Origin of the sequence: Mesorhizobium sp. M6A.T.Cr.TU.014.01.1.1 (assembly GCF_004022765.1) — a bacterium.
Lineage (GTDB): Bacteria > Pseudomonadota > Alphaproteobacteria > Rhizobiales > Rhizobiaceae > Mesorhizobium > Mesorhizobium mediterraneum.
On sequence record NZ_RZPG01000007.1, the window covers coordinates 1 to 113,297 of the forward strand.

113 protein-coding genes, 1 tRNA gene and 1 pseudogene (1 of these 115 running past the window's edge) are annotated in these 113,297 nt (G+C 62.4%); 72 read left to right on the forward strand and 43 right to left on the reverse strand.

Annotation, left to right across the window (positions count from 1 at the left end; translation table 11 throughout):
- Positions 1-307 precede the first annotated feature (307 nt).
- The 3 genes from corA (at position 308) to EN885_RS09665 (ending at position 2,390) form a co-directional block, all read left to right on the forward strand.
- On the forward strand, positions 308-1,282 hold the full coding sequence (gene corA, locus EN885_RS09655) for a magnesium/cobalt transporter CorA (RefSeq protein ID WP_095488832.1): 975 nt from the start codon (positions 308-310) through the stop codon (positions 1,280-1,282).
- 170 nt (positions 1,283-1,452) lie between these two features.
- Positions 1,453-1,923 carry a MaoC family dehydratase gene (locus tag EN885_RS09660; RefSeq protein ID WP_095488831.1) on the forward strand — a complete coding sequence of 157 codons (471 nt, stop codon included), beginning with the start codon at positions 1,453-1,455 and terminating at the stop codon, positions 1,921-1,923.
- Positions 1,920-2,390: a MaoC family dehydratase gene (locus tag EN885_RS09665; protein ID WP_095488830.1), complete on the forward strand. Its 471-nt coding sequence runs from the start codon at positions 1,920-1,922 to the stop codon at positions 2,388-2,390. Before EN885_RS09660 ends, EN885_RS09665 begins: the two co-directional genes overlap by 4 nt.
- 183 nt (positions 2,391-2,573) lie before the next feature.
- On the opposite strand, the gene EN885_RS09670 is transcribed toward EN885_RS09665, so the two are convergent.
- The 4 genes from EN885_RS09670 to petA form a co-directional block, all read right to left on the reverse strand.
- A complete protein-coding gene (locus tag EN885_RS09670; protein ID WP_095484226.1) occupies positions 2,574-3,119 on the reverse strand; it encodes an adenine phosphoribosyltransferase in 546 nt (181 codons plus the stop codon).
- Positions 3,120-3,427: 308 nt separating this feature from the next.
- A complete protein-coding gene (locus tag EN885_RS09675) occupies positions 3,428-4,300 on the reverse strand; it encodes a cytochrome c1 (protein WP_128241929.1) in 873 nt (290 codons plus the stop codon).
- 89 nt (positions 4,301-4,389) lie between these two features.
- Positions 4,390-5,685: a cytochrome b/b6 gene (locus EN885_RS09680; RefSeq protein ID WP_127205493.1), complete on the reverse strand. Its 1,296-nt coding sequence runs from the start codon at positions 5,683-5,685 to the stop codon at positions 4,390-4,392.
- A 17-nt stretch (positions 5,686-5,702) separates the two neighbouring features.
- Complete coding sequence (petA, locus tag EN885_RS09685) at positions 5,703-6,263, reverse strand: ubiquinol-cytochrome c reductase iron-sulfur subunit (protein WP_095484223.1); 561 nt, start codon at positions 6,261-6,263, stop codon at positions 5,703-5,705.
- Positions 6,264-6,565: 302 nt separating this feature from the next.
- On the opposite strand from petA, the gene EN885_RS09690 reads away from it, so the two are divergent.
- Positions 6,566-6,922 (forward strand): cupin domain-containing protein, encoded by a 357-nt coding sequence (locus tag EN885_RS09690; RefSeq protein WP_128241928.1) that lies wholly within the window; start codon positions 6,566-6,568, stop codon positions 6,920-6,922.
- Between the two features lie 288 nt (positions 6,923-7,210).
- Here the strand turns inward: EN885_RS09690 and EN885_RS09695 are convergent, their stop codons facing one another.
- From EN885_RS09695 to EN885_RS09730, 8 genes are all read right to left on the reverse strand, one after another.
- Positions 7,211-8,023, reverse strand: coding sequence for a methyltransferase domain-containing protein (locus tag EN885_RS09695; RefSeq protein WP_128241927.1), 813 nt, complete (start codon positions 8,021-8,023; stop codon positions 7,211-7,213).
- A 335-nt stretch (positions 8,024-8,358) separates the two neighbouring features.
- Positions 8,359-8,607 carry a hypothetical protein gene (locus EN885_RS34150; protein WP_245493042.1) on the reverse strand — a complete coding sequence of 83 codons (249 nt, stop codon included), beginning with the start codon at positions 8,605-8,607 and terminating at the stop codon, positions 8,359-8,361.
- A gap of 188 nt (positions 8,608-8,795) precedes the next feature.
- A complete protein-coding gene (locus EN885_RS09705; protein WP_126107373.1) occupies positions 8,796-9,278 on the reverse strand; it encodes an N-acetyltransferase in 483 nt (160 codons plus the stop codon).
- Between the two features lie 51 nt (positions 9,279-9,329).
- Entirely contained in the window at positions 9,330-11,057 is a 1,728-nt protein-coding gene (locus EN885_RS09710) for an adenylate/guanylate cyclase domain-containing protein (RefSeq protein ID WP_128241926.1), read from the reverse strand.
- Positions 11,058-11,466: 409 nt separating this feature from the next.
- Complete coding sequence (locus tag EN885_RS09715) at positions 11,467-11,781, reverse strand: DUF6665 family protein (protein WP_126105259.1); 315 nt, start codon at positions 11,779-11,781, stop codon at positions 11,467-11,469.
- A 31-nt stretch (positions 11,782-11,812) separates the two neighbouring features.
- Positions 11,813-13,696, reverse strand: a complete 1,884-nt coding sequence (locus EN885_RS09720) for an ABC transporter ATP-binding protein (RefSeq protein WP_128241925.1) — start codon at positions 13,694-13,696, stop codon at positions 11,813-11,815.
- Positions 13,697-13,706: 10 nt separating this feature from the next.
- Complete coding sequence (locus EN885_RS09725) at positions 13,707-15,581, reverse strand: ABC transporter ATP-binding protein (RefSeq protein ID WP_128241939.1); 1,875 nt, start codon at positions 15,579-15,581, stop codon at positions 13,707-13,709.
- Positions 15,582-15,610: 29 nt separating this feature from the next.
- On the reverse strand, positions 15,611-16,036 hold the full coding sequence (locus tag EN885_RS09730; RefSeq protein WP_127293174.1) for a hypothetical protein: 426 nt from the start codon (positions 16,034-16,036) through the stop codon (positions 15,611-15,613).
- Positions 16,037-16,458: 422 nt separating this feature from the next.
- Between EN885_RS09730 and EN885_RS09735 the strand changes: the two genes are divergently transcribed.
- Both EN885_RS09735 and soxR read left to right on the forward strand, forming a co-directional pair.
- A complete protein-coding gene (locus EN885_RS09735) occupies positions 16,459-16,917 on the forward strand; it encodes a tRNA (cytidine(34)-2'-O)-methyltransferase (RefSeq protein ID WP_128241924.1) in 459 nt (152 codons plus the stop codon).
- A gap of 168 nt (positions 16,918-17,085) precedes the next feature.
- Positions 17,086-17,532, forward strand: coding sequence for a redox-sensitive transcriptional activator SoxR (gene soxR, locus EN885_RS09740; RefSeq protein WP_128241923.1), 447 nt, complete (start codon positions 17,086-17,088; stop codon positions 17,530-17,532).
- A 140-nt stretch (positions 17,533-17,672) separates the two neighbouring features.
- Here the strand turns inward: soxR and EN885_RS09745 are convergent, their stop codons facing one another.
- The gene (locus EN885_RS09745; protein ID WP_006202578.1) at positions 17,673-17,930 is read right to left on the reverse strand and encodes a hypothetical protein; all 258 of its coding nucleotides are present in this window, start codon (positions 17,928-17,930) and stop codon (positions 17,673-17,675) included.
- A 106-nt stretch (positions 17,931-18,036) separates the two neighbouring features.
- Between EN885_RS09745 and hemF the strand changes: the two genes are divergently transcribed.
- The 3 genes from hemF (at position 18,037) to EN885_RS09760 (ending at position 20,024) form a co-directional block, all read left to right on the forward strand.
- Positions 18,037-18,951 (forward strand): oxygen-dependent coproporphyrinogen oxidase, encoded by a 915-nt coding sequence (gene hemF / locus EN885_RS09750; RefSeq protein WP_095484215.1) that lies wholly within the window; start codon positions 18,037-18,039, stop codon positions 18,949-18,951.
- Between the two features lie 249 nt (positions 18,952-19,200).
- The gene (locus EN885_RS09755) at positions 19,201-19,461 is read left to right on the forward strand and encodes a DUF1344 domain-containing protein (protein WP_126105253.1); all 261 of its coding nucleotides are present in this window, start codon (positions 19,201-19,203) and stop codon (positions 19,459-19,461) included.
- Positions 19,462-19,838: 377 nt separating this feature from the next.
- Entirely contained in the window at positions 19,839-20,024 is a 186-nt protein-coding gene (locus tag EN885_RS09760; protein WP_023799945.1) for a DUF1059 domain-containing protein, read from the forward strand.
- Between the two features lie 5 nt (positions 20,025-20,029).
- On the opposite strand, the gene EN885_RS09765 is transcribed toward EN885_RS09760, so the two are convergent.
- Genes EN885_RS09765 through EN885_RS09775 form a run of 3 tightly spaced genes read right to left on the reverse strand, consistent with a single transcriptional unit; the run spans position 20,030 to position 22,571 of the window.
- The gene (locus tag EN885_RS09765) at positions 20,030-21,286 is read right to left on the reverse strand and encodes a CCA tRNA nucleotidyltransferase (RefSeq protein ID WP_128241922.1); all 1,257 of its coding nucleotides are present in this window, start codon (positions 21,284-21,286) and stop codon (positions 20,030-20,032) included.
- Positions 21,287-21,294: 8 nt separating this feature from the next.
- A complete protein-coding gene (locus EN885_RS09770) occupies positions 21,295-21,927 on the reverse strand; it encodes a CoA pyrophosphatase (RefSeq protein ID WP_128241938.1) in 633 nt (210 codons plus the stop codon).
- Between the two features lie 14 nt (positions 21,928-21,941).
- Positions 21,942-22,571: a DUF1285 domain-containing protein gene (locus EN885_RS09775; protein ID WP_128241937.1), complete on the reverse strand. Its 630-nt coding sequence runs from the start codon at positions 22,569-22,571 to the stop codon at positions 21,942-21,944.
- 146 nt (positions 22,572-22,717) lie between these two features.
- Here EN885_RS09775 and EN885_RS09780 point away from each other — a divergent pair, with 146 nt between their 5' ends.
- Genes EN885_RS09780 through EN885_RS09795 form a run of 4 tightly spaced genes read left to right on the forward strand, consistent with a single transcriptional unit; the run spans position 22,718 to position 29,561 of the window.
- Complete coding sequence (locus EN885_RS09780) at positions 22,718-23,722, forward strand: MoxR family ATPase (RefSeq protein WP_128241921.1); 1,005 nt, start codon at positions 22,718-22,720, stop codon at positions 23,720-23,722.
- Entirely contained in the window at positions 23,722-24,636 is a 915-nt protein-coding gene (locus EN885_RS09785) for a DUF58 domain-containing protein (RefSeq protein WP_095484211.1), read from the forward strand. The genes EN885_RS09780 and EN885_RS09785 overlap by 1 nt, the downstream gene beginning before the upstream one ends.
- Positions 24,633-27,458, forward strand: coding sequence for a DUF4159 domain-containing protein (locus EN885_RS09790; RefSeq protein WP_128241920.1), 2,826 nt, complete (start codon positions 24,633-24,635; stop codon positions 27,456-27,458). The genes EN885_RS09785 and EN885_RS09790 overlap by 4 nt, the downstream gene beginning before the upstream one ends.
- Before the next feature lie 3 nt (positions 27,459-27,461).
- Positions 27,462-29,561, forward strand: a complete 2,100-nt coding sequence (locus tag EN885_RS09795; RefSeq protein ID WP_128241919.1) for a hypothetical protein — start codon at positions 27,462-27,464, stop codon at positions 29,559-29,561.
- 177 nt (positions 29,562-29,738) lie between these two features.
- Here EN885_RS09795 and clpS read toward each other — a convergent pair whose 3' ends face one another.
- From clpS to EN885_RS09810, 3 genes are all read right to left on the reverse strand, one after another.
- Positions 29,739-30,044 carry an ATP-dependent Clp protease adapter ClpS gene (clpS, locus tag EN885_RS09800; protein ID WP_126105247.1) on the reverse strand — a complete coding sequence of 102 codons (306 nt, stop codon included), beginning with the start codon at positions 30,042-30,044 and terminating at the stop codon, positions 29,739-29,741.
- Positions 30,045-30,333: 289 nt separating this feature from the next.
- The gene (locus EN885_RS09805; RefSeq protein WP_095484207.1) at positions 30,334-30,549 is read right to left on the reverse strand and encodes a hypothetical protein; all 216 of its coding nucleotides are present in this window, start codon (positions 30,547-30,549) and stop codon (positions 30,334-30,336) included.
- 36 nt (positions 30,550-30,585) lie between these two features.
- Entirely contained in the window at positions 30,586-30,915 is a 330-nt protein-coding gene (locus EN885_RS09810) for a hypothetical protein (protein ID WP_095484206.1), read from the reverse strand.
- Positions 30,916-31,151: 236 nt separating this feature from the next.
- On the opposite strand from EN885_RS09810, the gene EN885_RS09815 reads away from it, so the two are divergent.
- Both EN885_RS09815 and EN885_RS09820 read left to right on the forward strand, forming a co-directional pair.
- Positions 31,152-31,868, forward strand: a complete 717-nt coding sequence (locus EN885_RS09815; RefSeq protein ID WP_127206640.1) for a response regulator transcription factor — start codon at positions 31,152-31,154, stop codon at positions 31,866-31,868.
- Positions 31,865-33,268 (forward strand): ATP-binding protein, encoded by a 1,404-nt coding sequence (locus EN885_RS09820; RefSeq protein ID WP_128241918.1) that lies wholly within the window; start codon positions 31,865-31,867, stop codon positions 33,266-33,268. Before EN885_RS09815 ends, EN885_RS09820 begins: the two co-directional genes overlap by 4 nt.
- 237 nt (positions 33,269-33,505) lie before the next feature.
- Here the strand turns inward: EN885_RS09820 and choV are convergent, their stop codons facing one another.
- From choV to EN885_RS09840, 3 genes are all read right to left on the reverse strand, one after another.
- Entirely contained in the window at positions 33,506-34,687 is a 1,182-nt protein-coding gene (choV, locus tag EN885_RS09830; protein ID WP_095484203.1) for a choline ABC transporter ATP-binding protein, read from the reverse strand.
- Positions 34,684-35,538: a choline ABC transporter permease subunit gene (gene choW, locus EN885_RS09835; protein WP_095484202.1), complete on the reverse strand. Its 855-nt coding sequence runs from the start codon at positions 35,536-35,538 to the stop codon at positions 34,684-34,686. Before choW ends, choV begins: the two co-directional genes overlap by 4 nt.
- A gap of 123 nt (positions 35,539-35,661) precedes the next feature.
- On the reverse strand, positions 35,662-36,597 hold the full coding sequence (locus EN885_RS09840) for a choline ABC transporter substrate-binding protein (protein ID WP_095484201.1): 936 nt from the start codon (positions 36,595-36,597) through the stop codon (positions 35,662-35,664).
- A 267-nt stretch (positions 36,598-36,864) separates the two neighbouring features.
- On the opposite strand from EN885_RS09840, the gene EN885_RS09845 reads away from it, so the two are divergent.
- The 3 genes from EN885_RS09845 (at position 36,865) to EN885_RS09855 (ending at position 40,252) form a co-directional block, all read left to right on the forward strand.
- Positions 36,865-37,470, forward strand: coding sequence for a thymidine kinase (locus tag EN885_RS09845; RefSeq protein ID WP_095484199.1), 606 nt, complete (start codon positions 36,865-36,867; stop codon positions 37,468-37,470).
- 90 nt (positions 37,471-37,560) lie between these two features.
- The gene (locus EN885_RS09850; protein ID WP_128335172.1) at positions 37,561-38,760 is read left to right on the forward strand and encodes a glycosyltransferase family 4 protein; all 1,200 of its coding nucleotides are present in this window, start codon (positions 37,561-37,563) and stop codon (positions 38,758-38,760) included.
- Positions 38,761-38,884: 124 nt separating this feature from the next.
- A complete protein-coding gene (locus tag EN885_RS09855) occupies positions 38,885-40,252 on the forward strand; it encodes a Mur ligase family protein (RefSeq protein WP_128241917.1) in 1,368 nt (455 codons plus the stop codon).
- Here the strand turns inward: EN885_RS09855 and EN885_RS09860 are convergent.
- Positions 40,221-41,531, reverse strand: a complete 1,311-nt coding sequence (locus tag EN885_RS09860; protein ID WP_128241916.1) for a Mur ligase family protein — start codon at positions 41,529-41,531, stop codon at positions 40,221-40,223. The two genes, EN885_RS09855 and EN885_RS09860, sit on opposite strands and share 32 nt — an antisense overlap.
- Before the next feature lie 263 nt (positions 41,532-41,794).
- Between EN885_RS09860 and EN885_RS09865 the strand changes: the two genes are divergently transcribed.
- From EN885_RS09865 to EN885_RS09900, 8 genes are all read left to right on the forward strand, one after another.
- Complete coding sequence (locus EN885_RS09865; protein ID WP_126105239.1) at positions 41,795-42,883, forward strand: hypothetical protein; 1,089 nt, start codon at positions 41,795-41,797, stop codon at positions 42,881-42,883.
- Positions 42,884-42,918: 35 nt separating this feature from the next.
- Complete coding sequence (locus EN885_RS09870; RefSeq protein WP_128241915.1) at positions 42,919-44,064, forward strand: hypothetical protein; 1,146 nt, start codon at positions 42,919-42,921, stop codon at positions 44,062-44,064.
- A 24-nt stretch (positions 44,065-44,088) separates the two neighbouring features.
- Positions 44,089-45,999 carry an ATP-binding protein gene (locus EN885_RS09875; RefSeq protein ID WP_128241914.1) on the forward strand — a complete coding sequence of 637 codons (1,911 nt, stop codon included), beginning with the start codon at positions 44,089-44,091 and terminating at the stop codon, positions 45,997-45,999.
- 69 nt (positions 46,000-46,068) lie between these two features.
- On the forward strand, positions 46,069-46,479 hold the full coding sequence (locus tag EN885_RS09880) for a DUF559 domain-containing protein (protein WP_127206762.1): 411 nt from the start codon (positions 46,069-46,071) through the stop codon (positions 46,477-46,479).
- Between the two features lie 67 nt (positions 46,480-46,546).
- Complete coding sequence (locus EN885_RS09885) at positions 46,547-47,845, forward strand: DUF6638 family protein (protein ID WP_128241913.1); 1,299 nt, start codon at positions 46,547-46,549, stop codon at positions 47,843-47,845.
- 51 nt (positions 47,846-47,896) lie between these two features.
- Positions 47,897-49,039, forward strand: a complete 1,143-nt coding sequence (locus EN885_RS09890) for a DUF2333 family protein (protein ID WP_127293206.1) — start codon at positions 47,897-47,899, stop codon at positions 49,037-49,039.
- Positions 49,040-49,135: 96 nt separating this feature from the next.
- Positions 49,136-49,597 (forward strand): ester cyclase, encoded by a 462-nt coding sequence (locus tag EN885_RS09895; protein ID WP_128241912.1) that lies wholly within the window; start codon positions 49,136-49,138, stop codon positions 49,595-49,597.
- A gap of 316 nt (positions 49,598-49,913) precedes the next feature.
- Positions 49,914-51,593 carry a formate--tetrahydrofolate ligase gene (locus tag EN885_RS09900; protein WP_095484189.1) on the forward strand — a complete coding sequence of 560 codons (1,680 nt, stop codon included), beginning with the start codon at positions 49,914-49,916 and terminating at the stop codon, positions 51,591-51,593.
- 174 nt (positions 51,594-51,767) lie between these two features.
- On the opposite strand, the gene EN885_RS09905 is transcribed toward EN885_RS09900, so the two are convergent.
- The gene (locus EN885_RS09905; protein ID WP_128241911.1) at positions 51,768-52,415 is read right to left on the reverse strand and encodes a cysteine hydrolase family protein; all 648 of its coding nucleotides are present in this window, start codon (positions 52,413-52,415) and stop codon (positions 51,768-51,770) included.
- A gap of 130 nt (positions 52,416-52,545) precedes the next feature.
- On the opposite strand from EN885_RS09905, the gene EN885_RS09910 reads away from it, so the two are divergent.
- The 3 genes from EN885_RS09910 to EN885_RS09920 all read left to right on the forward strand — a co-directional run bounded on the left by EN885_RS09910 (position 52,546) and on the right by EN885_RS09920 (position 54,637).
- Positions 52,546-53,526, forward strand: coding sequence for a helix-turn-helix domain-containing protein (locus EN885_RS09910; RefSeq protein WP_128241910.1), 981 nt, complete (start codon positions 52,546-52,548; stop codon positions 53,524-53,526).
- Between the two features lie 119 nt (positions 53,527-53,645).
- Positions 53,646-54,131, forward strand: coding sequence for an antitoxin Xre/MbcA/ParS toxin-binding domain-containing protein (locus EN885_RS09915; RefSeq protein ID WP_128241909.1), 486 nt, complete (start codon positions 53,646-53,648; stop codon positions 54,129-54,131).
- Complete coding sequence (locus EN885_RS09920; protein ID WP_128241908.1) at positions 54,128-54,637, forward strand: RES domain-containing protein; 510 nt, start codon at positions 54,128-54,130, stop codon at positions 54,635-54,637. Before EN885_RS09915 ends, EN885_RS09920 begins: the two co-directional genes overlap by 4 nt.
- Before the next feature lie 33 nt (positions 54,638-54,670).
- Here EN885_RS09920 and EN885_RS09925 read toward each other — a convergent pair whose 3' ends face one another.
- The gene (locus EN885_RS09925) at positions 54,671-55,228 is read right to left on the reverse strand and encodes a sugar O-acetyltransferase (protein WP_128241907.1); all 558 of its coding nucleotides are present in this window, start codon (positions 55,226-55,228) and stop codon (positions 54,671-54,673) included.
- 164 nt (positions 55,229-55,392) lie between these two features.
- Here EN885_RS09925 and EN885_RS09930 point away from each other — a divergent pair, with 164 nt between their 5' ends.
- The 6 genes from EN885_RS09930 to EN885_RS09955 all read left to right on the forward strand — a co-directional run bounded on the left by EN885_RS09930 (position 55,393) and on the right by EN885_RS09955 (position 63,115).
- Positions 55,393-55,854: a DUF4126 domain-containing protein gene (locus EN885_RS09930; RefSeq protein WP_128241906.1), complete on the forward strand. Its 462-nt coding sequence runs from the start codon at positions 55,393-55,395 to the stop codon at positions 55,852-55,854.
- On the forward strand, positions 55,851-57,227 hold the full coding sequence (locus tag EN885_RS09935) for an FAD-containing oxidoreductase (RefSeq protein ID WP_128241905.1): 1,377 nt from the start codon (positions 55,851-55,853) through the stop codon (positions 57,225-57,227). The genes EN885_RS09930 and EN885_RS09935 overlap by 4 nt, the downstream gene beginning before the upstream one ends.
- Before the next feature lie 150 nt (positions 57,228-57,377).
- Positions 57,378-58,547, forward strand: a complete 1,170-nt coding sequence (locus EN885_RS09940) for an MFS transporter (protein ID WP_126105225.1) — start codon at positions 57,378-57,380, stop codon at positions 58,545-58,547.
- A gap of 85 nt (positions 58,548-58,632) precedes the next feature.
- Positions 58,633-59,706 carry a succinylglutamate desuccinylase/aspartoacylase family protein gene (locus EN885_RS09945; protein WP_128241904.1) on the forward strand — a complete coding sequence of 358 codons (1,074 nt, stop codon included), beginning with the start codon at positions 58,633-58,635 and terminating at the stop codon, positions 59,704-59,706.
- Positions 59,707-59,963: 257 nt separating this feature from the next.
- A complete protein-coding gene (locus tag EN885_RS09950; RefSeq protein ID WP_126105223.1) occupies positions 59,964-62,153 on the forward strand; it encodes an anthranilate synthase in 2,190 nt (729 codons plus the stop codon).
- A 47-nt stretch (positions 62,154-62,200) separates the two neighbouring features.
- Positions 62,201-63,115 (forward strand): cation diffusion facilitator family transporter, encoded by a 915-nt coding sequence (locus tag EN885_RS09955; protein ID WP_206616820.1) that lies wholly within the window; start codon positions 62,201-62,203, stop codon positions 63,113-63,115.
- A gap of 127 nt (positions 63,116-63,242) precedes the next feature.
- On the opposite strand, the gene EN885_RS09960 is transcribed toward EN885_RS09955, so the two are convergent.
- Both EN885_RS09960 and EN885_RS09965 read right to left on the reverse strand, forming a co-directional pair.
- Positions 63,243-64,391 (reverse strand): glycosyltransferase family 10, encoded by a 1,149-nt coding sequence (locus EN885_RS09960; protein WP_245457948.1) that lies wholly within the window; start codon positions 64,389-64,391, stop codon positions 63,243-63,245.
- Positions 64,392-64,418: 27 nt separating this feature from the next.
- Positions 64,419-65,492 carry a hypothetical protein gene (locus tag EN885_RS09965; protein ID WP_128241902.1) on the reverse strand — a complete coding sequence of 358 codons (1,074 nt, stop codon included), beginning with the start codon at positions 65,490-65,492 and terminating at the stop codon, positions 64,419-64,421.
- A 96-nt stretch (positions 65,493-65,588) separates the two neighbouring features.
- Here EN885_RS09965 and EN885_RS09970 point away from each other — a divergent pair, with 96 nt between their 5' ends.
- The 9 genes from EN885_RS09970 (at position 65,589) to EN885_RS10020 (ending at position 76,726) form a co-directional block, all read left to right on the forward strand.
- Positions 65,589-66,026 (forward strand): DsrE family protein, encoded by a 438-nt coding sequence (locus EN885_RS09970; protein ID WP_126105220.1) that lies wholly within the window; start codon positions 65,589-65,591, stop codon positions 66,024-66,026.
- 70 nt (positions 66,027-66,096) lie between these two features.
- Complete coding sequence (locus EN885_RS09975; protein ID WP_095484178.1) at positions 66,097-66,897, forward strand: SDR family oxidoreductase; 801 nt, start codon at positions 66,097-66,099, stop codon at positions 66,895-66,897.
- A 45-nt stretch (positions 66,898-66,942) separates the two neighbouring features.
- Entirely contained in the window at positions 66,943-67,251 is a 309-nt protein-coding gene (locus EN885_RS09980) for a putative quinol monooxygenase (protein WP_095484177.1), read from the forward strand.
- A 71-nt stretch (positions 67,252-67,322) separates the two neighbouring features.
- Positions 67,323-68,411 carry an AbrB family transcriptional regulator gene (locus EN885_RS09985; RefSeq protein WP_126105219.1) on the forward strand — a complete coding sequence of 363 codons (1,089 nt, stop codon included), beginning with the start codon at positions 67,323-67,325 and terminating at the stop codon, positions 68,409-68,411.
- Positions 68,412-68,588: 177 nt separating this feature from the next.
- The gene (locus EN885_RS09990; protein WP_128241901.1) at positions 68,589-70,700 is read left to right on the forward strand and encodes a TonB-dependent siderophore receptor; all 2,112 of its coding nucleotides are present in this window, start codon (positions 68,589-68,591) and stop codon (positions 70,698-70,700) included.
- Positions 70,701-71,316: 616 nt separating this feature from the next.
- On the forward strand, positions 71,317-72,993 hold the full coding sequence (gene leuA, locus EN885_RS10005; RefSeq protein WP_164547289.1) for a 2-isopropylmalate synthase: 1,677 nt from the start codon (positions 71,317-71,319) through the stop codon (positions 72,991-72,993).
- A gap of 193 nt (positions 72,994-73,186) precedes the next feature.
- Positions 73,187-74,965: a hypothetical protein gene (locus EN885_RS10010; RefSeq protein ID WP_128241899.1), complete on the forward strand. Its 1,779-nt coding sequence runs from the start codon at positions 73,187-73,189 to the stop codon at positions 74,963-74,965.
- 99 nt (positions 74,966-75,064) lie between these two features.
- Positions 75,065-75,868 carry an alpha/beta fold hydrolase gene (locus EN885_RS10015; protein ID WP_126105215.1) on the forward strand — a complete coding sequence of 268 codons (804 nt, stop codon included), beginning with the start codon at positions 75,065-75,067 and terminating at the stop codon, positions 75,866-75,868.
- Positions 75,869-76,102: 234 nt separating this feature from the next.
- Entirely contained in the window at positions 76,103-76,726 is a 624-nt protein-coding gene (locus tag EN885_RS10020; protein WP_095484170.1) for a hypothetical protein, read from the forward strand.
- Here EN885_RS10020 and EN885_RS10025 read toward each other — a convergent pair.
- Entirely contained in the window at positions 76,716-77,630 is a 915-nt protein-coding gene (locus EN885_RS10025) for a metallophosphoesterase (RefSeq protein ID WP_127204895.1), read from the reverse strand. The genes EN885_RS10020 and EN885_RS10025 overlap by 11 nt on opposite strands.
- 53 nt (positions 77,631-77,683) lie before the next feature.
- Between EN885_RS10025 and EN885_RS10030 the strand changes: the two genes are divergently transcribed.
- The gene (locus tag EN885_RS10030) at positions 77,684-78,184 is read left to right on the forward strand and encodes an NUDIX domain-containing protein (RefSeq protein WP_128241898.1); all 501 of its coding nucleotides are present in this window, start codon (positions 77,684-77,686) and stop codon (positions 78,182-78,184) included.
- 1 nt (position 78,185) lies between these two features.
- On the opposite strand, the gene EN885_RS10035 is transcribed toward EN885_RS10030, so the two are convergent.
- Entirely contained in the window at positions 78,186-79,175 is a 990-nt protein-coding gene (locus tag EN885_RS10035) for a glutathione S-transferase family protein (protein WP_128241897.1), read from the reverse strand.
- Positions 79,176-79,449: 274 nt separating this feature from the next.
- Between EN885_RS10035 and EN885_RS10040 the strand changes: the two genes are divergently transcribed.
- The 6 genes from EN885_RS10040 (at position 79,450) to EN885_RS10065 (ending at position 84,185) form a co-directional block, all read left to right on the forward strand.
- On the forward strand, positions 79,450-79,986 hold the full coding sequence (locus EN885_RS10040) for an N-acetyltransferase (protein ID WP_095484166.1): 537 nt from the start codon (positions 79,450-79,452) through the stop codon (positions 79,984-79,986).
- A gap of 70 nt (positions 79,987-80,056) precedes the next feature.
- Complete coding sequence (locus EN885_RS10045; RefSeq protein WP_128241896.1) at positions 80,057-80,818, forward strand: 3-hydroxyacyl-CoA dehydrogenase; 762 nt, start codon at positions 80,057-80,059, stop codon at positions 80,816-80,818.
- Between the two features lie 20 nt (positions 80,819-80,838).
- Complete coding sequence (locus tag EN885_RS10050; RefSeq protein WP_095484165.1) at positions 80,839-82,011, forward strand: CaiB/BaiF CoA-transferase family protein; 1,173 nt, start codon at positions 80,839-80,841, stop codon at positions 82,009-82,011.
- Positions 82,012-82,050: 39 nt separating this feature from the next.
- Positions 82,051-82,830, forward strand: a complete 780-nt coding sequence (locus tag EN885_RS10055) for a HugZ family protein (protein ID WP_095484164.1) — start codon at positions 82,051-82,053, stop codon at positions 82,828-82,830.
- Positions 82,831-82,985: 155 nt separating this feature from the next.
- Positions 82,986-83,324 carry a metalloregulator ArsR/SmtB family transcription factor gene (locus EN885_RS10060; RefSeq protein ID WP_065011891.1) on the forward strand — a complete coding sequence of 113 codons (339 nt, stop codon included), beginning with the start codon at positions 82,986-82,988 and terminating at the stop codon, positions 83,322-83,324.
- 57 nt (positions 83,325-83,381) lie between these two features.
- A complete protein-coding gene (locus tag EN885_RS10065) occupies positions 83,382-84,185 on the forward strand; it encodes an RNA methyltransferase (protein WP_128241895.1) in 804 nt (267 codons plus the stop codon).
- 29 nt (positions 84,186-84,214) lie between these two features.
- Here the strand turns inward: EN885_RS10065 and EN885_RS10070 are convergent, their stop codons facing one another.
- On the reverse strand, positions 84,215-85,384 hold the full coding sequence (locus tag EN885_RS10070) for a hypothetical protein (protein WP_128241894.1): 1,170 nt from the start codon (positions 85,382-85,384) through the stop codon (positions 84,215-84,217).
- 148 nt (positions 85,385-85,532) lie between these two features.
- Complete coding sequence (locus EN885_RS10075) at positions 85,533-86,069, reverse strand: EipA family protein (protein WP_245493050.1); 537 nt, start codon at positions 86,067-86,069, stop codon at positions 85,533-85,535.
- 401 nt (positions 86,070-86,470) lie between these two features.
- Between EN885_RS10075 and EN885_RS10080 the strand changes: the two genes are divergently transcribed.
- Both EN885_RS10080 and EN885_RS10085 read left to right on the forward strand, forming a co-directional pair.
- A complete protein-coding gene (locus tag EN885_RS10080; protein ID WP_095484160.1) occupies positions 86,471-87,100 on the forward strand; it encodes a histidine phosphotransferase family protein in 630 nt (209 codons plus the stop codon).
- A 246-nt stretch (positions 87,101-87,346) separates the two neighbouring features.
- Positions 87,347-87,715, forward strand: coding sequence for a response regulator (locus tag EN885_RS10085; RefSeq protein ID WP_128241892.1), 369 nt, complete (start codon positions 87,347-87,349; stop codon positions 87,713-87,715).
- 120 nt (positions 87,716-87,835) lie between these two features.
- Here the strand turns inward: EN885_RS10085 and ctrA are convergent, their stop codons facing one another.
- The gene (gene ctrA, locus EN885_RS10090; protein ID WP_006203583.1) at positions 87,836-88,531 is read right to left on the reverse strand and encodes a cell cycle two-component system response regulator CtrA; all 696 of its coding nucleotides are present in this window, start codon (positions 88,529-88,531) and stop codon (positions 87,836-87,838) included.
- A gap of 451 nt (positions 88,532-88,982) precedes the next feature.
- On the opposite strand from ctrA, the gene EN885_RS10095 reads away from it, so the two are divergent.
- Positions 88,983-89,360: a flagellar export protein FliJ gene (locus EN885_RS10095; RefSeq protein WP_029349790.1), complete on the forward strand. Its 378-nt coding sequence runs from the start codon at positions 88,983-88,985 to the stop codon at positions 89,358-89,360.
- Between the two features lie 88 nt (positions 89,361-89,448).
- On the opposite strand, the gene EN885_RS10100 is transcribed toward EN885_RS10095, so the two are convergent.
- A complete protein-coding gene (locus EN885_RS10100) occupies positions 89,449-89,847 on the reverse strand; it encodes a helix-turn-helix domain-containing protein (protein WP_095484159.1) in 399 nt (132 codons plus the stop codon).
- 92 nt (positions 89,848-89,939) lie between these two features.
- Here EN885_RS10100 and EN885_RS10105 point away from each other — a divergent pair, with 92 nt between their 5' ends.
- A complete protein-coding gene (locus tag EN885_RS10105) occupies positions 89,940-90,866 on the forward strand; it encodes an NADP-dependent oxidoreductase (RefSeq protein WP_127203789.1) in 927 nt (308 codons plus the stop codon).
- 71 nt (positions 90,867-90,937) lie between these two features.
- Here EN885_RS10105 and EN885_RS10110 read toward each other — a convergent pair whose 3' ends face one another.
- Positions 90,938-91,213 (reverse strand): DUF1153 domain-containing protein, encoded by a 276-nt coding sequence (locus EN885_RS10110; protein ID WP_006203587.1) that lies wholly within the window; start codon positions 91,211-91,213, stop codon positions 90,938-90,940.
- A gap of 85 nt (positions 91,214-91,298) precedes the next feature.
- Positions 91,299-91,448, reverse strand: a complete 150-nt coding sequence (locus EN885_RS33850; RefSeq protein WP_158302530.1) for a hypothetical protein — start codon at positions 91,446-91,448, stop codon at positions 91,299-91,301.
- 36 nt (positions 91,449-91,484) lie between these two features.
- On the opposite strand from EN885_RS33850, the gene mnmA reads away from it, so the two are divergent.
- Positions 91,485-92,675 (forward strand): tRNA 2-thiouridine(34) synthase MnmA, encoded by a 1,191-nt coding sequence (gene mnmA, locus EN885_RS10115; protein ID WP_127203790.1) that lies wholly within the window; start codon positions 91,485-91,487, stop codon positions 92,673-92,675.
- Between the two features lie 15 nt (positions 92,676-92,690).
- On the opposite strand, the gene EN885_RS10120 is transcribed toward mnmA, so the two are convergent.
- The gene (locus tag EN885_RS10120; protein ID WP_128241891.1) at positions 92,691-93,698 is read right to left on the reverse strand and encodes a Gfo/Idh/MocA family oxidoreductase; all 1,008 of its coding nucleotides are present in this window, start codon (positions 93,696-93,698) and stop codon (positions 92,691-92,693) included.
- Positions 93,699-94,040: 342 nt separating this feature from the next.
- On the opposite strand from EN885_RS10120, the gene EN885_RS10125 reads away from it, so the two are divergent.
- Positions 94,041-94,117, forward strand: a tRNA-Met gene (locus EN885_RS10125).
- 330 nt (positions 94,118-94,447) lie between these two features.
- On the opposite strand, the gene EN885_RS10130 is transcribed toward EN885_RS10125, so the two are convergent.
- The 4 genes from EN885_RS10130 to EN885_RS10145 all read right to left on the reverse strand — a co-directional run bounded on the left by EN885_RS10130 (position 94,448) and on the right by EN885_RS10145 (position 97,711).
- The gene (locus EN885_RS10130; RefSeq protein WP_128241890.1) at positions 94,448-95,233 is read right to left on the reverse strand and encodes an SDR family oxidoreductase; all 786 of its coding nucleotides are present in this window, start codon (positions 95,231-95,233) and stop codon (positions 94,448-94,450) included.
- A 63-nt stretch (positions 95,234-95,296) separates the two neighbouring features.
- Positions 95,297-95,632 (reverse strand): hypothetical protein, encoded by a 336-nt coding sequence (locus EN885_RS10135; RefSeq protein ID WP_095484154.1) that lies wholly within the window; start codon positions 95,630-95,632, stop codon positions 95,297-95,299.
- The gene (locus EN885_RS10140) at positions 95,632-96,498 is read right to left on the reverse strand and encodes a DUF6772 family protein (RefSeq protein ID WP_095484252.1); all 867 of its coding nucleotides are present in this window, start codon (positions 96,496-96,498) and stop codon (positions 95,632-95,634) included. The genes EN885_RS10135 and EN885_RS10140 overlap by 1 nt, the downstream gene beginning before the upstream one ends.
- 58 nt (positions 96,499-96,556) lie before the next feature.
- Positions 96,557-97,711 carry a mandelate racemase/muconate lactonizing enzyme family protein gene (locus EN885_RS10145; RefSeq protein WP_095484251.1) on the reverse strand — a complete coding sequence of 385 codons (1,155 nt, stop codon included), beginning with the start codon at positions 97,709-97,711 and terminating at the stop codon, positions 96,557-96,559.
- A gap of 112 nt (positions 97,712-97,823) precedes the next feature.
- Between EN885_RS10145 and EN885_RS10150 the strand changes: the two genes are divergently transcribed.
- The 6 genes from EN885_RS10150 (at position 97,824) to EN885_RS10175 (ending at position 103,514) form a co-directional block, all read left to right on the forward strand.
- The gene (locus EN885_RS10150) at positions 97,824-98,582 is read left to right on the forward strand and encodes an FCD domain-containing protein (RefSeq protein ID WP_095484153.1); all 759 of its coding nucleotides are present in this window, start codon (positions 97,824-97,826) and stop codon (positions 98,580-98,582) included.
- Entirely contained in the window at positions 98,579-99,370 is a 792-nt protein-coding gene (locus EN885_RS10155; protein ID WP_128241889.1) for an SDR family oxidoreductase, read from the forward strand. The genes EN885_RS10150 and EN885_RS10155 overlap by 4 nt, the downstream gene beginning before the upstream one ends.
- A gap of 78 nt (positions 99,371-99,448) precedes the next feature.
- Positions 99,449-100,693 carry a sugar ABC transporter substrate-binding protein gene (locus EN885_RS10160; protein WP_095484250.1) on the forward strand — a complete coding sequence of 415 codons (1,245 nt, stop codon included), beginning with the start codon at positions 99,449-99,451 and terminating at the stop codon, positions 100,691-100,693.
- A gap of 41 nt (positions 100,694-100,734) precedes the next feature.
- Positions 100,735-101,637 carry a sugar ABC transporter permease gene (locus EN885_RS10165; protein WP_095484249.1) on the forward strand — a complete coding sequence of 301 codons (903 nt, stop codon included), beginning with the start codon at positions 100,735-100,737 and terminating at the stop codon, positions 101,635-101,637.
- On the forward strand, positions 101,634-102,476 hold the full coding sequence (locus tag EN885_RS10170) for a carbohydrate ABC transporter permease (RefSeq protein WP_095484151.1): 843 nt from the start codon (positions 101,634-101,636) through the stop codon (positions 102,474-102,476). The genes EN885_RS10165 and EN885_RS10170 overlap by 4 nt, the downstream gene beginning before the upstream one ends.
- Positions 102,477-102,488: 12 nt before the next feature.
- Entirely contained in the window at positions 102,489-103,514 is a 1,026-nt protein-coding gene (locus EN885_RS10175) for an ABC transporter ATP-binding protein (protein ID WP_128241888.1), read from the forward strand.
- 205 nt (positions 103,515-103,719) lie between these two features.
- Here EN885_RS10175 and EN885_RS10180 read toward each other — a convergent pair whose 3' ends face one another.
- Entirely contained in the window at positions 103,720-103,950 is a 231-nt protein-coding gene (locus tag EN885_RS10180) for a hypothetical protein (protein ID WP_206072930.1), read from the reverse strand.
- Between the two features lie 11 nt (positions 103,951-103,961).
- Complete coding sequence (locus EN885_RS10185; protein ID WP_128241887.1) at positions 103,962-104,612, reverse strand: hydrolase; 651 nt, start codon at positions 104,610-104,612, stop codon at positions 103,962-103,964.
- Between the two features lie 154 nt (positions 104,613-104,766).
- Between EN885_RS10185 and EN885_RS10195 the strand changes: the two genes are divergently transcribed.
- The 4 genes and pseudogenes from EN885_RS10195 to EN885_RS10210 all read left to right on the forward strand — a co-directional run bounded on the left by EN885_RS10195 (position 104,767) and on the right by EN885_RS10210 (position 107,605).
- Positions 104,767-105,660, forward strand: a complete 894-nt coding sequence (locus tag EN885_RS10195) for a LysR family transcriptional regulator (protein WP_128241886.1) — start codon at positions 104,767-104,769, stop codon at positions 105,658-105,660.
- Between the two features lie 272 nt (positions 105,661-105,932).
- A complete protein-coding gene (locus tag EN885_RS10200) occupies positions 105,933-106,868 on the forward strand; it encodes a pirin family protein (RefSeq protein WP_095484147.1) in 936 nt (311 codons plus the stop codon).
- A gap of 101 nt (positions 106,869-106,969) precedes the next feature.
- Positions 106,970-107,132: pseudogene (locus EN885_RS34155) on the forward strand (DUF5996 family protein); the annotation flags it as partial.
- 122 nt (positions 107,133-107,254) lie between these two features.
- Positions 107,255-107,605 (forward strand): ethanolamine utilization protein, encoded by a 351-nt coding sequence (locus EN885_RS10210; RefSeq protein ID WP_095484146.1) that lies wholly within the window; start codon positions 107,255-107,257, stop codon positions 107,603-107,605.
- A 308-nt stretch (positions 107,606-107,913) separates the two neighbouring features.
- Here EN885_RS10210 and EN885_RS34660 read toward each other — a convergent pair whose 3' ends face one another.
- Positions 107,914-108,042 carry a hypothetical protein gene (locus tag EN885_RS34660; RefSeq protein ID WP_281035129.1) on the reverse strand — a complete coding sequence of 43 codons (129 nt, stop codon included), beginning with the start codon at positions 108,040-108,042 and terminating at the stop codon, positions 107,914-107,916.
- 319 nt (positions 108,043-108,361) lie between these two features.
- Here EN885_RS34660 and EN885_RS10220 point away from each other — a divergent pair, with 319 nt between their 5' ends.
- The 5 genes from EN885_RS10220 to EN885_RS10240 all read left to right on the forward strand — a co-directional run.
- On the forward strand, positions 108,362-109,582 hold the full coding sequence (locus tag EN885_RS10220; RefSeq protein WP_095484145.1) for a sedoheptulose 7-phosphate cyclase: 1,221 nt from the start codon (positions 108,362-108,364) through the stop codon (positions 109,580-109,582).
- Between the two features lie 157 nt (positions 109,583-109,739).
- Positions 109,740-110,969: a 6-phospho-beta-glucosidase gene (locus EN885_RS10225; protein ID WP_128241885.1), complete on the forward strand. Its 1,230-nt coding sequence runs from the start codon at positions 109,740-109,742 to the stop codon at positions 110,967-110,969.
- On the forward strand, positions 110,966-112,042 hold the full coding sequence (locus EN885_RS10230) for an ROK family protein (RefSeq protein WP_128241884.1): 1,077 nt from the start codon (positions 110,966-110,968) through the stop codon (positions 112,040-112,042). The genes EN885_RS10225 and EN885_RS10230 overlap by 4 nt, the downstream gene beginning before the upstream one ends.
- Entirely contained in the window at positions 111,984-113,093 is a 1,110-nt protein-coding gene (locus EN885_RS10235; protein WP_245493043.1) for an alcohol dehydrogenase catalytic domain-containing protein, read from the forward strand. The genes EN885_RS10230 and EN885_RS10235 overlap by 59 nt, the downstream gene beginning before the upstream one ends.
- Positions 113,090-113,297, forward strand: the beginning of a protein-coding gene (locus EN885_RS10240) for a TIM barrel protein (protein ID WP_128241882.1). The gene runs 704 nt beyond the window's last position; the window shows 208 of its 912 coding nt (coding positions 1-208); it begins with the start codon at positions 113,090-113,092; its stop codon lies off the right edge, out of view. Before EN885_RS10235 ends, EN885_RS10240 begins: the two co-directional genes overlap by 4 nt.

Genomic DNA, 113,297 nt, shown 5'->3' on the forward strand with positions numbered 1-113,297 from the left:
AATCGTCTCATCCGACGCCGCCAGACCGTCCGCCAGACTCAACTGACCCAAAACACGATCCGCCATCCCGAATCTCCCTGCTCCAACCTTCACCACAGAATCACCGTTCGGCTTCTGTGCAAAGGTCTCACAAGGGGAGAAGGGAGAGACCGCACGGGCCGTTTCCGCGTGGCTTGACTGCCCGCAATGCCCGGTCTAAGGGGCGTCTGCACCGGCCCGCGCTTTCGTCGAAAGCCTGTCCCGTGCAATCCGAAACGACACGCCCGCTCGAACCCATCCTTTTGGCCTCAGCAAGGGAGACCCGGCGATGATCAAGGCATTCGTCGTGGACAATGATCGCCTGCGCGTTGCCGACGATCTCTTGGCAAACAGCGACAAGGTCGTCTGGGCCGACCTTATGAACCCTACCAAGGAAGAGGAAACGGCCATCGAGACTTGGCTCGGCGTTGCCATTCCGACGCGCGAGGAGATGGAGGAGATCGAGATTTCGAGCCGCCTCTATATCGAGGACGGCGCCTATTTCATGACCGCCACGCTGCCGGCGCAGACCGAGGCCGACGATCCGCTAATGTCGCCGGTCACCTTCGTGCTGGCCGGCAATAGGCTGATCACCGTGCGCTACCACGAGCCGAAGGCCTTCAAGACCTTTCCGCTGCGCGCCGAGAAGGTGGCGACCGGCTGCACCAGCGGCGACACCATCCTGATCGGCCTGCTGGAGGCGATCGTCGACCGCCTCGCCGACATTCTGGAGCGCGCCGGCCGCGACATAGAGACGATCTCGCGCGACATCTTCGAGGCACGCTCGACCAAGGCTTCCAAGCGCAACCGCGACTTCCAGGAATTGCTGAAGGCCATCGGTCGCAAGGAGGACATCGCCTCCTCGATCCGCGACAGCCTGATCTCGCTGCAGCGGCTCGCTGGCTTCCTCACCCACGCCTCGACCCAGACCAAGATGAGTAAGGACATCCGCGCGCGCATCAAGACCTTGTCGCGCGACGTGCTGTCGCTCGCCGACCACGCCACCTTCCTGTCGCAGAAGATCAACTTCCTGCTCGACGCGACGCTCGGCATGATCTCGATCGAGCAGAACGCCATCATCAAGATCTTCTCCGTCGCCGCGGTCATCTTCTTGCCGCCGACGCTGGTCGCGTCGATCTACGGCATGAATTTCAATGTCATGCCCGAGCTGAGCTGGCATTTCGGTTATCCCTTCGCCATCGGCTTGATGATCCTGTCGGCGATCCTGCCCTTCTGGTATTTCCGCCGCCGCGGCTGGTTGTAAAGCCTTCGGACCTTCTGTTTCGTTGACTGTTCCGTGGGGCGCGCGATGGCCTGGCGCACCAGAAATTACTTGACCAAATCCCGTCCCACCTGCATCCGGGAACCCCGATCCGTGGCGATCGTGCAATCTTGAACCGGATTCCAGACCATGACCGGAAAGAATTCCAGACCATGACCGGCCAGACCGGAAAGACTTGGGCCTATGAGGATTTCGTCGAGGGCGCCTCGCTCGACCTCGGCACGAAGCTGGTGAGCGCGGCCGAGATCATCGAATTCGCGCAAGAGTTCGATGCGCAGCCGATGCATCTCGACGAGGCGGCGGGCAAGGCCAGCATCCTTGGCGGGTTGGCGGCCTCCGGCTGGCACACCTGCGCGATGTTCATGCGCATGCTGTGCGATGCCTTCCTGCTGGACTCGACCTCGCAGGGCGCCCCCGGTGTCGACCTCGTCAAATGGAAAAAGCCGGTGCTGGCCGGCGATATGTTGACCGGCAACACCACCGTCCTTGCCAAGCGCCTGTCCAGATCGAAGCCCCAGCTCGGCCTCGTCACCATGCGCAGCGAGCTTTTCAACCAGCGTGGCGAAGGCGTCTTCGAACTCGAGAACACCGTCATGTTCCTGACCCGAGGGGCCAACGCGTGAGCCTCGACGAATTCTTCTGCATCGGCGTCACCGTCACGCTCGGTTCGCATAAATTCGAATCCGAGGCGATCAAGGCGTTCGCCAGGAAATACGATCCGCAGATATTCCATCTCGACGAAGAGGCGGCGAAGAGGAGCGTGTTCGGCGGCCTGTGCGCCTCGGGCTGGCACACAGCGGCAACCTGGATGAAATTGAACCTCGAGACCGGCGTGGAGGCCAACGGCGCCCGGTGGGCCGGCACTAGGCCCGCGCCCGAATTTGGCCCCTCGCCCGGCTTCAAGAACCTCAAATGGCTGAAGCCCGTCTATGCCGGAGAAACCGTGACCTTCACCCGCACCGCGCTTGCCCATCGCCCCATCGCATCACGGCCGGGCTGGCGGTTGCTCACGCTGCGCTCGGAGGCCTTCGATTCGACCGGTGACAAGGTCATCGAGTTCGAAAGTGCCGTGCTGGTGAAGATGGGGTGAGAGCGCGCTGCTTACCTTCTCCCCTTGTGGGAGAAGGTGGATTGTCGCGAAGCGACAAGACGGATGAGGGGTGTTGGAAGAAATGAAGCGCTGGCGATCTGTCCAGCACCCCTCATCCGACCGAGCTTCGCTCGGCCACCTTCTCCCACAAGGGGAGAAGGCAGTGCGCGCCTCACAGTCCGCTCAATGCCCTTCGAACCCGATCAGCGTCCTGACTGGCACGCCGAGCGCTTCGAGCTTCTCGCGGCCGCCGAGGTCCGGCAGGTCGATGACGAAGCAGGCGGCGAGGATGTCGGCGCCGATCTGCCGCAACAGCTTGACCGCTGCCTCCGCCGTGCCGCCGGTGGCGATCAGGTCGTCGACGAGGATGACCTTCTCGCCCGGCGACACGCCATCCTTGTGCATCTCCATCTCGTCCAGCCCATATTCGAGGCTGTAAGCGACGCGCACCGTCTCGTAAGGCAGCTTGCCCTTCTTGCGGATCGGCACGAAGCCGGCCGAGAGCTGGTGCGCGATGGCGCCGCCAAGGATGAAGCCGCGCGCCTCGATGCCGGCGATCTTGTCGATCTTCTGGCCGGCGTAGGGATGCACCAGCTCATCAATGGCGCGGCGAAAGGCGCGCGCATTGCCGAGCAGCGTGGTGATGTCGCGAAACAGGATGCCCGGCCTGGGATAGTCCGGAATGGTGCGGATCGCGGCAAGCAGCGTGTCTTCGAGCGAAGGTTTCATGGGGCGGCTCTCCGAAATATTCGTCCGATTCGACTTGAAGACGTGAAAGGAACTCGGGCCGATCGTAACCCGGGGCGGCCGGCGACGGCTACCGCGATGTGGCGCCCTGGAAGAAAATTGTCCGGCAAAGGACTTAGCCGACGGTCTAGAGCGACGTGCGTCCACTTGACGCACAAAGTACGCTCTAACACTTTGAATCTACGCATCATATTTTCCGAAAATCGATTCCCGATTTTCGGGCCGATGCGGTAGGGAAATGCAAAAGGGCGCCTTTCGACGCCCTTTCGATCTCGTGGCTCTTCTGTAGCTCAGTGCGCCACGCCGGCCCACACCTTGCGCTTGGTCAGATAGACCAGCGCGCCGAACAGCAGCAGGAAGACCAGCACGCGAAAGCCGGTCTTCTTGCGGGCTTCCAGATGCGGCTCGGCTGCCCACATCAGGAAGGCCGACACGTCGCGGGAATACTGGTCGACCGTCTGCGGCGCGCCGTCGTCATAGGTCACTTGATCGTCGGAAAGCGGGTTGGGCATCTTCAGCGACACGCCGGCTATGAAATACGGATTGTAGTGCGTGCCTTCCGGTATCTCCATGCCTGCCGGCGGCTGCTCGTCATAGCCGGTCAGCAGCGAGTGGATATAGTCGGGACCGCCCTGGGCGTATTGCGTGAAGATGTCGAAGACGAAACGCGGAAAGCCGCGCTCGACGCCGCGCGCCTTGGCCAGCAGCGACATGTCGGGCGGGGCAGCCCCGCCATTGGCGGCCGCTGCTGCCTGATCGTTGGGGAACGGCGCCGGAAAATGGTCGGACGGTATGCCGGGACGATCGAACATGTCGCCGGCATCGTTGGGACCATCATTGATCGTGTACTCGGCCGCCAGCGCCTTGACCTGCGCTTCCGAATAGCCAAGATCTTCCAGCGTACGGAACGCCACCAACTTCATCGAATGGCAGGCCGCGCAGACTTCCTTGTAGACCTTCAGCCCGCGCTGCAACTGCGCCTTGTCGTAGGTGCCGAACGGCCCGGCGAAGCTCCAGTCCATCTCCTTCGGCTCGTGTATCGGGAAATGCGTCGGCTGGGCTTCGCTGTGCGCCTCCTCCTGGGCGATCGCCCCAGTGGTCGCGGCCGCAGTGCCCGCCAATACAAGGCCGAGCAGCGCCAGCGAGGTGAGAATCGTCTTCATGCCAAATCCCCTTGAGATTCTCTGCCGCGCTGTCGTCGTCTCGAGCATGATCTTTTCCGAAAACCGGTCTCCACTTTTCGGGATCATGCTCAGCCCTTGGTTTCCGCGGCTGTCGCACGAGCCGGATGTCCGCCACTTTTGTTCTTCTCGAGCACCGCCTCGGTGATCGAATTCGGCAATCGCCGCGGCGTCTCGACCAGGCCTAGCACCGGCAGCACGACCAGGAAGAAGGCGAAGTAGAACAATGTCGCCATCTGCGCCATGAAGACATAGCTGCCTTCGGCCGGTTGCGAGCCCAGCCAGCCAAGCAGGACGGCGTCGATCACGAACAGCCAGAAGAACAGCTTGTACCAGGGCCGGTAGACCGCCGAGCGCACCTTCGAGGTGTCGAGCCACGGCACCAGGAACAGCATGGCGATGGAGCCGAACATCGCGAGCACGCCGCCGAGCTTGGAGTTGATCGGCCCGATATTGAAGGTGATGGCGCGCAGGATCGCGTAGAACGGCAGGAAGTACCATTCAGGCACGATATGGGCGGGCGTCTTCAGCGGGTCGGCGACTACATAGTTGTCGGGGTGGCCGAGAAAGTTCGGCAGGTAGAAGACGAAATAGGCGAAGATGAACAGGAACACGAGCATGCCGAACGCGTCCTTGATGGTCGCGTAAGGCGTGAAGGCGACGGTGTCGGTCTTCGACTTGACCTCGATGCCGGTCGGGTTCGACTGGCCGACCACATGCAGCGCCCATATATGCAGCACGACGACGCCGGCGATCATGAACGGCAGCAGATAATGCAGTGAAAAGAAGCGGTTAAGCGTCGGGTTGTCGACAGCGAAGCCGCCGAGCAAAAGCTGCTGAATCCAGTCGCCGACCAGCGGGATGGCGCTGAAGAAGCCGGTGATGACGGTCGCGCCCCAGAAGCTCATCTGCCCCCAGGGCAGCACATAGCCCATGAAGCCCGTCGCCATCATCAGCAGGTAGATGATGCAGCCGAGGATCCATAGAAGCTCGCGCGGCGCCTTGTACGAACCGTAGTAGAGCCCGCGGAAGATGTGGATGTAGACGGCGACGAAGAAGAACGACGCGCCGTTCGAATGCATGTAGCGCAACAGCCAGCCCGAATTCACGTCGCGCATGATCTTCTCGACCGAATCGAAGGCGAGAGTGCTGTCCGCCGCATAATGCATGGCCAGCACGATGCCGGTCAGCATCTGCGCCGTCAGCATGATCGCCAGGATGCCGCCGAAGGTCCACGCATAGTTGAGGTTGCGCGGCACCGGATAGGCGACGAAGCTGTCATAGACCAGCCGCGGCAGCGGCATGCGGGCGTCGAACCAGCGTCCGATACCGGTCTTGGGCGTATAGGTCGAGTGTCCCTCGCTCATCGAAATGTCCCCTAGCCTCAGCCGATACGGATCTTGGTGTCGGAAATGAACTGGAACACCGGCACCGACATGTTCTCCGGCGCCGGCCCCCCGCGGACGCGGCCGGCGGTGTCGTATACCGAACCGTGGCACGGGCAGAACCAGCCGCCGAACTCGCCTTCCTGGCCGAGCGGAATGCAGCCGAGATGGGTGCAGACCTGGACCATCACCATCCAGGCCTCCTTGCCCGGCATGGTGCGGTTGGCGTCCGTCGCTGGCGCATCGGCCGGCAAATTGGCGTTGCGGGCGAGCGGATCCTTGAGCTGGGCCAGATTGACCGCCTCGCCGTCCTTCATCTCTTGTTCAGTGCGGTTGCGCACGACCACCGGCTTGCCGCGCCATTTCACGACAAGCGACGTTCCCGGCGTCAGCGAAGAGACGTCGACCTCGACCGAGGCCAGCGCCAGCGTCGAGGCATCCGGGCGCATCTGGTCGATGAATGGCCAGGCGACGGCACCCGCGCCGACCACTGCGGCCATGCCGGTGGCGACGTAGAGAAAATCACGACGGTTGGGATCCTGGATGTCGGTTGCGCTCACGGGTGCCTGATCCTTTCGCCTCTTCCGTGCCGGTGGCCGAGCCTTATTCCCCGCTCATTCACGCCAACCCGACAGCGCATGGCGAACAGGCTAGCGAATTCCTCCGGCATTTGGACTTCGGTTTATGCGTGAAGCCTGTTTTTGTCCAGACGGGTGAAGGCACAAGGGCAGATTGTCGCGGGGACGCAATTCGGCGTCGGACCGCATGGCAACGAAGACGGCGAAACCACAGGAAAACAACGGCAAAATCGGAGCCTGCGTTTGCCTCGACAGGAGACCCGGCCTCGGTCTATCCTCGGCCCATGGCGCATGTCATCGACCGCGACAAATGGGCCGGGGCGCCCGACCGCTGGCCCGACCATTGGCAAGGCGAGCTGCAGTGCGGCGCCTACGGCTCCAAAAGCTGCCTGATCTTCAATTATCTGCCGGAGATTGGCGGCGGCCCGCGGCTGCACACGCATCCCTATTGCGAGATTTTCATCATCCGCACCGGCACCGGGCTGTTCACCGTCGGCAACCGGCAGATCGAGGCGTCGGCTGGCCAGATCCTGATCGTGCCGCCGAACACGCCGCACAAATTCACCAATCTCGGCCCAGGCCCGCTGGAGACCACCGACATCCACGAAAACGGCAGCTTCATCACCGAATGGCTGGAGTAAGGCCATGATCACGAACCGAAGGTCCGCGTCAGCGAAAACCGGAAACCGGTTTTCGGAAAAGATCATGGTCGAACTAGTGGTGAAAATCTGACGCTTGGTACCCGAGGTGAGACAACCGCTTTGGATGGTTTTCTGCCTTCCGTGTCGCCGATCGGAACGCACAGGCAGCGCCATTTCGCGACATTCATGGCCCGTCTCAAAACTGGTCGTTCGCTGTACCGCCCGAATCGACCCTTTGCGGACGGCTCTCCGGTGTGAGAAAGGGCGCGTTCTCACCCATTTCAGACGTCAGGCACTCGAGGGCTTGGTACCGGAAGCCACCACCACGGGCCTTCGGATTACAACAGTACCGTCGAAGACATGCGCTTTCGCGGCACCGAGAATCGCGTCATGAATCCGGGCGCGCCGAGCTGGCTCTTGTGCTTCCAGCATCATGGCAACTCGCACAGCGCCGCCATAAATGAGATCGAGCAGCGCTTTCGGTCGCTCGTTCGTCCATGTCGTTTCAATGAGATCGTCACGCACTTCGGTAAAGCCGCTGGCTTCAAGCACCCGACGGCATTCGCGCGGATCACTGAATCGTAATGGCGGAGGTGCATCCGGCAGATCTGAGATCGGCGTTCCGTGGTCGGCGATCGCCGATAGTACGATATTCAGCACCTCATCGTCCTTGCCCCACTGCGTAAACACAAATCGGCCCTTGGGGCGGAGCACGCGAAAAGCTTCTGCAATGGCCGACTCGGGGCGCCTGAGGTGCATCACCCCGAATGCGCATACGACATGATCGAATGTGTCGCTCGCGTGGGGCAACGCTTCGGCGTCACCCACCTGGAAGGTGAGTCTTGGATAGTTCTCTCCCGCTTTCGCTATCATGGAGGCTGCAAAATCAACGCCCTCAACGGCAGCCCCCTCGGCTGCAAGCGATCCAGCGAGATGGCCCGGTCCGCAACACACGTCCAACACCCTCCTTCCGTCCAGCGGTCCCAAGGCTGCAATGATGGGCGCGATGACCTGGTTGGTAATCGGAGATAGGTGCTGATCGTAGCTTGCTGAGCGGGTGGACCAGCCGGCGAGTTCTGCCTCCCGAAACGACGTTGTCATCCAGATACCCTCCACGCTCCGGTGCCTGCTTTGAGCTTATCACGCTGCGTGGACTGTCTGCTAATGACACATTCCGGGTCGTTGGTGCCGCTATGCTCGATGACCGCGCCTTCCACCCAACCGCGACGTGGAGAGCTCGGTGGCCGTGTGGCAGAGCCGAATCCTTCGGCCGGCTCCGTCGCGCCAGATCCGGTCATTCGGCGGGATTCCCCATTGCCGACCTTCGCTCAACCGCAGGATTCGAACCGTTGCAGTCGATGACGGCAGAACTGGCATGAGGCAGGGTCAGCCCGATGCGGACCTTCGCGATTTTCCGCCGGAAGTTCTGACCATTGTTAATCTTGCCAAGTCTCCTGCTTGCGTTCATGAAAGCCGAGCACGCGTTTGCTATCGGTCCACCGTGCGACCTCACCTTCCATTCCATCCGGGTCCTTGAAGCTGACAAGACGGATAGCGCCGAAATCCGCAATGGTCCCATCCGAAGCGCCGGCCTTCACTAGACGTCGCCTGACTTCCTGCAAGCGCTCTTCATCGTCTACCTTCAGTGCGAGATGATCTATGTGACCTCTCTTCCCCATCTGCATCGAGCCACCCTCATACCCCGTCGGTTCTGGCATTTGGAACGGATGAAGGGCAAAGCCGCCTCCAAGGTCGACAAGCGAGTGACGAAGAGTGCCGCCACCCGGACCGGGCTCAGAAAGATCGAACGTCGTATCCGCGTCGAAGATCTCTTCGTAACATATTAGGGCAGCTATGCGCCTGCGCAAGGCAGTCAGAGCGATCGGTGCATTACCAGCGTGTCCACGAACCCCAGAACCGGATGCTCGAAACCTTGCGGAATCGTTCCGACAACGTCGAATCCAAGATGACGCCAAAGCTTGACCGCGCGTTCGTTGGTACTGACCACACAGTTGAACTGCATGGCCCGGAAGCCTCGCGCAGCCGCGTGACCCAGAGAGTGCTGGCACATCGCCGTTGCAACACCCCGGCCGACCGAGTCCGGCGCGGTTATATAACCGCAGTTGGCGACGTGGGCACCGCCGCCCCGTTGGTTCGCGTGCAGATAATAAGTTCCCATCACCAGTTCGTCCGTTCCTGCGACGAACACCTCGTGATCCGGGGAAAACCAGTATGACAGCGCGTCGGATCGGCTCCAGTCAGGCGGCAGCGCGTAGGTTTCGCCTGCCCGCAAGATGGGCTCGAGTATGCTCCAAATGGCGTCTGCGTCGGCAAGTGTGGCTGTGCGAATGGTCAGCAAGGCTAGATATCCAAATTTGCACGGTTGGGATTGTGGCCACGTCCGGCCCTACTGTGGCAGGCCGGCGTCTTCATAGCCATCGATGAAATGCTGTCGATCGGCCTCGTGCCGGAACGGTTGTGTGCTTGCCCAGTGCTGTATCGAGAAATCTCGATTCGAGGCGAGGAATTGCCTTGCTTCCTCCTTGGCCTCTTCCATATGCCCGAGCCGCGCCAGACTTGCAGCCAAGATACGTTGCGAGCCGAGCCGGTGCGTGGCCTCATGCCGGAGTGTTTCGACGGCATCGGCGTATTGACCCGCTGCGTATTGGGCGAGCCCGAGAAGCCAATAGTACCACCCCGGCGGGTGCGGATTGAGGCGAATGGCGTGGCGCAAATGTCCGATGCCCTCGATAGCCTTTCCCTCGAATGCCTTCAGTTGCCCCAGGAATGCCCAGGCATCGGCATGATTGGGGTTGACCCGAAGGGCAGTGGCCAGCTCCGCCGCGCCTTCATCCGGCTTGCCATCGTAGATCAGCACGTCGCCGAGGATTGCATGGGCCACGGCATTTTCCGGATCAAGCGATACGGCGCGCCAGGCTGCCGCCAGAGCCAGCGAATGATGGCGCTCTGGAGCATCCAGCCAATACGCCCAGGCAAAATGGTGGCTCATCGCAAGCCAAGCATGAGCATCGGCGAAGCCGGGATCGAGTTCGATGGTCCTTTCCAAGAGCGCGGGAGCCGCCCTGTTGCTTTCGGGCGACTGAACCACCAGCACGCGGCCGCGGACGAAGAGGTCATACGCTTCGAGACTTGCTGTCCTACGTGTGCTGGAGGTCACAGCGGTCGGCAACACGCCGGACAGGGCACTTACAATCGTATGGACGACCTCGTCCTGCAACAGAAAGACGTCCGCCAAATCGCGGTCGAAGCGATCAGCCCAGAGATGACTGCTGTCCGTGGCGTCGATTAGCTGGGCATTGATCCGCACCCTAGCCTTCTCCCTGCGCACACTTCCTTCAAGCACATAACGCACCGTCAGCTCCCTGGCGACTGAGCGGACATCGACTGACCTCCCCTTGTAAGCGAATGTGGAGTTGCGTGCGATCACCAACAGACCAGGCACTTTCGACAAGTCAGTGATCAGGTCTTCCGCCAGACCGTCAGCGAAGTACTCCTGCTCGGGATCGCTGCTCATGTTCGTGAACGGCAGAACGGCAATCGAAGGCTTGTCGGTGATGGCCTTGGATGTGGAAATCACAACAGGCGGCGTGCCGGAAACGCGGTAGATGCGAACTGGCAGGGCAATGTTTTTCACGGTCTGGGCCCCGAGATCCTCGAAACCAACCTCGATCTTGTTTCGGACGTGGTCGTAGATCGTTCCGGAGATGAGGATGCCGCCTGGCTCGGCGGTGGTTTCCAGTCGCGCAGCGATGTTGACGCCATCGCCATAAAGGTCACTGCCCTCGACCATCACATCACCTAAATTGACGCCAATGCGCAGCACGATACGGAGCTTCTCCGGCAGAGCGGCATTGGCGGCAGCCATCGCATGCTGCACGTCTATGGCGCATTGCAAAGCATTGACGGCGCTGGCGAACTCCACCATCACGCCGTCGCCAGTCACCTTAAAGACCCGGCCATGGTGCCTGGCGACCAACGGCTGCAGCACTTGCTTGCGTCGGGACTTGAGCGCGGCCAGCGTGCCGGCCTCATCCGTTTCCATGAGGCGGCTGTAGCCAACGACATCGGCCGCCATTACGGCGGCGAGTCGACGCTGGATGCGTTCGTCGGTCATGTGCGGCGATTGCTCTCATCTGAAAGCAGTCCGGGAGTGTACCGACGCTTCGTGAACGAGTCTATCAGTCCAACCCCGGAGCCTACCTCGTAGGAAAGTTCAGGAACGGATCATGAGCACTGGTCGCGGCCAATGTCTGCTTTCTGCCAAGAGCACCGGCTCAAGAAGGTCAGCAAGGGGTCAGAGCGGCTGGTTCAGCCGAACGTCCGCTATCCGGCACCAAGTGAGTTCGGGAAGGTCCGAGAAGGGTCATCAGACTGGTTGCGCTTAACGTCCGGTTCCGGGAAGGAAAATCGGCCTCGGAGAGTCTCGAAAGGGTCACGACGTTCCCTTGAACTCCCATCAGGGATGGTCCGCAAAAGGGTCGAAATCGGTATTTCGTCTTCGGTCAGATTTTCAACACTATTGTCTATTTCGCGCCGAGCCTGGCCAGCACGGCTTTGGGAATGTTGTATTCCCGGATCACCGCGTCGTGCCTGCGCAAGCCGCACAATTCGCGCTGGATGAAATAGCCGTGGACGGCCTCCGCCGCGTCCTTGAGCAGCCGGGCACGTTGTTTGCCGTCATCGCCATGCTCACGCAGCTTCGTCAGAGTTTCATCCACGCGCCGGCCGGCGCGGCCGAGCGCCGCCGCCTTTTCGCCGAGGATTTCATTGCCGAGCAGGTCGAGCGCGCTCTCCTGCGCTCCCGACCGTCCGAAATTCGATGGCATTCGCACCGACATGGTCCACTCCGGTTCTTGCTGAAATCTGGCCCTACTCCGCCGGCCGCGTCTCCTCCAGCACGCTCTCCTCGTTGAACAGGAAGCCGCCGGACTGCCGCTTCCACAGCCGCGCATAGAGCCCGTCGAGCGCGACCAGCTCGTCATGCGTGCCTTGTTCGACGATGCGGCCACCGTCGAGCACCACCAGGCGATCGAGGGCCGCGATGGTCGACAGCCGGTGCGCGATGGCGATGACCGTCTTGTTCTCCATCAGCCTCGCCAGATTCTCCTGGATGGCCGCCTCGATGTCGGAATCGAGCGCCGACGTCGCCTCGTCGAGTATCAGGATCGGCGCGTCCTTGAGGAAGACGCGCGCGATCGCCACGCGCTGGCGCTGGCCGCCCGACAATTTCACGCCGCGCTCGCCGACGAAGGCCTCGTAGCCCTGGCGATCGCGATTGTCGCGCAAGTCGAGGATGAACTCGTGCGCCTCGGCCTTCTTGGCGGCCGCGATCACCTCGGCGTCGGTTGCGTCCGGCATGCCGAGCTTGATGTTGTCGCGAAGCGAGCGATGGAACAGTGCGGTATCCTGGCTGACGACGCCGATGTTGGCGCGCAGCGAGTTCTGCGTCACCTTTGAAACGTCCTGGCCGTCGATCGTGATCTTGCCGGCCTCGAGGTCGTAGAGGCGCAGGATCAGATTGGCCAGCGTCGTCTTGCCGGCGCCGGACGGCCCGACCAACCCGACCTTCTCGCCCGGCCGCACCACGAGGTCGATGCCGTTGAGCACGCCGAACCCCTTGCCGTAGTGGAACTCGACCTTCTTCACGTCGATCCGGCCGCCGCCTACCACAAGCTCCCTGGCGTCGGGTGCGTCGGTCAGGCCGAGCGGCTGCGAGATCAGCGCCTTGGAGTTTTCCAGAACGCCGAGATTGCGCAGGATGCTGTTGAGCTGCATCATCAGCCGGCCGAGCAGCATGTTGAGCCGCAGCACCAGCGACAGCGTGAAGGCGACGGCGCCGACGGTGATCGAGCCTTCGACCCAGAGATAGGCGGCAAAACAGGCGATCGCCGTGATCATGATCCCCGAAAGTGTCGTCAGCGCCATGCGCACGCCGGTCAGCCGGCGGGTGAACGGGCGCAGCGCGTCGAGATAGATATCGAAACCGCTCCTGATGTAGCGGTCGTCGCCGTCGGCAGAGAACAGCTTCAGCGTCTGCACGTTCGAATAAGAATCGACGATGCGGCCGTTGATCATCGAACCGGCCTCGGCGGTTGCCTCGGCATGCTTGCGGATCGCCGGCAGATAGCGCTTGGCCAGCCAGCCGAAGGCGGTGATCCAGATCACCACCAGCACTGCCAGCCTGAGATCGAGGCCGGCGACCAGCACCAGCGTCGTCACCGTATAGACGACCATGAACCAGACGACCTCGATGAAGCTTTGCATCAGATCGCCGGTCGCCTGCCCCGCCTGCCAGACTTTTGTCGCGATACGCCCGGCGAAATCGTTCTGGAAGAAGGCGTAGGACTGGCGCGAGACATGGCGGTGAGCCTGCCAGCGCACCAGATTGTAGAAGCCGGGCGTGATCGTCTGCTCGTCGACCAACGCCGCCAGGCCGACGACGATGGTACGGATGACCAGCACCACGGCGGCCATGAAGACAAGTTCGGGACCGGCGGCAGTCCACAGCGCGTCCCAACTACGCTCGCCGGGGAGCTGGTCGAGAATGTCGACCAGCCGCCCGACGAAGTAGAACAGTCCGGCCTCGACCAGCGGCGCGATGCCGCCGATGACAAGCATGGCGAAGAAGGCGAATTTCGCCTGGCCGACATAGTGCCAGAGGAACCCCCTGACGCTGACCGGTGGCCGAAGGACCGCGGGCTCCCTGAATGGATAGACCCAGTTCTCGAACCAGCGATAGACGGCAGTCATCATTCGGCGGCTATCATTCTGCTGCTTGACCCTTGATCATGGCATCGTTGGCGGCGGCACCGTCGTCGAGCAGGAAGCCGCCCGATTGGCGCTGCCAAAGCTGCGCATAGAGCCCGCCGCTGGCGACGAGTTCCTCATGCGAACCTTCTTCGATGACGCGGCCCTTGTCCATGACGACGAGCCGGTCCATCGCCGCGATGGTCGAGAGCCGGTGCGCGATGGCGATGACGGTCTTGCCCTGCATGAGCCTGTAGAGGTTCTCCTGGATGGCCGCCTCGGCCTCGGAATCAAGCGCAGACGTTGCCTCGTCGAGAATGAGGATCGGCGCGTCCTTCAGCATAACGCGGGCAATGGCGATGCGTTGCCGCTGGCCGCCGGACAATTTGACCCCGCGATCGCCGACATGCGCATCGAAACCCGTGCGGCCACTGGCGTCCGAAAGCCTTGATATGAAATCAAGCGCTTCGGCGCGGCGTGCCGCTTCGATCAGCATCTCGTTGCTGGCGTCCGGCCGGCCATACAGGATGTTCTCGCGCACCGAACGATGCAGCAGCGAGGTGTCCTGGGTGACCATGCCGATCTGGGCGCGCAGCGAATCCTGCGTCACCGCCGCGATTTCCTGGCCGTCGATCAGGATCCGGCCAGTTTCGAGGTCGTAGAAGCGCAAGAGAAGGTTGACCAGCGTCGACTTGCCGGCGCCCGAGCGGCCGACGATGCCGACCTTTTCACCCGGCTTCACCGTCAGCGACAGGCTCTCGATGATGCCCTTCTGCTTGCCGTAGTGGAAGCGGATGTCCTCGAAACGGATCTCGCCCTTGGTGACGGCAATATCCTTGGCCCCGGGCCTGTCTTCGACGAGGCGCGGCAGCGAGATCGAGCTGATGCCGTCCTGCACCGTGCCGATATTTTCGAACAGGGTGGACATCTCCCACATGATCCATTGCGACATGCCCCACAGCCGAAGCACGAGGCCGATGACCAGGGCTACGGCGCCGATCGTCACCGCCTGGCCGAGCCACAGCCACAGCGAGATCGCGGTGACCGAAAACAACAGCAGCGAGTTGAGGACGTAGAGCAGGCCATAGAGCTGCGTCACCAGCCGCATCGACCGATAGACCGTATCGAGAAAGCCGGCCATCCCTTCCCGCGCGAAGGACGCCTCGCGCCGGGCATGCGAGAACAGCTTGACCGTCTGGATGTTGGAGTAGCTGTCGACGACGCGGCCGGTCATGGTCGAGCGCGCATTGGCCTGCTCCTCGCCGACCTTGCCCAATCGCGGGATGAAGTAGCGCAACAGCAAGATATAGCCGGCAAGCCAGACGGCGAGCGGTGCCGCCAGCCGCAAGTCGGCGGAGCCGACGATGAACAGCATACCGAGGAAATAGACGACGATATAATTGAGCACGTCGATGAGCTTGATGACGCACTCACGCACCGCGAGCGCGGTCTGCATCAGCTTGGTCGCGATGCGGCCGGCGAACTCGTCCTGATAGAAGCTCATCGACTGCTTGAGCAGGTAGCGATGCACCTGCCAGCGGATACGCATCGGATAATTGCCCATCAGCGTCTGCTGGTTGAGGAGCGAATGGAACCAGACCGTCGCCGGCAGCACGAACACCACGATGAAGGCCATTCCGGCGAGTTTCCAGCCCTCGGTCTGCAGGAACGTCTCGCGATTCTGCACCGACAGCCAGTCGACGATCCGGCCCATGAAGCCGAACATCCAAACCTCGGCGACGGCGATAGCCGTCACCAGCACCGCATCGAGAGCGATGTAGGGCCAGGCACCGCGCGTATAGTGCACGCAGAAGGCGATCAGCGTCTTCGGCGGCTCGACCGGCTCCTCGGCGGGGAACGGATCGAGCCTTCTTTCAAACCAGCGGAACATTGTCTTGGTACTCACATGCTTGGTTTCGCTCACGCGGCGCGGGAACGCGTAGCGTCCCGGGAGCGGGTAGCGTCATGGGATCGCGTGGCGACAAAGACCGGCGTCCCGGAATCACCCGGGCCGCCGGTCTTGCTTCGCGCAGTATAGGACGTCGCGGGCTTTTCGCCGACAGGCTCGTTCGACGATCCTGACAGCGCTCTGTCGACAACCCGGAGTTTCGCGCCTGTTTTTGCGCCAGGGCGGATCAGCCTCATGATCCGGCGCACCAGCGACGGCCGGCTGCGGTCGGGAACCGCGCGCGAGAAATCGACGTCCGGCAGCATACCGCGATGCGGACGCCGACGGGTCTCGGCGTGAACCGCCGAGGAATAGGTTTCGCCGATCAAAAGCGCCCAAGTCGCCATCCTGCGCTCGTGCAGGCTTCTTGAACCGGGAATTTTGCAGGGATCGAACATCGGTCCGTCCTCCATATGAAAATACGGGTAAAAGGGTGAATCCGGCCTGCTCGCGAGCGAATGGCCAGCGAAAGGCAGGGATTGCCCAGAGGCGTGTTCAGGTGGGGCGTTCAGCCCCTTCGACAGCTTGAAAAACATCGCAGGATTCCTTCGAAGACCGAAAAAGGTTTCGGCTAAGAATCGGTGCGATCGAAGTCTAAAAGGTCAGGAGAATCGTCGTACCGAAACCGCCGGCAGGCTGGTAAGCCCACAAGAGGGGCGCTGGATGTGCATGGTCATCATGAATTACCCCTCCATCGGTTCGGGTTGACAATGCTCGGCGTATAACCGACTTCGCAGAAAATGACCACCCGCCAGTCCAGCATTTTCCAAAACCGCGCGGCCCCTGTGGCCGATCTGCCACGGATCAAAAGGGCGTGGAAATGAACGATCGTCTCCGCATCGCGCTCTACCAGCCGGATATCGCCGGCAACACCGGGACAATCCTGCGCTTCGCGGCTTGCCTCGGTCTCGGCGTCGACATCATCGAACCGGCCGGCTTCCCGCTCTCCGACCGGGCGCTGAAACGGGCCGGCATGGATTATCTCGAAATGGCGGCGCTGACCCGGCATGTCGACTGGAACGCCTTCGAGTACTGGCGCCAAGGCGAAGCGCGGCGGCTGGTGCTGCTGTCGACCAGAGCCGCGACCGCCTACACGGATTTCGTCTTCGCCGACGATGACGTCCTTCTGTTCGGCCGCGAATCCGCAGGCGTGCCGGATTCTGTTCACGAGGCGGCGGACGCGCGACTGATCATACCGATGCAAGGCGCCGCGCGCAGCATCAACGTCGCGCTCTCCGTCGCCATGGTGACCGGCGAGGCGATCCGGCAACTCGGATAGGATTCGAATATCCTCAGTGGGCGCAACGTTTATCGCCGCTTTCTGGCCGACGACCACACCCTCTCTTGTCATTCTCACCCAGGCGCACATCGCCTTCTCCTGCGTTTGCATATCAAGGGTTTCTTCGTTACAAGCTCAACTTAACTTGAGGTCAAGCGGAAAATTCGAATGGCTGCGGTGACGGAATTGACGGTCGGCCAGGTGGCGACGCGAAGCGGGGTGGCGGTATCGGCGCTGCATTTCTATGAGGCGCGCGGACTGATCCGCAGCCACCGCACATCAGGCAACCAGCGGCGCTACTGCCGCGACGTGCTGAGACGTGTGGCGATCATCAGGATCGCGCAGGAGGTCGGCATATCGCTGGCCGAGATTGGTGCTGCACTTGAATCGCTGCCTGAAGGCCGCACACCGACGCGCGAGGACTGGAACTTGCTTTCAACGGCCTGGCGCGACCAGCTCGATCAGAAGATTGCCCAGCTGAAAAAGCTGCGTGACGGGCTGACCGACTGTATCGGCTGCGGCTGCATGTCGATCGACAAGTGCCCGCTGAGGAACAAGGAAGACCGATTGAGCGCCCAAGGGCCGGGCGCAAGGCGGTTGTTGGTCGCGCGCTAGGGTGTATTGAGATTCAGGTCAGGCCGAGTCGAAAACGGTGGTTTCCGAGAACCGGAGCGGAGCGTACTTTTGGTGCGTGAGCACCGGAAGCGCAGGAACCCGCCGTTTGCAGGCCGGCATCACCTGAATATCAACACACCCTAGTCCGCCGCCGGCAATCGCCTGATGGTGAATTCGATGACGTCGCCCGGCCGCTCGAACCAGCTTTCGATCTCGGTCCAGTAGGCCTGCTTGGGAAAGCGCTCGAACCACTCCTTCGCCTTGAGCCGCGCATCGGAGCGTGGCAGCACGAAGGTCTCGCGCAGGAACCCGTCGCGCGGCATGCGCTCGCGCTCGGCGCGCGAACGGTCGAGCCTCTTCTTCAGGCCATCCAGCGGCGGTCTTGCCGGAGTGCGCACGAAAGAACTCCATTCACACTTGACCCTTGCACCCAACAGATTAGGGATCGCGGCCGGAAAAGACGAGTCATTTGTCGGGGTGCGCCCCCGCAACCGGAGACGGCATTTGCAACGACCCGAAATACCGGCGGGGCTGCCGGCCGACATCGAGCAGAAGAAGATGAAGGCGCGGCTGTGGTTCGAGACGTTGCGCGAGCGCATCTGCGCCGCATTCGAGCAGATCGAGCAGGACCTGCAGGGACCGCAGACCTCATGGTCGCCCGGTCGCTTCGAAAAGACGCAGTGGGAGCGTGATGCCGGCAAGGGCGGCGGCGGCATCATGTCGATGATGCGTGGCCGCGTCTTCGAGAAGGTCGGGGTCCACACCTCCACCGTCTATGGCGAGTTCTCGCCGGAGTTCAGGAAGCAGATGCCGGGCGCCGAGGAGGACCCGCGCTTCTGGGCGAGCGGCATTTCGCTGATCGCGCACCCGTGGAACCCCAACGTGCCGGCCGTGCATATGAACACGCGCATGGTCGTCACCTCGCGCCAGTGGTTCGGCGGCGGCGCCGACCTGACGCCGGTGCTCGACCGTCGCCGCACACAGGAAGACCCGGACACGGTTGCCTTCCATCGTGCCATGCAGTTCGCCTGCGAGAAGCATCCGGCGGTGGCCGACCACGCGAAATTCAGGGCTTGGTGCGACGAGTATTTCTATCTCCCGCACCGCAACGAACCGCGCGGCACCGGCGGCATCTTCTTCGACTGGCTGCATTCGGACGAGGACAGAGGCGGCTGGAACGCCGATTTCAACTTCGTCCAGGATGTCGGGCGCGCTTTTCTCGTCGTTTACGGACATCTGGTGCGGGCCAATTTCAACGACAACTGGACCGACGGCGACCGCGACGAACAGCTGATCCGCCGTGGCCGCTACGTCGAATTCAACTTGCTTCACGATCGCGGCACCATCTTCGGGCTGAAGACAGGCGGCAACGTCGCCTCGATCCTGTCCAGTCTGCCGCCAGAGGTGAAATGGCCGTAAAATCTCGGTGAGTTGGACGTGAGCCGCAATCAGGTCCAAATCGCCTGATTTTGGCGGCGAATGTGGCGCACAGGATATCTTTTTCGTCTAATATCCCTTTGAAAAAACAGGACTATTTTTCGTTTCCGGGCCGGGAAACGCCGGCGGTTCTCGCCTCCTCTAGAACCGCGACCCGACGCTACCGGACGGCCCATAATTGAGTGGGGCACCTCCCCAATCAGGTGCCCTCATTTTCCAGGAGAGCATGCCATGCGCAAGCTTATTATGTCGGCTGCGGCTGCTGCCGTTCTTGCCTCTGGTGGCGCTGCCTTCGCGGCGGTCAAGCACACCACGGGCACGGTCAAGACCTATGATGGAACGGCCATGAGCCTTGTTCTGGATGACGGATCTACCTTTACGCTGCCCAAGGCCTTCAAGGATCCTGGCCTGAAGGCCGGCGAAAAGGTCCGCGTTTCGTGGGACATGAGCGGCAACAACAAAATTGCCGAGGCAGTCAGGATCGTGAAGTGACGGCCTGCCCGCTGGAGCAAGATGACGTCTTGCTCCGAGAGCAAGACACAGTCTTGTCTCTGGGGTAGCGTAAGAGGGCGGAGCAGCGCTGCTCCGCCTTTTCGGTCTTTCGCGCATGACCCCGAAAACCGAATTGGTTTTCGGAAAGGATCATGCGCAGATAACAAATAATGTTAGAGCGTCTTTTGCGCGTCCTCCGGACGCGCGGCCCTCTAACGCAACCAAAACCAGTCGATCGTGTTATGCTTGCTCGGCCAGCGCATGACCCGAATACCGATACCGGTTTTCGACAGGGATCATGCGTCGATCAAAGGTGCTGGAGCTTCCGTGCCCAAGCAAATGCGCGGAGTTCCGAGGAGGAAAAGGGAGAAAATCCGATGAAGGAATTCCACTGCGGCTCGCTCGTTCCGGGTTGTGACTGGCATACGCGCGCCGACGAGGAAGCCGAGATCATGCGTCGCGCGGTCGAGCACATGCGTGAGACGCATGGCGAGACGATCATCCGCGAGACGATGATCGAAGCGATCCGTTCACGCATCGAAAAGGCCCGCGACGCGGCCTGATTTACCTAATTTTCGAGTGCTTCTGCGGCGCGCTCGAGGAGCGCGCCGCGATCCAGCGCAAAGCCGGACTCGATCCACTCGTTTTCGAGGTTTTTCAAGATTGCGCCGAGTTTCGGCCCGGGCGACGCGCCAAGCGTCGTCAGATCGGCGCCCTTGAGCGGAAAGTCGGGCTTTTTCCATTTTCCGGCGAAGGCCAGCAGGCGCGAGAAGCCGCCGGCTTCGAGCAACGCGTCATTGTCCTCGACCGCGCGGGCTCGAGCCGAAGCGAGCGACAGCCGCAAACGATCGACAAAGCCCTGACGATCACCACGATAGAGCCGTTTTGCGAGTTCCACTTCGGTCGTCTTAGGCGCGACAGGCGCTGTCAGCGTCCACTGCCTGAGACGGACGGCTTCGCTGACGGAGAATCTCAGCCGCTCAGCCAGCGTCTTCATCCGCGCGACATCCGGCGGCACGATCGCTTCCAGCCTGAGCAGCGGGTCCGGCGTCCAGCCCAGATCTTTCTCGGTCCTGGTCAGCGCATGGATCGCATCGATGCCCCATTTCTCGCTCTCCGGCAGAACGCTGGTGAGCACGCTGGCCTGGCGCATCCACAGCAAGGCGCGCGATGGATCGGGCGCTGCCAGCAGCTTTTTCAGCTCGGACCAGACGCGCTCGACCGAGAGTTGGCTGAGCCCCTCCTTGAGCCGGGCGCAAGCCTTCAGTCCTTCGGCATCGGGCCGGCCGTCGCCATACCAGGCGAAGAAGCGGAAAAAGCGCAGGATGCGCAGATAGTCCTCGCGGATGCGTGCCTCCGGATCGCCGATGAAGCGCAGCCGGCGCGCCTCGATGTCGGCGATGCCGCCGACCAGGTCGACGACGGTGCCGTCGGCCTCGGCATAGAGTGCGTTGATGGTGAAATCGCGCCGTTGCGCGTCGGCCTTCCAGTCGCGCCCGAACGACACTTTTGCCCGCCGCCCGTCGGTCTCGATGTCGGCGCGCAGCGTGGTCACCTCGAACGGCTTCCCGCCGGCGACAATCGTGATGGTGCCGTGCTCGATGCCGGTCGGCACGGCCTTGAAGCCCGCCGCCTCGGCACGGCGGATGGTTTCATCAGGCAGGCAAGTGGTGGCGATATCGACGTCGGCGACCGGCTGGCCGATGAGCGCATTGCGCACCGCGCCGCCGGCGACACGCGCCTCCTCGCCGCCATCCGCCAGCGCCGCCAGCAGGCGCTGCAGGTGCTTTTCGCCGAGCCAGTCGGCTTTGCCCGCGAGCGACATCCGGCCGCTCACGTATAGAGCCTTTCATAGAGCGTGCGAATGATGCCGGCGGTGACGCCCCAGATGCGCTGGCCGCCATAGGGCATCACGTAGAAGACCCATTCCAGGTCGTTCCACATGCGACTGTCGCGGCCATGGTTGGCCGGGTCCATCAGGAAGCGCAGCGGCACCTCGAAGACGGCGTCGACCTCCTCGGAATTCAGCGTCAGTGAAAAACCCGGCTGCACGATCCCCAACACCGGGGCGATGCGATAGCCGCTGCCGGAGACATAATCGGGCATGCGGCCGATGATCTCGATCCGGTCCTGGCCAAGACCGATCTCCTCGAACGTCTCGCGCAATGCCGCCGTCTCCGGGCTCGCGTCGGTCGGGTCGATCGTGCCGCCTGGAAAAGCCACCTGCCCCGAATGGTTGCGCAGGTTTTCCGCCCGTTTGGTCAGGAGAACTGTGGCGTCGCGTCCGTGATCGACCACCGGGATGAGCACCGCGGCATCGCGCAGGGCCTTCGCGAGCTTTAAACGCGGATGGCCGGGATTGAAGCGATGGTCGCCGTAATCGTCTGCGGCATGCGCTAGCGGCTGTGCCGCGACGCGGGCGCGAAAATCCTCGGCGGAAAACGGCACCGGCGTCACCTGATCCATCATACGCTGCCCCATCACGCGCTCAGCCGCTGCAGTTTTTCCGCCGGCATGATCGGATAGACCGCGCCCTTCGAGCGAACGGCAAACATCCTCCTGCCGCCGACCTCGATCTCTTCGCCATGCTCGACCAGTTCGTACATGACCGGCCGCGCCACCAGCGCCTCCAGCCGTCCGCGCACCAGCACATAGGGTTTCAGGCCACCGGTCGCATCCTCGTCGACGAAGCGCAGCGGATGGTCCGGCCCGGCCTCGACCACATCGCCGACATTGGTGCGGAAGGTGATGACTTGGCCATCGCCGGTGCCGCAAACGTCCATCTCGACGGCGACGAAAGGCGCATCAGCGACGCGGATGCCGACCCTTTCCACCGGCGTCACCAGATAAGTCTTGCCGTCTTCGTCCTTGCGCAGCACGGAGGAAAACAGCTGCACCAGCGGCATGCGGCCGATCGGTGTGCCCAGGTAGAACCAAGTGCCGTCCTGTCTGATCTCCATGTCGAGATCGCCGCAAAAGGCCGGATTCCAGCGCTCCACCGGCGCCGGCCCCTTACCCGCGCGGGCGGCACGTGAGATCAGCGCCTCCAGTCCGCGCGCCTCAGCGACGGCCGTCAAACTCTCTTCACGATCCTCGGCGCGTTCTGTCATGGTCACGAAATAGTCACTGTTGTTCCGCTTGTCAGCCTAAGTCTGTGATTTAAGTTCAAAGACAGGCGCCATGCGAGGCCGAATCGCGGCATTCTGCGGCGTCGAAGGTGCAAGCCGGTATTTCCAACGAGAAGGATCGATGCTGCATGAGCGTGATGATCAAGGAAAGCCCGATCAGCGAAAAGGATATGATCGACCAGGCCGAGACGGCGCTGGCCGACATTTCCAGGGTTCGCGATGGCGTCGGCCGCGTCATCTTCGGCCAGGAAAGCGTTGTCGAACGGACGCTGGTGGCGCTGCTGGCCGGCGGCCATGCGCTGCTAGTCGGCGTGCCCGGCCTCGCCAAGACCAAGCTGGTCGAAACGCTGGGCATCGTCCTCGGCCTCGATTCCCGCCGCATCCAGTTCACGCCCGACCTGATGCCGTCCGACATTCTCGGCTCCGAGGTGATGGAGCAGGACGAATTCGGCAAGCGTTCCTTCCGCTTCATCTCCGGGCCGATCTTCGCGCAACTGCTGATGGCCGACGAGATCAACCGCGCCTCGCCGCGCACCCAGTCGGCGCTGCTGCAGTCGATGCAGGAGTACCACGTCACCATCGCCGGTGCTCGCCACGACCTGCCGGCGCCCTTCCACGTGCTGGCGACGCAGAACCCGCTGGAGCAGGAGGGCACCTATCCGCTGCCCGAGGCACAGCTCGACCGCTTCCTGATGCAGGTCGATATCCTCTATCCGGAAATCGAGGCGGAGCGCCGCATCCTTCTGGAAACCACCGGCATCGAGGACGCCAAGGCGCAGAACGTGCTGCAGCCGGCGCGGCTGAAGGAGATCCAGACCCTGATCCGCCGCATGCCGGTGCCGGAAAGCGTCGTCGAGGCGATCCTCCAGCTGGTGCGCTCGGCGCGCCCCGGCCAGGGCAATGCCGAGACCGACAAGCACGTCGCCTGGGGCCCGGGCCCGCGCGCCAGCCAGGCGCTGACACTGTGCGCCCGCGCACGCGCCCTCTACGACGGACGGCTGGCGCCGTCGGTCGACGATATCAGAGCGCTGGCCGAGCCGGTGCTGCAGCACCGCATGGCGCTGACCTTTGCCGCCCGTGCCGAAGGCACGACGGTGCGCGACGTGGTGGCGAAACTGGCAAAAGGCATCTGATGGCGCGTATAGGCGAGGCCCAGGCACCGGCAGCGACGCGTGACGCGCTCGCCCGCGGCCGGTTGCGGGCGTCGCTGGTCCCTGACCTGCTGGTCGAGGCGCGCCGCATCGTCAACACGGTGATCGCCGGCTGGCACGGCCGCCGCAAGCGCGGCATCGGCGAGAATTTCTGGCAGTTCCGGCCCTATGTCGAAGGCGATTCCTCACGTATCGACTGGCGCCGCTCGGCCCGTGACGATCACATCTATGTGCGCGACCGCGAATGGGAAGCGGCCCATACGGTGTGGCTGTGGGCAGATCCCTCGCCCTCAATGCTCTACAAATCGACCGGAGCCACCGTCTCGAAGGAATCCCGCGCGCTGGTGCTGGCGCTGGCCATGGCCGAGCTTCTGTCGCGCAGCGGCGAGCGTATCGCCTGGCCCGGGCTGACCGATCCGTTCACCGCCCGCAACGGCGCCGAGCGTATCGCGGCGCAACTCACCCATGCCGGCGAATTGCCGGCAAAGCCCGACCTGTCCGGCATTCGCCGCTTCTGCGACATCGTCATCGTCAGCGATTTCCTCGATCCGGTCGAGGACACCATCGCTTGGCTCGACGTGCTCGCCCGCCACGGCGTGCGTGCCCATCTGATCGAGGTCGCCGACCCGGCCGAGGAGAGATTTCCTTATGCCGGTCGCACCGAATTCACCGATCCCGAGACCGGCGACAAGCTGACCGCCGGCCGCGCCGAAACGCTGGGCGATGAATACCGCCTGCTTTACATCGCCCGCCGCCAGGAGCTGACCGACTGGTGCAAGCGGCTCGGCTGGAGCTTCACGGTCAACCACACCGATCGCCTCGCCTCCGACGCGCTGGTGCGTGTCCATATGGCGATGACTGTCGATGGCAGCTCAGCCGGGAGGATCCGCGCATGAGCTGGCTGCCGCTCTCCTTCGGGGCGCCGATGGTGCTGTGGGGCCTTCTGGCGCTGCCGGTGATCTGGTGGCTTTTGCGGTTCACCCCGCCCAAGCCGCAGACCGAGATATTCCCACCGCTGAAGATCCTGGCCCGGGTGCTGAAGCGCGAGGAGACGCCGCAACAGAGCCCATGGTGGCTGACGCTGCTCAGGCTGCTGATGGCGGCCCTTATCGTTGCGGCGCTGGCCGAACCTGTCTTCAACCCGCGTGAAAAACTGCCGGCCGAAGGCGCCGCCCTTGCGCTGGTGATCGACAATGACTGGGCAAGTGCCGCCGACTGGGGCCAGCGCGTCGCCACTGCCGAACGGCTGATCGCCGATGCCAGCTCCAACGAGGTGCCTGTCATCATCGCCTTCACCGCCGAAAAGCCGAATGCCGAGATCGGCCCCTTCGACGCCGCCGCCGCGCTCGACCGGCTGCGCGCGGCAAAGCCGAGGCCGATCCCGACCGACCGCCCTGCCGTCTACGCCCGCGTCGCGGCAACCCTGGAGAGCTTGCCGGGCGCCAGCGTCGCCGTGCTCGCCGACGGTCTGGCAGCGGAAGGTGACGAGGCCGCCTTCAACACGCTTTTGTCGAAGAACGCCGCCCGTGTCGTCTGGGCCGTTTCCGACCGGCCTGCCTTGATCGGCCTGACCGGCGCCGACAACCAGGTGGACGGCTTCGAGCTGACCGCCATCCGCGCGCCGGGCGATCCGGCGCCGGCTCAGGTGACCGCCGGCGCCTTTGACGATAAGGGCCGCCGCATCGCCGACGCCACGCTGACCTTCTCGCCGGGCCAATCCACCGCCACCGGCACGATGGCGGTGCCGTTCGAGCTGCGCAACGACTTCGCCTCGATCGCGCTCGACGGCCAGCGGCAGGCCGGCGCCGTACGCGTGCTCGACGAGAATTCCAAGCGCCGCCGCGTCGGGCTGCTGTCGCAGGCCGAGGCCGACCAGGCGCAGCCGCTTCTGTCGCCGCTCTACTATATCAGACGCGCGCTGCAGCCCTTCGCCGATCTGGCTGAGCCGTCGAGCGCCGATCTCGCCGACGCCATCCCGCAGCTTCTCGACCAGAAGCCGGCGATGATCGTCATGGCCGATGTCGGCACCATTCCGGAGCAGGTGCGGCAAAGGCTGGTCGACTGGGTCGACAATGGCGGCACGCTGGTGCGGTTCGCCGGCTCGCGGCTGGTCGCCGCCGGCAATGACGACGATCTGCTGCCGGTCAGGCTGCGCACCGGCGAGCGCTCGCTCGGCGGCGCGCTGTCGTGGACGACGCCGCAGGCGGTCACCGATTTTCCGAAGACCGGTCCCTTCGCCGACCTCGCTCCGCCCGCCGAGGTCACCGTCACCAGGCAGGTGCTGGCTGAGCCGACGCCCGATATCGTCGAGCGCACCTGGGCCACGCTTGCCGACGGCACGCCACTGGTGACCGGAATGAAGAAGGGCAAGGGCACGCTCGTCCTGTTCCATGTCACGCCGGAGGCGACCTGGTCGAACCTGCCGATCTCCGGCAGCTTCGTCGAGATGCTGCGCCGCATCGTGCAACTGTCGCGCAACCAGGGTGCGGCGGTCGCCAATGCCGAGGCCGCCGCCACTTCGCTGGCGCCCTACCGCATGATATCGGCCGACGGCACGCTGGTGCCGCCGACGCCGGATGCAAGGCCGCTGGTGCCGGGTGCCGGCCCGCTGCCGGTGACGTTCGAGAACCCGCCCGGCCTGTACGGCTCCGAAACCGGCGTCTTCGCCCACAATCTGCTCAATGCCGAAAGCAGCTTCGCGCCGCTGGTCCGTCCTCAGATCACCGTGCCGGTCACCACCATCCAGTACGCTTTCGACGAATCGCACAATTTGAAAGGCCCACTGGTGGCGGCGGCGCTGTTGCTGATGGTGCTCGACACGCTGGCCGTGTTCTGGATGGGCGGCCTGTTCTCGCGCCGGCCGCGCCGCGCCAGCACTGCTGCCGCAACCACCGCCGCCCTGCTGATTGCGCTCGGCGCCCTGGGCGGCCACACCGACATCGCCCGCGCCGACGATGCCAAACCGGGCGATGACCGGGCGATCGAGGACATTTCGAAGACCCGGATCGCCTATGTGCAGACCGGCGAACAGAGCGTCGATTCGATCAGCCGGGCCGGGCTGGAGGGCCTGACCCGCTTCCTGATCGAGAAGACCGCGCTCGAGCCGGGCGCGCCGGCCAGCGTCGATATCTCGAAGGACCAGCTGTCCTTCTATCCGCTGATCTACTGGCCGATCGACCCTGCCGCGCCGATGCCGAGCCAGGCCGCGATCGCCCGCGTCGACGCCTATATGCAGCAGGGCGGCACGGTGCTGTTCGACACGCGCGACCAGTTCGCCACCGGCATCGGCGCGGATTCGGCCAGCCCGGCGACGGAGCGGCTGCGCGACATCCTCGGCAACCTCAACGTGCCGCCGCTGGAACCGGTGCCGTCGGACCATGTGCTGACCAAATCCTTCTACATCCTGCCTGAGTTTCCCGGACGCTTCGCCGGCAGCCCGCTCTGGGTCGCGGCGTCGCTCGAAGCCAGCAACACCGAGAACCGCCCGGTGCGCACCGGCGACGGCGTCTCGCCGATCATGATCACCGCCAATGATTTCGCCGGCGCCTGGGCGGTCGACGAGAATGGCGACCCGCTTTTGCCGACCGTGCCGTCGGACCCGATGCAGCGCATTTACGCGCTGCGCGCCGGGGTCAACATCATGATGTACATGCTGACCGGCAATTACAAATCCGATCAGGTGCATGTGCCGGTGCTGCTCGAACGGCTGGGGCAGTAAGCCATGAATTGGTCGCTCGCCTTCGAACCGCTCATTTCCTGGCCGCTGCTTGGCTTGGTGCTGGCGCCGCTGTTGCTGCTGGCACTGGTCGGCCTGTGGTTTCGCCAGCGCGGCGCGGTCTTCCGTTTCGCCGCCCTGCTCGCGCTGGGTGCGGCCCTGCTCAACCCTGTGGCCCTCGACGAGGAGCGCGAGGCGCTGAAAAGCGTCGTCGCCGTCGTCGTCGACCGCAGCCAGAGCCAGGACATTGGCGAACGCACCAAGCAGACCGACGAGGCGCTGGCCGGGCTTCAGCAGCGCCTCGGCCGCTTCAAGCAGTTCGACGTCCGCGTTGTTGAGGCCGGCAAGTCGGAAGCCGCCGAGGAGCGCACTGAAACGCGGCTTTTCGGTGCGCTTGAAAGCGCTTTCCGCGACGTGCCGCCTTCGCGCATCGGCGGCGCCATCATGATCACCGATGGCGAGGTGCATGACGCCCCCGCCGGCACACCCGACTTCCACGCCCCGCTGCACGCGCTGATCACCGGCAACGACCAGGAAAAGGATCGCCGCATCCGCTTCGAGAATGCGCCGCGCTTCGGTCTGGTCGGCAAGCCGCTCGAAATGACCTATCGCGTCATCGGCACCAACAATGAGGCCGGCTCGGTCGATGTGCGCGTGTCGGTCAATGGCGAGCAGGTTTCGGTCGAGCGCGCCACCATCGGCCAGGCCATGCCGCTGCAGGTGACCATTCCCGGCGCCGGCCGCAACATCGTCGAACTCGCCATCGATCCCGAGCCCGGCGAACTCACCGACACCAACAACCGCGCCATCGCGCTGATCGACGGCATCCGCGAGAATTTGCGCGTGCTGCTGGTCTCCGGCGAGCCGCATGCCGGCGAGCGCACCTGGCGCAATTTGCTGAAGTCCGACGCTTCGGTCGATCTGGTCCACTTCACCATTCTGCGGCCGCCGGAGAAGCAGGACGGCACGCCGATCAACGAATTGTCGCTGATCGCGTTTCCGACGCGCGAGCTGTTCGTCGAGAAGATCAAGGATTTCGACCTGATCATCTTCGACCGCTACCAGCACCGCGACGTGCTGCCGATCCTCTATTACGACTACATCGCCGAATATGTCGAGAAAGGCGGCGCGCTGCTGATCGCGGCAGGGCCCGAATATGCCGGTGAAAGCTCGATCGCCCGCACGCCTTTGATGTCGGCGCTGCCGGCGATGCCGACCGGCGAAGTTGTCGACAAGGCGTTCTATCCACGCCTCACCGAGCTCGGCCAGCGCCATCCGGTGACGCGCGGACTCGACGGCTCCGCCACCGAGCCGCCGCACTGGAGCCGCTGGTTCCGCACCATCGGCGTCGAGAACCCCGAGGGCGAGGCGGTGATGAAGGGCGCGGACAACCGTCCGCTGCTCCTGCTCGACCGCAAGGGCGAAGGCCGCGTCGGCATGTTTCTGTCCGACCAGGGCTGGCTGTGGGCGCGCGGCTTCGAGGGCGGCGGCCCGCATGTCCAGCTCTATCGCCGCATCGCCCATTGGCTGATGAAGGAGCCCGAGCTCGAGGAAGAGCGGCTGACCGCCGACGGCCGCGGCATGATGCTGGAAATCCGCCGCCAGACAATGAGCGACGACCCCGGCCCGGCGCAAATCATCACCCCGTCCGGCAAGGCGCTGACCGTCAAGCTCGAGAGGGCCGAGCCCGGCGTCTTCCTGGGCAGCATCGAGACCAATGAGATCGGCCTCTACCAGGTCGGCAATGGCGACCTGAAGGCGCTTGCCCATGTCGGCCCGGTCAATGCGCCTGAATTCACCGACGTCGTCTCCACCGAGGGCCGGCTGAAAGCGCCGGCCGAGGCCACCGGCGGCAGCGTGCGCCGGCTGGCGCCATCATCGGCGCTTGGGTCGACCGTCGGCAACCTCACAGGCGGAGTGACGCTGCCCTCGGTCGTCCCGGTCCGCGCTTCGGGCGCCGCGAGCGGCAACGACTGGATCGGCCTGCGCACCACCGACGACAGCGTGCTGAAGGCGGTCTCGCGCGTGCCGCTGTTCGGCGGATTCCTCGGCCTCGGCCTGCTGCTTCTGGCATTGGGCTCGATGTGGTACCGCGAAGGGCGGTAGCGCAGCGTTTTATCCTTCTCCCCTTGTGGGAGAAGGTGGATTGGCGCGTAGCGCCAAGACGGTTGAGGGGTGTTGGACGGAGTGTCGGCAGTGCCAAGCTGGAGCACCCCTCATCCGACCGAGCTTCGCTCGGCCACCTTCTCCCACACAAGGGGAGAAGGAAGAACGCGAACCGCACTACTCCTCCGGCTCCGTCGTGAACATCAGCGGATAGCCCTTGGCTTTGCCGGCATCGGTCGCCCGCGTCGCCTTGGTCTCGGCGACGTCCCTGGTGAAGACGGCGACGACGCAGACGCCGCGCTGATGAGCGGTGATCATCACCCGCCGCGCCTGGTCTTCGCTCAGCTTGAATTCGCCCTTGAGCACCGTCACCACGAACTCGCGCGGCGTGAAGTCGTCATTGAGGAGGATGACCTTGTAGAGCTTCGGCCGTTCGATCTTCGGCTGCGTCTTGGTGCGGGGTTTTGTCGTGATTTCAGGCATCGGAACCCGGCAGTTGCGCGCAAGAATTTCGCTTTTATTCTGACATGAACGAAAGCGATCGTCCATTTTGAGCCGCACACAAACCGCCTTCCAAGCGGGTGCGGCCGTTCACAAGTCCATGCCTATGTGGGAACTGCCGGTTGCCGTTCAACGGCTTGGTGCAGCGAAGCCCGGCGGGAATTTCGATTGGCTCCGCGACAGAGGCCGCCCATCTGGGACGAAAAAGAAGACCGCTCCAGGCGCATCGCAACTGGAGCGGTCTTCTTAGTGGACAAGAGATGTCGCTGGATCAGGCCTTCGGAGCTGCCTTGACTGCGTGCTTCTTGTGCTTCTTGACGGTCTTCTTGGCGGCGACCTTCTTCACCATCTTGGCCGGCGCAGCGGTCGTCGCGGTCGTCGCAGCCGCGGTCGTGGTGGCGGCGTTGGCGCTGCTGGCGCCGAGAACCGGCATCGAGAAGGCAAGCGCGATGGCGAGACCGAGAGCGGAGAGGAGGGACTTTTTCATGGCTTCGTTTCCTTGTTGTGCAGATCGGATTGAGCGTCACTGAACGGGGTCGATCGGTGTCACTCCAAGCAGCTTCAAAGCGTTGGCGAGCATCCGGATTCCCTGTGCCTGTTTCTTGTTGGCGCAGAACCGGTTTCCCTTCCTTTGAAGTGCCTTCGCAGCGGTGACCTGCGTTGCCGCGGCATGGGTTTCGAGGGCTTCGTCGAATTGACGGCTCAGATCGCTGCAACGCTCGCTCCGGGTGATCGCCGCCTTTGTATCGGCCACCTTTGCATCGGCCACCTTTGCATAGGATTGTTCGACCGCGGCGGTGATAAGCGAGATGCCGAGCAACACACCCATCAGGCTGATCGAGAACCTTTGCATTGGTTTGTCCGTAATCCCGTAACGCGTGCCGCAGCCGATGACCTGACCGCCACGGCACCACTTATGCCTTTGATTTTTTTCGGGAGTTTTTCCGAACTGTAGAATTTTGTTTCTGGATTGTTTCTGAGCAACCTGTTCGGGATCGCTTATCGTCACCGGCCAACATATGGCCTGAATTCTATCGTGTGGGTGATTATCGAACGGCGGTTTCGCCATCAATGACGGCAGGGCTCTCAGTGAAATCCGACGCGCACATACTGATCGTCGACGACGACAAGGGCATTCGCGACCTGCTTCAGGAGTTCTTCCAGAAACGAGGGCTGCACACGTCGGTCGCCGCCGACGGTACCGAGATGGAAGCCGTGCTGCGCCGCGCGCAGGTTGACCTTATCGTTCTGGACGTCATGCTGCCCGGAAAGAGCGGGCTGGAGCTTTGTCGCGATCTTCGCGCCAACCATGCGACACCGATCATCATGCTGACCGCCGTCACCGAGACGACCGACCGCGTCGTCGGGCTGGAAATGGGCGCCGACGATTACGTGCCGAAACCTTTCGATCCGCGCGAGCTGCTGGCGCGGATCCGAGCCGTGCTTAGGCGCAACGGCGCCGCCGAGCCGCGGCGGCCCACCTCGCGGCAGATGTACCATTTCGCCGGCTGGACGATGGACTGTTCGCGCCGTCGGCTGATGGCGCCGGGCGACGTCAGGGTCGAGCTGACCATGGCGGAGTTCAACCTGCTGCAGACGTTCGTCAAGAGCGCGCAGCGCGTGTTGAGCCGCGACCAGCTCATCGAACTGTCAGGCGGCGACAGCGGCTACAGCTTCGATCGCAGCGTCGACATTCTGGTCAGCCGGCTGCGGCGCAAGATGGAGGACGACCCGAAAACGCCGAAACTGATCCTGACCGTGCGCAGCGGCGGCTATCAGTTCCTGCCCGAAACGACCTCCGAATGAGACGCGTCCTGCCGCAGACCCTGCCCGTCTGGGTGCTGCTCATCGTCATCGCCGGCCTGCTGATCAGCCAGATCACGACGCTTTACATCGTCTCGCGCGACCGTGCCGCCGCCAACGGCGTGGTCGATCTCTACAGGCTCAATGATCGCGCCTTCTCGCTGGTGCAACTGATGCATGCCGCCTCGCCCGAAGCACGCAAGGCCACCGCATCCGGCCTGTCCAACGCGACCTACGCGCTTACCGTTTCGGACACGCCCGCCGTCGCCTCGTCGATAGCGGGCGACGACGAACTGGCCGAACTGGAGGACATACTGGTCGGGCGGCTGTCGAAATTCGGCATTACCGATGCGCGGGTTCGGCGCGATCCGGCGACACGGGAAGCCGACGACGGGGGCGCGATCGAGGGTCGCGATGTCGGCGAGGTCGAGCGAGACCTCCTAGTGCTGGCCGCCGATTTCGCCCAGAGCGACAAGCTGACAGCGTCGCTCCGCTTCGCCGACGGCCAATGGCTGAACTTCACCGAGCCGAACACTCCGATGGGGCCGATATTGAGCTTCGACAGCCTGCCGCTCTATGCCTTGATCGCCGGGCTGGTGGTGGCCATGTCGATATGGTCGCTGCGCCGGCTGACCGCGCCCTACCGGATGATGGAAACCGCAGTGAAACGGATCGGCAACGACCTGAAGAGCCCGCCGATCATCGAGACCGGCAGTCGCGAGATCCGCACCGCGGCAAAAGCGGTCAATGCCATGCAGGCAAGGCTGCGCGACTATGTCGAGGATCGCGAACATCTTGCAGCAGCGCTCGCGCACGACCTGCGAACGCCGCTGACAAGAATGCGGCTGCGTCTCGAACTGCTGCGGAAATCGGCGGTTCGCGCCGCGCTGACGCATGACCTCGCCGACATCGAGGAGATTGCCAGCTCGGTGATCGACTTCGCCACCTTCGAGGTAACCGAGGAGAAGAGCGAACGGATCGATTTCTGGTCGCTCGTGGAATCGGTCGCCGACGGCTACGAGGAGGTCTCGTTCGACAATGACGACACGCGCTCGCGCGGCGTCATCTGCCTTGCGCGGCCGGTCGCGCTCAGGCGCTGCGTCACCAATCTCGTCCAGAACGCCGTGACCTACGGCAAGAGGGCGCATCTCAGCCTGCATCGATCGGGAAAGACGATCACGCTAGCCATCCGCGACGAGGGGCCAGGCATACCGCAGGCCGAGCTCGACGCCGTGTTCGGCTCGTTCGTGCGCTTGGAACAGTCCCGCAACCGCCAGACCGGCGGCCTCGGCCTTGGCCTGACGATCGCCCGCAACATCGCCCGCAGCGCCGGCGGCGAGGTAAGCCTGTCCAATCACCCCGGCGGCGGCTTGCTGACGGAGCTAAGATTGCCGCTGGCGTAGCTGGCGGTATCGGGCCAAGGCAGCGTTCCTTCGCGCCCCCCTCTGGCCTGCCGGCCATCTCCCCCACTTGGGGGGAGATCGGCAGTTTCGCAGACGGCTCTCACATTCCAACGTTTGTAGTTGGCGAAATCGGCAATGACAGCCAATCTCCCCACCTGTGGGGGAGATGTCCGGCAGGACAGAGGGGGGCGCGAAGGAGCGCGGCAGTTGTTTTTTTCTCTCCTCCCGAGGAGAAAACTACCGCCTCAACACCGCGCTCAACACATCCCTGATGCCGATGGCGCCGACGAAGCGCGACTGATCGTCGAACAGCGCCACGGGCGCGGTCTGCGAGCGGTGCATGGCCAGCATCACGGTTTTCAGCGAGGTGCCGGGATTGGCCCAGAACACCTGCGCCGTCTCCTCCGGCTGCGCCTCGACATCGGCGCAGGACACCCAGAACGCCGGCTTGCCGTCACGCTCGGCCGCCGCCACCAACCCGTGCTCGTCGATCTTGAAACGCGTCGTCTTGCGGCGGTCGAGCCACACCCAGCCGTCCTCGCCGTGGTCGAGGTCGCGGCGGTCGCGCATCACGTTCCAGGCGGTCAGCACCGAGAGCGGATTCACATTGGCGATGAAGTCGCGGACATAGTCGTTGGCGGGGCGCAGCACGATGTCTTCCGGCGCGCCGGTCTGCACGATGCGCCCGCCTTCCATGATGGTGATGTGGCTGCCGATCTTCAGCGCTTCCTCGAGGTCGTGGCTGACGAAGATGATGGTCTTCTTCAGCTCGGCCTGAAGCTGCAGCAGCTCGTCCTGCAGCTTGGTCCGGATCAGCGGGTCGAGGGCCGAGAACGGCTCGTCCATCAACAGGATCGGCGCTTCGGTGGCGAACGCGCGCGCCAGCCCGACGCGCTGCTGCATGCCGCCGGAAAGCTCGTGCGCATATTTCTTCGACCATTGGTCGAGATTGACCAGTTTGAGCTGGCGATGCACGCGCTCCTTGCGCTCGGCTTCGGGCACGCCGGCGAGCTCGAGGCCGAGGCCGACATTCTCCTCCACCGTGCGCCACGGCAGCAGACCGAACTGCTGGAACACCATCGCCACCTGCTTCTGCCGCAGCCGCCGCAGGGTGGCCTCGTCGCAGGTGACGACATCGACGGTCTTGTCGCCGTCCTTGACCAGAACCTGGCCGCGCGAAACGACGTTCAGCCGATTGACGGCGCGCAACAGCGTCGACTTGCCGGAGCCGGACAAGCCCATGAGCACGGAAATCTCGCCTTCGTGCACGGTGAGGCTTGCCCCGGCGCAGCCCAGCACGTTGCCGGTCTTTTCGAGGATCTCGGCGCGGGTGGCGCCGCTGTCGATGAGCGCAAGCGAGCCGGCCTGGTCGCTGCCGAAGACGATATCGACATTCCTGAAATCGACGGCGACGGTCATTTCTTGCCTCCAACGCCAATGCGGGTCATCCGGTCGAGCACGATGGCCAGCACGACGATGGCGAGGCCGGCCTCAAGCCCGAGGTCGATCCTGCGCGAGCCGAGCGCCCGGTTGATCTCGGTGCCGAGGCCGCCGGCGCCGATAAGGGCCGCGAACACCACCATCGACAGCGACAGCATGATCGACTGGGTCAAGCCGGCCATGATGGTGGGCAGGGCCGAAGGCAGCTCGACCTTCCAGAGCAGTTGGCGCCTGGTGGCGCCGAAGGCCTCGCCGGCCTCGATGATCGATTTCGGCACCGAGACGACACCGAGATGGGTGAGACGGACCGAGGTCGGGATGACGAAGATGATGGTGACGATCAGGCCGGGCGCGTTGCCGAGCCCGAACAAGGTCAGCACCGGGATCAGGTAGACGAAGGTCGGCAGCGTCTGCATCAGGTCGAGCACCGGCAGCATGATGCGGTAGACCTTCGGCTTGTGCGCGGCCCAGATGCCGAGCGGCACGCCGATTGCCATCGAGGCGGCGGCGGCGGCAACCACCAGCACCAGCGTCTCCACTGTCTGCTTCCAGAGGTTCTGGTTGAGGATGAACAGCAATCCGATGAAGACGGCGAGCGCCAGGCCCTTCGAGCGCTGCAGGACATAGGCGAGCAAAGCGATCAAAGCGATGAGCAGGACGGGCGGCAACAGAAGAAGTCCGTCGACCATCCCATCGAGCAGGAAATTGAGACCGTTGGAAAAGGCCCTGAGGACGGTGTTGAAATTGTCGGTGAGGAAGGTGAAAAAGGCCTTTCCCCAAGCGCCTATCGGAATCTTGTAGCTGACCAGGAATTTGGAGATCGGATCCATCTAGCCCCTCTTCTGTCGGCGCCGTCCTTGCCGGGCGGTCATCTTGTCACAGGATATGAAAAAGGGCAGCCTTTTCTACGTGGCTGCCCTCGTTCCAATTATCCCGAATTCAAGGTTATCGGCTCAGCTTCCGAGCGCGGTCTTGACCGCCGCCGCCGCATCGCCGCCGTCGAAAGTGGTCACGCCGGCAAGCCAGGGGGTGACCGCATCCGGGTGCTTCTTCAGCCAGTCGGTCGCGACCGTATTGGCGTCGCCGCCCTTCAGGATCGCGTCCATCATCTCGCCTTCCATGTCCAGATTGAACTTCAGATTGGCGATGAACTTGCCGACATTCGGGCATTCGGTCATGTAGCCCTTGCGCACGTTGGTATGGACGGTGGCGGCGCCGAAGCCGCTGTCGCCCATGCCGTCGAGATAGGCGAGTTTCATGGCGCCCATCACCGGATGCGGCGTCCAGCCGAGGAAGGCGATCCATTCGTTGTTCTTCATCGACTGCTCGGCCTGGGTGAGCATGCCGGCCTCGGAGGATTCGACCAGTTCGAAACCTTCGAGATTGGTCGCCGGGTCCTTGATCATGTCGAGGATGATGCGGTTGCCGTCATTGCCGGCCTCGATGCCATAGATCTTGCCGTCGAACTTGTCCTTGAACTTGCCGAGGTCGGTCAGCGTCTTGACGCCGGCGTCCGCCACATAGGTCGGCACGACGATGCCGTAACCGGCGCCGCTGAGGTTTTCGCTGACGGTCTCGACCGAGCCGTCGGCGGTGTACTCCTTGATGTCGGCGGTCATCGACGGCATCCAGTTGCCGAGGAAGACGTCGAGGTCCTTGTTCTTCAGCGACGCGTAGGTCACCGGCACCGAAAGCTGGATCACTTCCGGCTCGTAGCCGAGCGCGGTGAGCAGCACCGAGGCGACGCCGGTCGTCGCCTGGATATCGGTCCAGCCGACATCGGAGAGACGCACCGTCTTACAGCTTTCCGGATCGGCGGCGAAAGCTGCACTGGTGGACAGGAAAGCCGCCAGGCCGAGGCCGGCGACGAAGGAATTGAGACGCGACATAAAAATTCTCCCATTTCGATTCTTTGGCGAAGCGAAGTTACGGTTTTTATCTCCGCTTTGTTTCGTCAGCCAAACACCATTCTGGTGCGGTTTCAAGCAATAAGGCAATCGCGATCAACGGCGCGGACTGGCCGATCAGCGACACGCTGCCTGCTGCTCCAGCCGCTTTTCTGCTGGCCAGCCGCTTTTCCGATGAAATGCGCCTTTCCGGTGGAATGTGAGGACGCCCCCTCCCCGCGCCATGCGAACTCGGCTTAAAAGGGCGGCATGGCCAAGCTGTACTTCCACTATGCGACGATGAATGCCGGCAAGACGACGATGCTGCTGCAGGCTTCCTACAATTACCGCGAGCGCGGCATGACGACGATGCTGTTCGTCGCCGGCCACTACCGCAAGGGCGATACCGGGCTGATCTCGTCGCGCATCGGCCTTGAGACGGAAGCCGAGATGTTCCGCGACGGCGACGATCTGTTCGCCCGGGTCGCCGAGCATCACGACCATACGACGGTGCATTGCGTCTTCGTCGACGAGGCACAGTTCCTCGAGGAGGAGCAAGCATGGCAGCTCGCCCGCATCGCCGACCGGCTGGACATCCCGGTGATGTGCTACGGCCTGCGCACGGATTTCCAGGGCAAGCTGTTTTCCGGCTCGCGTGCGCTTCTGGCGATATCAGACGAATTGCGCGAGGTGCGCACCATCTGCCGCTGCGGCCGCAAGGCGACGATGGTCGTGCGCCTTGGCGCGGACGGCAAGGTGGCGAGACAGGGCGAACAGGTGGCGATCGGCAAGGATGTCTATGTCTCGCTCTGCCGCCGCCATTGGGAAGAGGAAATGGGCCGCGCCTCGCCCGACGATTTCATCGGCTTCACCTAAAGCGCACATGCTTTTGTGCGACATGCATTGAGCCTGACCAGCCCTATTTCGCTTTCATCGGTGCCCAGCTACGATCCAGGCGGGGCCAAAATGAAAATTCTGCAATTCACGGTCGACTGTCCGTATCCGCCGGTTTCGGGCGCCGAAATCAGGAACGCCGCCAATGCGCGGGCGCTCACCGCGCTCGGCGAAGTTCTGACCGTGAGCTTCACTGGCGGGCCGGCGCCTTCCCCGCCGCTCAACATCCGGCACCGGATCATCGAGGCGGCCCGCGGTCGCGGCCCCTGGCAGAAGCGCAGCGCGCATCCGACCGTGCATTTGATCCCGGCCGACGAACTGGCCGAAGCGGCCGCGATCTGGAAAAATTTCGCGCCCGACCTCGTCGTGGTCGAAGACATCGCGCTTTCGCAATTGCTGGCGTTGGCCCCGGAGCATGGCGGTCGGACCGTCGTCGACCTGCACAACATCGATTCGCGCACGCTGGCGGACCGCATCGGCGCGCTGTCCTTGTGGCAGCGTCTGCGGAGTTTTCGCGAGCATCGGGCCAAGATTGCCCAGGCACGCGAAGCCGATATCCTCGCCGCGAAGACGGCCGACCAGGTCTGGGTCTGCTCCGAAGCGGACCGGGCGACGCTGGCACTGGGACCGGCCCCTGCCCCTGACTTCGTCAAGGTGATCGCCAATCCCATCCCCGACGAGACCGTGCTTTCCCTGCCGATTGCCGACCGGCGATACCAGGAAATCCGCCTCTGCTTTATCGGCCACCTCGGTTACTTCCCCAACATCGACGCGGTCAAGCAGATCGGTCGCAAGATGGTGCCGCGCTTTGCGGCGTCCGGCCGCGACTGGTCGATCACCGTCGCCGGCAAGAACCCGCGGGGAATCGTGCGCCACTACTGCGCTAAGCACGGGCTCAATCTCGTCGAAAACCCACCGCGCCTGCCGGACCTGCTGGCCGCCGCCGGCTATGCGCCGATCCCGCTGAGGTTCGGCGGCGGAACCCGCATCAAAGTGCTGGAGGCGATGGCCGCCGGACTGGTCATCTGCGCCACGAAAAAGGCTGTCGAGGGGCTCTGCCTGGAAGCAGGCACGCACTTTCTGTCCGGCCGCGATGCCGGCGAGCTTGCCGCGAAAATCGTGACCTTCGCCGCAGAGCCGCAGAAGGCCGCCAAGATGGCCGATGCGGGGCGGGCGTTCGCGCGCGACAGGCATTCCTTCGCGGCGATCGAACGGTCGATCCTGCAGGCCGTCGACGGCCTGTCGGCGCGGCGGCCGGCCGCCAAGCCATAACCTCACATTGGCAACGCCGGTGCAGACTCCCTCTGGCGCAACGTTGCAACGGGCTGTGGACAAGGTAGAAGATGAACGCCTGTCCGGTCGTCCCGCCGGGCCGCAGGGGGGAAGTGTCGACAAGATGGAGCAACTTTCCGCACGAGCAAAGCGCCTGCTCGGTCTCGACCGCGCCGGGCCTTTGCGATCCAATTTGCGGCGATTGAAGGGCAAATATCGCATAGCGATGGCGCGCCTGCGCCGTCGACGAACGAAAGCCACCGTGATCGGCATCACCGGCAGTTCGGCCAAGACCACGACGGCGGAGCTTCTGGCTCATATCCTTGAAGGCAGCGGTTCCGTCCACAAATTGACGGTGAGCAACACATTCAACCGGCTGATCGAAAAGCTTTGGCGCTTGCCGCGAAATTCAGCCTATGCGGTGATGGAACTAGGGGTCATGGCCAAGGGGGACATGGCGCGGATGGCTTCGGTTCTGAAACCCGACATCGCCATCATGACGCTGATTGCCGACGAGCACCACTCGGCATTCGGCGGCACAGCTGCTGTCGCCGCAGAGAAACAGGCGCTGGTCGAGTCGCTGGCACCGGACGGCCTCGCCATCCTGAACGTCGACGATGATCTTATCGCGGCGATGGCACTGAACACCGTTGCGCCGTCCGTGACCTTCGGCCGCTCGGAGCGCGCCCGATACCGCGCATGCGACATTCATGCCGCCTATCCCCAGCGACTGAGCATGACGATACACTGGCCAGGCGGCGCACTTGCGCTCAGGACACGCCTCATCGCCGAACATTTCTGGCTTGCCGTGGCGGCAGCGGCTGCGGCGGCGCTTGAGCTCGGGGTCGATGCCAGGATTATCGCCGAAAGGGTCTCTACCTTCGAGCCGATGCCGACCCGGTGCGGCGTATGGCAGGTGCGTGAGGGGCCGACGTTCTTTGTCGACACGGCGAAGACGCCATTTCATTCGCTCGGGCTGGCCTTCGACATGCTTGGGCATGCCGATGCCGGTTACAAGCGCGTGGTGCTTGGTCATATCGCCGACTATGCCGGCAAGCCGGCAAAGGCCTATGGCAGCGCCTATCGCGCCGCGCGCGCGATTTGCGACCAGATTGTCTTCGTCGGCGAGCACGCCCATCGTTCGGGCGCGACACAAGAGGATCGCGACAGTGGCCGCTTCCTCGAAATGCGCTCGGTCCGCCAAGTCGCCGAGCACGTCAGGGCCACGCAACGGCCGGACGAAGTCATTCTGGTCAAAGGCTCACGCAATCTGCATCTCGAGCGCATAGCCCTTGCCGCAGACCACGATGTTCGCTGCTGGGAGCCGGTTTGCGGATATCCCAGAAGCTGTCTGGAGTGCGGGAAATACCTGATTCCATTCGAGCAACATCGGGAGATACGCGCAGCCGAGAAAGATGAACTGCGCGCGGTACGAAAACGCGCGAGCCTCTGGCGGCGCTTCACGCCCTTCCCGCGTCGTCCTTCAACCTGACTGGGCCGAAGACGTCGTCCATGACCGGCTTGATGTCGCCGACATGCGCGCCGAGCACCAGCAGGAGATCGTCCTCCGTGGCGAGGCTGGCCGCCAGCCGCAGCCCTTCCTCGTAACTGCCGGCGTTGTGGATCCGGGTTTCCGCCACGCCGCAGTTCATCAGACCTGCCTTGAGCAACTCGACAATCTTGGCTGGCGGCCGTCCGCGCCGGAAGATCGGCTCTTCGTAGCATATGAAAATGTCGAATCCCGGCGTGATCGCAGCGGCGACCCGCTCGTAGTTGAACCCTGGGCGATTGCCCCAGCAGCTGACCATGCAAAGACGCCGGCCCGAAACCGGGATTCGGGCCACTGCCGCAACCAAAGCCCGCGTGGCGGGCGGACTGTTGGCCCGGTCAACCACGATCCGGAACGGATACTGGTCAAAAATGTTGAACCGGCTGGGCAAATCTTCTGCCGAATTCGATAGCGAAAGCAGCGCCTCGGCAATGACGGCCAAAGGGACGCCGAGGGCGTCGGCAAGTGCGGCCGCAGCCATTGCGTTGGCTATGTTGTGGCGCAGGGCTCCGTTCATCGAGGAAGGCAGTTGCCAGGCGTCGACGACCAAATGGCGTGCGTCGCCCTGGCGGCGAACGATCCATTCGCGGCCCGCTTCATGTTCGACCACGAAAGCGACGTGACCTCCAGCAATGTGACGCCTGACCAGATCGTCTTGTGTCTCGAAGCCGAACAGCGTGACCCGGCCCGGGCGATATTGCTCCGCCAGCAAACGGCACGACGGGTCATCAGCACCAAGCACGACGCGCCGAGCGGCGTCTGTCACCTTGCGTTTCAGCCTGGCCATATCGGCAACGGTTTCGATGCCGTCCATGCCGATCTGCTCGTCCTGCACGTTGAGCAGTGCCGCCACGTCGCAACGTCCGAGGTAAAGCCCTCGCCGGTTAAGGCCGCCGCGCGCCGTCTCCAGAACCGCGGCGGTCACGTCGGGCCTGGCGAGCACAGTGCGCGCGCCGCTGTAGCCAGCGCGGTCGCCACTCTGGATCATCTGTCTGCCGACATAAATGCCGTCGGTCGTCGTCAGGCCGACGACATGCCCCTGACATTCGAGAATACGTGCCAGCATCCGGCTCGTCGTGCTCTTGCCGACGGAACCGGTGATCATGGCGACCGGCATCCTTGACCGCATCAGCCCACGCACTTGCGCGCGCAGCCGCCGCCGGAATTGTTTCAGTCCATTGCCGAAGTTCAAGGCGCCGCCCAGCCAGATTCCATGCGCCATTGTCGCGTCGGCTGACCAAATGTCCAGTGGCAGCCTGTCGACCGGGAAGAAACGCAATTGGTTGCTTTGTGACGGCAGTTATGCTATTGATTTGGGTATGGTGCTGATTGCGCCAACCACCCGCCGCGAGGCGGGTTTTTTGTTTCAGGCTTCGGCGCCATCCTTTATCGGCCTGCTAATCTTCCACCTTCCCTTCCCCCCATGCCACACATATATTCGCGGCGGTTCGCGACACGAAACAGATGCCGAAGCGGGAGGCCCCTATGGCGACATTGCAGAATTTCGATGCCGAAATTGCCAAGACCAAGCAGGTCGTGCAGGACATGCGCACGAAAATCGAGCAGTCCGGCACGGTGCTCGACACGCTCGCCAAGACCGACAAGAAGATCGGCGACGCCAATTTCGACCTCGAGAACGCCCGCATCGAGGATGTGCTGAAGCAGCAGAAGGTGATGGAAGGCAACATCGCCGACCTGATCATCGGGCTGGAGGACGCCACCAACGTCTTCGGCGCCGAATTCGAGAGCATGAAGAACTACACCGGCTGGGAAAGCTTCATCGGCATATTTTCCAGTCAGAGCAAGCAGCGCATGCGCACCGACCGTGTCCGCAACATGTCGCTGGCCGGCAATCTGCAGGAGCTGCTGGCGAAATCCGATACCATCGTCGGCATCCTCAAGGCGCAGAAGCAGGTTCTCGACCAGCGCTACAAGACCTCCGAGGCCAGCCTGTCGCAGGTGATCGAACGCCGCAAGACAACCATGTCCAATCTCGAGACCGTGCAGAAGCGCATCGAAGAGCTCAACCCGATGCTGCTCGACATCGAGAACAAGATCGCCGCCTCGACCAGCCAGAAGGAGCGCACGCAGCTTGAAGGCGAGCGTTCGAAACTGGCGACGGAATACAACGAAAAGCAGGCCAAGGAGCAGGAGCTGCTGGCCGAAAGCCAGACGCTGGAACGCTACACCTCGATGTTCCAGACCTTCGTCGATTCGCTCAACAACCAGATCGCGGCACAGTCGACGCTGATCAACAAGCTGACCATCGATACCGAGCAGCGCATCGTGCTCTACAAGGCGCTGGAAGACTCGCTGAAGACCGCCGCCCAGCAGGACGTCGCCCACAAGATCAACACGCTGGGCAGCCAGGTCGACAACACCGCCGAGGAGACCATGGCCGGCATTGGTGCTGCCTCGCAGAAGCACATTGGCGATCTCCTCGAAATGCACGAGAAGAACATGGTGGCGACCGCCGACATCCAGCGCCGCAAGAAGCTGGCCGACGATGCCTTTGCCCGCCGCTTCGACGACGTGCTGAAGAAGCACAATGCGGCAAACTACGTGCAGTCGTAATTGCTGCGCTCGCATACCTCCCAAGGGCTGGCTGCATGACCCCCGAAAACGAAGCGGCAACGCGTTATTTCTCGGCGATCACGGCAGCGCTCGGCGGCCTCGAAGTGTTCATGCGCGACGATCGCTCGCCGCTCTACCGGCACGGCATCGTCGCCAAGATCGTCGCCGAATATATTGCGCGGCTCGACAACTCCTTTGCCTGCTGGCGCAACCGGCTGGGTTTCATGGAGACGTTCCGCATTTCGCGCGCCGAAAGCGGCTTTCCGGTTTTCCAGAACCTGCTCGAACTGGAGAACGACCGCCGCCAGGCCGATACGCGTCTCGCCAACATACCGCTGGCCGACGAGTTGCGCGAGGAAATGGCCGACTTCATCCTGCGTCACAAGCAATTCCCCGAAGCGCTGCAGAAGTCGATGGCCGAGCGGCTCTATCTGGAGGGCGTCAAGGGCGAGACGACCTTCGGGCCCTTCACATTGGCGCAGACGGCAAAAGTCTCGGTCAATCCGAAGACGGGGCGGCCTTACTACCTCGTCCATTGGGCCACCTTCGACGGCAGCGCCAACCTGCCGCTGGTCTACATGGTGACGGTCGAGGATTCCTCCGAAGAGATGATCGAGCAGCTTGTCGACCGCAACGGCAAGCTCAACGAGAAGGTCGACATTCCGCTTCCCGTTGAAGGGCTGCTCAATCCCGAGCTTGCCCATCGCTTCGATGACTTCACCGAGAAGAATTCCGCCTACACGCTGTCGCCGGCGACGATCGCCGTCAACCTCGACAAGGATTTCGAGCCGCTCCACCCGAAGCAGCTGCGCCGCGTCGTGCTCGGTCCCTTCTATTCGGCAGGGATCACCGAGAACAATTCGACGGTGACCGACGTTCTGGCCAAGGTGCGCAAGCCGGAAAACGCCTGGCTCCTGACCTGGACCATCCAGGAGGTCTATTCCAAGGCCGAGAAGCCAGGCCGCAAAGGTCTGTTTTCAAGCGAGAAGACGACGCAGGAGTTCTTCATCGACACCGACGACCTGGAGGCTGCGCGGCAGGGCGTGTCGAGCTACGAGAACCACGCGCTGATTCCGCATGAGGCCTATCAGGCGCTCTACGCCGCCGGCGAGGCGCAGAAGATCTTTTCGGGCTACAAGGTCCACATCCTGTCCAAAGGACAGGTCATCAGTGACGTCTGACCGTCAAACCGCGGAGTATCCTTCATGGACACCGGCCTGACCACGATTTCGGAAGCGGCAATCGAAAAGCACCGCGCCACGGCGCAGAGCTTCATCACCCGCATCGTCGTGCTGGAGGACCCGTCGCGTGAATCCGGCACCCCACTTGCCGGCACCAACCGCCGCTTCGTCTCGACCGTCTCGGTCGGCTCGGTCAGGCGCACGCGCGAGGTCGAGCTTTCCAAGACAGTCGCCGCCGTCCATCCCGGCGATCAGCTGCTGAGCATTGCGCAACACATGCTTTTGTTTCGCACCCGGCGCGGGCTGGCGATCGCCCTGGCCATATCAGACGTCTTCGCCGAAGGGTCAGACCTCGAAAGCCTGCAGGCGAAAAACGCCCGCGCGCCGCTCGAAGGCGACGAGGCCGCCACATTCAAGAAGCTGCTGTCGGCCTCGGCCTATATTTCGGCTTTCAGCCTCGCCTCCTACCTGTTCCAGCTGATCGACAGCGACGGCGAGGCGCCGAACGACACGCCCGAGCCGGACTTCTTGTTCGACACGCCCCAGGACGCGGTGAAGTCGATCGTGTCCGGGCTCGACAGGGCGATATCAGGCGCGAAGGACGACGCCGACCTGATGACCCGGGCACGCGCCTTCGCCCGTGTCGCCATCGACGGGCTTTTGGCGCGAAAGGGCCGCTTCGACGGCATCGGCCCGTTCGAGAACGCGCATATCCGTATCGACGTCGACGACTTTACCCTGGATGGCTTCGACGTCGCGCCGGGCAAGCGGTCGAAGCCGCTGGTGATGACCTTCAAGAAGCCCGAAGAGGTCGTCGGCAATCACATCGCCAAGTACCAGTCGGTCAAGCTCGCCAAGATGCTGATGGCTTACGACTTCGAGCGCGAGCTGAACCCGTTCGTCGAGCTTGGCGGCTTCCTGTTCACGTTCATCGGCGACGGCGCGCCCGGCACCGGCAAGACGACGCTGATCCAGATGATCGCCGGTCTCGTCAACGGTTACTGCCAGGTCGCCGGATATCCCTTCGCCTATGAGAATTTCGGCGTCGACCAGATCTCCTCCTACCAGGGCAAATCGGGCCAGAACTGCCGTCAGTTCATCAACAATGTGCTGAACCCGCGCGTCATCGGCTTCGGCACCATCGACGACATCGATCAGGTGGCGGCGCGCCGCTCCGACGATCGCGCCTCGGCCGGCCAGCAGGAAATCACCGGTGTGCTGATGGACGCGTTCGCCGGTGCCGGCACCGTGGTGCGCGGCAACTGCTCCTTTGGCATGTTCTCCAACTACCCCGAAAACGTCGACGACGCGTTGCGCCAGCGCGCCGGCGCCCGCTGGCTGGTCGACGGGCCGCAGAGCCGCGACGACTATATCGACATTTTCGTGCTGCTCGCCGGCAAGAACCACAAGATCCCGCTTGGCGACCACAAGCTCTACGCCGCCCAGGAGATCAAGCGCGCGGTGATGGAAGCCTATGAAGAGCACGAGAAGCCCAGGGAAGACGGGCTGATGAAGGTCTACGAGCGCTACATGAAGGAGAATGGCGCGCCGAAGTCGATGGCCGACATCGGCACCTATCTGCACATGATCAAGGAGGCCGAGCCGCGTTTCACCGGCCGCGCCATCAAGAACGTCACCGACGCGATAAAGATGCGCGCCATGGACATCGAGCTGCCGGACGAATGGTTCGAGAAGCCGGAAGTCTTCATGCACAAGGGTTACGACGACAAGAAGGCGATGATCGAGGAACTGCGTGGGCCGTTCTCGATGGACATGGTCATGCAGGAGGTCAACCGCTACGCCGACTCGGAGTTCCGCTATTCCGACAAGTCCGACGACGCGGCGGTGACCAAGATGATCCGCGACACCCGCCTGCGCGACCGCGCGGTGCGCGAGATCGAGGAGCTGAAGAAGAAGGGCCTGTGGAATGCGTGAGCCTGGCGCTTCTCCCTTCTCCCCGTTTACGGGGAGAAGGTGCCCGAAGGGCGGATGAGGGGCAGCGCTGTGCGAGGTGGAAACGAGCCGAAGGTGGCGAGGGCCAGGCAGCTTCGAAAAGTCGAGAATGATGCCGAGGAATGGCTATGGCACGAACTGCGCGGGCGACGATTGAACGGCCACAAATTTGTTCGCCAACTACCGATCGGCCCCTATTTCGCCGACTTCGCCTGCCGCGAAGGCAATCTGGTTGTGGAAGTCGATGGAAGTCAGCACGCAAATCGATCTCAGGATCGATACAGGGATGAGACCATGAACAGGAACGGTTGGTCGGTGTTGAGGGTTTGGCACGCTGATGTCCTCACTGGCCGTAAGAGCGTACTGGATACGATCGTTGCGGCCTTGGATGGTCGGCTCAATCGGAAAATGATTGCTGTCGACGCGAAGTTTTTGCCCGCTTCAACGTCAGAGGAAAGATGATGAGCGTTTGCGCCGCCCCTCATCCGCCCTTCGGGCACCTTCTCCCCGTGAACGGGGAGAAGGAATAATGGCCAAGAAATCCGACCTTTTGCGCGAGAACGAGCTGATCTACGGCCGGCTGTTGACCATCGAGGAGCCGCATCTCATCCAGCGTTATAACAAGGCTATGGTCGCCTTCGGCCTGAAGCCGACGAAGCTGAAGAGCTTCGACATCGACCGCACCGGCTTCTCGCCGCAGGTGGCCGAGGAATGCGGCGACTACAACTACCTCGACCCCAACGAGATCAACCGCCGTTTCATCATCCTGACGCCGTCGCAGATCGATCTGCCGGTGGTGCACACCGCCTTTTCCAACACCTCGCAGCTGATGTTCGAGTTCATGTCGAAGAACCAGCGCGCCATCGACGCGCTGACCATCAAGGATGTCATCTACGGCGAGATCGAGGATTCGGTCCCAAAAGTCGACGACATCGAGGATCTGCTGTCGATCAACCAGGTCGAGTTCAGGGTGCTGTCGGCGGAGGACGTGCTGGGCAAGGCCGCCGAACTCGGCAAGCTCGTCGACCAGTTGAAGCAGGAGCCGGACGCCTGGCGCGACAATGCCATGCTCACCCGCATGGTGGAGCTTGCCAAGATCTGCGGCGACATCCGCGAGAACGCGCTGGTGCCGGATCAGGTGATCTTTCGCCACAGCGCCTATTGGACCAGCCATTTCGGCGGGCTCTATGTGTTCATCGATCCGGACATGACGACGGTGATCAGCGACCCGGCAGCACCCGGCTTCCGTCGCTCGCGGCCGTGGCAAGTGAGCTACCTCTCGATCAACGATGCCGACAAGGTGTTCAAGTTCCTCGCCGCGACCGGCCGCATCGAACTGCCGCGCGCCTCATGGATCGAAACATCGGGCTATCTCGAACATCGCGCCGAGATGGTGGTGCGCGCGCTGATCCGCGACGCCGAGCCCGATCGCAATCTGACCGACGTCGACAAGGTCTGGCTGCAGACCTGGATCCATGGCCATGCCGACCTGATCACCAGGGACGGCAATTTTCCCTTTCTCAACGCCGCCAAGCGCGAGATCGCTCACCTCGGCCGGCTCAAGATTGAGGACGTCTTCCCGCAGCAGCGTTTCCTGGTGATCCGGGCCAAGCCCGACCATCCCGACGCCTGGCTGACCAACCAGCTGATCTCGGATTTCGTGCCGCAGGATTTCGTCTCGCGTTACGTCTTCAACAAACCAGGCTTCTACAGCGACTATGACGGCTTCAGCGACGCCTGGCGATCGCATGTTGTGGACGTTCTGAAAACCACATATCTGAAAGACAAGGTGGCGTTTCGCACACGCCTCTACGGCCTTACTGATTGAATGCCTAACCTTATCGAATTCTTGGCTGACTGACGAGGGGGTGACATCGCCATGCTTGATCCGATCGTGAATTTCTTCACACGGATTTTCCAGTGGATCGGCCGCGGTATCGGCTTCGCCATCGGTGTGATCCTGTGGCCGTTCATGTGGGCTGGGCGCTGGTACACACAGCGCGGCTGGATACTGAAGGCGGTGCTCGGCCTCGCTCTGCTCTTGCTGGTCGGCCTCTACGGCTACTTCATCTGGAACACGCAGGTCTGGAGCAATTTCAATCCCGCCTATGCGGAGGCGTATAATTTCACCCAGCCGGCCGGAACCGCCCCGGCGCAGCCCGCTCCTCCTGCCGTCGGGGAAACCGCTGGCGTCGAGGGAGAGGTCAAGACCTGCACAAACTCGGCCATTGTCCAGGTCGCGGCCGATCTCATCGATTTCAACGTCAACGAGAACGCCTGGATCTCGTCGATGATACTCTACAAGCTCGGGTTCTTCGGGATGGACTGGGACCGCACGCCGTTTCTCGACAACAAGGCCTCCTTCCAGCGCGGGGTCAATCAGGCCATCCGGCGCACTGCGGTCGAGCTCGTCGACACACTCGGCCGCGTCCGCGGCACCAGCCAGATCGACCAGAACCTGCAGGATGCGCGCGGCGCGATCACCTTCGACGAGGAAACCTGGTATTTCGGCCTCAGGCCCTTTGGTCCGAAAACCCCGACGCCGAGTTTCTATCGCACGGCGGCGACCAGCCTTCGCGCCTTCAACGACCGGCTGATGAAATGCGAGGTTGTCTTCAACGCGCGCGCCGACAATCTGATGCAGTTCGTCGACCGGATCGCGAGCGACATAGGCTCGACATCGGACATGATCCGCGACCGTTCGCAGAACTTCAACAGCGGCTGGTTCGACACACGCGCTGACGACCGCTTCTGGTTCGCCTATGGCCAGCTCTACGGCTATTACGGCATCCTCACGGCGGCGCATCACGACTTCCAGCAGATCCTCGACAATCGCGGCCTCACACCGCTGTGGACCAGCGTGGAAGGCCAGCTCAAGGCAGCGCTCGCCATACGGCCTTTCATAATCTCCAACGGCCGCGAGGATGGCTGGATCATGCCCACCCACCTCACCACGATGGGATTCTATGTGCTTAGGGTGCGATCGAACCTCGTCGAGGTCAGGTCCGTTCTGGATCGGTGAAGGAAGCCAATAGTGAAAGACGTCTTGGCTTGAAATCACCGCTGCCCCTGGTCGAGATCAGCAACGTGCTGACGCAGTAGGTCGGCTGCGCATCGCGTGGAACCGGAACCTGATCGTCTCGTCGTCGTTCAACCGCTGGGCGGCAGCCAGCGAGGACATGAGATGGATATCCGGGAAGTTGCTCGAAATTTCTATGCCACGATCGACGCGCAGGACTGGGATAAACTGTCCAGTCTTGTCTCTCCAGATCTCGCCGTTCATCTCGGCAGCGCCAATCCGATCGGCTTCGCTGACTGGCGCAAATCCCTGACCGAATTCTTTGTTGGATTCCCGGACGGATATCACGTCATCGACGATTATGTCAGCGATGCCGACAAGGTAGTCACGCGCTGTCGCTTTGAGGGCACGCACACCGGCATCTTCCATGGCGTCGAACCGAGCGGCAATCGCGTCTCGGTTGGCGTGATTCACATCGATCGTCTTGAGAACGGCGTCGTGGTCGAACATTTCGGCCAGCTTGACGGCTTGGGGCTGATGCACCAGATCGGCGCATTCTAGCGCAACTACCCGAGGCGCAGGCCGGCGCTCGAACCCTGTCGCATTCGGTGCATTCCGCGGCTGTTTTGAGACGGCAAAACGGCGCGTGCTCTGGCTTCTATACGGCGCGACAACCGGGCGCGAAGACCCGGGACAGATCGCCCGGGAAACAGAACCACCTTTCTCTAGAGGAAACATAGTTGCATGCAAGTTGACGCCATGGCAGCGACAGGGCTAGAACGTGCCCTCGCCTGCAGTGCCGGGCTGTCTCGAACAGGCTTGCGACCATACTGATCAAACCCGTCCCCTCCACCGTCCAATCCAGAGGAAAGCCACCATGGCCGAAGTGAAGTCCGACATCGAGATCGCGCGCGCCGCCGACAAGAAGCAGATCCAGGAGATTGGCCAGAAGATCGGCATTCCAAGCGAGCATCTTTTGCCTTACGGCCACGACAAGGCGAAGATCTCGGCCGAGTTCATCAAGTCGGTGAAGGCGAACAAGGACGGCAAGCTGATCCTCGTCACCGCCATCAACCCGACGCCGGCCGGCGAAGGCAAGACGACGACGACGGTGGGCCTCGGCGACGGTCTCAACCGCATCGGCAAGAAGGCGATCGTCTGCATCCGCGAGGCCTCGCTCGGGCCGAATTTCGGCGTCAAGGGCGGTGCTGCCGGCGGCGGCTACGCGCAGGTCGTGCCGATGGAAGACATGAACCTCCACTTCACCGGCGATTTCCATGCCATCACCACGGCGCATAATCTGCTTTCGGCGCTGATCGACAACCACATCTACTGGGGCAACGACCTCGGCATCGACAACCGCCGCGTCGTCTGGCGCCGCGTCATGGACATGAACGACCGGGCGCTGCGCGAGATCATCTGCTCGCTCGGCGGCGTCGCCAACGGCTTTCCGCGCGAAGGGGGCTTCGACATCACCGTCGCCTCGGAAGTCATGGCGATCCTGTGCCTCGCCACCGACCTGAAGGACCTGGAAAAGCGCCTCGGCGACATCATCGTCGCCTATCGCCGCGACAAGTCGGCCGTCTACGCCCGCGACCTCAAGGCCGACGGCGCCATGGCCGTGCTGCTCAAGGACGCCATGCAGCCCAACCTGGTGCAGACGCTGGAGAACAACCCAGCCTTCGTTCACGGCGGTCCGTTCGCCAACATCGCGCATGGCTGCAACTCGGTCGTCGCCACCACGACGGCGCTGAAGCTCGCCGACTATGTCGTCACCGAAGCCGGTTTCGGCGCCGATCTCGGCGCCGAAAAATTCTTCGACATCAAGTGCCGCAAGGCCGGCCTGAAGCCGGCGGCAGCCGTCATCGTCGCCACTGTGCGCGCCATGAAGATGAACGGCGGCGTCAAGAAGGAAGATCTCGGCAAGGAGAATGTCGAGGCGGTCAAGAAGGGCTGCGCCAATCTCGGCCGTCACGTCGAGAATATCAGGCAGTTCGGCGTGCCAGCGGTCGTCGCCATCAACCATTTCTACTCCGACACCGACGCTGAAATCCAGGCGATGAAGGACTACGTCGCCTCGATGGGCGAAGAGGCGATCCTTTGCAAGCACTGGGCCCACGGATCGGCCGGCATCGAGGAACTCGCCAGCAGGGTGGTGGCGCTTGCCGAATCCGGCGCGTCGCAGTTTGCGCCGCTCTATCCCGACGCCATGCCGCTGTTCGAGAAGATCAACACCATCGTCCAGCGCATCTATCGCGGTTCCGAAGCGATCGCCGACAAGTCGGTGCGCGACCAGCTCCACGCCTGGGAGCACGCCGGCTACGGCCACCTGCCGGTCTGCATGGCCAAGACGCAATATTCGTTCTCGACCGACCCGAACCTGCGCGGCGCGCCGACCGGCCACACCGTGCCGGTGCGCGAGGTCAGATTGTCTGCCGGCGCCGGCTTCATCGTCGTTATCTGCGGCGAGGTCATGACCATGCCCGGTCTTCCCAAGGCGCCGTCCTCGGAAAAGATCTTCCTGAACGAGATGGGCCAGATCGAAGGCCTGTTCTGAGATTTTGAAGGCCGGAATGACAAGGGCGCCGCGTCGCTACGGCGCCCTTTTGCTTGCCCGAGACAAATTTCCAATGCATGTCGCCCAAAAGTGCGCAGCGGTTTTGGGATAACGACATGCATAAGAACAAGAACTTAAAGCGCGTCGCATGAATCCTGTCAGGCGCGACGCGCTTTAAGCGGCGCTCCGTGCCAGCGCGCGCTGGTTGGAGGCGTAGATCGTGTCGCGTTCGGGCAGCGTGCCGGTCTTCAGGCAGTCGATCCATTCGGCTGTCTTGAGAACGGCGGCGAAGCGCGACTGCAGGATAACAGTCACCACGCGGTGGATGTCCTCGGCCGAAGCATGGCCGGCGCTGTTGGCATAGGGCACCGAGCCGGTGGCGTCGGACAGGAACTCCACCGCAAAGCCCATGTGGACGGCGTGGATGATGGTCGAGAGATCGCAATTGTGCGTCATATAGCCGACGACGGTGATCGTATCGATGGCGTTGGCGCGCAACCAGTCCTCGAGGTCCGTGCCGGTGAAGGCGCTCGGCAAGGTCTTTTCGACGTAATGATCACGGCTTCGCCTTGATATCTCGGGATGCAATTCGGCGCCGTGGCTGCCTTTGGCGAAAATCGGCGACGTTTCTGGCGCTAGCTGCTTGATGACCACGACCTTGACGCCTGCCGCGGCGGCCGCGTCCATCGCTCGTGCCGCGTTGACGACGCTGTCGCGAAACGGCGGATATTGGATGGCGAGGTTGCCGCCGTCATAGTCGTTCTGGATGTCGACGACGATGAGGGCACGGCGTGGCGCCTTGCCTTTGACTGGTTCAGACATCAAATTTTCCTTTCCCGTTTGGCTTCGATTGGTCGAGGATAGGCCTGCTGCCGGAGTGCAAAAAGTGTCCCAATTGACATTATTCGAAAGAATTGGGACAATCCAAATCTAACCTTCATTGGTGCTCAGCATGGCCGATCCGATCGTTGCCGCCATCGCCTTCGATGGCATCAGTCCGTTCCACCTCTCCGTGCCGTGCCTTGTATTCGCAGAGGATCGCGCCGCGCTCGGCTTGCCGCGCTTCGACTTCCGCATCTGTGCAATCGAAAGCGGGCCTATCCATACCGAAGCAGGGTTGACCGTGACTGCGCCGCACGGGCTGGGCAGCCTCGATGGCGCGGACATTGTGATCGTCCCAAGCTGGCGAGACGTCGACGATCCGCCACCGGCGTTTCTGGTAGAGGCCCTGCTGCGAGCGCACCGGAACGGCGCATTGATTGTCGGACTGTGCCTCGGCACGTTCGCTGTTGCGGCGACAGGACTGCTTTCGGGGCGGCGAGCCGCGACGCATTGGGCCTATACCGAGCAGCTACAGGCGCTTTATCCCGACATGATCGTCGACCCGGACGTGCTTTACATCGACAATGGTGATGTCATGACATCTGCCGGCGTCGCCGCCGGGCTTGACTGCTGTCTCCATATCGTGCGGGCCCGCTACGGCGCGGAGGCGGCTCTTCGGCTTGCTCGGCAGATCGTGCTTTCTCCCCATCGGCAAGGCGGGCAGGCGCAGTTCATAGAACGTCCCATTGCTAGGACCGGCAACGCGGATCGCATCACACAGGCACTCGACAAGGTGCGCAAAACGCTGGACGAGACGCATAGCCTGGACAGCGTCGCTGCCGCCGCCGGCCTCACCCGCAGGACATTCACGCGCCGCTTTCAAAAATCGATCGGCACCAGCTTCGGCGACTGGCTGATCGATCAGCGCGTCGCGCTGGCGCAGCGACTGCTGGAAGGAACGGAAAAATCGATGGATGCGGTTGCCTTCGAGGCCGGTTTCGGCAGCGCCACGTCGCTGCGCCAGCACTTCGCGGCGCGGCTCAGAACCACGCCCGCGCAGTACCGGCGCGAGTTCTCGAAGAACGCTCCGGATGAGCACGTGGTAAGATAGCTCCAACTCATGTCGATGTCGGCGCTGCCCTCATTGCCCTGCGCTCGATTCTACCGTCCTTGAAAGGCTCGGCGTCATCTGTCATATATTAAGCGACAGATGACGCGAAGAGGCACGCCTTGGCGATGGCATTGGAAAAGGCTGCACCAGCAGCAAAAAACAGTGAACTTCAGAAAGTGGCCAGATTGCTGGGCGGCGCCCGCATTCTGTCGCGGCACCTCCGGAGTGCATTGGACGCCCATGAGCTGCTTGTGCACGGCCTGCCGGGTTCGGCGCTGGACCATCTCATTGGGCAGCTCGTCTTCATCCAGAAGACTGATTCGCTAGAGAAGGCTGTCGGCATGAGCTTGCGCACCTACCAGCGTCGGAAGGACGCCCCTTCCAAGCCTCTCAGCCAGGATCAGAGCGGACGAACCTGGAAATTTGCGGAGATCCTGTCGAAAGCGACCGACGTGTTCGGTTCGCAGGCCGAAGCGGAGCAATGGCTGGAGCGCCCGGCGATCGGGCTCGACCAGCGCCGTCCCATCGATCTTCTGGCAACCCCGGCTGGTGTCGAGCTTGTAGAGGACTACCTCGAACGGCTTGAATATGGCGTTTATGCATGACGCCGCTCCCGGCCGCACTTGGCGGCTCCGACCTCGTTGGCTGGCGTCTCGATCACGCTGCGTTCGCGCCTACATGGGACAGTGGCGAGGGCGCATACAGGGTCGGCGGACGATGGAACAGCAGGGGCGTGCGCGCAGTCTACTGCTCAATCGATCCTTCGACTGCGATTCTCGAAGTCGCAGTCCATAAGGGCTTCAGGGCGCTCGACACGATCGCGCATGTGATGACCGCGGCGATAATCAGCGATGTCACGGAAGTGCATATCGTCAACCCTGGCGCCGTTCCCAACCCTAATTGGCTGCGTCCGGGCATCCCGAGCTCTGGGCAACAGGCATTCGGCGATGATCTTCTCCAACGACATCGGTTCGTGGTGATTCCGAGCGCGGTGTCCCAGAATGGCTGGAACCTGATCTTCGACGCGAGCGTCGCGAAGGGCGCATATGCCATGAAGATCCAGGAGGCCTTTGCGCTCGACACACGATTGCATCCCCCTCCTGCCAAATGACCGGGCTTACCTCGCTCTAATACCCGCTCATGCTCAGCCGCGCCTGACCGACTGCGCCGGGTTGCCGACGACCGTGGTGTTTGGCGGCACGTCGCGAGTCACTACCGCGCCGGCGCCGACAATGGCGCCGTCGCCGATGCTGATCCCGCCGAGGATGATGGCACTGCCGCCGATCCAGGCATTGTCGCCGATCTCGACCGGCTTCGCGATCTCCAGTCCTGCCTGTCGACCCGCCGCCTCCTTGTGATGCTCGGCGCAATAGATCTGCACATTGGGGCCGAGCAGCGTTCCCTTGCCGATGCGGACTGGCGCGGTATCGAGGATGGTGCAGCCGGCATTAAGGAAGACGCCGTCGCCGAGAACAATGTTGAAGCCATAGGCGCAGTGGAACGGCGCCTCGATCCGGGCACCCTCGCCCACTGCGCCGAGCAGCGACTTCAAGGCCGGCCCGATGTCGCCGCGTTGCCGTGGCGGCAGCGAATTATGCTCGAACACCGCGTCGCGCGCCACGACCCGCAGTGCCTCCAACTCCGGGTCGAGGCAAGTATACCACTCGCCCGCCGCCATTTTTGTGCGTTCGCTTCTGTTCAAGGCGATGTCCTCCTGCCTTTGCCATGCTGTTTCAACGTGGTGTCAAAGCACAGTCCATAAAGATCGGGTAACGCCACAGATCGCAGGCCTCTGGTCAAATGCCGCGCCTATGCTAGCCTGCTCTGGCAGGGTTGTCCTGAGCCCGGCCATCGAGGGGATCAATCATGCTGTATATTCTCGCACTCCTGATTGGCGTCGTTGCGGGCCTTCGTGCCATGACAGCGCCCGCCGCCGTCGCCTGGGGCGCTTGGCTCGGCTGGCTGCCGGTCACCGGCACCTGGGCTGCTTTCATGGGTCACTGGGTCGCCGTCGGCATCTTCACCGCCCTGGCCATCGTCGAGCTTGTCGCCGATCAGTTGCCGTCGACGCCGAGCCGCAAGGTGCCGCAGCAGTTCGGCGCGCGCATCGTCTCGGGCGCCTTCACCGGCGCTGTGATCGGCGCGACCGCCGGCGCCACCATCGGCGGCCTGATTGCCGGCGCCATCGGCGCGGTGATCGGCACGCTGGGCGGCGCCGAGCTGCGCAAGCGCCTGGCCATCACCCTCGGCAAGGACCTGCCAGCCGCCCTTATCGAGGACGCGGTGGCAATCACCGGCGGCCTGCTGATCGTGGCGGCAGTGGCATGACGGCAAAGACATTCGACACCATCATCATCGGCGCCGGACAGGCCGGCCCGCCGCTCGCCGGCCGGCTGACGGCGGCCGGCATGTGCGTGGCGCTGATCGAGCGAAAACTGGTCGGCGGCACCTGCGTCAACACCGGCTGCATGCCGACCAAGGCCATGGTGGCAAGCGCCTATGCCGCGCATCTCGCTCGCCGCGCCGCCGACTACGGCGTGACGCTCTCCGGTTCGGTCGGCGTCGACTACAGAGCGATCAAGGCACGCAAGGACAAGGTGTCGAACGACGCCCGCGGCAATCTCGAAAGCTGGATTGCCGGCATGGACCATTGCACGCTCTATCGCGGCCATGCACGCTTCGTCACCGCCAACACGGTGCGCGTCGGCGATGATCTTCTGACCGCCGAAAAAATATTCCTCAACACCGGCGGCCGCGCCTCGGTGCCTGACCTGCCAGGCGTCAACGACATTTCGTACCTGACCAACTCATCGATGATGGACCTCGACGTGCTGCCGCGCCATCTGGTCGTCGTCGGCGGCAGCTACGTCTCGCTCGAATTCGCACAGATGTTCCGCCGCTTCGGCTCGGAGGTCACGGTGATCGAAAAGAGCCCACGGCTGATCGCCCGCGAGGACGACGATGTCTCGGCCGCCATCCTGTCCATCCTCGAAAACGAAGACATCACGGTCCATCTCGGCGCCGACGACATCAGCTTCGCCAGGCAGGGCAATGAGATTGCCGTGACCTTCACCGCCGGCAAGGCGCCGGCGGTTGGCTCGCATGTACTGCTGGCAGTGGGCCGGACGCCCAACACCGACGATCTCGGCCTCGACAAGGCCGGCGTCGAGGTCGATAAACGCGGCTTCATTGTCGTCGACGACCAGCTGCGCACCAGCGTGCCCGGCATCTGGGCGATGGGCGACTGCAACGGCAAGGGCGCCTTCACCCACACCTCCTACAATGACTACGAGATCGTCGCCGCCAATCTGCTCGACAACGATCCACGCAAGGTGAGTGACCGCATCGAGGCCTATGCGCTTTATACCGACCCGCCGCTCGGCCGCTGCGGCATGACCGAGACAGCGGTCAGAAAGTCCGGCCGTCGCGGGCTGGTCGGCCTGCGGCCGATGACCCGCGTCGGCCGCGCCGTCGAGAAAGGCGAGACGCAAGGTTTTATGAAGATCCTAGTCGACGCCGACACCAAGGAAATCCTCGGCTGTTCGGTGCTCGGTCCCGGTGGCGACGAGGCGATCCATTGCGTCCTTGACCTGATGTACGCCAAGGCGCCGGTCAGCACGCTCGCGCGGGCAACCCATATTCACCCCAATGTCTCGGAACTTCTGCCGACCATCGCCCAGGAGCTGAAGCCGCTGGCATAGGCCGCTCTGCATTCACCGCAGGCGGCAAACGCGCAACGCAGTCGCGATCCGCTGCCCATTTTTGCAATGCTGCATTGCAGCAATCGCGCTTGTGCACGGGGCAGCTCTGCCGACAGTCTCAATTTTGAACCGATTCAGTCCGGACCTCCCATGCCCCTGCCGATCCTAGCGCTTGCCATTGCGTCCTTCTGCATCGGCACCACCGAATTCGTCATCATGGGCCTGCTGCCCGAGGTCGCCGCCGACCTCGGCGTCTCGATCCCCTCGGCCGGCCTGCTGGTCACCGGCTATGCGCTCGGCGTCGTCTTCGGCGCGCCGGTGATTGCGGTGGCCACCGCACACATGCCGCGCAAGCCGGTGCTGATCGGCCTGGCAATGTTGTTCGTCGTCGGCAATCTGTTGTGCGCGATCGCGCCCAATTATTGGCTGCTGATGGCGGCGCGCGTCTTCACCGCTTTCGGCCATGGCGCCTTCTTCGGCATCGGCTCGGTCGTCGCCGCCAGCCTGGTGCCGCGTAACAAGCGGGCCAGCGCCATCGCGCTGATGTTCGCCGGTCTGACCCTGTCCAACATCCTTGGTGTTCCCGGCGGCACAGCACTCGGCGAAGCCTACGGCTGGCGCGCCACCTTCCTGGCCGTGGTCGGGATCGGCCTTATCTCGGTCGCAGCCATTGCCTGGCTGGTGCCCGCCGGCATCACCCAACCGAGCGGCGGCGGCCTGCTTGGCGAGGTGCGCGTGCTCGGCAAGCTGCAGGTTTGGCTGGCGATGCTGATCTCGGCGCTGGCGTCGGCCAGCCTGTTTGCCGTCTTCACCTACATAAAGCCCTATCTCACCGACGTATCCGGCCTGTCGACCGCGACCGTGACCTGGGTGCTGCTGCTATTCGGCGGCGGCATGACCATCGGCAACATCATCGGCGGCAGGCTGGCCGACTGGAAATTGATGCCGACGGTGATCGGCACGCTTTTGATGCTGGCGCTGCTGCTCGTCGGCTTTGCCGAATTCGGCGCCATCGCAGCCGTGGCGGTCTTCATCGTTTTCCTGTGGGGTCTGCTCGTCTTCGTCATCGTGCCGCCTTTGCAGATCCGCGTCGTCGAAGCGGCCTCCGAAGCGCCGAACCTCGCCGCCACGCTGAACCAGGGCGCCTTCAACATCGGCAATGCCGCGGGCGCCTGGGTAGGCGGCGTGGCACTTTCGCTGGGCGTGTCCTATGCCAATCTGCCGCTGGTCGGCGCGGCGCTCGCCCTGCTGGCGGTCGCCGTGGCGGTGATGTCGCAGACGTTGGACCGCCAGTTGCTGGTGACGCACCCCGCGCAATAGTTGCGCCCATAGCGCAGCAGACTGGACCAATCGACAGCGTATCGGCGAAAGGGCATGTGTTCGGCCTCTTTCCTGGAGGAGTATCATGCAGAAATCGATCGAGCGCATCGCCGGCGACAGCGAGGGCGTTTCCTACGAATTCCCGACCTTCCGCTTTGACGGCAGCGACAAGGCAGCAACCTCAGCCTATCTGCAGGCCGCGCTGCATGCCGGCGAACTGCCGGGCGTCGTCGCCATCGATGCGCTGATGCCGATGCTCGAAAAGGCCGAAGCGGAACGCCGCATCAAGGGCAATATCACCGTCGTGCCCCAAGCCAATCCGATCGGCCGCGCCCAGTATCATTTCGGCGAGCATCAGGGCCGTTTCCACTTGGGCACGCGCACCAACTTCAACCGCGGCTTTCCGCTGCTGGCGGCGCCGGACACGACGCTCTTGCCGGACACCACGCTTGGCACGGCCGATCAGCGGCTGAAGACGCGGCTGCTGCAGCTGTCGATCGGCCACGACATCGTGCTCGACCTGCACTGCGACGACGAGGGCCTCGCCTATCTCTATGTCCACACCAGCCTGTGGCCTGAAATGGCGGATTGTGCGGCCGCCATGGGCGTCGACGCGGTGGTGCTGTGGGATGAGGACACCGACGGCACCTTCGAAGGCGCCTCGATCACGCCGTATCTGAACGTCCCCGCCGATGTAGCGCGGTTTGACCGGTGCGTCGCCACCACAGTCGAGTATCGAGGCATACTCGATGTCGATGGCGCTCTGGCCGCTTCCGATGCCGAAGGGCTCTATCGGCTGCTGGTGGCGCGTGGCGTGATCGTGGATCAGGCCTTGCCCGCGCCCGGCGGCTTCACCGGTTCCAATTCTTTCACCGGTATCGTCGCACTGCTCGAGAACATCGACATGATGCCGGCGCCCCGGGCGGGTGCGATCCTTTATAGTGTGAAGCCCGGCGACCGTGTAGAAAAAGGCGCACTGCTCGCCACCATAGTCCATGCGCCGGGTGAAGCCGGTGGCCGCACGCAGGTGTTCGCGCCGCAAGCGGGCATCATCCTGACGCGGCGGTCCCGGCGCATCATCCGTGCCGGCGAAGATCTGCTGAAGCTGGTCGGCGACAGGAAGAGCGCCGATGCAAGGTCGGGAACGCTGGAGGATTGAGGGCTCATGCCCTTCTCCATGCCCTCCATTGAATCCAGTTGCGCGGCCGTTCAATCGCCGCTATTGGAATCGCCATGAACATGCGCTCGATCAAGACCGTTTGGTGGTGGGCTCGCTGACAGCGGCCTGTTCGAACGCGTGCGCGTGAAAATAGAAGGTGGCCGCAACGGAATGTCCGGGCGGCCATTTGTTTTTTCAAGCCATGCCCGGGTCCGTTGCCCCAAGACGCTGATACCCAGACGCTGATGGAGACGGCAATGACGACGAAAATTCTGGAGAACGGGGCGGAGCGCTTCGTCACGGCGGGTGGCGTGACGATTACCCGCGAGCGCCACGACCGGCCCTATGAAGGCGCGATCGACGGCTATATCGATGGACTGAATGCGCGCCGCGGCGCCGTGTTTTCCTCGAATTACGAATATCCCGGTCGCTACACGCGCTGGGACACCGCCATCATCGATCCGCCGCTGGTGATCTCGGCGCGCAGCCGCGCCATGCGCATCGAGGCGCTGAACAGCCGTGGCGAGATGCTTCTGCCGGTGATAGGCAAGGCGCTCGGCGGCCTTGACGACGTGACGATCGCCGAGACGTCGAAGAGACTGATCCGCCTCGATGTGGCCAAGCCTGGCCGTGTCTTCACCGAAGAAGAACGCAGCCGCGTTCCCTCCGTCTTCACCGTGCTGCGCGCCATCACCGCTCTGTTCAAAACGGAGGAAGACGCCAATCTCGGCCTCTATGGCGCCTTCGGCTACGATCTCGCCTTCCAGTTCGATCCGGTCGACTACAAGCTCGAGCGCCAGCAAAGCCAGCGCGACCTGGTGCTGTTCCTGCCCGACGAGATCCTGGTCGTCGACCACTATTCGACCAAGGCCTGGACCGACCGCTACGACTATTCGGGCGAAGGGTTTTCGACCGGGGGATTGCCGCGCGACGAAATCGTCGAGCCGTTCAAGACCGCCGACCGCATCCCGCCGCGCGGCGACCATGAGCCCGGCGAATATGCCAATCTGGTGCGCAAGGCGATGGAGAGTTTCAAGCGCGGCGACCTGTTCGAGGTGGTGCCCGGCCAGATGTTCTATGAGCGCTGCGAGACGCCGCCTTCCGCCATCTCCCGCAAGCTGAAGGCCATCAACCCCTCGCCCTATTCCTTCTTCATCAATCTCGGCGAGGGCGAATATCTGATCGGCGCCTCGCCCGAAATGTTCGTGCGCGTCAACGGCCGCCGTGTCGAGACCTGTCCGATCTCCGGCACGATCAAGCGCGGCGACGACGCCATTTCCGATTCGGAGCAGATCCTGAAATTGCTCAATTCGAAGAAGGACGAATCCGAGCTGACCATGTGCTCGGACGTCGACCGCAACGACAAGTCGAGGGTCTGCGACCCAGGCTCGGTGCGCGTCATCGGCCGCCGCCAGATCGAGATGTATTCGCGGCTGATCCACACCGTCGACCACATCGAGGGACGGCTGCGCGAAGGCATGGACGCCTTCGACGCGTTCCTGTCCCATGCCTGGGCGGTCACCGTCACCGGCGCGCCGAAATTATGGGCTATGCGCTTCATCGAGCAGAACGAGAAGAGCCCGCGCGCCTGGTATGGCGGGGCGATCGGCATGGTCAATTTCAACGGTGATATGAACACCGGCCTGACGCTTCGCACCATTCGCATCAAGGACGGCATCGCCGAGGTGCGCGCCGGCGCCACGCTGCTCTTCGACAGCATTCCCGAGGAAGAAGAAGCCGAAACCGAATTGAAGGCATCCGCCATGATCTCCGCCATCCGCGACGCCAAGTCAGGCAATGCCGCCGACACCGAGCGCGCCACCGCGCGCGTCGGCGACGGCGTCAACATCCTGCTCGTCGACCACGAGGACTCCTTCGTCCACACGCTGGCCAATTATTTCCGCCAGACCGGCGCCAATGTCTCGACGGTGCGCACGCCTGTGCCGGACGAGGTCTTCGACCGGCTGAAGCCAAACCTGGTCGTGCTGTCGCCTGGCCCCGGCACGCCGAAGGATTTCGACTGCGCCGCCACCATCAAGCGGGCCCGCGCGCGCGACCTGCCGATCTTCGGCGTCTGCCTCGGCCTGCAGGCGCTGGCTGAAGCCTATGGCGGGGAGCTGCGGCAATTGCACGTGCCGATGCATGGCAAACCGTCACGCATCCGTGTGTCGAAGCCGGGCATCATCTTTTCCGGCCTGCCCAAGGAAGTGACGGTCGGCCGCTACCACTCGATCTTCGCCGATCCGGTCCGCCTGCCCGACGGCTTCATCGTCACCGCCGAGACGGAGGACGGCGTCATCATGGCTTTCGAGCACACCAAGGAGCCGATCGCGGCGGTGCAGTTCCACCCGGAATCGATCATGACGCTCGGCCACAATGCCGGCATGCGCATCATCGAGAACATCGTTGCGCATCTGCCGCGCAAGGCCAGGGAAAAGGCGGCTTAGCCCGAGGGGTTCGTGTTGGGATTTCTTCCCCAGTGACCACAGCTGAAATCAAGTCGACGGCGAAGAAGAGGGTCGCCAGCCTCGCCTTCTGGTCGATCATCGTCGCTTGCGTCGTGCTCGGCCTGAAGCTGGCGGCCTGGCACGTCACCGGTTCCGTGGCGCTATATTCGGACGCGCTGGAATCGATCGTCAACGTCATTGCCTCGGCCGCCGCCTACTGGGCGATCCAGGTCAGCTTCAAGCCGGCCGACCAGGATCATCCGTTCGGCCACCACAAGGCCGAATATTTCTCGGCTGTTCTGGAGGGCGTGCTGATCGTGCTGGCAGCCCTTCTGATCCTCAACGAAGTGTGGTGGTACTGGCAGCATCCCGCCCCGCTCGAACAGCCCTGGACCGGCCTCGCAATCAACGGCGTCGCGACGGTGATCAACGCCTTCTGGGCCTGGACGCTGATCCGTGCCGGACGCGCCGAGAAGTCGCCGGCTCTGGTCGCCGACGGCAGGCACATCATGACCGACGTGGCGACCTCGGTCGGCGTGTTCATTGGCCTGGTCGGTGCCGTACTCACCGGCTGGCAAGTCCTCGATTCCGCGCTTGCCGTCATCGTCGCGCTGAACATCCTATGGCAGGGCTGGCACGTGATCGGCTCGTCGATGAACGGACTGATGGACCGCGCCGTCGACACGCAGGAGCACATGCACATCCGCGACGTCATCTCGGCCAATTGCAAGGGAGCGCTGGAGGTTCACGATCTCAAGACACGCATCGCCGGCCGCGCCACCTTCATCGAGTTCCACCTGGTCGTCGATGCCGGCATGTCGGTGGGCGCCAGCCACGTCATTTGCGACCGCATCGAGGACGCGCTGAAGGCGGAAATCCCCTCGGTGCGCGTCACCATCCATGTCGAGCCCGACGACGAGGCAAAACTGCCCAAGGGCACGACGGCAGTGCCGTTCGCGTGAAGCGGCAGCGGACGTCGATGGTCCCCTTTCAGGGACTATCGCACATCCTAGGGATTGGTCGCACATCCATCCCTTCCTCATCCCGGGCCTGCGCTCCGCTTTGCGTTCGTTCCGCCCTAATTCAGGCTCAGCTAGGCACTCTCTTCCTCCACTTTCGCAGCCGCGTGCTGATGTAGGCTCGCGGACCAAAAGGCAATGTCGGCCGGCCGGCGGGCCGTTCCTGACCGCGCTCGTCGGTCACCTGATGCACGAATTGCATCAGTCGATAAAACACCGGGGGGTCGCGATCCTGCACGAGGCGGGCGAGTTCGTCAGGTAATGGTTTCGAGCGCCAGGCAAAGTATGCCTCGTATGCCTCGGGCGTCACGATGAGGTATTTCAGATATGCTGCCAGCTCTGCATAGCTGCTGAAGTCTGCAGCGTTGATGTAGGAGCCGGGCGGGGCGAATTCGTGCACGTTCGATGTGCCCAGATAGATCGGCACTGATCCGGCTTCGAAGGCATCGAACAGCTTTTCGGTGACGTAGTCGGTCTCGGTCGAGTTCTCCAATGCGAGGCAGAATTTGTAGCGGGAGACTGTCTCGATCTTCGTCTTGCGGCCGCGATCGGGGCCTTCGACTGTACTGTTGCGGAAATACCGACCGTATGAATCTATCTTGATGTGTTCGGCTAGGCTCTTCAAGAGATCGAGCCGGCCGCTATAGTTCAAGGGCGCCGATTGGAAGGCTACCACCGGAGCCGCTTCTGTCTTGGCGCCTATAGGCTTTGCGCGCACCGCGTCCCACCACCGGGAATTGGGCAAATAGGGGCACCAAATCTCAGAGCTGCGCTCGTGCGACATCGTGAAGTCGAAGTGCCGCATGAGTTTCTGGTCCTTTATGATTTTGTAGTTTGAGCGGGCTTCCATATACCAGGCTATCCAGTACTGGCCCGGATATCGCCATGCGTCACCAATTTCGCGGAAGTTCGGAATGTGGAAGACGACCGCTGTCGCTTCAGCAATTCTACGCTTGTCTAGGGTAAATTCGCCCGGCAGATCGCATTGAATAGACGCGACGTCGACGGGCTTGCTGAAAAAAGTCGTGTAGAAGAGGACGAGCGGCTCTTTTTTAGGCACGGCAAGCAATGTGGACATCTCAATACTGCTCAATACTGCGGCCTGGGCTGTGTAGCCGTCGACGCTAAAGGCAATTGCGTGTTGCTTGAGCCACCCGCGCGACGATGGCGGTTTTGGTCTGATCCTGATTGCATCCAGGTCCTCGTCATATCCCGCCAATCCCCAAACCGAGAAACGGACCCCTAATCAAGGCGTGCAGGCAGATTGCGGCATCGGCTCGAGCCGGTAGACCTTGTCGTCGGATGCGGTCTCGCCTTCGGCCGCCTTCGAGCATAGGTCGACGATCGGCAGGCTGCTGTTGGGATTGGCCAGCATCATCGTGCCGTTGGCGCCGCGGCGCAGATAAATCTCCCTGGCCGCGATGTCGCAGGAAAAGTCGCTCGTCTTCGCGCTCGCCACACAGCGCCACTGGTCCGCTTCCCCTTCACAACTGTAGCTCTGCGTGACCTTGGCAGCCTTGTGGCGCGTGGTGACGGAAACGGCAATGTCGGCACCATCAGGCCAGCTTGCCGGATCGCCATCCATAGCGAAGGAGGCCAGCTCGATCGGGCCTCGGAAAACCCGGATAGTCTGGGTAGACTGAGCGGGATGCGAGCCAAGATGCGCGGCATCGTAGTCGCGCCCGTAGCAGAAGGGCTGGTCCGGCTTCAGCCGCTCACGCAGCGGTGCTCCCAGTGCGGGGTCGATCGGATCGATGCGCGCGAATTCGACCTTGCAGGTCTGCGCCGGCATGGGGTCGAGCCGAAAGCCGTCGTCTTCTGTGCCGAGTGCCTGCCTGGTAAACTCCTTTTCGCCAAGTTCATCCTCGGCGCCGGCATCGAGATAAAGGTTGCGCTGCACGCCGGAGATGATCAGCCGGCCTTTTTCATCGAGGTTGAGCGAGGCCATGGTGCGGTCGCATTCCATGCCGCAACGGATCTCGCTCGACTGCGGATCGTCCTTGCCGCACCAACCGCCGACCCACTCGGGCTTCTTGGCGCCGCGCACCGTCGTGGCCACGAAGCCGTTGTAGCCGGACGGACCGCTACTCGGCTCCTCGTTCGGATGGCTAACCGGATAGCTGCCATAGTAGAAGAAGATCCGTGCCACCTTCTGGTTCGGATGCGCCTTGAGATGCGCGGCATCGTAGACGCGCCCGAAACAGGCATCCTTGCCGTCCTGGCTGAGTTCGGTAAGCTTGTCGTCGGCAAGGGCCGTGCCGGCAAGTGCGGCAAGCAAGGCGACACCAAGTCCGGCGCCCTTAGTGGTCTTCGAGGTCATGTGCCCCTCCTCGCCCGACAGGACGTGGCTTCAACTTATGCTAGGATCGGGGCCGAAGCCACGCAATTTGCGGGGCCGGCACAGGAGGATGAAGCCATGCGACGCCGCGATATTTTCCGCGTAGGCCTTGCCGGAGCCGCTGGCCTTTTCGGGCTGCGCCAGGTCGAAGCGGCGGCTGTGGAAGAGGAAAGGCAAAAGGTCGCCTACCACCTCAGCGATCTCGACAAGGTCGGTTTTGTGCTGGGCAACATCAAGAACCACTATGACGGCACCGGCGGCAAGGTCGACATCGTGCTGGTCGTGCATGGACCGGCACTCGCGGCTTTCAAGTCGAAGAGCGCGTCGGCTGGCATTGCCAGCCGTTTTTCCGGCCTCGTTCGCGACGGGCTGACCCCGCATGCTTGCGCCAACACAATGCACGGCATGGATGTTGCGCTCACCGATCTGCTCGATGGCTTCTATGCCGCCGAGACCGGCGGCGTCGTCAAGCTCGCCGAATTGCAGCGCCAAGGCTACGCCTATTTGCGGCCGTGAGCCTCTACGGACTTGAACATCAGGGCGGCCAGGCCCTACGAAGAGTAGATACTCGCCCGGAGGAATAGACGTGCCAGCCACCACAACCAGCCTTGTCACCCCCGCCCTGGTCATCCCCGACCTCGCCGGCAAGGCGGTGCTGATCACCGGCGCTTCGACAGGCATCGGGGCCGCACTTGCACTGGCTTATGCCGCGCAGAAATGTCGTGTGGCGCTGCATTACAATTCAAGTCGGGCGGCTGCCGAAAACCTGGCCGGGACCATCCGCAACGGCGGCGGCGAAGTATTCCTCGTCCAGGCCGATTTCTCGATCCCCGCCGATGTCGAGCGCGTCGTCGAGGACAGCGCGCAACACTTCGGCCGGCTCGATGGCCTCGTCAACAATGCCGGCGGCATGCTCGGCCGCGTGCCTTATGCCGAGCTGACCGAAGCGCATTACGACGCGGTGATGGACCTCAACGCGCGCTCCGTGCTGACTGCCTCGCGCAAGGCGATGCCATGGCTGAAGCGCCAGGGCGGCTTCATCGTCAACACCTCGTCGATCGCCGCGCGCAATGGCGCCGGCGGCGGCGCCGGCCTTTACGGATCGGCCAAGGCCTTCGTCTCCAATGTGACTCGCGGCATGGCCAAGGAACTGATCGGCTTCAACGTCCGCGTCAACGCGGTGGCTCCGGGCACCATCGCGACGCCTTTCCATGAGCGCTATTCGACCGACGAGCAAATGAAGGGCATGGTGGCCACCATTCCACAGGGCCGCGCCGGCACGCCCGAGGACTGCGTCGGCGCCTATCTGTTCCTCTCGTCCGCTCTGTTGAGCGGTTACATCACCGGCCAGGTGATCGAGGTGAATGGTGGCCAGTTGATGCCGTGAGCGGCGACCTGCATACTTGTCGCGGAAGCCAACGGAGAATCTGCAATGTACGGTCTGATCGGCAAGATGCGGGCGACGCGCGGCCAGCGCGACGCAATGATGGACGTTCTGCTTGCCAGCACCGGCTCCATGCCGGGCTGCCTGAGCTACATCATCGCCACCGATCCGGCCGATGCCGACGCAATCTGGGTGACCGAGGTGTGGACCGACCAGGCAAGCCACAAGGCTTCGCTGCAACTGCCGGAAGTCCAGGCAGCGATCGCCAAGGCGCGGCCGATCATCGCCGGCTTCGAGTTCCAGGTCGAAACCCAGCCCGTAGGCGGCTTCGGCCTGCCCGCCGTCAAAACCGCCTGACGCCTGAGAGCGGACGCATTTTTCGCCATCGCGGGGTTCGCATCTCCCCGCTTCAGGTCTAAGACCGAAAAATGGATTCCCTGCCAGACCAGCCGACCGTCGAACGCATGGCGCGGATGCCCAAAGCCTGGCAGTGGCTGGCCCTCCTGATCTTCTCGATCCTCTTTGCCGGTGCGCTGGAATTCGCCGCCTTGCCGGCGGCGCTGCTGATCGGGCCGATGCTGGCGGCGATCCTGGCCGGCACCAACGGCGCCACGGTGCGTGTGCCGCGCCCTTCGTTCGGCGCCGCCCAGGCGATCATCGGCTGCCTTGTCGCCGGCTCGATCTCCGCCGACATCTTCCCGGTCTTCTACAAGGAATGGCCGCTGTTCCTCGGCACCGTGGTGGCGACCGTCGCGGCATCCAGCCTGCTCGGCTGGCTGATCAGCCGCTGGCGTATCCTGCCCGGCACCACCGCGGTCTGGGGCTCATCGCCGGGCGCGGCCACTGCCATGGTGCTGATGGCCGGCGCCTTCGGAGCCGACCAGCGCCTCGTCGCCTTCATGCAATATCTGCGCGTCATCTTCGTCTCGATGACTGCGGCGATTGTCGCAAAGATGTGGGTCGACACATCGGGCATCGAGATCCCGGCCATCATCTGGTTCCCGCCGATTGATCCAATGGCCTTTGCCGCGACACTTGGCGTGGCGCTCGTCGGCAGCCTCATCGGAAAGCTGCTCAGGCTGCCGTCACCCTTCTTCCTCGGCACCTTCGTTTTCGGCACCGCGGTGCATCTAGGATTAGGCGTGACGATGCAGTTGCCGCCCTGGCTGCTCGCCCTCGGCTATACGATGATCGGCTGGACCATCGGCCTGAATTTCACCAGGGCGATTCTGCGGCACGCGACGCGGGCGCTGCCGCAGATCGTTGGCTCGATCATCATTCTCATCGCCTTCTGTGGCGGCCTCGGCTTCATGATCAGCCATGTGCTCGGCATCGATCCGCTGACCGCCTACCTGGCGACCAGCCCCGGCGGCATGGACAGCGTCGCCATCATCGCCGCCGCCGCACAGCACGTCGACATCTCCTTCGTCATGGCGCTGCAATCGGCCCGCTTCCTCGTCGTGCTGCTGATCGGACCGAGCCTGGCGCGGCTGGTGGCGCGAAGTCTGAGGGAATAAGGACCTGCCGCGTCTTCCCCGGTATTCGTAGTCGGCTTCACCGAAACCGGACGAGTTTTTGCGACCCGGCGACAGCACCGGCCAGCCCGAGCGCGAGCCGCAAAAAATACTTGACTAAAATACTCAAATTTGAGAGCGCGGGACCGCAATCCTGTACCGAACAGTGGAGACGAGTTGATGCGGACGCGACCGACGACATGGCGCTTGGGGATATCATTGCTGGGCAGCGCTGCGATGCTCAGCCAGTTCGGGCCGGCTCGCGCTCAGGACGGCGGAAACATCACCGTCCTCGATAAAATATTGGTGGACGCCGAGAGCGACGAGATTCTGCTGCAGGATGGCTATGTCGCCAAGAAGGACCGCATCGGCACCAAGACCGACACGCCGATCGTCAGGATTCCGCAGGCCGTTTCGGTGGTGACGCAGAAGCAGATCGAGGACCAGAAGCCGCGCACGCTGAACGAATCGCTCGGCTATACAGCCAGCGCCAACCCCAACAGCTTCGGCTTCGACACCCGTTATGACGCCTTCTTCCTGCGTGGCTTCCAAGCCTTCTATAACGGCATGTTTCGCGATGGGCTGCGCCAGTACAATGGGCCATCGGCATGGTTCAAGACGGAGCCTTACGGCATCGAAGGCGTCACCATCCTGAAAGGTCCCGCATCTTCCCTTTATGGCGTCAGCGGTCCGGGCGGCATCGTCAATGTCGTCACCAAACGTCCCAAGGAGGAGCAGTACCGCGAAGTCGAAATGCTTATGGGCGAGCATAATCGCTTCCAGGCCGGGCTTGACGCATCCGGGCCGGTGAACGAGGACGGCAGCATTCTGTACCGCTTCACCAGCCTCGGCCGCAAAAGCGATACCGACCTGCCCGGCTACTCCGACGACAAGATCTACCTGGCGCCTGCGATCACTTTCAAGCCGGACGAGGACACCAAACTCACTATTCTCGGTGAATATTCGAAATCCGTCACCGGTGGCACGGCTGCGTTCTACAATCCGACCTATGGCAACCTGTCGGACGTCTACGAGGGCGATCCCGCCTGGAACGACTTCGACCAGACCCAGGGCCGCATCGGCTACGAGTTCGAGCACCGTTTCAACGACGTGCTGACGGTTCGGCAGAACCTGCGCTACAACGCTGTCGACGCGGACATCGAATACAGCGGCAATTATTCGATCGGCCCGGATCAGCCGCTGCAGCGCTACTGGGGCCACTATACCGAGGACATGAGGAACTTCGTCGTCGACAACATGGCGCAGTTCGAGTTCGACATCGGGCCGGTCAAGCACACTGCGATAGCCGGCATCGACTACGCCTGGTCGGACTATGATGCCGGCAGCGGGTTGTCCTACGTTTCCATCGACGACATCAAGGCCGCTCCGGTCCCCTACGTCGGCGGGCAGGAGATGAACCAGGTCGGCGTCTATTTGCAGGACCAGATGGAGTGGAACGATTTCACCCTGTTCGCCAGCGGTCGTTACGACTGGGTCGACACCACTTCCACCGCCGCCGACTTCACCAAGTCCAAGCAGGATGACAGCGCCTTCTCCGGCCGGCTTGCCCTGTCCTACCAGACGGAATGGGGCATCACGCCCTATGTCAACTATTCGACGTCGTTCTCGCCTAACATCGGTTTCGTCTATGATGACGTCAACAGCGACATCACCCGCGTCGCCCGCCCGACCAAAGCGACGCAGAAGGAAATCGGCGTCAAATACGAGATTCCGGATTACAACGCGACCATCAGCGCCGCCCTGTTCGACATCGACCAGAAGGATGGCGTCGTGTTCGATGCCTCGACCGGTATCAACAAGCAGCGTCAGCTCGACCTGAATTCGCGCGGCATCGAACTGGAAGCCAATGCCTCGCTCGACAACGGCTTCAGCGTCATCGCCTCTTACACCTATCTGCGCGTGAAAATCGAACGCGGCGCCGAGGGAACCGTGGGCAAGGAACTGTCGGCGACGCCAAATCACATCCTGTCGCTCTGGGGACACTACCAGTTCGAGAACGGCACGCTGGAGGGCCTGGGGCTGGGCACGGGCGTTCGCGTCGCCAGCAGCAGCTACGGCGATGACACCAACACTTTCAAGAACGAGGCGCGCGCCTTCGTCGACGCCTCCCTCTCCTATGATTTCGGCTACCGCAATCCCGACCTCGAAGGCGTGAAGCTGCAGGTCAACGCCAAGAACCTGTTCGATAATCAGAGGACCATCTGCTCGGCCGGCTATTGCTATCGCGACGAGGGCCGCTCGCTGTTCGCCAGCTTGCGCTATCGCTTTTGATGTCCGTCGTCGCCGGCGCAGTCCTGCAGTGCTGGCCTCGCGCCCGTGCCGATAAAGCCAGGTAATGCCGATGTTCTCCCCCGTGGCGAGCGGATTCCGGTCTCGGAGCCATCGACCTCGGCCTCGGCGCATGTTGACGGCGAAACGTCCGCCTTGGACACGCAGGCAGCACGCCGTGATCTCTTTGGCCACGGCGGAGCGCGCCAGGACGACAGCCACTTGCCTCTCTTCGGTCGCTCCTGTATGAAAACCGCCATGACTATCCGCGCCACCTCCGTCGCTTCTCGTCAGACCGGCCTTGCCGGCGAGACCGTGCGCGCGCTTGCTTCCACCCTGCTGCTTCTCGGCCTTATCGGCGATCGCCGGGTTCGCTGAAGGAGCGCCCGGCGGTCGAACCGCCGCTCACGCGCACGCTCCTTGGCCAGTCTCAAAATTGGCAAGTCACATCAAGCGAATGAACATCTGATAAAGGCGCCGCTCGGCACCAAATCCGTCTGAAGGCGGATCCCGCGAGCCGCCGGGAGAGACGACAATGAACGCACGAGAAGAAATCCACGCAGATAGTGGGGAGGTCGGCAAGGGTGCCGCAAAGGCCATGCCAGAGGCAGCCCGGGGCATGCCAGAGGCAGCCCGGAAATACCAACCTTACCCGACCGTCGGCCTCACCGACCGGATTTGGCCGTCGAAGGTCATCGACAAGGCGCCGATCTGGTGCTCGGTCGACCTGCGCGACGGCAATCAGGCACTGATCGACCCGATGGGCCACGAGCGCAAGGCGCGCATGTTCGCCCTGCTCCTCGACATGAGCTTCAAGGAAATCGAGATCGGCTTCCCGTCGGCCTCGCAGACCGATTTCGATTTTGCCCGCTGGTGCATCGAAGAGGGCAATGTATCAGCCGACGTCTCGCTGCAGGTGCTGGTGCAGTGCCGGCCGGAACTGATCACCCGCACCTTCGAGGCGCTGCAGGGCGCCACCAACCCGATCGTGCATTTCTACAATTCGACCAGCGAATTGCAGCGCCGCGTCGTCTTCGAGAAGGACGTCGCCGGCATCAGGCGGATCGCCACTGATGCGGCCAAGATGATCACCGACATGGCGGCCAAGGCTGGCGGCGGCTACCGTTTCGAATATTCGCCGGAGAGTTTTACCGGCACCGAGCTCGAAGTGGCGCTGGAAATCTGCAACGCCGTCACCGAGATCGTGAAGCCGACGGCAGAAAACAAGCTGATCATCAACCTGCCGTCCACGGTCGAGATGTCGACACCCAACATCTATGCCGATCGTATCGAATGGATGTGTCGCAACCTCGACAACCGCGAGAACCTGCTCATTTCGCTGCATCCGCACAACGACCGCGGCACCGGCGTCGCCACCACAGAACTCGGCCTGATGGCGGGCGCGGATCGCGTCGAAGGCACGCTGTTCGGCAATGGCGAGCGCACCGGCAATGTCGACATCGTCACCCTGGCGCTCAACATGTACACGCAAGGCGTCGATCCCAAGCTCGATTGCTCCGACATCAACCGGATGAAGGACGTCTACGAATATTCGAACCAGTTGAAGATCCCAGAGCGTCATCCCTATGTCGGCGAGCTCGTCTACACGGCGTTTTCCGGCTCGCACCAGGATGCCATCAACAAGGGCATGAAGGCGTTGCGCAAGGCCAACACGCCGTACTGGGAAGTCCCCTATCTGCCCATCGACCCGGCCGATGTCGGGCGCAACTACGAGGCGATCATCCGCATCAACTCGCAGTCCGGCAAGGGCGGCATAGCCTATGTGCTGCAGGCGGACTACGGCCTCAACCTGCCGCGCAACCTGCAGATCGAGTTCAGCCAGGCGATCCAGGCGATCACCGACGCCGAAGGCAAGGAGGTGCCGGTCAAGCGCATCTACGAGCGCTTTCTCGACACCTATGTCGACCAGCCCGGCGCGCGGCTGAAGTTCCTCGACCACCACACCTATCCGGACATCGAGACCAAGGGCCGGCGTGCGGTAGAGGCGGTCATCCTCGACAGCGGCAAGGAGGTGACGATATCAGGCTCCGGGACTGGGCCGATCGACGGCTTCGTCGACGCGCTGTCGCGCCATGTCGGCGTGCCGATGTCGGTGCTCGACTATTCGGAGCACTCCATGCAGCGCGGCTCGAATGCCTCGGCCATCTCCTATGTCGAGATGGAGCACCCCGACGGCAAGCTGTTCGGCGCCGGCATCAACACCAACATCGTGGCCGCTTCGCTGGAAGCCGTGGTTTCCGCCGCCAACCGCATCATCGGCCGAAAGGTCGACTAGACAAGCGTCGAAAGCTCACAGCTGGAGCAAGATGAACCAAGATGGTATCATCTTGCTCCGGTCTTTCGCACCATTAACCACCGGAGAATTATCCGGTGGGGTACGCGATCGCATAATGGATGCATGCTTGTATGGCAGTGCAGGCTCTATATGATTGCGTCTTAACCTGTGCCGACTTCGAAAGGATCGACACTTGCAGCATGCCACGCCTGCCGCCCCCGCAGTGCGCGAGACGTTGGAACGATTGCTAGCCAGCGAAACGTTCGGACGATCCGAGCGAGCGCGTAAACTGCTTCGCTATCTGGTCGAGCGCGAGCAGGCAGGCGAAGCCGACAAGCTCAAGGGCTTTTCCATCGCGATGGATGTTTTCGGCAAGGACGGCGATTTCGATCCGTCGACCGACGCCGTCGTGCGGGTGCAGGCGGGCAGGCTCCGCGAGCTTCTGCAGCATTACTTCGCCAATGAGGGTGTTGCCGAGCCGATCCGCATCGCCATTCCGCGTGGCGGCTATGTTCCATCCTATGAACTCAACGCGATCCGCCTGCCGGTCGAGCCGGCGCCGGAGGAACACGCCGAGGCGGCGGCCACCTTGTCGGGATCGCTCGAAGAACCAGGTATGGCCGCTCGTGCCGCATCGTTGATGTCCCCTGTCGTTCGCGAGCCGGCGCCCTCGCTGCTGCGCCATCTCCAGTTCTTCTGGTTGGCGATCGCTCTGGTCATCGCCATGCTGGGAGTGCTGATCCTTCGTCAGGGAAGCGGCGCATTGCTGGCGGGAAGCGATACCGCGTCGACGATCGAAAACGCAGTGGCAACCGGCAGCATTGCGCCATGGGCTCCGATTGAAACCCTTCCGCTCGTCTACATTGCAGTGAAAGCCGACAGCGCCGAGGCTGCCCGCGTCGCGGCATCGCTGCGCGCCGGCCTCAGCGGCTTCGATACGGTCAACTTCATCGGTCGGGACGCCGACGGCCCGCCCGATCCGGTCACCGATGCAATCAGCTTCGTATTCGATGTCTTGCCGGGACCAACGGCAGGCGATGTCACCCTGGAGCTTCAAAGCGTGGCGACCGGACGGGTCCTGCTGTCACGCAATTTGACTGCCGCCGACAGCACACCCACCACCGTCGAGGACAGTGTCGCCGGTATTTTGAGTTCGGCCATTCCCGCCTCGGGCACGATCTACAACTATATCGAACAGAGCGGCCTTCAAACCGGCCTGACGGAATGTCTGCTGCTCAACGACAAGTACTATCTCGACCAGGGCGCCAAAACCCATGAGGCTGCCTATCGCTGTCTCGAAAACCTGGTCAATCGGGATGCGAAATCGTCGCTCGTCTATTCGGAACTCGCGGCCCTGCATCTCGAGACGGCGACAGATCACTACGCCTATCCAGCCGGTGCAACGATCGAACAGGCGCTGTCGCTTGCCCGTCGCGCCGTGCAGATGGGGCCGACCAGCCCGTATGCGCACCGTGCCTATGGCTATCTCAATTCCCGCCTCGGCAATTCGGAGGAATCGATCCGCTGGATGCATAAGGCCTACGAACTCAACCCTTACGATCTCAGCATGGCGGCAGCTTACGCCTATGGGCTGATTTTCGCCGGTAGGTACAGGGAGGGAACACCGATCCTTGCGCACGCCGCCGAAACCTCCAGCGCCCATCCGACCTGGTGGGACTACGGGCTTTTCGTCGGCCAGTTCATGACGGGCGATATGAACAAGGCCGCGCTTGCCAGCGAGGCGTTACAAGCGACGCCGACGAAATCGCACTATCTGGCTGCGCGGCTGATCGGCGCGAAGGCAGCCGGCCGCGATCAACTGGCGCACGAACTCGTGGACCAGATGACTGTCAAATTCCCGAAATTCGCTGCCGATCCGCGCGCGACCTTTGTCGAGAGGCGATACCCCGCCGATCTGACCGATCGGCTGGTCGAGGCCTTGCGTGCCGCCGGGCTCGGCAACGCCAGCTAGAAAATAGCACGGCAGATCGCAAAAATTTTACTGGCCATCGCCTTAGACAAGGCGCAATCCAGCCACAATTCGCGATTCGCATAAAAACCATAAATTTTCATGATTTCATCCCTTTACACTGCCGAACGGGGCGCCGGCCCGAGGACAGTTGTCTTCCTGCATGGCTTCGGCGGCTGCCACGACGACTGGCACGAGGTGATTTCGACACTGGCATTTGGTTCACGAACGCTGGCCTACGATCTTCCGGGCCATGGGCTATCACTCGATTTCCCGGGTGGCGGTCCGGCCAAGGCGGCCGCTAAGGCCGTTCTTGCGGACCTCGCCGCGCGCAGAATTAAGAGGGTGCATCTCGTTGGCCATTCTATGGGCGGAGCGGCGGCAGTGCTGATGGCATTGGCCGAACCCGAAAGGATAGCGTCACTGACGCTTCTGGCGCCGGGCGGTTTTGGGACTGAGATCAATGGGCCGCTGTTGCGCCGTTATGCCGCCGCTGCCGGCAAGAGTGAAATCCGCGCCTGCCTCGCCGCCATGTCCGGACCGCAAAGCCTGCCCTCGGAGCGCATCGTGGATGTTCTTGGCGAAATGCGTGCCCGTCCCGGCCAGTTGCAGAAACTTGTCGACATCGCTGCAGCCATGACCAGGGGCGATCGGCAGGGCGTCATCCCGCGCGAACGGCTCGAAACGCTTGATATGCCGGTGATGGTGGTTTGGGGGATAGATGACGCGGTGCTGCCCTTCACCCAGGCAGACGGTCTGCCGACGCATTTCCACCTGCACCACGTGTTGGAGGCTGGCCATATGCTGATCGAGGAAGCGCCCGGCCTGATCGCCGAGATCGTCCGCCGCAATATGAAACGCCGCAGCAGGCCGTTTCGTCCTAAATCCGCCGCCGCGGCGAACTGATCCGTCTCTGCCAAGCGCGGCTTCAAGCCTGGTTTGTCCGGCAAGCCGCTCAATGCATGTCGCCCAAAGTGCGTAGCGGTTTTGGGATAACGACATGCATAAAAACAGGACTTTAATGCGCGTCGCATGAACCCTTTCAGACGCGACGCGCTTTAAACGCCTATCGATCACACAAGTGCATTTTGCCAACGGCTGTGTTAATTCGATGTTAACCAAACCCGCGAGGCAACGCCGATGAAGGACGCAGGCGAGAACATCACACAGATCGATCAGTCGCGAAAACTGTCCGATGCCATCCGCGACGTGAAGAACGCCTTCGCCGACCGCGACGACGTCGTGGTCGACATGCGCGAGGCGCATCGTATGCGGCTCGATTTGCTTGCCGCCGAACTCGCGCCCATCTTTGCCGACGTGCCCGCCGACATGGACAATTTCGACTTCGCCGTCTCGTCCGGGCTGCAGCCGCGCCTGTGGATCGACGCCGTCAGCCATGTCGCCATGGGACGCGACCGCCGCACCTATCGCTTCCTCAGGGATACGCGCATCGGCCGCGTGGTGCTCGCCGAATCGACCGAGATGAAACCGGTTGCCGATCAGGTGACGCGCTACGTCGCGGAGCGTGTCGTCGAACGCCAGAGAATGATGGAAGGCGGAGTCGAGCAGGCTGTCGCCGGCCTGAAACGTGCCTTGGTCCCTGAAGCCGAGCCGCCGCTGCAATCCGTCCGGCGCGGCAAGGGTTGGTCGGCCTTCCTCTCCGGTCTCGGCCTGATCGCCGCCGGCGCCCTGGTCGGACTGGCTGTATCGATCGTGTTGTTCTGGGACCGCCTCGTTGCGATGGGACTGAGCTTCAGGCCATAGCGTTCGCGCCAAGTTCCAGAACCTCCAGATCGGAAGGCGGGATGGCCGGGCCGGTCAGGCCGCGTCGCGTCAGCCTGATCCGCCAGTTGTCCTTTTCGCCATCGATCTCCAACAGATTATATTGCGCCGCTGGGTGCCTGCCGCCTGGCGCCTGCCCTGCGGCGGCGACGCCGACCACCGGAATTTTGGCGCCGCGCCCGCCGATGAAGAACAGCGTCGGCTCGTGCGAGTGGCCGTGCAGCACAAGCTCGGCCCCGTGCCGCTGAACGAGCTTATGGAAGCGGGCAATGCCAAACAGCCGCTTGGGCTGCGAAACGGCGCCGCGCACCGGCGGATGGTGGATCATGATCACCCGGAACAGCCCGCGCTTGGCGGTGGCATCGAGCACTACGCGCAGCCTTTCCGCCTGATCCTCCAGAAAGAAGCCGTTGGCCATGAACGGAGCCGTGGCCCGCGCCGTTGTCACACCGATCAGCGCGACGTTGCCACGCACGCGCAGATAGGGAAAGGCGTCGCGGTCTACCGGCGTATTGACGCCGTCGCCGGTCATCCACGCCGTCCACGACCGGCAGGCCTTGTCGAAGGCGCCAGGCACATAGGCGTCGTGGTTTCCCGGAACGACCGACACATCATCGGGAGAACCCAGCGTCTCCAGCCAGTGCTTGCCCATCTCGATCTCACCGTCGAGCGCCAGATTGACCAGATCGCCGGTGACCGCAAGGTGATCCGGTGCGCTCGCCTTGATATCGGCGACGATGGTGTCGATGACGGCATCGCGCATGTGGCGGCGGCGGTTGCGCTGCCAGTTGACGTAACCGACCACGCGCTTGGAGGCGAGATCGCGATAGGTTACACCGGGGAGCGGTCCCAGATGGATATCGGAAATATGCGCGAGCCTGAACATCCTCTCTTCATAAGCGACGCGCGCGCTGCTTTCCACCCACGGTTTCGTGGGTGATGACGCGGCCCGAACCGAAGCAGGCCTTCCGCCAGACCGGCTGGCCGGGTCTCAGGGCAAGGCTGTTTCATCTGTATTTCGTGCTGCGGCGGCCGATGACGCTCGGGGTGCGCGGCCTGGTCCACGACCGCACGTCCAATTCCGTCTTCCTCATTCGCCACACCTATGTACCGGGCTGGCAGCTTCCCGGCGGTGGCGTCGAGCTGGGCGAGACGATGATCGAGGCGCTGGCGCGCGAGCTCTCCGAGGAGGCCAATATTGCATTGACCGCGCCGCCGGTGCTGAAATCGATGCACTTCAACCGGCGGGCCAGCCGCCGCGACCATGTCGGACTCTATTTGGTCGAGCAGTTCAATCAGACGGCGCCGAAGCTCCCGGACCGCGAGATCGCCGCGGCCGGTTTCTTTCCGCTTGACCGCCTGCCGGAAGGAACGACGCCGGCCACGTTGCGGCGGATTGCCGAGATTTTTGGCGGCGCGGCGGCGTCGCCCTACTGGTAGATCACGCCGCTTTCCTGAACCGCACCCGATCATGTGGCGCCGCGTAGTCCAGCTCCGGTCCGACCGGCACGATGCCCGTCGGGTTGATCGTTTCGTGGCTGCCATAATAGTGCGCCTTGATGTGGTGCAGGCTCACCGTGCCTGCAACTTCAGGGACCTGATAGAGGTCGCGCAGATAGTTCGACAGGTTCGCATAGTCGGCGACGCGGCGCAGGTTGCACTTGAAATGGCCGACATAGACCGGATCGAAGCGGACCAGCGTGGTGAACAGCCGCCAATCGGCCTCTGTAATGCGGTGACCGACGAGATAACGCTGGCGAGACAGACGGTCCTCGAGTTGGTCGAGCGCCGAGAACAGTTCGCCAAACGCTTCCTCATAGGCCGCTTGCGTGGTGGCGAAGCCGGCCCGGTAGACGCCGTTATTGACTGAGGGATAGACCAGCGCATTGACGGCGTCGATCTCGCCGCGCAGTGCTTTCGGATAGAAGTCGAGGCTGGCATCGCCCCATTCGTCGAAGGCTGAATTGAGCATCCGGATGATCTCGGAGGACTCATTGGAGACGATTGTTTGTTCTTGCCTGTCCCATAGAACCGGCACCGTCACGCGGCCGGAATAAGCGGGATCGGCCTTGGTGTAGATCTGATGCAGGAAATCGAGCCCGTAGAGCGTGTCGCCGGTGGCGCCGTCCTCGGCCAGGAACGTCCAGCCATCGGCGCCCATGAAGTGGTGGACGACCGAGACGGAAATCACGTCCTTGAGCCTCTTCAGCGCGCGAAAGATCAGCGTCCGGTGCGCCCAGGGACAGGCAAGCGAGACATAGAGATGGTATCGACCGGGCTCGGCCATGAAGCCGCGCTTGCGGCCCTCGGCTGGTGCGCCGTCGTGAGTGACCCAATCGCGCCATTGCGACTGTGCCCGCATGAACTTGCCACCACTGTCCGCGGTGTCGTACCCGCGATCATGCCACCTGCCTTGGACCAGCAGTCCCATACTAAATCTCCTTGCGTCCTCCTCATCATTTAGGCGCAAGGCGGCGCTGCCGAAGTCGTCATGTGCTGAACAGACCGTCACTTGGGCGAAACGGCAGGCGAAAACGGCCGATTGCAGCGGCTGGAAATTGATGCTAGCGGACAATCCGCATGTTCGACTTTGCTTTGATCCGGTTCGACCGACGACGAAAGGGCGCCCGCGCTTGATAAAGCGCTGACTGGCGAACGCTGCCGTTTGCAGCAAACCTTTCCCCGTATACCGGAACGCAAAGACCATGAGCCTTGCCGACGTGAAATACCTGCCGGAAACTCCGGCGCATGACCTCGAAATCGAAGCCATCAACGACGAAGCCTTCGGGCCGGGCCGTTTCGTGCTGGGCGCCTACAAGATCCGCGAGGGCGGCCCGCATGAACGCGCCCTGTCCTTCGTGGCCGTCGATGGCGATATCGTTGTCGCCTCGGTGCGCATGACGCGTATCGCGGCTGGCGCCGGCCGCGCGCTGATGCTCGGACCGCTTGCCGTGCGGCCGGCCTTCAAGAATCTCGGCATCGGCCGCCGGCTGGTGGCAATCGCGCTGGAAGCCGCCGCCAAGGCCGGCATGCCTGCCGTGATGCTTGTTGGCGACGAGCCCTATTACGGCCCGCTCGGCTTCAAGAGAATCCCGCGTGGGCAAATCTCCATGCCGCGCCCGGTCGATCTCGACCGGCTTTTGTCGCACGAGATCGTGCCGGGCGCGGTGTCAAGGCTGGTGGGGGAGGTTTGCCACGCCGATCAGGCAAGGGTTGCCGCGCACGTCGCCGCGATGGCGTGACCATCCGGATGCTGTTGCGCCGTTCTGTCGGGCTTCGTAGCATATGGCCGGCAGGATGGAGGACGCCGGCATGAACCCTAACGGCCAGATTGCGATCGTCACCGGCGGTGGCTCCGGCCTCGGCGAGGCGACGGCGCGGGCGCTGGCCGCGAAGGGCGCCGGCGTTGCCATCCTCGACCTCGGCATCGACCGTGCGGCGAAGGTTGCGGCTGATATCGGCGGCATCGCCGTCCAATGCGACGTGAGCAGCGCCGACGGCGCTGCTGCTTGCGTGGCGGAAGTGGCAAAAAAGCTCGGCGAACCCCGTATCCTGGTTAATTGCGCCGGCATCGCCATCGGCTTGAAGACAATCGGCAAGGACGGCCCGCATCCGCTCGACCAGTACCGCAAGGTGATCGAGGTCAATCTGATCGGCACCTTCAACATGATCCGCCTCGTCGCCGACCGGGCCGCGAAGCTTGCGCCGCTGGAGGGCGGCGAGCGCGGCGTCATCGTCAACACGGCATCGGTCGCCGCCTATGACGGTCAAATCGGCCAGGCGGCCTATTCGGCCTCCAAGGGCGGCGTGGTCGGCATGACGCTGCCGGTGGCGCGCGACCTCGCCCGGTCGGGCATTCGCGTCTGCACCATTGCGCCCGGCATCTTCAAGACGCCGATGATGGCCGGCATGCCGCAAGAGGTGCAGGATTCGCTGGGCGCCGCGGTGCCCTTCCCGTCCCGTCTCGGCGAGCCTTCCGAATATGCAGCCCTTGTGCTGCACATCATCGAAAACCAGATGCTCAACGGCGAGACCATCCGCCTCGATGGCGCCATTCGCATGGCGCCGAAGTAGCCGACCATGAGTGCCCGACCATGAGTGCCGAGGTCTCCCCGCTGGCGAAGACCGGCCCGCTCGCCGGTCTGACGGTGATCGAGATGGCCGGGATTGGACCGGTGCCGCTGGCCGGCCTGATGCTGTCGGAGATGGGAGCCGAGGTGCTGCGCATCGAGCGGGCTGGATCAACCCAGCCGTTTCTGTCGCTACCGGACGAATATGACATCGACCGTCACGGCCGCTCTATGCTGCGGATTGACCTGAAGCGCCAGGAGGGTGTCGAACTGGTGCTGCGCCTCGCCGAAAAGGCCGACATGCTGATCGAAGGGTTTCGTCCTGATGTCATGGAGCGGCTTGGTCTCGGGCCCGATGCCGCAGTGGCGCGCAACCCGGCGCTGATCTACGGCCGCATGACGGGGTTCGGCCAGAACGGACCGCTATCTGGTCGTGCCGGTCACGACATCACCTATCTCGCCTATTCGGGTGTGCTGCACGCTATCGGCCAGGAAGGAAGCCGGCCAGTCCCACCGCTCAACCTCGTCGCCGACTATGGCGGCGGCGCCATGATGCTGATTGCCGGCGCGCTGGCCGCGCTGTTTGAGCGTTCGCGCTCCGGCAAGGGCCAGGTGATCGACGCCGCGATGACCGAGGGCGCTTCGATGCTGACGACACCTATGCACGCCTTGATGGCGGCGGGCCTGTGGAGTGACAGACGCGGCGCGAACCTGCTCGATTCCGGGGCGCCCTTTTACGACACCTATGAGACGGCGGACGCACGGCATGTCGCCGTCGGCTGCCTTGAACCCCGGTTCTTCGCCGAATTCGCAAGACTGCTACCGCTCGACGAGCGTTTTGTACGCGGCCAATACGACAGGACCTTGTGGCCAGAGATGCGTGCCGCGATTGTCGATCGGGTCCGGCAGAAGACACGGGACGACTGGGACCGGCTCTTTGCTGCGACCGATGCTTGCTTTGCGCCGGTTCTGTCGCTGAGGGAAGCCAGGGATCATCCGCACAATCGCGCTCGCAACGCCTTTGTGACGTCGGGTGCGCTTGAGCGCCCCGCCCCAGCGCCGCGCTTTTCGCGCTCCCGGCCGACGCTTGCCGCCGTGCCGGCCGTTCACGATCGTCAGGCGGCGACCGTGCTGGCACGCTTCGGCCTTTCGGCAAGCGAGACTGAGGCCCTTGTCAAATCCGGTGTGATAGGTTGATAACTGGAGAGCAAAAATCAGCTTAAGACGGTGAGCATTTTGGGCGACCGAAAGAAGGACGTGATTCGCGAGACCGACGCCGAAGCGATCAGGCTGGCGAAAACGCTGATCCGCAGGGCCCGTTTCGGCGCGCTGGCGGTGATCGAGCCTGGGACCGGTTCGCCGCTGGCCAGCAGGGTTGGTGTCGCCACCGATATCGACGGCACGCCGCTGATCCTCGTATCGATGCTGTCCGCCCACACCGGCGCGATCCTTGCAGACCCGCGCTGTTCCCTGCTTGTCGGCGAGCCCGGCAAGGGCGACCCGCTGGCGCACCCGCGGTTGACGCTCGTCTGTCGGGCAGCACGGCTTGAGCGCGGATCCGACGAGCACGCCCGCGCCGAACGGCGTTATCTCAACCGTAACCCCAAGGCGAAGCTCTATGCCGGACTTGGCGACTTCTCGGTCTTCCGCCTCGAGCCGAAGCGCGCCAGTCTCAACGGCGGCTTTGGCAAGGCCTACTTGCTCGAGCGCACCGATCTGGTCATGACCGCGCCGATCGTCGAAGAGCTTGCCGCTGGCGAACAATCCGCCCTCGACCACATGAATGCCGACCATGGCGATGCAATTGCCGTCTACGCCCGCCATTTCGCCAAGGCCGCAGGCGACGGCTGGATCATCACCGGCTTCGACGCTGACGGCATGGACCTGGCGTTGGGCGACGATGTCTGCCGGGTCTTCTTCCCCGAGCCACTGAGGACGGCGCGTGAGCTCAGGCATGTTCTGGTCGACATGGCAAAGACCGGCCGAGTGGCAGACGAAACACAGTCCGACAGTTAATCGCGTCGGGTCGAAAGCAAGTCTTGAGGTTTGAGTGAAATGTTCTACCCTTTCCCGGTAGCGTTGAATCGCCAGCGCACATTCGCGAGTGAGCCTATGGAATCAGACGCTATTGCCCCCATAGCGCCGGATGAGCAGGAAGGTATGGGGGATCGATGGTCTCGAAAAAGCTAATCGCCAACGCCGAATCAGCGGCTGCGTTTCTGACGCTGATGGGCAACGAGAAACGACTGTTGATCATGAACTATCTGGCCGATGGTGAAATGTCGGTCGGCGCTATCGCCGAGAAGGTTCTGCTCAGCCAATCGGCCTTGTCACAGCATCTGGCCAAACTGCGGGCGCTCGATCTCGTCGAGACCCGGCGCGACCGGCAGATGATCTACTATTCCTGTAAATCCGATGCCGTGCGCGAACTTCTCAACACGCTGGACGGGATTTTCGGCGAGGGTGAGCTGTCGCAGATGGCGTACCGCCCGCGTCGCTCCGGGACTTGACCGGCCGGCCCAAGTTCTTCTTCCCTCGCTGACCCTATTTCGTCTGCCGAGGAACGCATGCGTCCCATTCATATCGACGACCCGCAAGACCCGCGCGTCTCCGCCTATCTCGATATCCGCGAGCGCGATCTTGCCGGCCGGCAAGGCCGCTTCATTGCCGAAGGCAAGGTGGTGCTCGAAATGCTGTTCGCCGCCGAACGCTTCACGGCCGAATCGGTGCTCATACTCGAAAACCGGCTGGCCGGCCTCGATGCAACCCTGCGCCGGGCGCCCGCGGACCTTCCGATCTATGTGGCGACCAGCGAGGTCATGGACAGGATTGCCGGCTTTCACATGCATCGCGGCATATTGGCGATCGGCCGCAAGGGTGCGGCGCAGCCTGCCGAGGCCTTGCTGGACACCCTGCCCGCCCGTGCGTTGATCGTCGTGCTGGTCGGCATCGCCAACCATGACAATATGGGCTCGATCTTTCGCAATGCCGCTGCTTTCGGCGCCGATGCGGTGTTTCTGGACACGACCTGCTGCGATCCGCTGTACCGCAAGGCGATCCGCGTCTCGGTCGGCGCCGCGCTGAAAGTTCCCTTCGCCTCCTTCACTGAGACCGGCGGCTTCACCGCAGCGCTCGACCGGCTGGGCTTCGGCCAGTTCGCTTTGTCGCCACGCGGGCGAACCGAGATCCGTAATGCGAAAAGGACCGAACGGCTGGCGCTCTATCTCGGCACCGAAGGCGAAGGGCTGCCTGAGAGCCTGCTCGCCCGCCTGCGGACGGTGCGGATCGATATGGCAGAAGGCTTCGACAGCCTGAATGTCGCCGCCGCGTCAGCCATCGCCTTGCATCATTTTTCGGCAGGCAGGACCTGAGCCGCAGAGGTCAGCATCACTGCCTGGGTTCAATGCGTCGACTCGGCCTTCTGCAGCGCCCGCACGCGATCGGCAAGGCTGCGTTCACCGCTTCCCGATTGCTTGGGTGCCGCAAGAACCTTTGCGATCGGCGAATCCGGCCCGTCGAGCTTCGCCGTCAGGGCGACGACCTGCGCCGCCAGGTCGCTCATCTGCTCGCGCAACGCAGCGCTGGCGCGGCGCGCATCGCTGCCGCCTTCCGATTTGGACGCCTCGAAGGCGGCAATATTCGTTTTCAGTTTCTTGTTCTCGCGGGCCAGTTCCGTCAGCCTCGCCTCCAACCGCTCCCGGTCGCTGTCGAGCTTGGCGATGGCTTTTTCGATGTCTTGGTCGCCCTTGACGGCCGCATCGACCTGACTGCCTTGCACTCCGACGAGACGCACCGCCGACGCGTTTTCCACGCTTTCGCCTTTCGACTTTTCGCGAAGCCGCGCGATTTCCTTTTCGCGGCGGTCAAGCTTGTCCTCGCGATCGGCAAGCGTGGCGAGCAGGCGCTCGACCTTCTTGACCAGTTCGCCGGTCCTTTTCTTTTCGGCCTTCAACGCGTCTCGCACGGCCTTGCTCTCGGCCGCGATCTCCTGTTGGCGCCTGTCCGCTTCCTTGCGTTGGCCGCGCAGCACCGAAATGTCGTCGGCCAGCTTTTGCAGCTCGGATTCGCGCGCCACAAGTTCGATCTGACGGCTGCTGGAAGAAAAGCTGGCGTCGTCATACATGTGCTCCAGCTTTTTCAGCTCGAGCACACGCCTTTCCAGGGCATGCTCGGCTTGAGCGAGCCGATCCGACAAAAGCTGCAACTGGTCTTCGCGCTGCCGAAATTCTTTGCCCTTGGCCTCGAGTTCGGAAAGGGCCTGTTCCTTGTCCTTCCGCTCGACCGCCAGTTCCTTCAGTGCCTCGCGGCCGCGGCCGATCTCTACAAGCTGTTCGGCCGATTTCTCGCGCAGCGATTTGACGGTCATCTCAAGCCGGCGCGTCGACATGGCGAACTCGGCGCGGATGCGATCCTTCTCCGCTTGGATCTCGGCCAGTGTCAGCGGCATCGAGCCCTCGACGCGTTTGCGCGTCAGCATCACGGCCCGCCGCCAGATGGCCGGGGCAATCATCAGCGCCAGAAAGCCGGCGCAGAGAAAGCCGAGGACAAAGAACAGGACCGACTGAACCAAGGTGACTATCCGTTATGGACGGCAAACAACCGTTATGGACTGTGCCACGTTCGCATGACGGAATTCCAGTGCTGCGGCAAGGGTCTGCCGCAGCAATGTCCAGATCGTCAACCCTGGAACCAATCGAGATCGCGAGGCAACCGCTTGCTCAGAACGGATTCCAGGTGGCGCGCTGGGTAAGCTTGAGGTAGCCGAGATTGACACCAAGCCGGGCGCCGACGCCGGTACGGATCGGCACCAGCAGCACATTGTTGTTTTTCATCACGTTGAAGCCGACGCCAGCCACGATATAGGCCGAGCCGGCAACGCCGCCGAAACGATTGTAGAGGCTGTTCACATCGTCGAGATTATAGACCAGCATCATCACCCGCGAGCCTTCGCCGCCAAAATCCCAGCCAAGCGACGGGCCCTGCCAGAACACTTTGTGATCACCGGCATTCTTGGTGTAGAGCGTGCCTTCGCCATAGGTCAGGCCACCGATCAGCGCGCCCGAGCCCTCTTCGCCAAGCAAATAGCCATTGGGCAGGCCGTAGGAGGCGAAAATCTTCTCGACGACGGTAGCGAGCCCGCCCGATGTCGCGCCGAAGAATTTATGACCGGAATCGACAATCTCCTGAGCGGTGTACTCCTGGGCCCGCGAAGCCGAGGTTGAAAAGACGACAAGGCCCATGAGAGCGATCGCCATCGAGATGACACGGAAAAAGCTCCGGTCGTAGTATCGGGAAAACATGCTTCCAATCTCCGTCAGGGAGCACCTTCGCCGACGCCTCGCATCCGTGCGGCTCTTTGGCGGCCGTTAAGGATGACTGTTATGGGCAAACTATGCCGTAATCCTTTTTCAACCATTAAGCTTTCACATGAAGATGGCGGTTAGAAGGCTGGTTCGAGCCGGTTTCGCGTCGCCCGCGCAGTATCCGCACCCTGCGTGAACACACCATTTTCGATAACGACAATTCCGGATTTGTTGCTGCACGCTCAGGCGCTGTGTATTCAGTAGGCCTTGGGAGAGAGCGTGATTCGTGTGGGCAGGCGTGATCATCGATCGCCCGGCCATTTTTTAGTGAAATTTTGCAGGGACTTTCGCCGATGGCCGAGCTTTTCACCCTTTCCGCACCCGATCTCGCAGCGCTTTTGTGCAGCCGGGTCTGCCACGACATCATTTCGCCAGTCGGCGCCATAAACAACGGGCTCGAACTGCTCGATGAAGGCGGCGCCGACGAAGACGCCATGAAGTTGATTCGCCAGAGCGCCAGAAACGCTTCGGCCCGCCTGCAATTCGCCCGTATCGCCTTCGGCGCGGCCGGCTCTGCCGGCATGATGATCGACACGGGAGACGCCGAGGCCGTTGCGATCGCCTTCCTGAAGAACGAGAAGCCGGAACTGGTCTGGAACGGAACCCGCGCACTGCTGCCCAAGAACAAGGTCAAGCTGCTGCTTAATCTCATTCTCGTCGCCAACGCAGCCATCCCGCGTGGTGGCAAGCTTACGGTCACGCTTGAAAACCTCGACACCGAACCACGCTTTGCGCTTGCCGCGAGCGGTCCGATGCTGCGCGTGCCGCCCAAATTCCTGGAACTTCATTCCGGCAACAAGCCTGAGGAGCCGATCGACGCGCATTCGGTGCAGCCCTATTACACACTGCTTCTGGCGCGCGAGGCCAATATGACGATATCGATCCACGCGACCGCGGAAGAAATCGTGCTTTCGGTTGCCTGAGGCAGCCAAGCTGGCCGAAAAGGACAGATAAGTATTTTTCTAGACAATATTTACTACTCCACCACAGTCGAACGAAATGAGTCTTCCCACCTAGATCGGATGAAGCATCGACCAAGTAGTTTCTGTATAAGCCGTTCTTGCAAAAATTTTACCTAATGGCTTTTCGGCTTCTTTACCGGATTGACCTACAGTGCCCTTCAGTACCGCGACGCTGCCGGATTGCCGCATGGCAAAGAGGGCCCTGAAATGAAACGCTGCATGTTCATCGACGATTCGAGCGTCATCAGGAAGGTTGCAAAGCGCATCCTGGGTGGGTCCGACATGCTGGTCATCGAAGCCGCCAGCGGATTTGATGCGGTCGAGATGTGCGTTGCCGACATGCCGGACATCATCGTCATCGACGGCGCCTTGCCGGACATGCAGGCGGTGGACGTCATCCGCCGCGTGCGCGCCATGGAAAGCCCGGTTCAGCCCCAGATCCTGATTTCGCTGGTTGAGGTCGATGTCGCTTCGATCATGCGGGCAAAGCGCGCCGGCGCTCAAGGCTATCTGCTGAAGCCGTTCAATCGGCCGCAACTTCTCGAGCGCTTCCGCACCTTGACCGTTGCAGCCTGATTCGCCGAACCCCTCGCGCATGATCCGGGAAATCGGCGCTCTAATATCTGCGACATGAACGCAAAATCCGGCCGAAGCCGGATTTTTGTCGGAAAAATCGATCGGATCGGCGTTGTCGGCTCAGGCGCTGACGCGGATATCTTCCGGCTCGCGCAGCACATAGCCGCGACCCCAAACCGTCTCGATGTAATTCTGGCCGCCGGAAGCAGCGTCGAGCTTCTTGCGCAGCTTGCAGATGAAGACGTCGATGATCTTCAGCTCCGGTTCGTCCATGCCGCCGTAAAGGTGGTTGAGGAACATTTCCTTGGTAAGCGTGGTGCCCTTGCGCAGCGAGAGCAGCTCCAGCATCTGATATTCCTTGCCGGTCAGATGCACGCGCTGGCCACCGACCTCAACGGTCTTGGCATCGAGATTGACCACCAGGTCGCCAGTGGTGATCACCGACTGGGCATGGCCCTTGGAGCGCCGCACGATAGCGTGGATGCGGGCGACCAGTTCGTCCTTGTGGAACGGCTTGGTCATGTAGTCGTCTGCGCCGAAGCCGAGGCCGCGTACCTTGTCCTCGATGCCGGCCATGCCGGAGAGGATAAGGATAGGCGTCTTCACTTTCGAAAGGCGAAGTGTTCTCAAGACCTCATATCCCGACATATCGGGGAGATTGAGGTCGAGAAGGATGATGTCGTAGTCGTAGAGCTTGCCTAGATCGACACCTTCTTCACCAAGATCGGTCGTATAGACATTGAAACTTTCCGATTTCAGCATCAGCTCGATGCTTTGTGCGGTCGCACTGTCATCTTCTATCAGCAGAACACGCATTTCATTCCCCTTTTCTGCTGCCGGACCATTTCACGACCCGTCCAGGACCGGAGCAGTGATTGCCTGAGCAGAGGCTGCCATCGAATGGTTAACAAAACCTAATTCCGTGCCGTTGACGGTACCAGATTTTTTAACCCCTTTCTACACCTTGTTGAATCTAATAATGAATCACAGAACCAAACCGCTAATGCAGAACATTAAAAAGCCAGACTAAGTGACTCCAGGGACTCGTCGGCCGCGTTTCCGTATCGAGAGCCGGAATTTTTACCCGGCCTTAAGTCCTGAGCCGTATGATTAACAATGCCCGTAAACGAATGGTTACCGCCGGCAAAAAACTTTAGGAATTTGTTTCCCATAGTTCCGGTAAAGTCGGTGGAAACGGGTGAAGCCTGAGGTTTGCCAGGTGGATTGGGCGATATGTGCAGGTGTGCGTTTCCAGGAGTACCGAATCATGAAGTCACGTGAAAACCTCGTTCGGCTGAAGCAGTTTCAGGTGAACGAGAAGAGGCGGCAATTGCTGCAACTCGACATGATGATCGCTGAATTCGAGCGCATGGCTGTCGAACTGGAACTTCAGATCACTGCCGAAGAAAAGAAAGCCGGCATCACCGACATCAACCATTTTGCCTATCCGACCTTCGCCAAGGCAGCGCGCCTGCGCCGCGACAACCTCAGAAATTCGCAAAGCGACCTCGCCCAGCAACGAAGCGTCGCCGAATCACTGCTCGGCGAAGCCGAAGCGGAGCTTTCCAAAGCGGAAATGCTCGAATCGCGCGACACCAAGATCCGCGACGCCGAGACCGGCGGCCGCAGCGCCATGATCGGCTGAAAACAAGGCTTTAAGGGCCAATCAAAGCCCAGCGATCCGGGCGTTGCTCATCTGGAACGTCGCCGCTCATACCGGGCCGTCAGCAGGCTTACGCCACCAAATCCCCTTCATGTTCCGCGACCGCCCGCGCCCGGGCATCCTTGATGTCGGGAGCATGCTGCTCTGACCAGGACCTGATCTGATTGAGCAGCCCCGCCAGGTTCTGGCCGAGCTCGGTCAATTCATATTCGACCCGCGGTGGGATAACCGGAAAGATCTCGCGCCGCACCAGGCCATCGCGCTCAAGCACGCGCAGCGTGTGCGTCAGCATTTTCGGAGAAATGCCTTCGAGCTTGCGCGCCAATTCGCCGTTGCGCAGCCGGCCCCGGCGCAACGCGCAGATCACCAGATAGACCCATTTGCTGGCGAGCATTTCAAGCACGGTGTGCGAGGGGCACGTCCGCCGGAATGCGTCGTAGCCAAATGGGGATTTATCTTCGCTATCCATAAGGTGCCTATATATCGAAAAGGTACATACTAGACAAGCGGATATTACTATCCAAATGATAGTGGCACACCAACAAGCAGGAGAGCCTCCCAATGCGTGCCGTTATCCAGAATTCCGTCGGCGGACCCGAAGTCCTCGTCATCGCCGACCGTCCGGCACCGTCGCCCAACGCCGGCGAGGTGCTTATCCGCGTCGGCGCCTCCGGCATCAATCCGGTCGATGGCGCGGTTCGCGCCGGCCGCTATCCGCTGCTCGGCGAGCCGCCCTTCATCCTCGGCTGGGATGTTTCGGGAACCGTTGAGGCGCTGGGGTCTGGCGTAATCGGCCTCAAGGTCGGCGACGCCGTATTCGGAATGCCGCGCTTTCCCAAGCAGGCGGCCGCCTATGCCGAATTGACCGCCGTCCCGGCGGACGAGATCGCGCCGAAGCCGAAAGGCATCGATCACCTCCATGCCGCGGCACTGCCGCTGGCCGGCCTGACGGCCTGGCAAGGTCTGGTTCGCCATGGCGGGCTCGAACAAGGCCAGCGCGTATTGATCCACGCGGCGGCCGGTGGCGTCGGGCATTTGGCGGTGCAGATCGCCAAGGCGCGCGGCGCTTATGTCGTCGCCACCGCGAGCCCTGAAAAGCTCGACTTCGCACGCTCGCTGGGAGCCGACGAAGTGATCGATTACACAAAGGATGATTTCGTCGACAAGGCCCATGACATCGACCTCGTCCTGGAGATGTTTGGCGGCGATCATGCGCAGCGCTCGCTGAAGGTTCTCAAGGCCGGCGGCGTGCTGGTGTCATTGCTCGATGTCAGCGACACCACAAAGGCAGAAGCCAAGGCGCAAGATATCCGCGTCGAGCGGATGTCCGTCGTGCCCGACCGCGCAGGCCTTGTAGAACTTGGCAAGCTTATCGAAGCGAAAAAGCTTGCCGCCCATGTGGCAAGGGCCTTTCCGCTCGAAGAAGCAGGCGCTGCCCATGCCTTTCTCGCCACCAGGCCGATCGGCAAGGTGGTGCTGACGGCCTGAAGCAGAGAAAACCGTTCCGGCAAAACAAAAGGGCGCGGATTATCGCGCCTTTTGACGTCCTCGAACCAGCCTTAATGCCGATATTGCTGGATGCGCGTCGTGCGCAGCCCGGCAAGGCCATATTCGTCGATCGACGCCTGCCAGGACAGGAATTCCTCGGTGGTCAGCTTGTAGCGCTGGCACGCCTCTTCGAGGCTCAAAAGCCCGCCGCGCACAGCCGCCACCACTTCCGCCTTGCGTCGGATAACCCAGCGGCGTGTGTTCGTCGGCGGCAGATCGGCAATCGTAAGAGGGCTGCCGTCAGGCCCGATAACATATTTGACTCGCGGTCTAACAAGATCGGTCATCGTACTCTCTACTAAAAACTCAAAGACCCAATCCCCCCCACATTACCGCCACAGCTTTAAAAATTGCCTAAGCAGACCCTAATAGCTAGGTAAGGATCATGAACGCCGCGTTAGTCTTTTCGTCGGCATTTGAGATATCTGCCGGCAAGCGCCGCATCCGTTCAAAAAAATCGGCCAGTTCGCGAAGCTGGCGTACCTGGAAAGCTTGACCTATATTCCGGCCATTGGCATTCAAGCGCCGTCGTCCAGGCGCATGCAGAACGAAAGAACCATGAACAGCCTCGACCTTCCCCGACGTCCCGAAGATACCCGCATCGTTGTCGCCATGTCGGGCGGAGTCGATTCGTCGGTCGTTGCCGGCCTTTTGAAGCGCGAAGGCTATGATGTCGTCGGCGTAACGCTACAGCTCTACGACCATGGCGCGGCAACGCACCGGGCCGGCTCGTGCTGCGCCGGCCAGGACATCGACGATGCCCGTCGCGTCTCCGAGACGCTCGGCATTCCGCATTATGTGCTCAATTACGAGGAGCGCTTCCGCAAGGCGGTGATCGACCCCTTCGCCGAGAGCTATGTGGCCGGCGAAACGCCGATCCCTTGCGTTTCCTGCAACCAGACGGTGAAGTTCGCCGACCTTCTGACGACCGCCAAGGAGCTTGGCGCCGACGCGCTGGCCACCGGCCATTACATTCGCTCCGGCGCCAATGGCGCCCATCGCGCACTGTACCGGCCGGTCGACGCGGACCGCGACCAGAGCTATTTCCTGTTCGCCACCACCCAGGCGCAGATCGATTATCTGCGCTTTCCGCTCGGCGGCCTGTCGAAGCCGCAGGTTCGTGCTATCGCCGAGGAAATGGGACTGACGGTCGCCGCCAAGCACGACAGCCAGGACATCTGCTTCGTGCCGCAGGGCAAATATTCAGACATCATCGCCAAGCTGAAGCCGACTGCTGCCAATCCGGGCGATATCGTCCATATCGACGGCCGCGTGCTCGGCCGCCATGAAGGCATTTTGCGCTACACGATCGGTCAGCGCCGCGGCATCGGCATCGCCTCGGGCGAGCCGCTCTACGTCGTCCATCTCGACGCCGACCGGGCCCGCGTCGTTGTTGGCCCGCGCGAGGCGCTGGAGACGCACAAGATCTATTTGCGCGACATGAACTGGCTGGGCGACGCTGCGCTGTCCGACATCCCGGCGGCCGGGCTGGAGCTTTTCGCCAAGGTCCGCTCGACACGCCCGCCGCGCCCGGCGGTGCTGCATCACAGCGCCGGCGTCACTACGGTGGAGCTGGTCGACGGTGAGTCCGGCATCGCGCCCGGCCAGGCCTGCGTGCTCTATTCCGACGACGGCAACGAGGCTCGCGTGTTCGGCGGCGGCTTCATCGAGCGTTCCGAGCGAGGCGCCGAGGCTGAGGCGATGCTGACGCGGCTGGCGGCCCGGCCGGCGCAGGTTCCCGCCGAATAGACGGTGATCCCGATTCTATCGGGATGGATCAGGCTCTAATACAGCGGCGCTTTTCTCTCGGGAAGACGATCCGGTGTGGGTAATCGTGCCAGCGGTCAGGATGCGCAGCACCCTGATGGCTTCCTCGCCGCCGGTGCGCGGTTCTGCCCGCGTCTCGATGCACTGGATGAAATGCTCGAGCTCTCGCGTCAGCGGCATGCCCTCGCCCACCGCCACGTAGGACGGCTCGTTGGTGGTGAAGGCCCATTGGCCGCTGTCTTGCCACACCGCGTGGCGGTAGACGGCGAGCTTGCGCTCCCACGGCTCGACATCGTCGAACACCGCCATCGCCTTGGTGCCGACCACGGTCAGCCGCCGTTCGCGGTAAGGATTGAGCCGCGACGCGAAGAGATGGCTGCGCAGGCCGTTGGGAAAGCGCATATGCAGATGCGCGAAATCACTGAGATTGTCGAGGAGCGCTGCCCCTTCGCCGCGCACCTCGATCGGCTCCGTGCCCGTGATGGCCAGGATCATCGACAGATCGTGCGGCGCCAGATCCCACAGCGCGTCGTTCTCGGTGTGGAACTTGCCGAGCCCGAGCCGGTGCGAATGTATATAGCGGACCTCGCCGAGCTCGCCATTGTCGATCAGCGCCTTCAACGTCTCGAAGGCTGGATGAAAGCGCAGCACATGGCCGACCATGAAGACGCGGCCATTGTCGGCCGCCGCCTTTACCGAACGCTCGGCATCCGTCACCGTCAGCGCGATTGGCTTTTCCACCAGCACGTCCTTGCCGCCCTGGACGGTGCGCACCGCCATATCGGCGTGGAACTGCGGCGGCAGCGCCATGACGATGGCGTCGATGTCTTTTCGAGCAAACAGCGCCTCCGGCTCGATCGCCAGGCAATCCTGTTCACTGGCGAAGCCTTCAGCGCGGGCTGGGTTGACGTCCGAGACCGCGTGAAGCGCGCCGAGCGCCTTGAGGGTGCGGATGTGGTTGCTGCCCCAGTATCCGCAACCGAGGACTGCAATGCGCGGTTTCATCAATTCCAACTCTAGAATTTCGTGGCCGAGACATAGCGGCGCACTCCGCCGAACTCAACCCCGGCATTTCAGCTCAAATTCCTGCCCGGTAGAGCTTTTCGCCCATTGGAGCGACGCACGTCCGCTTGGACGCACAAAGTTCTCACCTCATGACTTTGACCCTTCGCACCGTGCTTTCCGAAATCGATTCCGATATCCGGCCCGAAGCGATAGAATATGCCAATATGCCGGCTGCATCGATGCTTGACAGGCTTGGCCTCCCAACCTTATATCCGCCCGACCTTGGCGAACGCTTCGACATGCCTTCTGATTTAAGGCGGATTTCGGGCCTTTCGCCGCCCTGGCGGGGTAGCTCAGTTGGTTAGAGCACGGGAATCATAATCCTGGGGTCGGGGGTTCAAGTCCCTCTCCCGCTACCAAAATCTGGTTAACTCACTGAAATCTATAATAAATCTCCCCCTCGATGGTAGCGCCATCGGACGGAATTTCATAATGAGATCAAAGGAGCACTCGACTCGGAAGTAGCCTTAAGGGCAGCCGTCGCAACACGCATCGAGTGGCGGAGCCGGAGAACTGCTCCTGCCGCGTGAACACGCCCAACTTAAGCGACCGGCCGGAACGCTCCGGGATGCCTGACCTCAAGGTCCGTATCGATCTTGGCGGCAGCTTGCGTCTCGTTGGGCGGACTTCTGGCCAAAGCGACTGAGAGCCGCGTAGGGCGTCTGAAGGCCTTGGCCGTTGCACGCTGCTCAGCGGAACATCGAGCCACCATCCACGTCGAGCGCCGCGCCGTAGATAAAACTTGCGGCATCGGAACAGAGGAACAGGATCGCGGCAGCCATGTCATCGGGCTGGCCCATGCGGCGAATCGGCAGGTTGGCTGCGATGCGATCCTTGAGGGCCTGATCGACATGCGAGTGCATCGGCGAATCGGTCGGCCCTGGATTGAGGGCGTTGATGCGCACTTTCTTTCCCGCCAGCTCGCGCGCAACGGACTTCACCAGCGACAGCGTGCCGGCCTTGGAAGCTGCATAGGCCGTGTCGGCGATGAGGCCACCGCCACCGTGCACGCCAGCGTCAGAAGCCACGCAGACAATGTTTCCACCGTTGGGACTGCCTTGCATGCGCTGCACGGCCCCCTGAACGGTGAAGAAGGTGCCCAGCAGATTGACGCCGAGCACACGCTGCCAGTGCGCCCAATCCTGTTCCGGGATTCTCTTGGCGGTAATGATCGCGGCGCAGGTGACGACATTGTCGAGCCGCGCCAGATTGGCGTCGCAATAGTCGAACATACGCCTAATGCTGTTGGGATCGCCCATGTCGGCCACCACCTCATGCGACGTTGCGCCTATTCCTTTCAGTTCGTCGTGACGCTTGCTGAGGCCCTCCGCATCGCGGTCGCAGAGCACGACCTCGGCCCCCTTGGAAAGGAATGCACGGGCGGTCTCGAAACCCATGCCGCTCGCGGCGCCGGTCACCAGCACGGTTCTGCCGGCAAAGCTGTCTTGGGCGAATGTGGCGTATGCGTCAGTCATGGTTTCTCCGAGAACAAGCGGGATTAGCCGGCCACAGGCAGAGCCTCTGGCGAGGCGCTGGATTCAGGCCTTCAGATGCAGCGTCACCAGCACTGTACATTCCGCACCATCATCGAAATGCGCCGCGACACGCAGCCAGTTGCCGAAATGGGCGAGCCGCGCCATTGCCACGCCGTCGCGTTTGTCCGGCATTGGAAATTCGGTGCCTTCGCGCAGCCAACGCATTCCGTCCGGCGAAACCTCAATCCACGCCGTCGTAGTGGGTCCGACAGGTTCTTTAAGCGCGCGCACGAAGAAAATCGCCTCGCGCGCCCACCCTGCCTCATAGGGCTCGCTGGCGGCTTCACCACGCCAGCATTCATTGCGCGAGACGACCGCGGTGAAGTTCTCGGGCAGCATCAGAAGTCTCCTGAAATGCAAATGGAGTCGACGTAGAGGAAGGCGCGTTTGGCAACGTCGGTTTCCGCGAACAGGGCGAAGTTGAGCATGCACCAAAGGTTCTTCATCGCCGGAATGCGGATCGAATCGAACCCCGAGAGATCGAAGCTGCGATCGTTGCAGCGCAGCCCGAGCGCCGTCATCGATTCCAGGTCGAAGTCGAAGCACAGATAGGTCCAGTTCACCTTGGTGGGGACCTCGTTGTAGCAGAGGCGCTGCGATCCACCGGGAAGATCGAGCCAGTTCTCCGACGCCAGATGGTAGTGGCTGATCGTCTTGTTGTCGGTGCCGATCGGGATGATTCTCTCGGTCTCACGCTTGTATTGCCATTTTTGCAGATGTTGGCCGTCGAGCGCATTCAGGAAGCGCAGATGCGGCATGACGCGGTCGTCATGGCTGTCTTTGTCTCCACCCTGCAGGTCGAACAGGAAGCCGACGGAGCGCACATCGGTCTCGGACAGTTTCAGCTCGCTGGCCTCAGGCTTGAAGGTAAAATACATTTCGAAACGGATCGGCCCGCGTTTCCTGAACGTGTGGCGTTTGATGGCGACGTTGCGTGCGCCAGGCACCGGACGTGTTGCGACCTTCAAGGCGTAGGAAGAGCCCATTCCCCCGTGCGAGCCGGCATCCCAGTGTCCGAGCGTCGATAGCATTGCGCTTGTATGCTGCGCGTAACCGGGCAGCATGGTGTCAAGATCGTCCTCGTAGTTGCCGACAAGCTGCGACCAACCGCAGTGGCCACGCGAGAAATCGTCGAACGACAGAATCCGCGGCAGCGGGTCGAAGCGGCTGAGCGCCGGATCGGCGCGCAGCAGCGCCAGCCGCATCGCCTCTGTCAAGGTATCGGGTGGGTTCGGAGCCTGGATTTTCATCTGGTCGTCGGCCTCATTCGGCTTTTAGTTTCTTGACGGCATCCCAGTCGATTTCGATGCCGAGTCCCGGCCGATCCGGGACGTCGAGCGTTCCGCTCTTCTGCCGGCGGCACCCGGGAGCGAGATCGGCCAAACTCGTCTTGAACGGACTGGCGTCACATTCGCATTCCATGACGGCGAAGTTCGGCATCGCTGCAGCCAGATGGACGCTCGCGGTCTCGCAGACGATGCCCGACATGCCGATGTGCGGCGCATAGCGGATGTCATGGGCGGCGGCGTAATCCGCCATGCGACGTGTCTCCGTGATGCCGCCCGCGCGCGCTACGTCTGGTTGCAGCACGGACAGCGTCCGATTGGCGATCAGGCGTTGCGCCTGGTCGAGGGTGAAATTGCTTTCGCCTGCAGCCAGCGGCACGTCACAGCGCCGGCGCAGTTCTTCGTAACCCTGCTCGTTCTCCGGCTGCAGCGGCTCCTCGAACCAGAAATAGCCGTATGCCGAAAGCGCACTGCCGACCTCGACAGCCTCATCCAGATTGTAGGCCCAGTTTGCGTCGACACAGAGCCCGATCACGTCGCCGGCCCGCTTGCGGATGCGCTCGATACGTTTGCAGGCGTCACGCACAGGCCGCGCTATCTTCACCTTGATGCGCGTAAAGCCCTCGTCAACATAGCGATCGAGTTCAGCGTCGGCGGCCTTGTCGTCGACCCAATTGACAGCGGCGGCGTAAACGTCAATGCGATCGCGTCCAACGCCCCCAAGAAGCTTCGCGACCGGCTGCCCGGCCGCCTTGCCAAGGATATCCCAAAGCGCAATGTCCACGCCGGCGATGGCCTCAATCAGCATGCCCCCCGCCCTGCCCGACAGCGCGCGGCGCATGGACTGCCACAGAGCGCCGATGTTGCGCGCGTCCTGGCCGAGAAGGCGCGGCGTCAGCGAGCCTTCGATCAATTCGACATAGGCCTTGGGTGAGAACCGCGCCAGGGTTTCGCCGACGCCGACGATACCCTCGGTCGTACGCACCTCAACAAGAACCAGCGAAACCTTTTCATAAACGCCCCAGGACGTGACCGTAGGCTTGGGCAGCGTCTGGCTGAGGGGATGAGCAATCACCTCGGCAATCTTCAACGACTCCGCCACGATTGGATCGCTCCCGCGCATCGACTCCAGACTTCCTCCTTCGGACGATTTCTCATAGCGCCAACGTCGCAACATAGCAACTGGCAAACTTAGTTGCTATGTTGGCTGCAATTGTGCTAGGCAGCCGTTGAGAGGATGCCGAATGCCCGCAGACGCCGAACGCAAGTCGATTTTCGCCGCAAAACTCGCGAGCCCTTCCCGCCTGGCGGACGGCGTCTCGGATGCCATCGCCGCGGCCCTGTTCGACGGACGCATTGCCCCGGGCGAGGCGCTGCCGCCGGAGGGCGAGATCGCCAGGGAATTCGGCGTCTCCAAGCCGATCGCGCGTGAGGCGCTGCGCCAGTTAACCAGCGCAGGTCTGGTATCGACGCAGCAGGGGAAGGTCGCCCGCGCCAAGGCGCTCAGCGGCGAACCGATGGACCGTATCTACGCCTATGCGGTCCGCTCCAGCCTGACGCGGCTTCAGGAAGCCAACGAAATGCGCCGCGTCATCGAGGTGGGCATCGCCCGGCTCGCCGCCGAGCGCCGCGATCCGAGAGGATTGGAAGTAATGCGCCAGGCCGTGCTCGACATGCACGCCGGCATTGGTAAGCCCGGCGATTTCACCGAAGCCGACATACAGTTCCACCTCGGCCTTGCCATGGCCACGGGCAACGCCATGATCCGCATCCAGATGGAAGGTATGCGGTCGGTCCAGCGGGAGGTTTCGGAGCTGTTCTCGCGGCGCTCCAATCGCACAAACGCGGATTGGCTGGCCACCGTCGAACGGCACCAGGCAATCTACGATGCGATCGCAGCGGGCGACACCAACCTCGCCGACCGGCGCATTCACGAGCACTTTGACGCTGCCGACATTGCCTCGCTCGAGGTGGCCGGCAAACTCGGGGGGCAGTCGGCTTGAGTCACGACCGTTTCTCCCTCGCTGGCCGGCGGGCGCTGGTGACCGGCGCCAGTTCCGGTATCGGTCGGGCGGTTGCGATTGCCCTCGCCCAGCATGGAGCGTCAGTCGCGCTGCATCATTTCGGCGACGCCGCTGGCGCGCGCGACACGGCGGCCGCCATCGGCGATGGCACCGCCATCTTTGAGGTCGATTTTACAGACGGCAAAGCGATGTCGGCTTTTGCGGACGAAGTCGCCTCCAGTGCCGACCCCATCAACATCTTGATCTCGAATGGTGCTATCGAACGACGCCGTGCATGGGGCGAGGTCGACGAGGCACATATACAGGCGCATGTCGCGGCAAACTTCACAGCGCTGCTCACCTTGGCTGCGCGGCTTGTTCCAGCCATGGCGAAGCGCGGATGGGGACGCGTGGTTGCTACCGGCAGCGTCATGGCCACGCGCCCACGCGCCGAAACAGTCGTCTACGCGTCACTGAAGGCGGCGCAACTGACGGCAGTGCGCGCCATCGCACGGGATGTCGCGCAGCATGGCGTCACAATGAATGTGGTATCGCCTGGCGCCATCGAGACCGAGGCTATGGCCGAGCGCTACCGGGACGCCGCTTTCCGCAAGGCGGTTGCGGCAAAAATTCCCGCCGGCCGCCACGGCCAGGCCGACGACCTCGTCGGAGCTTTCGTTTTCTTGTGCAGCGATGCTGCCCGCTACATCACTGGAGCCGACATCCCCGTCGATGGCGGCTGGACGATTGGCGACGCACCCGGCGTCTCGCCCGGAGTGACGGCATGACAAGACGCCGCTGCTTGCCAGGCCACTCAGATCGCATTCGCAGTTGTTGATTGGACCATCAGCGTTTTGGAGGAGACCATGAAGACCGCAATGAAGCTCGCAGTTTCGACCCTGGCCCTGTGCGCCATGTCGACCCTGGCGCTGGCTCAGGAACTCCGGGTAACCGTATGGACCGGCAGCGAGGCCCATCTCAAGATGTTAAACGGCATCGCCGCGGGCTTCATCGCCAAGCATCCGGGCGTCACGGTGAAGTTCGAGACGGTTCCGGTCGCGGACTATACCCAGAAGCTTACCTTCCAGGTCGCCGGCGGCAACGCCCCGGACGTCGCCTGGATGATGGAAGATGCGGCACCGGCATTCGAGAACGCTGGGCTGCTGATGGACATCGGCCCGACGCTCAAGGCGACCGAGGGATACAATTTCGACGATTTCTCCCAGCCGGCGATGGCGCTTTGGCAGAAGGACGGCACGGTCTACGGCGTGCCGTTCTCGACCTCGCCGTTCCTGATCTACTACAACAAGGACATGTTCGACAAAGCGGGTCTCGAAGATCCCAATCAGCTCGCTGCAAAGGGCGAGTGGAACATGCAGAAATTTCAGGAGGTCGCCAAGAAGATCACCGAGGCCAATCCCGGAAAATGGGGCTTTGAGTTCAAGGACGGCGAAGGCTACGCATCGCGGATGACGCACGCCCTGCTGCCGCCCGTGCGCGCCTATGGCGGAGAGCTGTGGGCGAACGGCCAGTGCGGCCTGGACAAACCGGAAGCGGTGGCTGCGGTCAAGCAACTTCATGACATGGTGTTCAAGGACAAGTCGATTGTGCCGCCTGGAGAACAGGGCGATTACTTCTCAGGCAATTCCGCGATGACCATAAACCAGATCTCGCGAGCGTCGAAGATGCCGGAGGCGGGCTTCAAATGGGGCATCGCGCCCCTGCCCTCGGGACCGGCCGGTGAGGCTCCGGTCATCGGCCAGGCCGCCCTAACGGTCTTTGAATCGGGCAAGAACAAGGACCTCGCCGCTCAACTGGTTGCCGAAATGACCAGCAAGGACAACGTGGCGATCATGGCCCAGTTCTTCCCGCCGGCCCGCAAAAGCGTTCTGGAGAGCGACGCCTTCGTCAATTCCAACAAACTGATCCCGCCCGAGCAGATGAAAAGTGTCGCCGCCGCAATCGTTAACGGCCGCGTTCATCCGTCGCATGAGCGGGTGCCGCAAATATTCGCTGCTATGTCGCCGCGGGTCGACGCGCTGTGGCGGGCCGACGCCAATGTCGAAGAAGCCGTGAAAGGCGTCTGCGCCGCCATTCAGCCTTTGCTCTGACCGGGCTCTGTTCGGTGGCCGACTCGGCATCGCGGGACAATATGGCGCGCTCGGTAAGCGCGCCGCGGTTGACCTTGAAAACCAGGGAAATGCTGGAAGCGTGGCTGTTCGTCAGCCCCACTTTCATCGGGTTCCTGATTTTCTTCCTTGGGCCGCTGGTCGCCATCTTCTACTATTCGACGACCGAGTGGAACCTGCTCAGCCAGCAGGCGACATTCGTTGGGCTTCACAATTTCCAGAATGCCCTGCTGGAGAACCCCGACTTCTGGCATGTCGTCCGAAATTCCGTGATCTTTGCGCTGGGGCTTGTTCCCCTGAACATGGCGCTGGCCCTATCGCTTGCACTGGCGCTTTCGCGGCCGTTCTTCGGCGTCGTGTTCTTTCGGACGATTTTCTTCGCACCTGTGATCACTTCCGCGATTGCCTGGGCGATCGTCTGGAAATTCATGCTGCAGGGTGAAGGTGGCGCAGTGAACCAGATGCTCGCCTGGGTCGGCATCGATGGTCCGAATTGGCTGCGCGAGCCCAACTGGGCGATGGCGGCAGTCATCGTCACCCGCGTCATCAAGATGGTCGGGCTCAACATGATCCTCTACATCGCCGCGCTTCAGTCGATACCGCGCGACTACGAGGAAGCGGCGAAATTGGAGGGCGCTTCGCGCCTGCAGATCTTCCGCATGATCACCTGGCCGCTGCTTGCGCCAACGACGCTCGTCATCATGGTTCTGACGACGATCGGTTCGTTCAAGGTGTTCGACCATATTTACCAGATGACTGGCGGCGGCCCTGAAAACGGGACCCTGGTGCTGGCGTTCTACATCTACCAACAGGGCTTCAAGTTCTTCAACGTCGGCTATGCAGCGGCGCTGGCTCTGATCATGTTCGCCATCGTAATGGCGCTCACCCTTGTGCAGGTGATGTTGCGGCGGAGGGAGATGGAGTGACCCCACGTCAGACCGAGATCCTCTATCGCATCTGCTGGACCATAGCCCTGCTGCTGCTGGCGGTGCCTTTCGTGTTTCCCTTCCTGTGGATGATCTCCGGCGGCTTCAAGAGCACCACCGAAATCTTCGGCGCGCCGACCTTGATCCCCCGAGTCTGGCGTATCGAGAACTTCGCCGAAGTGTTCACCTACCAGCCCTTCGCGCGGCAGTATTTCAATTCGCTTTACATCGCCGTGACGGTAACGGTACTGACCTTGTTCATTGCATCGCTCACCGGGTATGCGCTGGCGCGCATCCGCTTTGCCGGCGCTGGCCTTTTGATGCTGTTTCTGGTGATAGCACTGATGGTGCCTGAAGAGGTCACCATCATCCCGAACTTCTTCCTGATCCGAGCGATGGGACTGATCGACACACATTGGCCGCTCATCCTTCTGCCTGTCTTCGGCCCGCAGGGCGTGATGGCGACGTTCTTGATGCGCCAGTTCTTCCTGGCGTTGCCCCGAGAACTCGAAGAGGCCGGCAAGATGGATGGGTTGTCGAGGTTCGGCATCTGGTGGGCAATCGCCCTACCCATGTCGCGGCCGGCACTTGCCGCGGTTGCGGTGATCACGTTTCTGCATTCGTGGAACCTGTTCCTCGAGCCATTGATCTTCCTCAGCTCGATTGAGAAATTCACGCTGCCGCTGGCGCTGTCCAACTTCAACGACAGCTACGGCCTGCCTTTGTGGAACCTGCAATTGGCGGCGACAAGCCTGGCCGTGGTTCCCATCCTCATCATCTATCTGATCGCCCAGCGCCAGATCGTCGAGAGCTTCGCCCTCTCCGGCGTCAAGGGATAAGGGAAGCCCGCCATGACAAAAGTTCTTCTCAAGGACATCCGCAAGCGGTTCGGGACGGTCGAAGTCATCCGTGGTGTCGATCTTCAGATCGAGGATGGCGAGTTCGTGGTCTTCGTCGGTCCGTCGGGATGCGGGAAGTCCACGCTGCTGCGGCTGATTTCCGGCTTGGAGCACATCAGCGACGGCGAACTCCACATCGGCGACCGCCTGGTCAACGAGGTTCCGGCGGCCAAGCGCGGCGTGGCAATGGTGTTCCAGTCCTACGCGCTCTATCCCCACCTCACGGTACGCGACAACATGGGCTTTGGCCTCAAGGTTCGCAAAGTGCCGGCCAAGGAGCGCGCCCGACGCGTCTCGGAAGCCGCCGCAACGCTGAAGCTCAAGCCATTGCTTGACCGCTTCCCGCGTCAGTTGTCGGGCGGACAGCGCCAGCGCGTGGCCATCGGCCGCGCCATCGTCGGCAATCCCGAAGTTTTTCTCTTCGACGAGCCGCTTTCGAACCTCGATGCCGAACTGCGTGTCCACATGCGCTCGGAGATCGCGGCGCTGCACCAGCGCCTGTCAACAACGATGATTTATGTGACGCACGACCAGATCGAGGCCATGACCCTCGCCGACAAGATCGTCGTATTGCGCGAAGGGAAGATTGAGCAGGTCGGTTCGCCCCACGAACTCTACAACGAGCCCGGAACCATCTTCGTCGCCCAGTTCATCGGCAGTCCGAAAATGAACATCTTGCCGTTATTCGGCGGCCAGCCAATCACCCACAACTCATCCGTGCCTGCCACGGCTGCATCGGTCGGCGTTCGACCTGAGCACCTGTCGCTTGTCGCGCCCTCAAACACCGCGCTACGTGGTAAGGTAAGGCTGGCTGAATACACTGGCGCTGTCACGCTCATTCACGTCGAACTGGACGGAGGCCAGACTTGCCTCGCCATCCATAACCAAGGGATAGCGCCCGAAATTGGCGCCGAGGTCGGACTGAAGACTGCACCCGAGCACCTGCATTTCTTCGACAACGAAGGACGCACAGTCTGACACGTCATGCTGGCCACTGTGTCGGGTAAACGCATACGTCAGCCAGTCGCAAACCGTCGCAAATTGAGGCTGTTCCAATGCTCTAATCTCTGTCACCAAAATTGAAAATTTCGACTAAGCTGCGTGCCGCCGATAGTAGAAGAACGCCTCTTCGACAGTGGGTCTCGCGATGTAGCGGTCTCCCGCTACCACTTGATCAATAAGATCAATCGGTTATGCAGACAGCCGCTACCATCGACCACTTGCCGGCCGTCAGTATCCGTCCGCGCCTCGCAAGCTCTGGTGGCTTGCGGAGCAGTCGGACGACGTGCCAGGCTCCGAGCGCATAGCCGCCGAGAACCACGAGCTTCACGACCACGAAGGGTGAAGCCAGAAGGGCGAGGATGGCGAGGCCGGCAAACGGATCGATTCCGACCCTCGCCGAAATGCTCGCCATCCCGGCCCGGATCAGCCTTTGCTCGGCACCGGCGTGTTGAGAAGCTGCTGCTCCCAAAGATACGCGATGCCGCTGCCGCCGAAGTGCTGGATGAGAATCTCGGTCAGCTCCTCGACATGCTCGGTGCGCGCCCAATCGCGTTGCCATTCGCCAGCGAGCGCCATCACGGTCATCACGTTCGCGCCGGCCGCGATCATTCGCTGGATGGCAACTTCGTGAGACTCCTTCGAAATCCCGCCCGACGCGTCGGTGATCACGGTCACGTCCCAGCCTTCGCCGGCGGCCTGGATCACAGGCATTGCGACGCAGACCTCGGTCCACAGGCCGGCGATGATCAGCTGCTTGCGGCCGGTCGCCTTGACGACGTTCACCACATTCTCGTCCTGCCAGGTGTTCACCCAGGTGCGATCGATGACTTCCTGGTCCGGAAATACGTCGGTGATCTGCTTAAAGAGAAGTCCACCGCGCGCCGCGATCACGCTGGTGAGAATGGTCGGAACATTGAAGGCTTTTGCTAGCTTCGCCAGCGCGCTCGTGTTGTTGACCACCATGTGCGGATCGTGGCTGTTTAGGTTTGCGAGCTGATAAGGTTGGTGATCGATCAGAACGAGCACCGAATCTTCAGGACGAAGAAGCGAATCAAGGCCGTTACGAGGGGTCATCAAGACTTCCTTTCTCTGCCGCTATGGACGGCGATGGGTTTACGGGAGACATGCGCCAGCGGGCGACGTTGCCTGGACGCAATTTGCTGTTCCTTTTGGTGATGCGGTAGTGCCATAGTCAGGCAAGCTGTGTCGCGAAACGAGGAACGCCGAATTGGACATCGAAGATCTACAGACGTTCGTCGCAGTGGCCGATGCAGGGGGCGTATCGGCCGCCGCGCGCCGGCTCGGCGTCTCCAAGTCAATCGTCAGTCGGCGGCTCTTTCGGGTTGAAGCGGAGCTTGGCGTCCAGCTTCTTGCACGAACGACCCGCGGCGCCGCGCTCACGGAAGCGGGAATCACGTTCAGAGACCATGCGGCCCGAGCCAGCGCCGAGATCGATACGGCCAGGGAAACGATCCTCCCCAGCGGTGAGCTGCGCGGCCGCCTGAGGGTTGCCATGCCGCTTTCTTTTGGACCGACCCACTTCGCCCCCGTGCTTGCGGAAATGGCGCAATACCACCCGCAGCTCCACATCCATACCTCCTACAGCGATCGCTTCGTCGATCTGATCGCCGAAGGTTTCGATTGCGCGATCCGGGTTGGTTACCTTCAGGACTCCAACCTGATCGCCAGACGTGTCGGGCCGATCTATGGAAAGCTTGTCGCAAGCCCGGATTACATCAAAGCGCACGGTTCACCTGAGACGGTAGAGCAGCTCGTCAACCACCAGGCCCTCATGCAAGGAACGGAAGCCTGGCAGTTCATGGACAGCGACAAGATCGTCACGGTTCAGCCGCAGGGCAGGTTCAAAGCCGACAACGCCACGGCGCTCGCCGCCGCCGCGGCGGCAGGGCTCGGCATCGCTTGGCTCCCTGATTGCATCACGTATGACCATGTGACCTCCGGAGCGCTCGTTCCGATTATGACACGCTATCCCCCACCTTCGGCAGGCGCGTATGTCGTCCGACCGCCGGGTAAGCACCCCACACGGAAAGTCCGGGTCCTCACCGAGATGCTGATCGAGTACTTCGCACGAAATTCGGACGTTTGGGGTCTCGACCGTTAAAACACGAACGGGGCGAAGCCTTATTAAAGAATCGCGTTCGACGGTCGCTCTACTGCGAGCCGCTGAGCTCGACGACATTGCCCGCACGTTCCACTTACTGCGACACAGCTTGACGTATCACAGGACTAGTTGGGCAGACGATCGCTCGCCAGTTTAGGCATTCGTCGGGCCGAAAGCGCTGTTCCCGCTCGCGCGGTCCGGATTAATCGAAATCGGGCATTCGCATCGGCAAGGGCGAGGCCCCCCGGAAACCCCAAGAGAGGATGAGGCGCATGAGTTGGAACCCGGCAATCGAACCGGGCTGTCCCGATGAGGTTGGCCTCGACGCGATCGAAACGCTCATCGTCCCGCGCGCTCGAGACCTGGGCGGCTTCGAGGTTCGGCGCGCCCTGCCCGCACCCAAGCGGCAGATGGTCGGACCGTTCATCTTCTTCGATCAGGCCGGCCCGGCCGAGCTGCTGACCGGGCAAGGCGTAGATGTCCGACCGCACCCGCATACCGGTCTCGGCACCGTTACGTACCTCTTTCGCGGCGACTTCCATCACCGGGACAGCACCGGGGCAGACCAGATCATCCGTCCCGGCGAATTGAACTGGATGGTCGCCGGGCGCGGCGTGACCCATTCGGAGCGCACTTCCTCGGCCGCCCGGAGCGGTCCGAACAGCCTGTTCGGAATACAGACCTGGGTTGCGCTGCCCGACCGCCACGAGGACATGGCGCCCATGTTCGAGCATTATGGCCAGGAGGCGCTCCCGGTGATCGAGGATCGCGGCGTCTCGGTCCGGCTGATCCTCGGGGAGGCCTATGGTGAGAAGGCCCCCGCGACAATGTACTCGGAGACGTTCTATGCCGACGTGGCGCTCGAAGCAGGAAGCCGATTGCCGATGCCGCACGATCACGAGGACCGGGGCATCTATATCGTCGAAGGCTCGATCTCCATCGCCGGGCAGGAATACGAGGCATCTCAGATGATGGTCTTCCGCCCCGGCGACAGGATCACGGTCGCGGCCGGCGACAGAGGCGCGCGGCTGATGATCCTCGGCGGCTCGACCCTTTCGGGTCCCCGCTACATCTGGTGGAATTTCGTCGCCTCATCCAGGGAGCGCATCGAAGAGGCCAAGGCCGAATGGCGCGCTGAGGACTGGGGCAAGGGACGTTTCGATCTTCCCGCCAATGACCGGGATGAGCACACTCCACTTCCGGACTGACCGGTGTGCGGACAAGTCGATCGCCCATATGCGACCGGGGCGATCGCAGAAGACACGAACGACGTCGCGTGCCGGCTGAATGCTGGATGGAGACAGGGAAAATGAGCAACAAGTGGCCCCTCCTCGACTGCCTCAGTTGGCGCGAGACGTGTTCTGCCTGCATCTATACTTGCAGATCGCCGGCAAGTATCGGCTGACTCATACCCGTGGCTCAACTATTCCTGGAATGCGACCTTCTATGTCACGCCTAGTGGCCTGACATCACGGGTCACAGTCGATCCTGGTGGATGGCGGCGTGACAATCCCAAGGCCGCGCTGAGGACGTCGCGTTGACACGCAGGAGTTCAAGTTAGCCACTCAACCACACCGCTAGAGGAGCAATTCCCATGAAGGTTCGCAAGTTCACCATCACCGACGCAGTGCTGGAGCGTTCCCCGGGACAGGACGGAGACGTGTTTGTGGGCAATCTGGTCGACCAGCGCCATGCCTCCCCGATCACCATCGGGTACGGGCGCTATGGACCGGACCAGACACTTGAGGAGACAATGGCCGTCGATGATGTGATGGTCGTCCTCGAGGGGCGGCTTTCGGTGTCCGGAAAGTCAGGCAGCGTCACCGCAGGGCCGGGCGAGATCGTCCATATGCCCAAAGGGCAGAAGGTGACGATCCGCTCGCACGAGCAAGGCGCGCTCACCGCCTATGTCACCTATCCCCACTGGCGGGAGGCACGCCAGTAAGTCCTCCCCGCAACGCCGCAGGCTCGACGTCCACGCGGATCATGCTCAACCGAGTAGGCGTTGAGGTCTTGCCTGTGCAGATCTGGCGCGTGGCCTCTCCACTTTGTCCCAGCGACGCCTCGCGCCCGCAGGCTCAAAGCTGTGCAAATCCGCCGTTCACGAACACCTCGCGCCCGTCTGGAAGCTGCTGTCGTTGCTCGCGATTTGCAGCCCACATGCCATGCCGACACAGCCGGCAGCCCAGTCCCAAGCATCCCGATAGCGCCCGATCGTTTGCAAGCCTTGAAGAACTTCTATCGCGGCGGCGGTCAGATGAGGAGCACGGTCAGTTTTGCCCGGTGATTCGGCCAAGCAAAATATCCGATGCTCGCCAGCACGGCAAACGCAGCGGCGTGATTGAGTTTGTCATGACCAAGGGTGATGGCGATGCCAAACATCTGCAAAAACCACCCAGGCGAAAGGGTGAGCAGGAGAATGCCAGCCAGCGTGACCAGAAAAGCAGTCCTTCCTGGGACGATATGTAGTCTTACACGCGACAAAGGTTTTATCAGTCTTTCATTAAAAAGCGCAGGCTCTCAGGCTCACGGCTGTGCTTGCTAGTTGTAAGTTCACTTCCCAACGACCTGACGCATCAGTCGAACGGATGAAGCCTAATAAATTCTTACACAGTATACGGGTGGAGGATGCGGAACGACTTTTGCTGGATTGCTCTTAAGCATGCCGGTGAGCTGTTCTGCCCGAACATCGGGCTCGATCATGTGGACACCCAGCCAAGAGCAGCTTTCCCTCCGGTCTTCCAGTGACCACACCTTCAATGTCACTCTGTTTGAGGGTCTGCACTCGTCGGATTTCTGCGGGTGGATCGAGGCCCATGCTCGTAATCGGACTGTGCTGGCGGTCACCACTCCTACTGTCGAGAGGCTCTATGGAAACGCAATCCGTGCAGCCTTCGCAAGCGTCGGTTTGAAGCCGTCCTGGCTCGTGTTGAACTGCACCGAGCGGACGAAGACCATGAAATCCGTGTTGACCGTTTGTCGCGCAGCCTCAGACGCCGAGATCGATCGCCGGGGTGCGTTGGTGGCGATCGGGGGTGGCGTCTGCTCAGATATCGTTACGCTGGCGGCTTCGATGCTACGCCGGAGTTTGTCTCACCTTCGCATCCCCACCACCTTGATTGGGCAGGTGGATGCCGGAATCGGACTGAAGGGTGGCGTCAATTTCGGAGAAGGCAAGAACTACCTTGGTTGTTTCCACCCACCGGAAGCTGTCGCGGTGATCCCGTCATTGCTCAAGACCCTGGGCGTCGATACGGTCAGGCAGGGGGTGGCCGAGATGATCAAGGTCGCCTGCACCTCCGACACAGATCTCTTCCGGATGATCGAAGAGATTCGCGGAGGTGGGCTGCAGTCCTGGGTCCGCAACGGCGACTCGTTGGCTCACGAGCCCATCCAGCGCGCCATCGCCGCCATGCTGGGAGAGCTTTCGAAGAACCCCTTCGAGATTACATCCTACGAGAGGGCGGTAGATCTCGGTCACACGATCGCCCATCCGCTTGAAGCTTCGACTCATTACGAGCTCCACCACGGCTTTGCCGTCGCGATCGACCTCGCTTTTTCCAGTGTTCTCGGTTGGCACCTCGGTTGGCTCAGGGAGCAAACGGCCCTGCGCATAGTGGATCTGCTGGTGGCGGTTGGCTTGCCGATCTGGCACGAGCATCTGAACGAAGACTTGGTCTCGAGGTCGTTCCGGGCCGCCGCCAAGCATCGAGGCGGCAATATAAATATGGTGGTGCCGACCGACCTTGGCCGCTATCGCTTCCTCAAGCGGGAAGACCAGTGTCCGCCGGGATTGATACCCGAGGTTCTCAGCTATTTGCGCGCTCGGAGCTGGCAGGAAGCTGTTTCCAATAGCGGTTCGGCTCAATATGGGGTGGAACTTCCTGTTGGGGGAAATCCTGCCAGGATTGGCCTGCAATGAGCGTAGGGCCTTTCCTTTCAAGGCCAAGTCCGGACCGAATTTCAGTTCATGCTGAGGCGCTTGCCGGCGAACTGCTGGCGCTGCCGATTCGGCCGTGCATGCCCGACGGGGAGATCGCCTACGTCACCGCGACCGTCGGCTCGTCCCGGACGTACTGATGACGCGGGTCTGCGTCCTTGGCGGGAGCTCGCCCTTCACGGTAGCGCTCGTCGATGCGATTGAGAGAAGCGAGGTGTTAAGCCACCGGCTGGGCGAGTGGGTACTAGTCCTCCAAGGGCGCAACGTGCAAAACCTTGATGCGGTTGCACATTATGCCCGGCACCGGCTGGGAGCATTCGGAACCTCGGTCATATCCACGACGGACCTCGATGCGGCCCTGGCCGATGCCGAGATCGTGGTTGTCCAGACGCGCTTCGGCGGGCTTGAGGCGAGGGCCGATGACGAACTCTTCGCAAGCGAGCTGGGATGCATCGCCGACGAAACGCTGGGACCCTGCGGCCTGCTCTCTGCCTTCCGTCAAATACGGCCGGTAGACGATCTCGCGATCCGCATGAAGGCAATATGTCCCGGTGCCTTCGTCGTGAACATGATCAACCCGCTGAGCCTGACGACGGCCATGATGCTCCGCCACGGCTTGGCTGCGGTTGGCATCTGCGAGCTTCCCCTTGCCACGCTCCAGGCTTTCGCGCGGGCGCTGCGCATCGATCCGACCGAACTTTGCTGGAGTTACGAGGGCCTCAATCACAGAGGCTTTATCCCCATCGCCAGGACCCGTGACGGGGAGGATCTCCTGCAGCGCGTCCTCCGGTTGGCCCCAGATAGCGCAACGCAGAAGTACCGGGACGATATTCTTCGCCTTGGCGCAATATCCACGAAATACTTCGCTCTTTTCGACGGCGGGGCTTCGCACAACAAGGGTCGGGCGGTCGCGCTGATATCTCTGCGAGATGCGATTGCCAAGGATCTTATCGCAGATCCCACACAGTGCCCGGCGCAAATAGCAAAGCGTGATATGCCTTGGTATGCGCAAGCTGTCGTGCCGCTCGTCGCCGCACGCGTCGGAGCGCAGGGCTACGATGCCACCATAAACGTCGCATTGGATGGACCTCTCGTTCACGAGCGACGAGCCCGCGTCCTCGGTGATCGCATCGATATTCTTGAATCCGAACCAGCCAACGGTCCATTCCGCGACTGGCTCGCGGCGTTCGAACATCACGAACGATTGTGCCTGGCAGCGCTCGCCGATCCTACGCCGTATACGATCGGCGCAGCGCTTGAGGCCGATCGGATCACGCCTTCCGACAAAGTTCAGACTGCAGCTGCGCGAATTTTCCGGACCTGGCGCGATGCTGCCAGCAATCCGCCAACCGTGCGAGGCCCGCAATGATCAATAAGGACATTGCTGTCTTTGATATCGGCGGCACGCATTTTCGTTCGGCGCTGTGGACAAATGGAAGGCTGGGTCCAGTAAAGCGACGACCTGCGATCAACTACCTTAACACGGCCCACCACAGCCCCGTCGAACTCCAGGAAGCGTTGGCCGACTATCTGGTGGCCGAGACTGAGCGTCTGCAACTGGAGAGCGGAACCGCGATAGATCATGCCGGCATCTCACTTGGAGCACCCTTGAATGCTCGTAGCGGTCGTGTGCTGCAATCTGGCCCACTCTGGGGCCCGAGATCAGGACCCTTCGAGCTCCAGGCGGCGTTGACACGCCGTCGGCTGGACACCCGCTGGACGATCGCGAATGACGTGACCGCTGGACTGGCATCCTACATACAGACCTGCGATCCGGGGAGCCATTCGCGTATCTTGTTCGTCACGGTGAGCACCGGGATCGGGGCGAGGCTCTACGATTTCGCGCGAGGCGGCGTGCCGGTCGATCCCGTGCACGGGATACAGGGCGAAATTGGCCATATCAAAGTAGAGGCTTTCTTCCGCGGCACGCGTCTTAAGTTTACCTGCGATTGCGGTGGATGCGACCATCTGAACGCCTATTCGTCCGGACGCGGCGTGTTGAAACTGCTGCGCGAGTTGTCAGCTTGTTCCCCCGACGCGCTGGCAGCCTCGACGATGGCCGCGGCACGCGACGAGGACGATGATGCCATGCTCGCGGAGTTCTCGCGTGGGGTGGCGGCCGCTGATGCCCTCGCCTTAGACGTCCTCGCTACGATCACGCGACCGCTGGCAACTATTTTCTCGGCGCTCCTGACGCACGATCCGCTACTCGATTCAATTGTTCTCACCGGGGGTGTCGTGGATGCACTCGAACCGGCCTATTCGGCCAGCCTTGATCGACAATTCCGCGACCATGGATTGTTCCAGATCACTGAATGCGATTCGTCCTATTTCGCCCGCCGGCTCCGTGTCGTCGCGCCGGGGGACCTGTCTGGACTTATCGGTGCTGGCCATCTCGCCGAAATGGCGGATGAGGGGCGAAGCATCCATGTTTTCCGGTGATCGGATCAGCTTGACCGGATCGAAGTCGCACCTCGCTCTTGTGCGGCCGTCGGGCATGGGTGCCCCAAGACTGGAGCAGGTCCGGACACCCGTGGCGCTACCGGGCGATTTTGTCTGCCGGACCCTCATTGCCGGCGTCTGCGGGACCGACCTCCAGATTCTACGCGGCGTGCGCGACGATCCAGCCCGGATCCTTGGCCATGAGGGCGTAGCGGTTGTCGAAGAAGTGGCTGCGAAAGCGGATCAACGCTGGCTAGGTGCGACGATTGCAGTGAATCCAACACCAGACTGGGGCGCCGCTGAACTTGGCCATAGTCTCGATGGGATGATGCAGCAGCGCTTCCTCGTGCCTGCTCGGTTGCGGTCCTTGGTCGTTTCGTCGCCCGCGGAACTGGCTGCCGATCTCGCTATTCTCGCCGAGCCGCTCGCATCCGTCCTAACTTGCGGAGGCATTCTCAAGCGGGTCGCGGAGCCGATCCGTGTATTGGTGGTGGGACGAGGTACGATCGGCCAACTGCTTTGTATTGCGCTCAAAACTGCCTGCGCGTCGGTTCGGGACGTAGTCGTCACAGGGACGAAAGAAACGGCCGGTGTTGAGCACAGAGCATTCGACACGGTGATCCTATGTTCCTCGCGGCAGGATGTAGCGGCCGCCCTCAGTATCGGGCTAGGCGCTTTGTGCGATGGCGGCATCCTCCATCTCTTCGGAGGTCTCCCCTCTGAGGGTCGGGACCCGCGTCTGCCCGGGGTCAATCTCAGCGAGATCCGCGCGCGAAATACCGGCGGACGTGTCGGTTGGCCGCTTGCCGAGCAATGCCAGACAACTATCGGCCACAAGCGGGTGGCGATCACGGGGCACCGCGGTTCTTCCAACGCGATGCTGACACGGGCAATGCTCGAACTCAGCGCCCGCCCCAATACCTATCGGCCGCTTCTTACGATCGTGACAAACCCGGAGGAAGCTATCCATACATTACGCGACGCTGTCGGCTATCCGCCGGTTAGATCTTGGACCAAGCTTGGGATCGACTTTCGGAGGTGGCGAACTTGAAGAAACGTCCGTTGACGAGCAACGCGCGTTTGACTGTCGCGCAGAGTATCTATCGCCCACAAATCGGGGTCGCGCTGTGGAAGGTAGGCGATCGGGGCCTTACCGGCTTTGAAACCGCCGCCGCCGCGGGTCTCGATCACGTTCACATCGACTTGGGTGGCCCGAACCGCGGTCCCGATCTCACAGATATCGGAATGCTGGCGG

Coding starts and splice junctions, on each gene's coding strand:
- EN885_RS09695 (WP_128241927.1), bottom strand. CDS start 8,023: ATGACAACGTCGTTTCGGGAGGCAGAACTCGCCGGCTGGTCCACCCGC.
- EN885_RS10085 (WP_128241892.1), top strand. CDS start 87,347: ATGAAACGCTGCATGTTCATCGACGATTCGAGCGTCATCAGGAAGGTT.
- EN885_RS09690 (WP_128241928.1), top strand. CDS start 6,566: ATGGCGCATGTCATCGACCGCGACAAATGGGCCGGGGCGCCCGACCGC.
- EN885_RS09985 (WP_126105219.1), top strand. CDS start 67,323: ATGGATTCCCTGCCAGACCAGCCGACCGTCGAACGCATGGCGCGGATG.
- EN885_RS10220 (WP_095484145.1), top strand. CDS start 108,362: ATGTGGACACCCAGCCAAGAGCAGCTTTCCCTCCGGTCTTCCAGTGAC.
- EN885_RS09780 (WP_128241921.1), top strand. CDS start 22,718: ATGAGCGTGATGATCAAGGAAAGCCCGATCAGCGAAAAGGATATGATC.
- EN885_RS10060 (WP_065011891.1), top strand. CDS start 82,986: ATGGTCTCGAAAAAGCTAATCGCCAACGCCGAATCAGCGGCTGCGTTT.
- EN885_RS09840 (WP_095484201.1), bottom strand. CDS start 36,597: ATGTCGCGTCTCAATTCCTTCGTCGCCGGCCTCGGCCTGGCGGCTTTC.
- EN885_RS09755 (WP_126105253.1), top strand. CDS start 19,201: ATGCGCAAGCTTATTATGTCGGCTGCGGCTGCTGCCGTTCTTGCCTCT.
- EN885_RS10080 (WP_095484160.1), top strand. CDS start 86,471: ATGGCCGAGCTTTTCACCCTTTCCGCACCCGATCTCGCAGCGCTTTTG.
- EN885_RS34660 (WP_281035129.1), bottom strand. CDS start 108,042: ATGTTTGGCATCGCCATCACCCTTGGTCATGACAAACTCAATCACGCC.
- EN885_RS10045 (WP_128241896.1), top strand. CDS start 80,057: ATGAACCCTAACGGCCAGATTGCGATCGTCACCGGCGGTGGCTCCGGC.
- EN885_RS09775 (WP_128241937.1), bottom strand. CDS start 22,571: ATGACAGAACGCGCCGAGGATCGTGAAGAGAGTTTGACGGCCGTCGCT.
- EN885_RS10035 (WP_128241897.1), bottom strand. CDS start 79,175: ATGGGACTGCTGGTCCAAGGCAGGTGGCATGATCGCGGGTACGACACC.
- EN885_RS09870 (WP_128241915.1), top strand. CDS start 42,919: ATGACCCCCGAAAACGAAGCGGCAACGCGTTATTTCTCGGCGATCACG.
- EN885_RS09950 (WP_126105223.1), top strand. CDS start 59,964: ATGACGACGAAAATTCTGGAGAACGGGGCGGAGCGCTTCGTCACGGCG.
- EN885_RS09905 (WP_128241911.1), bottom strand. CDS start 52,415: ATGTCTGAACCAGTCAAAGGCAAGGCGCCACGCCGTGCCCTCATCGTC.
- EN885_RS09965 (WP_128241902.1), bottom strand. CDS start 65,492: ATGACCTCGAAGACCACTAAGGGCGCCGGACTTGGTGTCGCCTTGCTT.
- EN885_RS09990 (WP_128241901.1), top strand. CDS start 68,589: ATGCGGACGCGACCGACGACATGGCGCTTGGGGATATCATTGCTGGGC.
- EN885_RS09770 (WP_128241938.1), bottom strand. CDS start 21,927: ATGGATCAGGTGACGCCGGTGCCGTTTTCCGCCGAGGATTTTCGCGCC.
- EN885_RS09760 (WP_023799945.1), top strand. CDS start 19,839: ATGAAGGAATTCCACTGCGGCTCGCTCGTTCCGGGTTGTGACTGGCAT.
- corA (WP_095488832.1), top strand. CDS start 308: ATGATCAAGGCATTCGTCGTGGACAATGATCGCCTGCGCGTTGCCGAC.
- EN885_RS09850 (WP_128335172.1), top strand. CDS start 37,561: ATGAAAATTCTGCAATTCACGGTCGACTGTCCGTATCCGCCGGTTTCG.
- mnmA (WP_127203790.1), top strand. CDS start 91,485: ATGAACAGCCTCGACCTTCCCCGACGTCCCGAAGATACCCGCATCGTT.
- EN885_RS09675 (WP_128241929.1), bottom strand. CDS start 4,300: ATGAAGACGATTCTCACCTCGCTGGCGCTGCTCGGCCTTGTATTGGCG.
- EN885_RS09710 (WP_128241926.1), bottom strand. CDS start 11,057: ATGACCGACGAACGCATCCAGCGTCGACTCGCCGCCGTAATGGCGGCC.
- EN885_RS10015 (WP_126105215.1), top strand. CDS start 75,065: ATGATTTCATCCCTTTACACTGCCGAACGGGGCGCCGGCCCGAGGACA.
- EN885_RS09660 (WP_095488831.1), top strand. CDS start 1,453: ATGACCGGCCAGACCGGAAAGACTTGGGCCTATGAGGATTTCGTCGAG.
- EN885_RS10095 (WP_029349790.1), top strand. CDS start 88,983: ATGAAGTCACGTGAAAACCTCGTTCGGCTGAAGCAGTTTCAGGTGAAC.
- EN885_RS09785 (WP_095484211.1), top strand. CDS start 23,722: ATGGCGCGTATAGGCGAGGCCCAGGCACCGGCAGCGACGCGTGACGCG.
- EN885_RS10105 (WP_127203789.1), top strand. CDS start 89,940: ATGCGTGCCGTTATCCAGAATTCCGTCGGCGGACCCGAAGTCCTCGTC.
- EN885_RS09810 (WP_095484206.1), bottom strand. CDS start 30,915: ATGCAAAGGTTCTCGATCAGCCTGATGGGTGTGTTGCTCGGCATCTCG.
- EN885_RS09930 (WP_128241906.1), top strand. CDS start 55,393: ATGCTGTATATTCTCGCACTCCTGATTGGCGTCGTTGCGGGCCTTCGT.
- EN885_RS10175 (WP_128241888.1), top strand. CDS start 102,489: ATGACAAAAGTTCTTCTCAAGGACATCCGCAAGCGGTTCGGGACGGTC.
- EN885_RS10210 (WP_095484146.1), top strand. CDS start 107,255: ATGAAGGTTCGCAAGTTCACCATCACCGACGCAGTGCTGGAGCGTTCC.
- EN885_RS10135 (WP_095484154.1), bottom strand. CDS start 95,632: ATGCTGCCCGAGAACTTCACCGCGGTCGTCTCGCGCAATGAATGCTGG.
- EN885_RS09890 (WP_127293206.1), top strand. CDS start 47,897: ATGCTTGATCCGATCGTGAATTTCTTCACACGGATTTTCCAGTGGATC.
- EN885_RS10075 (WP_245493050.1), bottom strand. CDS start 86,069: ATGGCGATCGCTCTCATGGGCCTTGTCGTCTTTTCAACCTCGGCTTCG.
- EN885_RS09940 (WP_126105225.1), top strand. CDS start 57,378: ATGCCCCTGCCGATCCTAGCGCTTGCCATTGCGTCCTTCTGCATCGGC.
- EN885_RS34150 (WP_245493042.1), bottom strand. CDS start 8,607: ATGCAGATGGGGAAGAGAGGTCACATAGATCATCTCGCACTGAAGGTA.
- EN885_RS10065 (WP_128241895.1), top strand. CDS start 83,382: ATGCGTCCCATTCATATCGACGACCCGCAAGACCCGCGCGTCTCCGCC.
- ctrA (WP_006203583.1), bottom strand. CDS start 88,531: ATGCGTGTTCTGCTGATAGAAGATGACAGTGCGACCGCACAAAGCATC.
- EN885_RS10110 (WP_006203587.1), bottom strand. CDS start 91,213: ATGACCGATCTTGTTAGACCGCGAGTCAAATATGTTATCGGGCCTGAC.
- EN885_RS09715 (WP_126105259.1), bottom strand. CDS start 11,781: ATGTCGGTGCGAATGCCATCGAATTTCGGACGGTCGGGAGCGCAGGAG.
- EN885_RS10020 (WP_095484170.1), top strand. CDS start 76,103: ATGAAGGACGCAGGCGAGAACATCACACAGATCGATCAGTCGCGAAAA.
- EN885_RS10130 (WP_128241890.1), bottom strand. CDS start 95,233: ATGACTGACGCATACGCCACATTCGCCCAAGACAGCTTTGCCGGCAGA.
- EN885_RS10120 (WP_128241891.1), bottom strand. CDS start 93,698: ATGAAACCGCGCATTGCAGTCCTCGGTTGCGGATACTGGGGCAGCAAC.
- EN885_RS09735 (WP_128241924.1), top strand. CDS start 16,459: ATGAACGATCGTCTCCGCATCGCGCTCTACCAGCCGGATATCGCCGGC.
- EN885_RS09790 (WP_128241920.1), top strand. CDS start 24,633: ATGAGCTGGCTGCCGCTCTCCTTCGGGGCGCCGATGGTGCTGTGGGGC.
- EN885_RS10165 (WP_095484249.1), top strand. CDS start 100,735: ATGGCGCGCTCGGTAAGCGCGCCGCGGTTGACCTTGAAAACCAGGGAA.
- EN885_RS09845 (WP_095484199.1), top strand. CDS start 36,865: ATGGCCAAGCTGTACTTCCACTATGCGACGATGAATGCCGGCAAGACG.
- EN885_RS09680 (WP_127205493.1), bottom strand. CDS start 5,685: ATGAGCGAGGGACACTCGACCTATACGCCCAAGACCGGTATCGGACGC.
- EN885_RS10180 (WP_206072930.1), bottom strand. CDS start 103,950: ATGGCGAGCATTTCGGCGAGGGTCGGAATCGATCCGTTTGCCGGCCTC.
- EN885_RS09795 (WP_128241919.1), top strand. CDS start 27,462: ATGAATTGGTCGCTCGCCTTCGAACCGCTCATTTCCTGGCCGCTGCTT.
- EN885_RS10100 (WP_095484159.1), bottom strand. CDS start 89,847: ATGGATAGCGAAGATAAATCCCCATTTGGCTACGACGCATTCCGGCGG.
- soxR (WP_128241923.1), top strand. CDS start 17,086: ATGGCTGCGGTGACGGAATTGACGGTCGGCCAGGTGGCGACGCGAAGC.
- leuA (WP_164547289.1), top strand. CDS start 71,317: ATGCCAGAGGCAGCCCGGAAATACCAACCTTACCCGACCGTCGGCCTC.
- EN885_RS09910 (WP_128241910.1), top strand. CDS start 52,546: ATGGCCGATCCGATCGTTGCCGCCATCGCCTTCGATGGCATCAGTCCG.
- EN885_RS09670 (WP_095484226.1), bottom strand. CDS start 3,119: ATGAAACCTTCGCTCGAAGACACGCTGCTTGCCGCGATCCGCACCATT.
- EN885_RS10225 (WP_128241885.1), top strand. CDS start 109,740: ATGACGCGGGTCTGCGTCCTTGGCGGGAGCTCGCCCTTCACGGTAGCG.
- EN885_RS09920 (WP_128241908.1), top strand. CDS start 54,128: ATGACGCCGCTCCCGGCCGCACTTGGCGGCTCCGACCTCGTTGGCTGG.
- choW (WP_095484202.1), bottom strand. CDS start 35,538: ATGGATCCGATCTCCAAATTCCTGGTCAGCTACAAGATTCCGATAGGC.
- clpS (WP_126105247.1), bottom strand. CDS start 30,044: ATGCCTGAAATCACGACAAAACCCCGCACCAAGACGCAGCCGAAGATC.
- EN885_RS10185 (WP_128241887.1), bottom strand. CDS start 104,612: ATGACCCCTCGTAACGGCCTTGATTCGCTTCTTCGTCCTGAAGATTCG.
- EN885_RS09860 (WP_128241916.1), bottom strand. CDS start 41,531: ATGGCGCATGGAATCTGGCTGGGCGGCGCCTTGAACTTCGGCAATGGA.
- EN885_RS09855 (WP_128241917.1), top strand. CDS start 38,885: ATGGAGCAACTTTCCGCACGAGCAAAGCGCCTGCTCGGTCTCGACCGC.
- EN885_RS09725 (WP_128241939.1), bottom strand. CDS start 15,581: ATGTTCCGCTGGTTTGAAAGAAGGCTCGATCCGTTCCCCGCCGAGGAG.
- EN885_RS09820 (WP_128241918.1), top strand. CDS start 31,865: ATGAGACGCGTCCTGCCGCAGACCCTGCCCGTCTGGGTGCTGCTCATC.
- EN885_RS09865 (WP_126105239.1), top strand. CDS start 41,795: ATGGCGACATTGCAGAATTTCGATGCCGAAATTGCCAAGACCAAGCAG.
- EN885_RS09720 (WP_128241925.1), bottom strand. CDS start 13,696: ATGATGACTGCCGTCTATCGCTGGTTCGAGAACTGGGTCTATCCATTC.
- EN885_RS10030 (WP_128241898.1), top strand. CDS start 77,684: ATGACGCGGCCCGAACCGAAGCAGGCCTTCCGCCAGACCGGCTGGCCG.
- EN885_RS09885 (WP_128241913.1), top strand. CDS start 46,547: ATGGCCAAGAAATCCGACCTTTTGCGCGAGAACGAGCTGATCTACGGC.
- EN885_RS10140 (WP_095484252.1), bottom strand. CDS start 96,498: ATGCGGCTGGCGCTGCTGCGCGCCGATCCGGCGCTCAGCCGCTTCGAC.
- EN885_RS09730 (WP_127293174.1), bottom strand. CDS start 16,036: ATGTTCGATCCCTGCAAAATTCCCGGTTCAAGAAGCCTGCACGAGCGC.
- EN885_RS10050 (WP_095484165.1), top strand. CDS start 80,839: ATGAGTGCCGAGGTCTCCCCGCTGGCGAAGACCGGCCCGCTCGCCGGT.
- EN885_RS09970 (WP_126105220.1), top strand. CDS start 65,589: ATGCGACGCCGCGATATTTTCCGCGTAGGCCTTGCCGGAGCCGCTGGC.
- EN885_RS09875 (WP_128241914.1), top strand. CDS start 44,089: ATGGACACCGGCCTGACCACGATTTCGGAAGCGGCAATCGAAAAGCAC.
- EN885_RS09805 (WP_095484207.1), bottom strand. CDS start 30,549: ATGAAAAAGTCCCTCCTCTCCGCTCTCGGTCTCGCCATCGCGCTTGCC.
- EN885_RS09945 (WP_128241904.1), top strand. CDS start 58,633: ATGCAGAAATCGATCGAGCGCATCGCCGGCGACAGCGAGGGCGTTTCC.
- EN885_RS09900 (WP_095484189.1), top strand. CDS start 49,914: ATGGCCGAAGTGAAGTCCGACATCGAGATCGCGCGCGCCGCCGACAAG.
- EN885_RS10040 (WP_095484166.1), top strand. CDS start 79,450: ATGAGCCTTGCCGACGTGAAATACCTGCCGGAAACTCCGGCGCATGAC.
- EN885_RS10160 (WP_095484250.1), top strand. CDS start 99,449: ATGAAGACCGCAATGAAGCTCGCAGTTTCGACCCTGGCCCTGTGCGCC.
- EN885_RS10025 (WP_127204895.1), bottom strand. CDS start 77,630: ATGTTCAGGCTCGCGCATATTTCCGATATCCATCTGGGACCGCTCCCC.
- EN885_RS09935 (WP_128241905.1), top strand. CDS start 55,851: ATGACGGCAAAGACATTCGACACCATCATCATCGGCGCCGGACAGGCC.
- choV (WP_095484203.1), bottom strand. CDS start 34,687: ATGACCGTCGCCGTCGATTTCAGGAATGTCGATATCGTCTTCGGCAGC.
- EN885_RS09980 (WP_095484177.1), top strand. CDS start 66,943: ATGTACGGTCTGATCGGCAAGATGCGGGCGACGCGCGGCCAGCGCGAC.
- EN885_RS10200 (WP_095484147.1), top strand. CDS start 105,933: ATGAGTTGGAACCCGGCAATCGAACCGGGCTGTCCCGATGAGGTTGGC.
- EN885_RS09765 (WP_128241922.1), bottom strand. CDS start 21,286: ATGTCGCTCGCGGGCAAAGCCGACTGGCTCGGCGAAAAGCACCTGCAG.
- EN885_RS10150 (WP_095484153.1), top strand. CDS start 97,824: ATGCCCGCAGACGCCGAACGCAAGTCGATTTTCGCCGCAAAACTCGCG.
- EN885_RS10230 (WP_128241884.1), top strand. CDS start 110,966: ATGATCAATAAGGACATTGCTGTCTTTGATATCGGCGGCACGCATTTT.